100 protein-coding genes and 4 tRNA genes (2 of these 104 cut by a window edge) are annotated in these 115,343 nt (G+C 39.5%); 73 read left to right on the top strand and 31 right to left on the bottom strand.

The window, feature by feature from the left end; all coding sequences use genetic code 11:
• The 3 genes in view from bglX to FUA48_RS00685 are tightly spaced (at most 2 nt apart) and all read right to left on the bottom strand, a layout consistent with a single transcriptional unit that may run on beyond the window.
• Positions 1 to 1,143, bottom strand: the 5' portion of a protein-coding gene (gene bglX, locus FUA48_RS00695; protein WP_147581648.1) for a beta-glucosidase BglX. Its footprint begins 1,131 nt before the window's first position; the window shows 1,143 of its 2,274 coding nt (coding positions 1-1,143); it begins with the start codon at positions 1,141 to 1,143; the stop codon falls past the left edge of the window.
• A 2-nt stretch (positions 1,144 to 1,145) separates the two neighbouring features.
• Positions 1,146 to 2,528, bottom strand: coding sequence for a sialate O-acetylesterase (locus FUA48_RS00690; protein WP_147581647.1), 1,383 nt, complete (start codon positions 2,526 to 2,528; stop codon positions 1,146 to 1,148).
• A complete protein-coding gene (locus FUA48_RS00685; protein WP_147581646.1) occupies positions 2,521 to 3,615 on the bottom strand; it encodes an SGNH/GDSL hydrolase family protein in 1,095 nt (364 codons plus the stop codon). Before FUA48_RS00685 ends, FUA48_RS00690 begins: the two co-directional genes overlap by 8 nt.
• A 298-nt stretch (positions 3,616 to 3,913) precedes the next feature.
• Between FUA48_RS00685 and FUA48_RS00680 the strand changes: the two genes are divergently transcribed.
• Positions 3,914 to 4,624 (top strand): SRPBCC family protein, encoded by a 711-nt coding sequence (locus FUA48_RS00680; RefSeq protein WP_147581645.1) that lies wholly within the window; start codon positions 3,914 to 3,916, stop codon positions 4,622 to 4,624.
• Between the two features lies 1 nt (position 4,625).
• On the opposite strand, the gene FUA48_RS00675 is transcribed toward FUA48_RS00680, so the two are convergent.
• The 5 genes from FUA48_RS00675 to FUA48_RS00660 form a co-directional block, all read right to left on the bottom strand.
• On the bottom strand, positions 4,626 to 5,297 hold the full coding sequence (locus FUA48_RS00675; protein WP_147581644.1) for an MgtC/SapB family protein: 672 nt from the start codon (positions 5,295 to 5,297) through the stop codon (positions 4,626 to 4,628).
• A gap of 19 nt (positions 5,298 to 5,316) precedes the next feature.
• Positions 5,317 to 5,487 carry a hypothetical protein gene (locus tag FUA48_RS18305; RefSeq protein ID WP_168196922.1) on the bottom strand — a complete coding sequence of 57 codons (171 nt, stop codon included), beginning with the start codon at positions 5,485 to 5,487 and terminating at the stop codon, positions 5,317 to 5,319.
• A 75-nt stretch (positions 5,488 to 5,562) separates the two neighbouring features.
• On the bottom strand, positions 5,563 to 5,838 hold the full coding sequence (locus FUA48_RS00670; protein ID WP_147581643.1) for a SemiSWEET transporter: 276 nt from the start codon (positions 5,836 to 5,838) through the stop codon (positions 5,563 to 5,565).
• 141 nt (positions 5,839 to 5,979) lie between these two features.
• Entirely contained in the window at positions 5,980 to 6,213 is a 234-nt protein-coding gene (locus FUA48_RS00665; RefSeq protein ID WP_147581642.1) for a hypothetical protein, read from the bottom strand.
• A 215-nt stretch (positions 6,214 to 6,428) separates the two neighbouring features.
• The gene (locus FUA48_RS00660; protein WP_147581641.1) at positions 6,429 to 6,698 is read right to left on the bottom strand and encodes a hypothetical protein; all 270 of its coding nucleotides are present in this window, start codon (positions 6,696 to 6,698) and stop codon (positions 6,429 to 6,431) included.
• Between the two features lie 374 nt (positions 6,699 to 7,072).
• Between FUA48_RS00660 and FUA48_RS00655 the strand changes: the two genes are divergently transcribed.
• Positions 7,073 to 7,942 (top strand): SdiA-regulated domain-containing protein, encoded by an 870-nt coding sequence (locus tag FUA48_RS00655; RefSeq protein WP_147581640.1) that lies wholly within the window; start codon positions 7,073 to 7,075, stop codon positions 7,940 to 7,942.
• Here FUA48_RS00655 and FUA48_RS00650 read toward each other — a convergent pair.
• A complete protein-coding gene (locus tag FUA48_RS00650; protein WP_240732515.1) occupies positions 7,925 to 11,590 on the bottom strand; it encodes a metallophosphoesterase in 3,666 nt (1,221 codons plus the stop codon). The genes FUA48_RS00655 and FUA48_RS00650 overlap by 18 nt on opposite strands.
• Before the next feature lie 92 nt (positions 11,591 to 11,682).
• On the opposite strand from FUA48_RS00650, the gene FUA48_RS00645 reads away from it, so the two are divergent.
• A complete protein-coding gene (locus tag FUA48_RS00645; RefSeq protein ID WP_147581638.1) occupies positions 11,683 to 12,867 on the top strand; it encodes a Pycsar system effector family protein in 1,185 nt (394 codons plus the stop codon).
• A gap of 7 nt (positions 12,868 to 12,874) precedes the next feature.
• Here FUA48_RS00645 and FUA48_RS00640 read toward each other — a convergent pair whose 3' ends face one another.
• Complete coding sequence (locus tag FUA48_RS00640) at positions 12,875 to 15,244, bottom strand: GAF domain-containing protein (protein WP_147581637.1); 2,370 nt, start codon at positions 15,242 to 15,244, stop codon at positions 12,875 to 12,877.
• Between the two features lie 128 nt (positions 15,245 to 15,372).
• Here FUA48_RS00640 and FUA48_RS00635 point away from each other — a divergent pair, with 128 nt between their 5' ends.
• From FUA48_RS00635 to hemL, 3 genes are read left to right on the top strand one after another with little or no spacing between them, the layout of a single operon-like run.
• On the top strand, positions 15,373 to 16,260 hold the full coding sequence (locus tag FUA48_RS00635; RefSeq protein ID WP_147581636.1) for a 1-aminocyclopropane-1-carboxylate deaminase/D-cysteine desulfhydrase: 888 nt from the start codon (positions 15,373 to 15,375) through the stop codon (positions 16,258 to 16,260).
• A gap of 5 nt (positions 16,261 to 16,265) precedes the next feature.
• Complete coding sequence (locus FUA48_RS00630) at positions 16,266 to 17,162, top strand: glucosaminidase domain-containing protein (protein ID WP_147581635.1); 897 nt, start codon at positions 16,266 to 16,268, stop codon at positions 17,160 to 17,162.
• A 4-nt stretch (positions 17,163 to 17,166) separates the two neighbouring features.
• The gene (hemL, locus tag FUA48_RS00625; protein WP_147581634.1) at positions 17,167 to 18,453 is read left to right on the top strand and encodes a glutamate-1-semialdehyde 2,1-aminomutase; all 1,287 of its coding nucleotides are present in this window, start codon (positions 17,167 to 17,169) and stop codon (positions 18,451 to 18,453) included.
• A 51-nt stretch (positions 18,454 to 18,504) separates the two neighbouring features.
• On the opposite strand, the gene FUA48_RS00620 is transcribed toward hemL, so the two are convergent.
• The gene (locus FUA48_RS00620) at positions 18,505 to 18,858 is read right to left on the bottom strand and encodes a hypothetical protein (RefSeq protein WP_147581633.1); all 354 of its coding nucleotides are present in this window, start codon (positions 18,856 to 18,858) and stop codon (positions 18,505 to 18,507) included.
• An 83-nt stretch (positions 18,859 to 18,941) separates the two neighbouring features.
• Entirely contained in the window at positions 18,942 to 19,373 is a 432-nt protein-coding gene (locus FUA48_RS00615) for a hypothetical protein (RefSeq protein ID WP_147581632.1), read from the bottom strand.
• A 142-nt stretch (positions 19,374 to 19,515) separates the two neighbouring features.
• Here FUA48_RS00615 and FUA48_RS00610 point away from each other — a divergent pair, with 142 nt between their 5' ends.
• The 4 genes from FUA48_RS00610 to FUA48_RS00595 all read left to right on the top strand — a co-directional run bounded on the left by FUA48_RS00610 (position 19,516) and on the right by FUA48_RS00595 (position 22,860).
• Positions 19,516 to 19,854: a hypothetical protein gene (locus tag FUA48_RS00610; RefSeq protein WP_147581631.1), complete on the top strand. Its 339-nt coding sequence runs from the start codon at positions 19,516 to 19,518 to the stop codon at positions 19,852 to 19,854.
• A gap of 129 nt (positions 19,855 to 19,983) precedes the next feature.
• Positions 19,984 to 20,811, top strand: coding sequence for an MbnP family protein (locus tag FUA48_RS00605; protein ID WP_147581630.1), 828 nt, complete (start codon positions 19,984 to 19,986; stop codon positions 20,809 to 20,811).
• Positions 20,812 to 20,858: 47 nt separating this feature from the next.
• Positions 20,859 to 21,902, top strand: coding sequence for a cytochrome-c peroxidase (locus tag FUA48_RS00600; protein ID WP_147581629.1), 1,044 nt, complete (start codon positions 20,859 to 20,861; stop codon positions 21,900 to 21,902).
• Between the two features lie 4 nt (positions 21,903 to 21,906).
• Complete coding sequence (locus FUA48_RS00595) at positions 21,907 to 22,860, top strand: transporter (protein ID WP_147581628.1); 954 nt, start codon at positions 21,907 to 21,909, stop codon at positions 22,858 to 22,860.
• A gap of 47 nt (positions 22,861 to 22,907) precedes the next feature.
• Here FUA48_RS00595 and lysS read toward each other — a convergent pair whose 3' ends face one another.
• Positions 22,908 to 24,602 (bottom strand): lysine--tRNA ligase, encoded by a 1,695-nt coding sequence (lysS, locus tag FUA48_RS00590; RefSeq protein ID WP_147581627.1) that lies wholly within the window; start codon positions 24,600 to 24,602, stop codon positions 22,908 to 22,910.
• A 137-nt stretch (positions 24,603 to 24,739) separates the two neighbouring features.
• Between lysS and FUA48_RS00585 the strand changes: the two genes are divergently transcribed.
• Together FUA48_RS00585 and lipB are read left to right on the top strand one after the other, a co-directional pair.
• On the top strand, positions 24,740 to 25,474 hold the full coding sequence (locus tag FUA48_RS00585; RefSeq protein WP_147581626.1) for a hypothetical protein: 735 nt from the start codon (positions 24,740 to 24,742) through the stop codon (positions 25,472 to 25,474).
• Between the two features lie 93 nt (positions 25,475 to 25,567).
• Positions 25,568 to 26,296 carry a lipoyl(octanoyl) transferase LipB gene (gene lipB / locus FUA48_RS00580; protein WP_147581625.1) on the top strand — a complete coding sequence of 243 codons (729 nt, stop codon included), beginning with the start codon at positions 25,568 to 25,570 and terminating at the stop codon, positions 26,294 to 26,296.
• Here lipB and FUA48_RS00575 read toward each other — a convergent pair whose 3' ends face one another.
• On the bottom strand, positions 26,297 to 26,902 hold the full coding sequence (locus tag FUA48_RS00575; RefSeq protein ID WP_147581624.1) for a ribonuclease HII: 606 nt from the start codon (positions 26,900 to 26,902) through the stop codon (positions 26,297 to 26,299).
• A 198-nt stretch (positions 26,903 to 27,100) separates the two neighbouring features.
• Between FUA48_RS00575 and FUA48_RS00570 the strand changes: the two genes are divergently transcribed.
• From FUA48_RS00570 to FUA48_RS00420, 31 genes are all read left to right on the top strand, one after another.
• Complete coding sequence (locus tag FUA48_RS00570) at positions 27,101 to 29,044, top strand: S8 family serine peptidase (protein WP_147581623.1); 1,944 nt, start codon at positions 27,101 to 27,103, stop codon at positions 29,042 to 29,044.
• Positions 29,045 to 29,265: 221 nt separating this feature from the next.
• Positions 29,266 to 31,200, top strand: a complete 1,935-nt coding sequence (locus FUA48_RS00565) for a S8 family serine peptidase (protein WP_147581622.1) — start codon at positions 29,266 to 29,268, stop codon at positions 31,198 to 31,200.
• A 244-nt stretch (positions 31,201 to 31,444) separates the two neighbouring features.
• Positions 31,445 to 34,504, top strand: a complete 3,060-nt coding sequence (locus tag FUA48_RS00560) for a SusC/RagA family TonB-linked outer membrane protein (protein WP_147581621.1) — start codon at positions 31,445 to 31,447, stop codon at positions 34,502 to 34,504.
• Between the two features lie 11 nt (positions 34,505 to 34,515).
• Positions 34,516 to 36,003, top strand: coding sequence for a RagB/SusD family nutrient uptake outer membrane protein (locus FUA48_RS00555; RefSeq protein WP_147581620.1), 1,488 nt, complete (start codon positions 34,516 to 34,518; stop codon positions 36,001 to 36,003).
• An 18-nt stretch (positions 36,004 to 36,021) separates the two neighbouring features.
• Positions 36,022 to 36,873 (top strand): hypothetical protein, encoded by an 852-nt coding sequence (locus tag FUA48_RS00550; RefSeq protein WP_147581619.1) that lies wholly within the window; start codon positions 36,022 to 36,024, stop codon positions 36,871 to 36,873.
• An 18-nt stretch (positions 36,874 to 36,891) separates the two neighbouring features.
• A complete protein-coding gene (locus tag FUA48_RS00545) occupies positions 36,892 to 37,749 on the top strand; it encodes a hypothetical protein (RefSeq protein WP_147581618.1) in 858 nt (285 codons plus the stop codon).
• Positions 37,750 to 37,851: 102 nt separating this feature from the next.
• Entirely contained in the window at positions 37,852 to 39,819 is a 1,968-nt protein-coding gene (locus tag FUA48_RS00540; RefSeq protein WP_147581617.1) for a putative porin, read from the top strand.
• Between the two features lie 78 nt (positions 39,820 to 39,897).
• On the top strand, positions 39,898 to 41,259 hold the full coding sequence (locus FUA48_RS00535) for a pyridoxal-phosphate dependent enzyme (protein WP_147581616.1): 1,362 nt from the start codon (positions 39,898 to 39,900) through the stop codon (positions 41,257 to 41,259).
• 47 nt (positions 41,260 to 41,306) lie between these two features.
• Positions 41,307 to 41,819 (top strand): 3'-5' exonuclease, encoded by a 513-nt coding sequence (locus FUA48_RS00530; RefSeq protein ID WP_147584929.1) that lies wholly within the window; start codon positions 41,307 to 41,309, stop codon positions 41,817 to 41,819.
• A gap of 40 nt (positions 41,820 to 41,859) precedes the next feature.
• Complete coding sequence (locus FUA48_RS00525; protein WP_147581615.1) at positions 41,860 to 43,128, top strand: DUF2851 family protein; 1,269 nt, start codon at positions 41,860 to 41,862, stop codon at positions 43,126 to 43,128.
• 43 nt (positions 43,129 to 43,171) lie between these two features.
• Positions 43,172 to 43,399, top strand: a complete 228-nt coding sequence (locus tag FUA48_RS00520) for a PspC domain-containing protein (RefSeq protein ID WP_129751638.1) — start codon at positions 43,172 to 43,174, stop codon at positions 43,397 to 43,399.
• Between the two features lie 21 nt (positions 43,400 to 43,420).
• On the top strand, positions 43,421 to 44,299 hold the full coding sequence (locus FUA48_RS00515) for a ComEA family DNA-binding protein (RefSeq protein WP_147581614.1): 879 nt from the start codon (positions 43,421 to 43,423) through the stop codon (positions 44,297 to 44,299).
• A 16-nt stretch (positions 44,300 to 44,315) separates the two neighbouring features.
• Positions 44,316 to 45,458 (top strand): acyl-CoA dehydrogenase family protein, encoded by a 1,143-nt coding sequence (locus tag FUA48_RS00510; RefSeq protein WP_147581613.1) that lies wholly within the window; start codon positions 44,316 to 44,318, stop codon positions 45,456 to 45,458.
• A gap of 162 nt (positions 45,459 to 45,620) precedes the next feature.
• Positions 45,621 to 46,973, top strand: a complete 1,353-nt coding sequence (locus tag FUA48_RS00505; RefSeq protein ID WP_147581612.1) for an alpha-amylase — start codon at positions 45,621 to 45,623, stop codon at positions 46,971 to 46,973.
• A gap of 72 nt (positions 46,974 to 47,045) precedes the next feature.
• Positions 47,046 to 47,240 (top strand): 30S ribosomal protein S21, encoded by a 195-nt coding sequence (gene rpsU, locus FUA48_RS00500; protein WP_129751642.1) that lies wholly within the window; start codon positions 47,046 to 47,048, stop codon positions 47,238 to 47,240.
• 71 nt (positions 47,241 to 47,311) lie between these two features.
• Positions 47,312 to 48,214 (top strand): tyrosine-type recombinase/integrase, encoded by a 903-nt coding sequence (locus FUA48_RS00495; RefSeq protein ID WP_147581611.1) that lies wholly within the window; start codon positions 47,312 to 47,314, stop codon positions 48,212 to 48,214.
• Between the two features lie 27 nt (positions 48,215 to 48,241).
• Positions 48,242 to 48,544 (top strand): ribosome hibernation-promoting factor, HPF/YfiA family, encoded by a 303-nt coding sequence (gene hpf / locus FUA48_RS00490; RefSeq protein ID WP_129751644.1) that lies wholly within the window; start codon positions 48,242 to 48,244, stop codon positions 48,542 to 48,544.
• Positions 48,545 to 48,636: 92 nt separating this feature from the next.
• A tRNA-Thr gene (locus tag FUA48_RS00485) sits at positions 48,637 to 48,710 on the top strand.
• Between the two features lie 36 nt (positions 48,711 to 48,746).
• Positions 48,747 to 48,827, top strand: a tRNA-Tyr gene (locus FUA48_RS00480).
• A 28-nt stretch (positions 48,828 to 48,855) separates the two neighbouring features.
• Positions 48,856 to 48,927: transfer RNA gene (locus tag FUA48_RS00475), tRNA-Thr, on the top strand.
• 56 nt (positions 48,928 to 48,983) lie between these two features.
• Complete coding sequence (tuf, locus tag FUA48_RS00470; protein WP_129751645.1) at positions 48,984 to 50,171, top strand: elongation factor Tu; 1,188 nt, start codon at positions 48,984 to 48,986, stop codon at positions 50,169 to 50,171.
• Between the two features lie 60 nt (positions 50,172 to 50,231).
• Positions 50,232 to 50,302: transfer RNA gene (locus tag FUA48_RS00465), tRNA-Trp, on the top strand.
• Between the two features lie 16 nt (positions 50,303 to 50,318).
• Positions 50,319 to 50,516, top strand: coding sequence for a preprotein translocase subunit SecE (gene secE, locus FUA48_RS00460; RefSeq protein ID WP_129751646.1), 198 nt, complete (start codon positions 50,319 to 50,321; stop codon positions 50,514 to 50,516).
• A gap of 10 nt (positions 50,517 to 50,526) precedes the next feature.
• Positions 50,527 to 51,078, top strand: a complete 552-nt coding sequence (nusG, locus tag FUA48_RS00455) for a transcription termination/antitermination protein NusG (RefSeq protein ID WP_129751647.1) — start codon at positions 50,527 to 50,529, stop codon at positions 51,076 to 51,078.
• A 71-nt stretch (positions 51,079 to 51,149) separates the two neighbouring features.
• The gene (gene rplK, locus FUA48_RS00450) at positions 51,150 to 51,587 is read left to right on the top strand and encodes a 50S ribosomal protein L11 (RefSeq protein WP_129751648.1); all 438 of its coding nucleotides are present in this window, start codon (positions 51,150 to 51,152) and stop codon (positions 51,585 to 51,587) included.
• Between the two features lie 21 nt (positions 51,588 to 51,608).
• Complete coding sequence (gene rplA / locus FUA48_RS00445; protein WP_129751649.1) at positions 51,609 to 52,298, top strand: 50S ribosomal protein L1; 690 nt, start codon at positions 51,609 to 51,611, stop codon at positions 52,296 to 52,298.
• Positions 52,299 to 52,320: 22 nt separating this feature from the next.
• Complete coding sequence (gene rplJ / locus FUA48_RS00440; RefSeq protein WP_147581610.1) at positions 52,321 to 52,836, top strand: 50S ribosomal protein L10; 516 nt, start codon at positions 52,321 to 52,323, stop codon at positions 52,834 to 52,836.
• A gap of 63 nt (positions 52,837 to 52,899) precedes the next feature.
• On the top strand, positions 52,900 to 53,274 hold the full coding sequence (gene rplL / locus FUA48_RS00435; RefSeq protein WP_147581609.1) for a 50S ribosomal protein L7/L12: 375 nt from the start codon (positions 52,900 to 52,902) through the stop codon (positions 53,272 to 53,274).
• A gap of 126 nt (positions 53,275 to 53,400) precedes the next feature.
• Complete coding sequence (rpoB, locus tag FUA48_RS00430) at positions 53,401 to 57,213, top strand: DNA-directed RNA polymerase subunit beta (protein ID WP_147581608.1); 3,813 nt, start codon at positions 53,401 to 53,403, stop codon at positions 57,211 to 57,213.
• Positions 57,214 to 57,285: 72 nt separating this feature from the next.
• Positions 57,286 to 61,584: a DNA-directed RNA polymerase subunit beta' gene (gene rpoC / locus FUA48_RS00425; protein ID WP_147581607.1), complete on the top strand. Its 4,299-nt coding sequence runs from the start codon at positions 57,286 to 57,288 to the stop codon at positions 61,582 to 61,584.
• Between the two features lie 5 nt (positions 61,585 to 61,589).
• Entirely contained in the window at positions 61,590 to 61,901 is a 312-nt protein-coding gene (locus tag FUA48_RS00420) for a DUF3467 domain-containing protein (protein ID WP_129751654.1), read from the top strand.
• 49 nt (positions 61,902 to 61,950) lie between these two features.
• Here FUA48_RS00420 and FUA48_RS00415 read toward each other — a convergent pair whose 3' ends face one another.
• The 3 genes from FUA48_RS00415 to FUA48_RS00405 are packed head-to-tail and all read right to left on the bottom strand — an operon-like array spanning position 61,951 to position 64,651.
• Positions 61,951 to 62,484 carry a hypothetical protein gene (locus FUA48_RS00415; protein ID WP_147581606.1) on the bottom strand — a complete coding sequence of 178 codons (534 nt, stop codon included), beginning with the start codon at positions 62,482 to 62,484 and terminating at the stop codon, positions 61,951 to 61,953.
• Positions 62,481 to 63,644: a tetratricopeptide repeat protein gene (locus FUA48_RS00410; protein ID WP_147581605.1), complete on the bottom strand. Its 1,164-nt coding sequence runs from the start codon at positions 63,642 to 63,644 to the stop codon at positions 62,481 to 62,483. Before FUA48_RS00410 ends, FUA48_RS00415 begins: the two co-directional genes overlap by 4 nt.
• A gap of 17 nt (positions 63,645 to 63,661) precedes the next feature.
• The gene (locus tag FUA48_RS00405; protein ID WP_147581604.1) at positions 63,662 to 64,651 is read right to left on the bottom strand and encodes a hypothetical protein; all 990 of its coding nucleotides are present in this window, start codon (positions 64,649 to 64,651) and stop codon (positions 63,662 to 63,664) included.
• A 135-nt stretch (positions 64,652 to 64,786) separates the two neighbouring features.
• Here FUA48_RS00405 and mutL point away from each other — a divergent pair, with 135 nt between their 5' ends.
• The 4 genes from mutL to FUA48_RS00385 are packed head-to-tail and all read left to right on the top strand — an operon-like array spanning position 64,787 to position 69,398.
• A complete protein-coding gene (gene mutL / locus FUA48_RS00400; RefSeq protein WP_147581603.1) occupies positions 64,787 to 66,682 on the top strand; it encodes a DNA mismatch repair endonuclease MutL in 1,896 nt (631 codons plus the stop codon).
• Entirely contained in the window at positions 66,679 to 67,425 is a 747-nt protein-coding gene (locus tag FUA48_RS00395) for a rhomboid family intramembrane serine protease (RefSeq protein ID WP_147581602.1), read from the top strand. Before mutL ends, FUA48_RS00395 begins: the two co-directional genes overlap by 4 nt.
• Positions 67,426 to 67,427: 2 nt before the next feature.
• Entirely contained in the window at positions 67,428 to 68,333 is a 906-nt protein-coding gene (locus FUA48_RS00390; protein WP_147581601.1) for a rhomboid family protein, read from the top strand.
• Between the two features lie 24 nt (positions 68,334 to 68,357).
• On the top strand, positions 68,358 to 69,398 hold the full coding sequence (locus FUA48_RS00385) for an endonuclease/exonuclease/phosphatase family protein (protein ID WP_147581600.1): 1,041 nt from the start codon (positions 68,358 to 68,360) through the stop codon (positions 69,396 to 69,398).
• 3 nt (positions 69,399 to 69,401) lie between these two features.
• Here the strand turns inward: FUA48_RS00385 and FUA48_RS00380 are convergent, their stop codons facing one another.
• The 9 genes from FUA48_RS00380 to aqpZ form a co-directional block, all read right to left on the bottom strand.
• Positions 69,402 to 70,016: a WbqC family protein gene (locus tag FUA48_RS00380; protein WP_147581599.1), complete on the bottom strand. Its 615-nt coding sequence runs from the start codon at positions 70,014 to 70,016 to the stop codon at positions 69,402 to 69,404.
• A 73-nt stretch (positions 70,017 to 70,089) separates the two neighbouring features.
• On the bottom strand, positions 70,090 to 71,793 hold the full coding sequence (lepB, locus tag FUA48_RS00375) for a signal peptidase I (protein ID WP_147581598.1): 1,704 nt from the start codon (positions 71,791 to 71,793) through the stop codon (positions 70,090 to 70,092).
• Positions 71,794 to 71,837: 44 nt separating this feature from the next.
• Entirely contained in the window at positions 71,838 to 72,539 is a 702-nt protein-coding gene (dapB, locus tag FUA48_RS00370) for a 4-hydroxy-tetrahydrodipicolinate reductase (RefSeq protein ID WP_147581597.1), read from the bottom strand.
• Positions 72,540 to 72,542: 3 nt separating this feature from the next.
• On the bottom strand, positions 72,543 to 73,112 hold the full coding sequence (locus FUA48_RS00365) for a DUF5683 domain-containing protein (RefSeq protein WP_147581596.1): 570 nt from the start codon (positions 73,110 to 73,112) through the stop codon (positions 72,543 to 72,545).
• Positions 73,112 to 74,017 (bottom strand): ParB/RepB/Spo0J family partition protein, encoded by a 906-nt coding sequence (locus tag FUA48_RS00360; RefSeq protein WP_129751665.1) that lies wholly within the window; start codon positions 74,015 to 74,017, stop codon positions 73,112 to 73,114. Before FUA48_RS00360 ends, FUA48_RS00365 begins: the two co-directional genes overlap by 1 nt.
• Positions 74,014 to 74,796, bottom strand: coding sequence for a ParA family protein (locus FUA48_RS00355; RefSeq protein ID WP_129751666.1), 783 nt, complete (start codon positions 74,794 to 74,796; stop codon positions 74,014 to 74,016). The genes FUA48_RS00360 and FUA48_RS00355 overlap by 4 nt, the downstream gene beginning before the upstream one ends.
• 169 nt (positions 74,797 to 74,965) lie before the next feature.
• On the bottom strand, positions 74,966 to 76,273 hold the full coding sequence (locus FUA48_RS00350; RefSeq protein WP_147581595.1) for a T9SS type A sorting domain-containing protein: 1,308 nt from the start codon (positions 76,271 to 76,273) through the stop codon (positions 74,966 to 74,968).
• Positions 76,274 to 76,406: 133 nt separating this feature from the next.
• The gene (locus FUA48_RS00345) at positions 76,407 to 77,288 is read right to left on the bottom strand and encodes an SDR family oxidoreductase (protein ID WP_168196921.1); all 882 of its coding nucleotides are present in this window, start codon (positions 77,286 to 77,288) and stop codon (positions 76,407 to 76,409) included.
• Positions 77,289 to 77,422: 134 nt separating this feature from the next.
• Positions 77,423 to 78,112, bottom strand: coding sequence for an aquaporin Z (aqpZ, locus tag FUA48_RS00340; RefSeq protein ID WP_147581594.1), 690 nt, complete (start codon positions 78,110 to 78,112; stop codon positions 77,423 to 77,425).
• Positions 78,113 to 78,417: 305 nt separating this feature from the next.
• Between aqpZ and FUA48_RS00335 the strand changes: the two genes are divergently transcribed.
• On the top strand, positions 78,418 to 79,047 hold the full coding sequence (locus FUA48_RS00335) for a response regulator (RefSeq protein ID WP_147581593.1): 630 nt from the start codon (positions 78,418 to 78,420) through the stop codon (positions 79,045 to 79,047).
• Here FUA48_RS00335 and FUA48_RS00330 read toward each other — a convergent pair.
• A complete protein-coding gene (locus FUA48_RS00330; protein ID WP_147581592.1) occupies positions 79,042 to 82,062 on the bottom strand; it encodes a ligand-binding sensor domain-containing protein in 3,021 nt (1,006 codons plus the stop codon). The genes FUA48_RS00335 and FUA48_RS00330 overlap by 6 nt on opposite strands.
• A gap of 391 nt (positions 82,063 to 82,453) precedes the next feature.
• Here FUA48_RS00330 and FUA48_RS00325 point away from each other — a divergent pair, with 391 nt between their 5' ends.
• The 13 genes from FUA48_RS00325 (at position 82,454) to FUA48_RS00290 (ending at position 95,103) form a co-directional block, all read left to right on the top strand.
• Positions 82,454 to 83,560: a helix-turn-helix domain-containing protein gene (locus tag FUA48_RS00325; RefSeq protein ID WP_147581591.1), complete on the top strand. Its 1,107-nt coding sequence runs from the start codon at positions 82,454 to 82,456 to the stop codon at positions 83,558 to 83,560.
• A gap of 816 nt (positions 83,561 to 84,376) precedes the next feature.
• A complete protein-coding gene (locus FUA48_RS00320) occupies positions 84,377 to 91,303 on the top strand; it encodes a hypothetical protein (protein ID WP_147581590.1) in 6,927 nt (2,308 codons plus the stop codon).
• Positions 91,304 to 91,345: 42 nt separating this feature from the next.
• Entirely contained in the window at positions 91,346 to 91,477 is a 132-nt protein-coding gene (locus FUA48_RS18575; RefSeq protein ID WP_262712741.1) for a hypothetical protein, read from the top strand.
• Positions 91,471 to 91,725, top strand: coding sequence for a hypothetical protein (locus FUA48_RS00315; RefSeq protein ID WP_147581589.1), 255 nt, complete (start codon positions 91,471 to 91,473; stop codon positions 91,723 to 91,725). Before FUA48_RS18575 ends, FUA48_RS00315 begins: the two co-directional genes overlap by 7 nt.
• Positions 91,692 to 92,171, top strand: a complete 480-nt coding sequence (locus FUA48_RS00310) for a hypothetical protein (protein ID WP_147581588.1) — start codon at positions 91,692 to 91,694, stop codon at positions 92,169 to 92,171. The genes FUA48_RS00315 and FUA48_RS00310 overlap by 34 nt, the downstream gene beginning before the upstream one ends.
• A 169-nt stretch (positions 92,172 to 92,340) precedes the next feature.
• Positions 92,341 to 92,766, top strand: coding sequence for a hypothetical protein (locus FUA48_RS00305; RefSeq protein ID WP_147581587.1), 426 nt, complete (start codon positions 92,341 to 92,343; stop codon positions 92,764 to 92,766).
• A complete protein-coding gene (locus FUA48_RS18300; protein WP_168196920.1) occupies positions 92,763 to 92,939 on the top strand; it encodes a hypothetical protein in 177 nt (58 codons plus the stop codon). Before FUA48_RS00305 ends, FUA48_RS18300 begins: the two co-directional genes overlap by 4 nt.
• A 167-nt stretch (positions 92,940 to 93,106) precedes the next feature.
• Positions 93,107 to 93,247: a hypothetical protein gene (locus FUA48_RS18295; RefSeq protein WP_168196919.1), complete on the top strand. Its 141-nt coding sequence runs from the start codon at positions 93,107 to 93,109 to the stop codon at positions 93,245 to 93,247.
• 342 nt (positions 93,248 to 93,589) lie between these two features.
• Entirely contained in the window at positions 93,590 to 93,727 is a 138-nt protein-coding gene (locus FUA48_RS18470; RefSeq protein ID WP_205729425.1) for a hypothetical protein, read from the top strand.
• On the top strand, positions 93,724 to 93,894 hold the full coding sequence (locus FUA48_RS18290) for a hypothetical protein (RefSeq protein WP_168196918.1): 171 nt from the start codon (positions 93,724 to 93,726) through the stop codon (positions 93,892 to 93,894). The genes FUA48_RS18470 and FUA48_RS18290 overlap by 4 nt, the downstream gene beginning before the upstream one ends.
• A gap of 35 nt (positions 93,895 to 93,929) precedes the next feature.
• Positions 93,930 to 94,415 carry a hypothetical protein gene (locus tag FUA48_RS00300; protein ID WP_147581586.1) on the top strand — a complete coding sequence of 162 codons (486 nt, stop codon included), beginning with the start codon at positions 93,930 to 93,932 and terminating at the stop codon, positions 94,413 to 94,415.
• 163 nt (positions 94,416 to 94,578) lie between these two features.
• Positions 94,579 to 94,758, top strand: a complete 180-nt coding sequence (locus tag FUA48_RS00295; protein ID WP_147581585.1) for a hypothetical protein — start codon at positions 94,579 to 94,581, stop codon at positions 94,756 to 94,758.
• Between the two features lie 39 nt (positions 94,759 to 94,797).
• Entirely contained in the window at positions 94,798 to 95,103 is a 306-nt protein-coding gene (locus FUA48_RS00290) for a hypothetical protein (protein WP_147581584.1), read from the top strand.
• A 108-nt stretch (positions 95,104 to 95,211) separates the two neighbouring features.
• Here FUA48_RS00290 and FUA48_RS18285 read toward each other — a convergent pair whose 3' ends face one another.
• The gene (locus tag FUA48_RS18285) at positions 95,212 to 95,367 is read right to left on the bottom strand and encodes a hypothetical protein (protein ID WP_168196917.1); all 156 of its coding nucleotides are present in this window, start codon (positions 95,365 to 95,367) and stop codon (positions 95,212 to 95,214) included.
• An 11-nt stretch (positions 95,368 to 95,378) separates the two neighbouring features.
• On the opposite strand from FUA48_RS18285, the gene FUA48_RS00285 reads away from it, so the two are divergent.
• The 12 genes from FUA48_RS00285 (at position 95,379) to FUA48_RS00235 (ending at position 109,598) form a co-directional block, all read left to right on the top strand.
• Positions 95,379 to 95,660: a hypothetical protein gene (locus tag FUA48_RS00285; protein ID WP_147581583.1), complete on the top strand. Its 282-nt coding sequence runs from the start codon at positions 95,379 to 95,381 to the stop codon at positions 95,658 to 95,660.
• The gene (locus FUA48_RS00280) at positions 95,657 to 95,968 is read left to right on the top strand and encodes a hypothetical protein (protein ID WP_147581582.1); all 312 of its coding nucleotides are present in this window, start codon (positions 95,657 to 95,659) and stop codon (positions 95,966 to 95,968) included. Before FUA48_RS00285 ends, FUA48_RS00280 begins: the two co-directional genes overlap by 4 nt.
• Positions 95,969 to 96,003: 35 nt before the next feature.
• A complete protein-coding gene (locus tag FUA48_RS18280) occupies positions 96,004 to 96,162 on the top strand; it encodes a hypothetical protein (RefSeq protein WP_168196916.1) in 159 nt (52 codons plus the stop codon).
• Positions 96,163 to 96,181: 19 nt separating this feature from the next.
• On the top strand, positions 96,182 to 96,487 hold the full coding sequence (locus FUA48_RS00275) for a hypothetical protein (RefSeq protein WP_147581581.1): 306 nt from the start codon (positions 96,182 to 96,184) through the stop codon (positions 96,485 to 96,487).
• A 39-nt stretch (positions 96,488 to 96,526) separates the two neighbouring features.
• Complete coding sequence (locus tag FUA48_RS18275) at positions 96,527 to 96,679, top strand: hypothetical protein (protein ID WP_168196915.1); 153 nt, start codon at positions 96,527 to 96,529, stop codon at positions 96,677 to 96,679.
• Complete coding sequence (locus FUA48_RS00270; RefSeq protein WP_147581580.1) at positions 96,669 to 97,526, top strand: hypothetical protein; 858 nt, start codon at positions 96,669 to 96,671, stop codon at positions 97,524 to 97,526. The genes FUA48_RS18275 and FUA48_RS00270 overlap by 11 nt, the downstream gene beginning before the upstream one ends.
• 166 nt (positions 97,527 to 97,692) lie before the next feature.
• Positions 97,693 to 97,893: a hypothetical protein gene (locus tag FUA48_RS00260; protein WP_147581578.1), complete on the top strand. Its 201-nt coding sequence runs from the start codon at positions 97,693 to 97,695 to the stop codon at positions 97,891 to 97,893.
• A 19-nt stretch (positions 97,894 to 97,912) separates the two neighbouring features.
• Positions 97,913 to 99,817: a beta strand repeat-containing protein gene (locus FUA48_RS00255; RefSeq protein WP_147581577.1), complete on the top strand. Its 1,905-nt coding sequence runs from the start codon at positions 97,913 to 97,915 to the stop codon at positions 99,815 to 99,817.
• A 60-nt stretch (positions 99,818 to 99,877) separates the two neighbouring features.
• Positions 99,878 to 105,481, top strand: coding sequence for a hypothetical protein (locus tag FUA48_RS00250; RefSeq protein ID WP_147581576.1), 5,604 nt, complete (start codon positions 99,878 to 99,880; stop codon positions 105,479 to 105,481).
• A 40-nt stretch (positions 105,482 to 105,521) separates the two neighbouring features.
• A complete protein-coding gene (locus FUA48_RS00245; RefSeq protein ID WP_168196914.1) occupies positions 105,522 to 106,760 on the top strand; it encodes a gliding motility-associated C-terminal domain-containing protein in 1,239 nt (412 codons plus the stop codon).
• Between the two features lie 31 nt (positions 106,761 to 106,791).
• Positions 106,792 to 107,706 (top strand): PorP/SprF family type IX secretion system membrane protein, encoded by a 915-nt coding sequence (locus FUA48_RS00240; protein WP_147581574.1) that lies wholly within the window; start codon positions 106,792 to 106,794, stop codon positions 107,704 to 107,706.
• 8 nt (positions 107,707 to 107,714) lie between these two features.
• Positions 107,715 to 109,598 (top strand): OmpA family protein, encoded by a 1,884-nt coding sequence (locus FUA48_RS00235; protein ID WP_147581573.1) that lies wholly within the window; start codon positions 107,715 to 107,717, stop codon positions 109,596 to 109,598.
• A gap of 491 nt (positions 109,599 to 110,089) precedes the next feature.
• Here the strand turns inward: FUA48_RS00235 and FUA48_RS00230 are convergent, their stop codons facing one another.
• The 3 genes from FUA48_RS00230 to scpA form a co-directional block, all read right to left on the bottom strand.
• Positions 110,090 to 112,603 (bottom strand): cation-translocating P-type ATPase, encoded by a 2,514-nt coding sequence (locus FUA48_RS00230; RefSeq protein WP_147581572.1) that lies wholly within the window; start codon positions 112,601 to 112,603, stop codon positions 110,090 to 110,092.
• Positions 112,604 to 112,658: 55 nt separating this feature from the next.
• A complete protein-coding gene (locus tag FUA48_RS00225; RefSeq protein ID WP_147581571.1) occupies positions 112,659 to 113,285 on the bottom strand; it encodes a carbonic anhydrase in 627 nt (208 codons plus the stop codon).
• A gap of 74 nt (positions 113,286 to 113,359) precedes the next feature.
• Positions 113,360 to 115,343 carry the 3' portion of a methylmalonyl-CoA mutase gene (gene scpA / locus FUA48_RS00220; protein ID WP_147584927.1) on the bottom strand. Its footprint extends 149 nt past the window's final position, so only the last 1,984 of its 2,133 coding nucleotides appear in the window; its start codon lies beyond the right edge, outside the window; its stop codon occupies positions 113,360 to 113,362.

Raw genomic sequence — 115,343 nt, 5'->3', positions numbered from 1 at the left:
GCTGTATATGGTTTCTTTTTCACGCTTTTCATCACAGTAACGGTATGGGTCATCAAACAGTCCAAGTTCAAACTTTACTCTTAATATACGTTTTACGGCATCATCAATCAGGGCTTCATCCACTTTACCTTCTTTAACCAGATTAACCAGTTCATAAACATAAAGGTGAGACTCCATGTCCATATCGGCTCCTGCCTTTACTGCTTTCTCACTGGCCTCTGCACCATCTTTGGCAAATCCGTGAGCAATCATTTCCCTGATAGAAGCCCAGTCGGTAATTACGAAGCCGTTAAAGCCCCATTTCCCTTTCAGGATATCCCTTTGCAGGAAACTGTTTCCGGTTGCAGGAATCCCGTTAAGTATATTAAATGAATTCATATAGGTACGTACTCCGGCATCGTTAGCTGCCTTAAACGGAGGCAGTACCGTGTTGTATAATGTAGCATTACTAATATCAACCGTATTATAATCCCTTCCCGATTCCGCAAAGCCATAAGCAGCAAAATGCTTGGCGCATGCAGCTATGGTAAGCGGATCTGAAAGGTCCTCTCCCTGAAAACCTTTTACACGTGCTTCGGCAACACGACTTCCAAGAAACGGGTCTTCTCCTGCGCCTTCCATTACACGACCCCAGCGGGCATCACGTGAAATGTCTACGTTAGGACCAAAGGTCCAGTTAATACCCGAAGCAGCAGCTTCGGATGCAGCAGTCTTAGCCGAATTCTTTATAGCTTCCATATCCCAACTGGCAGCTTCGGCAAGAGGAATAGGGCTTAACGTTTTATAACCGTGTATTACATCAAAACCTATAATTAGTGGAATACCCAGGCGGGTTTCCTCAACTGCTATTTTTTGTACAGCACGAACTTCTTTTACTCCACGAACGGTAAGCATAGAGCCTACCCATCCTTTACGAAGATGTTCATATTTTGTAGCGGCGTTGCCTTCTTTTGGAGATGGGCCTGTTACATCCCAAAAACCGTTATACTGATTCATTTGGCCTACTTTTTCCTCAAGTGTCATTTTAGCCAATAGCTCGTCAATTCTTTGTTCTGTATCCTGTTTGTTGTTCATTGTTTTCTTTTTTTGAGCACTGGCGCTGCAAACAGTAAGCACAGCAAGTATCAATAGGGTTCTTTTCATAATTATTCACTTAAAAAAGAGGATGCCGGCAGTCCTGCTCCGTTAAACAAATCGGGCTTTGCGGTGTTGTGCCATGCATAACGTACTACCACCGGTTCTTTTACTTTTTTGGAATAAACCACAATAGTATTATTCTTTATGGTTGCTGTTGCAGGATAAAATTTACCGTCTTTTCCGGCTACCTCAAATAGTTCTGATTTTTTTGAATCGAAGTGAAGCCCTTCGGCATAATCAAAAGATATAGTTACTTTGTCTTTACTGATACTTATATTTTTGTAAAGCGGGCCGTAGACTACTCCGGTATCTACGCCATATTGTGATTTTAATACAAGGTTGCCGAGTCTTTCGCCTACGGTTCTCTTATCACGAGGATGAATATCATCGGTAGGGCTAACATCGCCAACAACCACCATTCCTGTTTTTGGAACTTCGTTTAATACTTTACGCTGTGAATTACGGATAGTAACACCACCATAAGTGTCATTTTCATAATTAAACGGAGCTATTTGTATAAAGTAAAAAGGGAAATCGTCTTCCCAGGCCTTACGCCATGATTTTATTAATCCGGCAAGTGTCTTGTCATATACATTGCTACCTACGTTGCTTTCCCCCTGATACCATATAGCCCCTGCCAGCTTAAAGCCGACAAACGGGTTTATCATTGTGTTGTAAGTACGTCCCGGTTCGGTTGGTCCCCATGGAACAGGAGTAAGTTTTGAAGCCGCTTCTGCAAGTACACGGTCTTTAGCAATATAATCTTCCGGCATCCATATCTCGGCAGGTGTACCTCCCCAGCTGGAATTGATTAAGCCTATAGGTACACCTTTCAGGTCTTTTTGCAGGCGCTCGCCAAAAAAGTAAGCCACAGCACTAAAGTATTTCATAGTCTCCGGCGTACATTCCTGCCAGTTACCCACCACATTCATTTGAGGTGATGTTCCTGCCACTTTAGGTGCGGTAAAGAAACGGATATTAGGATAGTTCGCTTTAGCTATTTCAGCCTCGGCATTGTCTATACCTATCGCCGCCGACCATTCCATATTAGACTGTCCCGAACAAAGCCATACTTCCCCTATCATTATGTTTTTAATGGTAAGTTCATTGTATCCTTTAAAATGCAGGGTATAAGGTCCGCCTGATTCAGGAGTTTTAAGTTTTACCTGCCAGTGTGCCTGATTACCGGGTTTTATTTCAATTTTTTCGCCCGACCAACTTACGGTAAGGGTAATGTCTTCAAAAGGGCTTGCCCATCCCCAAATGGTAACCTCACTGTTACGTTGCAGTACCATATTGTCTGAAAAAAAGGATGGGAGTAATACATTAGCGTTTGCCGTGCCCGTTACAAAAAGGATAAGAACGGAAATGTAAAAGCTTATTCTATTCATTTAAAAGTGATTTTAAGAAAGGAGTTAACTGGTTTGACATCTTCTGATGATCTTTAACATCGGGGTGGTAGCCACAACCATGAGGAGTTACATCATCAAATTCAAAAACCTGTACAGGTTTATGTTTTTTGTCGTCTTTGTATTCAGCCTGTACACGTTTAAGGCATCTTAAAAATATTTCGGCTTTTTCACCTTTAACCATAGGGCTGGTTAGTAATACAATTTGTGTATTTGGGGCATGGCTGTAAACGGTTTTAATAAAGTTTACATAGCTGGCAACATATTTATCTTCACTAAAAGGAAGTCTTTCTTTTTTACCGTCACCTTCAGAAAAATCATTGGTTCCTAAAGCTATGCAGGTAATATCCGGATTAAAGCCAAATTGATAAACCATTGTCCTGTCAGAATTATTCAGGTAAATGTTCTCATATACATCCGGCATGATCTTTTCTTTCTGGTGCTCATCATTCCAGTTACGGTATATACCGATACCGGAAACCGAACTCAGTACAAAATCGGCGTTAATTGCTCTGGCAGTTACAGGGCCGTATGCAAAATAAGCATTATGCTGATCAAACCATTCTCCTTTACCGCATGGTATCTCTTCTGTTTCAGCTCCCATGCCACAAGTGATAGAATCACCTATAAACTCGATTTTTTTCTTTTCTTTTTCTTTTTTTGTTTTTACAATATCGCCATCTGCACCCAGAAAAACGATACTTCCGTTTCCGGCTTCCGTAGCTTTATAGATAGTTACTTTATGAGTACGGTTGTCCTGTTCGTTAATAAAGATGCTTTCTGTAGTAGGAGATACTTTTTGCTTACCGGTATATTTTCCGTCTACTTCTACGGCAACATAATCATACTGGTTATAGTTGTTTAGCGATTTTAAATTCAGGGTGCATTTTGAACCTTTAAAGCTAAAAGTAACCGATGAACCAGGTCCTGCTAAGATAATCTCGTTGTTTGCTGTTTTGTCTGTACGGCCCTGAGTAATATACAGGTCGGTTTTTTGTGAAGGTTTGCCAACCGATATCGCTATTGCAGATACCAGTAGCAAACAAAGCATTTTTTGTAGTGTTTGCATAGTATTTTCATAAAAAGTAAATGTAGGTAAAAATGACTATTAGAGTGTGTACTATTATATCATTTAGTTATAAAATTTATACATATCGTAAAATAGTATATGCGAAAATGCTAAGTGTTTAAAAAATGAGGTGCTAAATTTTTAATATCTGTTTTTAAAATGATTATGTTGTCTGATGCAGTATGTGATGCTTTAATATTATTAAAATTTTCAATTTTTTTTAGCAGCTAAGGTTGTGTTAAACTGATATGAGTACAGCTATGGCTTTAGTATTTTTAGGGTACATAATTATTTGCTTATGGAAAAGTTAGTTAATGTACAGTTGCCGGAATTAAAGAAAAACATCAGTACTATAGAACGCTTAGTATCTGTACTGGGAGGTAGCTATTTGTTGTATGATTCTTTAAGGCATAAAAGAGGGATTGCAGAATATGGAGCGGCAGGTTTTATGCTGTTTAGAGGGTTAAGCGGATATTGCCCTGCGAGCCATTTAGGCGAAAGGATACTTCATAAAAACTACAAGCACAGTTCTAATATAAACATACATACCAGGATGGTAATAAGTAAGCCTATTGATGAAGTCTATAATTTTTGGCGTCATTTGGGTAATCTCCCCTTGTTTATGGAGCATCTTGAAAGTGTTGCTGTTTTGAGTGATACATTATCTGAGTGGAAGGCTATACTGCCGGGAGGATTGGGTACGGTAAAATGGAAAGCCGAAATTGTAGCCGAAGAACCTTATAGGTTTATAGGATGGCAATCGTTACCGGGTTCGAAAATTAAGAATGCCGGAAAAGTACAGTTTAAGGATGCAGGAGAACTGGGTACTTTGGTACACGTGGTATTCTCTTACCATGCACCGCTTGGTAGTATAGGAGAGGAGATAGCCCGTTTGCTTACACCAACTTTTGAAAAAACGATAAGGAAAGATATTTTGGCTTTTAAGCGTTTTATGGAAACCGGAGTTGCTAAAAAGATTAGTCAGGAAACCAATAAGATTTACATGTAGGTTATTTTTCCCAATAGATCTTTTTTATTTTGGGGTTGGTATGTAGTTTTTCTACAATTTTTGAAAGCATTGGATTATCCGATTTTTCCAATTTAAGCTCTATAGTTATTTCATCACTTTCACGTGTAACGGTAAAGTTGGCAAAATCCAGGGTTTTGTCCTGTAAAAGTTCATCTATTATTGTTTTAGGATTCATTTCGTTTTGAGCAATAACAGTGAGTGATTTTTGCTGAAATTTTGGAAAGAATTTCTTTTGAAGGGGTTGTAGTCCCCATAAAATGATAATAGCAAGAACTGTTGTTATTCCTGCTGCGATATACATACCCCCTCCGGTAGCCATCCCTATACCTGCCACTGTCCATAATCCAGCAGCAGTGGTAAGCCCCAATACTGTAGTCGGTTTTAAAAATAAGATTGCACCTGCGCCTATAAAGCCTATTCCGCTAACAATTTGGGCAGCCACACGTGAGGGATCAAGTTCAACATGCTCTTTCCCCATTGTGTCGGAAAAACCAAAAGAAGAAACCATCATAATAAGTGAAGCGCCCATGCATACCATCATATGGGTTCGCATACCCGCTGCCCAGTCTTTCCGCTCTCTTTCAATACCTATAACGGCACCAAAAATGGCTGCCAGTACTAAACGAAGCAATATTTCTGTCCAACTGAGCATAGTTACTTTAGGTTGGTTTTTAGTCTGTGCTAAAGTCTTCAGGGTTGTAATCCTGACTTTCTCCCGGGCTGAATTTTTCTCTTTTTCTTCTGTGTCTTGTTTCTTCTCCCAGTTGATTAGGGCTTAGGTCATGCCCTTCATTGCCGTAAGGATGATTGTTTTTTGGAAGGTCGTGGTTAAGTTGTTTCATAACTAAAAATTTAGGATGTAAAAGATAATGAATTTATTTTTAGTTAGTTATGGTTTTTAAGTATTTAATATTTACTTAACCCGATTTTTTTGACTGGTATATGGCAAGCAGCTTCATAAATAAAATAATTCCGCATAAACTTCCTGCTACCGCATTGGCAAGAATTATTGGGATGTCTTTTTTAATTACACCATAAATTACCCATAATACCATACCTAAAAACAGCATGCTGTATGTAGCTGCCGAGAGGCTTTTTGTAGAACGGGTTTTAATCACTTTTATGGCTTGCGGAATGTTTGCACCAGTTGTTAGTATGGCAGCAAGTAATCCGGTAATTTGTGTGTAGTCCATGTTGTTTTAAATTTCCTGCCGTTTATAAAATTACAAATACAGTATGGAAAATCCTTTTAAATTAACTGAGGCTTAACAGCTATAAATAACAAAAGGCCGTGTGGTACAGCCTTTCTTTATGGTTAATGAGTTGTTACGTTTTTACATGTATCCGTCTTTGTCCGGATGATTGTCAGTTCGGGTAATTCGCATACCGTCTTTCTGCTCGTAGTGATGATGATGATGTGAATGATGATGATAATTTGGATTGTTCTTTTTTACCTGTCTAGGAAAAGTTGCAAGTTCCTGGGGATTGACAATTGCAGGGTCTTCATATGGTAAACCTTCCTGAGACCACATATTGTAGCCACTTGCCCCGTTACCATAAGCATTCATTCCTTCATTTGGTGCGCCTTGATAGCCTGGATCCTGACGCCCGAATAGCTCATTTGTCATAATCGCTTAAAATTTAATTAGTTAAATATAATCAAAAATTAACGATTTCACAACTTTTCAATGTTAAGTTTATCAATTTGTAAGCTATTTTTTATAAATAGTAACAATGTTTTAATAGTGTTATGTTAAAAAAGCCTCACCTGAGGCTTTTTTAATTACATATAATTGTCCTTATCAGGATTGTTGTCTGTATTAGTGATATTTCTACCACTTCTTACAGGTGTAGTTTTCCTATTAACCATATGGTTTTCTCTTTCCTCTTCCAAATCCGGGTTTTCCGTTTTTTTCTGTTTTGGAAAAGTTGCCAGTTCTACCGGGTTTATAATAGCGGGATCATTAGTTGTTATCAACTGCTCATCAGGATTGTTTAGTGCATTATCCGGTTTATTAAGTTTCTCTTTTCTGTTTTTTTCATTAGTTGCCATAATATTCAGTTTTTATTGTTTTTAAATTATTTATAAGCAGTTGAGTTAAGTTGTATTCAAACAACTGCTGTGTCATAAAGTTACCAATCAAAATACAGAAGTTTTTATAAAGAATTTGTAATTAACTCATGATTAACAGGTTATCTTAAAGCTTTGTTCCGTTTATCCTAAAAAAATAGCATTTTAACGTTTTTTTTAAGTGTTAGGATGGTTTTTAAAATTGCGAATGTATGTTTGTAATGAGTTCGTTGTAAAAGATTATTTTTTTCTCATTTCTGATTTAATTAGGAAACATTGATTTTTTTTAGTAGTTGTGCCATCGGCTTTTTAGCCGATGGTTTTTTATTTAACTTTACTGTAGCAATCGGTAAGTTATGAGAGTTATAAAGCTATTAATCCCCATTTTGTTTTTTTCGTGTAACAGTACAAATCAGGAAGGGTTAAAGGTATTAGGGAAGCTTGATCTTAAAGAGGTTTCGGGATTAGAATATATCTCAGAATCCCAAAAGCTTTGGGCAATACAAGACAGTGGTAATAAGAATATAATTTATAACCTTGATGAAAACGGCGATATAGCCCATGAGGTTAAAATTACCAATGTTAAAAATATTGATTGGGAAGATATTACTTCCGATACCGAGGGAAACCTTTATATTGGTGATTTTGGTAATAACGACAACAACAGAAAAAATCTGGCTATTCATAAGGTGAATAAAACAGATCTTGATGAAAAAGAGGCAGAAGCTTCCTATACTGTTTCCTTTTATTATCCCGAACAAAAAGAGTTTCCACCTAAGCGTTCCCAAATGCTTTTTGATGTTGAATCTTTCTTTGAGCTAGACGGAAATTTTTACCTCTTTACAAAAAACAGAAGTGCAAAGTTTGAAGGCGACTTTTATGTATACAAAGTGCCTAACAAAGAAGGTAATCATGCTGCACAGCTTATAACTACCTTAAAGTCCTGTAAAGTGTTCAGTAAATGTGCTATTACTGCAGCAGATATTAGTCCCAACGGTAAAACAATAGTTCTATTAGCAGCAGATAAAATCTGGCTACTTACCAATTTTGAAAACGATAATTTCCTTCAGGAAAATATGGTACAATATCCTTTAGGGGATTTTTCCCAAAAGGAAGGGATTTGTTTTAAAGACAGCAATACCTTGCTTATTGCAGACGAAAAATCTAATAAGACAGGAGGGAAGCTATATGAATTTGATTTAAGCTTTTTAAAAGCCAAACAATAAACCAAACGCTATCCTTCCTCCGTCTGAACCATGAAAGTAAAAAGCTTTAGCTGTTAAAGCCTCTACACCATTAAGCCAGATACCTCCACCTGCCGACTGATGCCATTTTCTTGAATCGTCACCGTCTATCCAGACACGGCCATAATCGTACCCTCCAAAAATTCCATATTTAATCGGGATTATGCTGCTTTTAAAGCGGCCCAGAGTTAATCTTAAATCAGAGCTTTGAAGGTAAGATTCTTTACCTGTAAAACGCTGATTGCGATAACCCCTCAAATCGGTATCACCACCCAATGTAGATGCCTGGTAGAATTCGAAGTTGTTATTTAACAGGCTTCTTCCTTTAAAGGTGGTAGAGAAAACCAAATTATTGTCACCTGTTATTTTATGGGTAAAGCCTAAAGTACCTTCCAGATAAGGGAAGTTTCTTTCAAACTCATCCATACTTACTGTCCATCCCGCATTTACAGAGAACAGCATTCCCATAGATGGTAAAGACCTGATATCGTAGTTCTCAAATTTGTATTTACCATTAACCCTTGCAAATTGCCTGTGCTCCATAAGGTAATCAGGTATTATGCCTGGTGTGCTTATAAAGCGGTTATTGGTTTCTTCCACTTCTACAGTAGTGAACATTGTGTATACTTCAAAATAACTTCCGTTAGGTGTTTCCTTAAATACAGCAGGAGCTACGCTAAATGTTTGCAGTTTAACTCTGTTGTAATCCATTCCTAAATTGTCATCATTATTAGGTGTTTCATTACCATAGCCAAAGTAGTTTATGCTAAACGTTGGACTTGTATAGTGTACATTAAAACCAAAGTTCCATTTGCTTACCACATTCATAAACTTGCCAATATAGTCTAACTCAAATCCTGTGGTTGCAAAATACAGGTTTGCTTTTACAGTATGTTTTTGAGAGAATGGTCTGCGGTTAAAATTGTTTACGGTGTAATTAGCTATAAAGCCCAGTTTAACTCCGTCATCCGGGTTAAAACCAATAGTTGGCAGTCCGGTATAGGCATTATAAGTAGGCTTTTTAAAGTTATAGGTATTTGTTTCATAATCATTGGTAAGCAGTAGTCTTGTTTTGCCGTCAATGTTATAGGTGTTTTTCTTGCTTTTAAAATCGTATACCTTTACTTTTTTACCGTTTTCAACAAGGTATTCGTCATGGTTTTGTCCGCCCAGTAAACGAATAAGTATTGGTTTTTCAGGTTTTCCTTTTACTTCAAAAATATCATCATCATCCAAACCGTAAATCCATAATTCTTTAGTCTGTTTGCGGTTGTAGGTGTTATCACGAATAAGCTCTTCATCATCCTTTTTAATACTGTAAATCTGTACCCTTGTCTCTCCTTCAGGTAGCCTGTTTATTACAAAGTGCTCTTTTTTATCGGTACCTGTTATAAGTACGGTTTTTAAAAGTACAGCCCTATATTTTAAAGCGTATTTTTCAATATCATCCCTTCTTTTTCTAAGATTGGATTTTATTTCTTCCATAGTGTCATCCTGTACCTCTTTAGGTAATTCTTTAAATGCACTATCAATTACTTCATTGGTAAGATTTTCTTTGAGGAAGCGTGCCTGTTCTAACCATGTGGTTTCATCGGCATTCCTTATCAATGCCATATCCATAGGGTAAGGTTCAAAGGCAAGCCACTTAACACTTTTAATGTGGTCTTTGTAATCCTGCATGTAACGCAGAGGAGGCATGTTCATAATTAAAGGAAGTAACACTCCTCCGTAATTAGGGAAAGCCTGATCCCTGTCACGAGGTATAGGTCTGTAAACAACACTGTCTTTTTCGTTAAACCTTGACCAACGCCACTGATCGGTATGCCTGTCCCAGTCGCCTACAATCATGTCAAACAGTCGGGCACGGATAAAAGCTTTTTCGTCAACAGTATATTTAGGGTTTTTCCTCATGTTATCCAGTACATCGTCGGTACTTTCAATATCATCAGGGTTGCCAAAGCTGGCTTCGTCCTTAAATTTGCCCATTGGTCGTTCTTCCAGCATATAAAGGGCATTGCCGTATTCGGTGTTGAATTCAGCTAACGCATTTTGCTTCGGTATATAATATAGTTTAGGATTGGTGTGATAAATGCCTACAGCATCGGCCAGGTCTCCTACTATAAAAGGCGTAAACGGATGTGACGAGGTGTAAAAATCCATTAAGAAAGATTCTGTAACAGTTTGATCAAAATCACTGCCTATATAAAGGTTTTTAAAAGCTACAGTCTGTAAAAAGCGGTTGGCACTTTTCTTTACTCCCCTCATTACATATTCCTTACCTGCAGGATTCTCCATTCTTACCGACATTGACTGGTGTCCGCCACCTTCCCTTAAGGGAGTTAAGCCCCCGTATAGAGTGTCAAGGTTTACGGTACTAACCTCTATTGGAGTGCTAAAGTAACTACGGTAATAGTTCCCAAAAAGGAATTTGTAGAAACCACCTTTCTTAGTCATTTCCGGAGTGTAAACAGATGTTTCTACTGTTTTAGGAAAATCCGATCTGAACTTTTCAGCGGTATAGGTTTTCGGTTTCGGCCTAGTAATATACTTTTCAAATACCATTTCCTCTTTACCGTCTTTTACGGCATAGTATGTTATTTTAGAAGTGTAGGTGTCATATACATCTAATATTGCATAACCCGAACCCCCATACGAAAAATCATCAGGGTTGATGGCTTTAGCTCCTTCTGCCTTAGAGCCCGCACCACTAATAATCTGGTGTATGTTGTCTTTGTATATGTATTGTAAGTTATGGTCGTGGCCGGATATAACAATAACATTGTCTTTGCCCTGTACAAGAGTTTTGACTCTTTTAGAAAGGATGTTGTATTGTTTGCCCTGAATATCCTGAGGGCTTCCGCCTGATGTATTTCGTACAAAGTTCATAATGGAGCCCAATACAGGTAGCGGGATGTTACCCTCTAACGGATATAGCTGCTTTCTCAATGTTAATTGACCGCCATGTGAGCCATTAGTCATTAAAGGGTGATGGATGGCAAGGATAATTGTTTTTCCCTGATTTTTATTTAACAGGCTTTCAAGTTCGAGAATCATCCCCTCTCTGGTTTTAATATCGCAGTCATCGTTAATGGTAGGATATTTGTCCCAGTCCTCTAAAAACCATTCACTGTCTATGACTATAAGGGTAAGGCTGTCGTTGACTTCAAGGTCATCTATACCACATCCATCACCGGGAAGGTATGATTTTTTAACTTTCAAATAGTCTTTTATAAAATCTTCCTGATCTTTAAGTCCGTCAAGGCCACTATACCAGTCGTGATTACCGGGGATGAAATGTGTTGTCCCTTCAAAATTATCCGATAATTTAAGTTGTAACAAAAGGCTTTCCTCTGCGGCTTTTCTGCCTTCCTTATCTTTTTTAGGAGGCATTCCGTGAGGGTAGATATTATCGCCAAGATATAGTAATGTGGTGTTCTTGCCTGTTGCTTTAAGTTTTTGTGAAGCAAAACCAAGAACTTCCTGAGAGTTTGGCCTGGCAGCGTAGCCGGCATCTCCCACTAATACAAACCTGTGGGATATAGTATGTTGAGTTATAGTGTCCAGTGGTCTTGCAGTTGCATTTTTGCCATACCTAACATCGTAAGAGGCACAGGAAAAAAGTGTAAACACAATAAAAAAAGGTAACAGGAGTTTAATATTTCTGCACCTTACCATGTTAACCCAAAAGAATTTCATAATTTGGTAGTGTTAATTGCATACTTATGAGTGTTGTCCAAAAAGCCGAAAGCTACGTTTTTAACTTATTCAAAGATAAACTATCTCCCGATTATATTTACCATAATTTTAACCATACTTTACGTGTGGTAAACAATGCGAAGCTTATTGCTTCTGAAGAAGGAGTGGGAGAGGAGGATTTTGAAGCATTAGTACTTGCTGCCTGGTTGCATGATGCCGGCTACGTTGTTAGTGATAATGAACATGAAGAGGAGAGCTGTAAACTGGCGGTTGAATTCTTAAGAGAAAACAACTATCCGGAAGACAGAATAAGCCTTATTGAATCGCTGATTAGAGTTACTAAGCTTGGCGTAGAACCACAAACGCACCTTGAAAAGATAATCAAGGATGCCGACTGCTGTCATTTTGCAGATAAGAATTACTGTAATCTTTCTGAGCTTTTAAGGGCAGAATGGAAGCTTACCCACCATAAAGAGTTTACTGATATGGAATGGGCAACAGTAAACAGGCATGTGCTTTCTATAAAGCATCGCTTTTTTACCGATTATGCTCAAAAAAACCTGCAGCCTTTAAAGGAAAAAAACCTTGCTGATATACAGCTGGCTATTGCTAAACTTGAAAAAGACAGTAAAAAAAGCTCTAAGGAAAAAATAAACAAGAAGAAGCTTGAAAAACTGGACAGGCCTGAAAGGGGTATTGATACCATGTTTAGGATTACACTTAATAATCATACAAGACTGAGTGATATAGCCGACAGTAAGGCAAATATCCTTCTTTCTGTAAATGCAATTATTATTTCTATATCGCTTTCAACTCTTATCCCTAAGCTGGACAGCCCTAATAATGCGCACCTCATTATACCAACACTGGTAATGATGCTTTTTTCGGTAGTGTCTATAGTTTTTGCTATTCTTTCTACCAGGCCAAAGGTCACCAGCGGTACTTTCACCAGAAAGGATATAGAAGATAAAAAAGTGAATCTTCTGTTCTTTGGTAATTTTTATAAAATGCCTTTAGGAGAATATGAATGGGCGGTAAACGAAATGATGAAAGACAGGGATTATCTGTACAATTCAATGATAAAAGACCTGTATTTTCTGGGGCTTGTGCTCCACAGAAAATACAAGCTTTTACGTATAACCTATACTATTTTCATGATTGGTATAATAGTATCGGTAGCATTGTTTATCTATGCTTTTAAAATGATGTAATGTAAAGTTATTTCGTAGTCATTTCCTTTAAAAGATCCTGATAGCTATAGGTTTCGGGGTTTTCCGATTTGTCGTATATAATCTCAACACGAAGGGCGCGCAGGCCTGTTACGCCCTGTAAATCTTCAACCTCAAAGTTTTCAATAGAGCTGCCCAGCATGTTTTTATGTTGCAGGTATTTAATATATCTCCTGTATTCGGCCTCTTCCTGTTTTTGAGAATATACAATGGTAATTTTACCCTGTTGCGTTATTCTTTCCTGAGTCCCTTTAATGTACGATTTGTCTATACGTTTTTTTACAACCTCATATCTGGCATTATAAGTTCCGTCTACATCAAAACGCTTTTCATCCATCCTGAAACGGATAGATATAGGAACGCTGAATACCAGTATTAAAGAAGTAACATCCAGGTCATAAGGCAGGGTAGGGCGAAGTTTGTAGTACTCGTTTTCCATTTCGCACATAGCCTGTAGCTGCCATAACCTTAGGTTGTTAAGGTATAATGGATTGTAATTTAGCTTAGGGGCTATAGACGCACCTATGTACAGGTTGTGTTCAACGCCATCTGTTTTAAAACGCTCGTAATAATGAGGGAAAAACGATTGTGCCTCTGCCTGTTTTTTATCCAGTACTTCGGCCATTTTTTTATTGATGACCGATAGTGCATCGTCAAAATCCTTACGGTTTTCATACACCATCTTAGCTTTACCGTCCAGGCTCTCAAAATACTCCGATATCTTATCATGTATTTTGGTATTGGTGGTATCAAAATGCTGAAGTAGTACATGAATTTCATTGATGATATATCCCTGTACTACAGCTTCGGTATCAGCTTTTAGTTCCTGTTTAAGGTCGTCTTGCATTTTCTCAAGCTCATACATGTGCTGCTCAATCAGCGGAAGCTTTTCAATTTCATTAATGAACCTGAACAGTACTGTTAGCTTTTCAATCTGGCGGATGAGGTCTTTTTCTGTAGACTGGTTACGGGCAGTTGAAGAGCCTTTAATGTCTATCTGTCCGTAAAGTGGATATACCTCTTTGAAAATAATTTCCTTAAAGGCAAGGTCAGGATTATTGCCTGCTTTAATGTGAGCAAGTGCTTCTTCCCTAAACTTCCAGTAAACACTGTGATGGATAGCAGTGTATTCCTTTTGGATAATGGCATCTATCTCATTCTGAAGCTCAGAATAATATCTTTCCATAGTGTCTGTAAGGAAAGGAAGTATGTAATGAAGTTTTATGGCATTAATACTGTTTAGTTCTCTTGGTTTAGAGGAAACGAGCTCTATAAAACCTAACATCTTATCGTTTTTGATAATAGGGGCCAGTATACAGCTTCTTATTCCCTGTTCTAAAAGACTGTCTGCAAATCGGGTATCTTCCGGTCTTTGCAGTCTGTATTCCTCAACGTCAGAAATGATGAATTCCCTTTTGTCTTTCATCATTGTTTTAAGGGTAGAATCGCAAAAAAGATTATTACAGTTTATCTCCCTGCAATCTTTTAGTATGAAACTCTTGACTTCCTTAAATGGAGCCAGAGTGAAAACATTGTCCTCTTCATTTACCTCAGTAAAGCCTATTTTAAGATCAGGTATTTTGTAGATCGACTTGAAAATTGCTTCCATATTTCCTTTTGCTGCTTCTTTTAATTCATGAGGCAATAACAGGTTTGTTTTTAGGTTTGATATGGCATTTTCTACTGTAGCATCAAAAAGCGTAACGATACCAAACCCTCTGGAAATCCAGCTATGTGGCGGGAATTTCTCTTTCCAAAGTTCCAGGTTGTCATAGTTGTCTGTCAGCACATTAATGTCTTCCTTAGTTAACGGAATTGCCTTTTCGGTAGGCATTATTTCGAGAAAATCAGCATTAATCAGTATTCGGTAATGCTTCATTATTCCGTCCGAATCAGGAATGTCATAAAACAGTGGTTTGCTGAAATCAAGATTCTGTCCGTAATAAAAATTTAGGATAAGGCAACAGCAGAACACATAGAACTGATGATCGTCAAAGTTCCTTATCTGCATGCCAAAATCCTTACCGGCATTTTTAAGTATTTTATCGAAACGTTCGGTATGATTAAATGTAATGTTGAAAAAAGGTATAGAAGCAGCCTTAATCTCATTATGTGTAAGGGCAGTTGGAAAAAGATCTGCTAACAGGTTTTTTATAAGTAATTTGTGCTTATCAAGTAAAGTTAGGTCGGTAATACCCTCTCTTAGCTCAGGAAAAGGTTCGGCATGCCTTAATAATGCCTTGGCATAGTCTGATCTGTAGTCTACATCAGATTCGGCAATTTCTTCCAGTTTTTCCAATACTTTATGAAAAGAAATCTGGGCTGTTAAGGGACTATTTTCATATTTTTCATCTTCCATTTTAGCTAGGTATAAAGTACATCAAATTTACAAAAAATTAAAACACGCTACACTAAACACGATGTTTAACATATTTTGCAACATTTTTCGGTTATTTTATGTTTATTTTGTAGTGTCTTTTAAGTTTTATGAACCAAACGGTGCAAATTAATTTTCCAAACAACATTAATCTCGCTATAAAACGGGAAGACCTCCTTCACCCCCATATCTCAGGAAACAAATTCAGGAAATTAAAATATAATGTACTGGAAGCCAAGAGGCAGAATGCAGACAGTTTGCTAACTTTTGGCGGAGCCTATTCCAATCATATAGCGGCAACTGCTGCTGCAGGCAAAGAATATGGACTAAAAACCATTGGGGTTATAAGAGGAGAAGAACTTGCCGATAAGATAAAGAGTAATCCAACCCTTAGTTTTGCTAAGGACTGTGGTATGGAGTTTGTGTTCGTTTCGCGCGAAGATTACAGGAAAAAGACAGAAGAAGAATTTATAGGTAAGCTAAGAGAAGAACTGGGTGATTTTTATCTGGTGCCCGAGGGAGGGACCAATCAGCTTGCCGTAAAAGGATGTGAAGAAATATTGACGGATGGGGATGAAGCGTTTGATTATATAGCCTGCGCGGTAGGTACGGGAGGAACCATTTCGGGTATAATAAATACTTCAAAACCCCATCAAAAAGTACTGGGTTTCCCCGCTTTAAAAGCTGATTTATCGTTTGATATTGCTAAATTTGCACAGCAGGATAACTGGGCACTTATTACCGATTATCATTTTGGCGGATATGCAAAAGTCAACGAAGAGCTTGTTGCTTTTATAAACGACTTTTATGCCAAAACAAGTATTCCGTTAGACCCTGTGTATACGGGTAAGGCGGTTTTTGGCGTTATAGATTTAATAGAAAGAGGCTATTTTCCTGATGGTTCCCGTGTTTTAATGATACATACAGGAGGCTTACAGGGGATAGCAGGAATGAATAAAGAATTACTAAAAAAAGGATTGCCCACGATTAAAACCTGATGCAGATGATAAAGAAAATTTTAGTTTTGGTGGTACTTGGTATTTTTGTAAGCTGCGGTTCTCACAAGTCGCGTATACAAACAACTAAAAACAGTACGGCAAAGCACAAGACAAAAAAAGATAAAAAGTCAAGATCTAAGAGCAGTACAGCCGATACAAGAACGGCTTCTAATAATAACAGCAGTTCTGGTAAAACCGAGACACTTGAATCTTCTTCTAAAACCGTAGTGTATGCTGATGTGGTTAAAAACTATATCGCTCAGTTTGCACCTACAGCTATGGATAACATGAGGCGTCATGGCATTCCTGCCAGTATAACACTTGCTCAGGGTATATTGGAGTCTGGGGCTGGAAGAGGTACACTTTGTGTTAATGCTAACAATCACTTTGGTATAAAATGCCATAGCGACTGGGATGGAGACAAAGTATATCATGATGATGATGCAAAAGGAGAATGTTTCAGGAAATATGATGATCCTGCCGGGTCTTATGAGGATCACTCTTTATTCCTGACAACAAGAGGACGGTATGCATCACTCTTCAAACTAGATGAAGATGATTACAAAGGCTGGGCACACGGGCTTAAGGCAGCAGGTTATGCAACCGATCCTAAGTATCCTGCTAAACTTATCGATTTAATTGAGCGTTATGACTTAAACAGTTATGACGAGGAGGTTTTAGGCAAATCACATAAAACAAGAAAAAGAGACAGGGAAGAAGAGAAACAAAAAGAAGAAGCTGTTGCTAATGTTTCCTCTTCAGGTAAAACCTATCAGGTAATGCAGGGAGATACCCTTTATTCTATTTCAAAAAAACATAATCTTACTGTGGATGAGCTTATGAAACTAAACAATCTTAGCTCTAACGCAATATCAATAGGACAGATTCTTAAAGTAAAATAATAACATGTTATATCAAAGAAGCAGCCAGCTTTTTGCTGAAGCTGAAAAAGTTATTCCGGGCGGTGTGAATTCGCCCGTTCGTGCATTTAAATCGGTAGGAGGTACTCCAATATTTGTAAAAGAGGCAAAAGGAGCATACTTATATGATGAAGACGGTAACAGGCTGATAGATTATATTAACTCATGGGGGCCTATGATTTTGGGCCATGCCTATGAACCCGTTGTAAATGCTGTTATTGAGAAAGCTAAAAAAGGTACCTCTTTTGGTATGCCTACACAATTGGAAACAGAAATTGCTGCACTTGCGGTAAGCATGGTTCCTAATATAGATAAAATACGTTTTGTAAACTCGGGTACAGAGGCCTGTATGAGTGCAATACGACTTGCAAGAGGATATACTGGACGCGATAAGATTATAAAGTTTGCAGGATGCTATCATGGTCATTCCGATTCTTTTCTTATACAGGCGGGTAGTGGTGCAGTAACTTTCGGTTCGCCTAACAGCCCGGGTGTAACTCAGGGTACGGCAAAAGATACTCTGCTTGCTACCTACAATGATTTACAGAATGTAAAGGATTTATTTGAAGCAAATAAAGACCAGATAGCTGCTATAATAATAGAGCCTGTTGCGGGTAACATGGGATGTATACCTCCTGCCGAAGGTTTTTTACAGGGATTAAGAGAGGTTTGTGATGCTAATGGCTCACTATTGATATTTGATGAGGTTATGACAGGTTTCCGTCTTGCTAAAGGTGGTGCTCAGGAGCTTTTTGATATCAAAGCCGATATTGTTGCTTTTGGTAAAGTAATTGGAGGAGGTCTTCCGGTAGGTGCTTTTGCTGCAAGAAACGAAATAATGAATTATTTGGCACCTGTAGGTCCGGTTTATCAGGCCGGTACACTTTCGGGTAACCCGTTAGCAATGGCAGCAGGTCTGGAAATGCTTAAAGCTTTAAATGATGATACTGATGTGTTTAAAAGACTTGAAGAAAAAACAGCTTATCTTGAAAAAGGAATTCGTGAGAAGCTGACTGAAGCAGGCTTAGACTATACTATCAATAGAAGAGGTTCTATGATTTCGGTACATTTTGATGCTAATCCGGTAACCGATTTTAAAACAGCTTCAAACGGGGATAATGATACCTTTAAGAAGTTTTTCCACGGTTTGCTTAAAGAAGGGATTTATATAGCGCCTTCGGCTTATGAAACCTGGTTTATTACAGATGCTCTTTCTTATGAGGATCTGGACTTTACAATAAATTCGATAGGAAAAGTAGCAAAAGATCTATAAATAAAAAAGCTCCCTTTAAGGGAGCTTTTTTTAATATTATATTTTATAATATTAGTGACTTAAAACTTTTAGTAAGCCCGGTGCTGTAGCAAGTTTTTTGTTTTGCTCCGGAGTTAATGTAGAAGTTAGTTTACTTTCAATAGACTGAGCTAAAATGTCTTTACGCTCCTGGCTTAAATCCATTGCAAGCAATTGGTGTTTGTTAGTAAACAGGTTCATAAAAGCTTCTTCCTGAGTACCTTCAAGTTCTACAACTTCTTTAAGTGCCTTTAAATCTTTTTGAGCGGCAACTTTGTAATTTTCCTGTTGCTGAGCAACTGCCTGGTTAGAAGCAGCTTTCTGCTGAGCAGTAGCGTTCACGCTAAAAGCAAGCATGATAACGAATAAAGCAATTATTTTTTTCATGATTTAACTGGTTTTTGTTTAGTGTTATGTACGCCAAATCTAATTAATTTATAAAACAACACAAAACTTTAACAGAAAAAAAATTATCTCTTATTGCCTTTTTGATATTTTTTACTTCTTTTTTCAAACTTATTCTTTTTTTCAGCTCTCATTTTTTCCCATTTTTCGTACTGATCTTTGGTAAGTATTTTTTTCATTTCTGCTTTTGTTGTAATCTCCTCATCCAGCATTTTGCTTTTCATTTCAAATTTCTGGTCATCAGTAAGCTTTTGTCCTGCTTCTCTGTTTTGCTTGTGCTCCGCCATTGCGGTTTCGACTTTTTTATTTTTGTCTAAAAACAGTTTCTGTACATTGGCTTTTTGACTGTCGTTCAAATCAAGCTCAAGAGTAAGTTTCTTAACCTGAAGTTCGGTGCGCTGTTCGGCAGTAAGTCTTTGTCTGTCTCCTCTTCCTCCGTGTTGTGCAAATACATTAAAGCCAACCAGTAATACTGCTGTTAAAATCCATGTTTTCATAATCTTATTTTTTTTTAAGTTATATACCATTAAGACATTTTTAAAAAGAAAAAGTTTAAAATGGAGAGAAAAAATTTTTTATATAGCATTTGGGCAGTACTTTTGCACTGTGAAAAAACTAATAATCATATGTTGTTTAGTAATGCTGTTTAAGCCGTTAATGCCGGTTGCAGAATACCTTATTAAATATGATTATATCGCAAAAGAGCTTTGTGAAAATAAAGCAAAACCTGAACTTCACTGTAACGGTAAGTGTCACCTTATGAAAGAGCTTGCCAAAGCAGCTGAAGATGAAAAACCGGTATCACAAAAGAAAAATTCACATCAGGAAACAGAGGTTTTATTCTGTCAGTCTTCATTAGAATTTGAATTTACCCCTTTATATATAAATACAAGAAAAGAAGTGTCGGTTTTATATACTAACCTGTATGTTTATGCCGGTTACTCTACAGTATTTCATCCGCCCGCATTTATTTCTTAAGACTTTATCCGGTAGTGTTGTACTGCCATAAATATCTGTAACTGCTTTTTTAGTGGCTACGGGTTACACTTGTGCGCATAATTAATTTTATGTGCGGAGAAACATATATAATCTTAATAAATAAACACGATGAAATTTCAGTTAAAAAATACAATAGTCGTATTGGCACTTACTGCTCTTTTTGTTTCATGCTCTAATGATGACGACTCTTCTTCTGTTGTTGAAGGTACAACCGGAGATGTTGAGCTTTACTTTGATAATGGTGTTGCAGGAGATGCACTTATTTTGGGTAATACTTACACTAACTCTAATAATGAGAGCCTTACTATTAACCGTTTAAATTATATAGTAAGCAACTTTGTGCTTATAAAAGAAGACGGTACTGAGTTTACTTATCCTAAAGAAGAAAGTTATTTTGTTATTAGTGAAGAAGGCGATTTGCTAACGGTTCATTTGGAAGGAGTTCCTGCCGGAGATTACACTAAAGTAAAATTTGGAATAGGGGTAGACCAACAACGTTATTTACAGGGAGAAAGCGAGCAGCAAAGTTTTTGGGATTTAGCTGTACAACATAACCTTACCTGGACATGGTCTACAGGGTATCGTTTCATCAACTTTGAAGGAACTTATACTTCATCGGCTGTTGAGGGCGAAAAAACATTTCAGGTACACCAAGGGAGTAACTCAGCTACCGATAATTACAGGGAAGTTACTTTAATCCTGCCTACTACCGCTAGGGTAAGGGAAGATGAAATGCCTAACATACATCTAAAAACTGATGCTAATGTAATATTAGACGGTACTAATAAAATCAAACTGGCAGACAATATAAATGAGGCACAAACAGGTAGTGCTATAATGGGCGGAGAAAACCTTATAAGTATTGCAGAAAACACTTTACAGATGTTTACTGTAGATCACGTGCATAACGGTAGTCATACAGGTCACAGGGAATAATTGATAATGCCCTGCTATATAATATTGTAGGGCTTAATCTCTTTACTATGAGGACAATTATTTTAATACTGTCGTTTGCCTGTCTTTTTATATCTTGCTCTAAAGAAGAGGAGTATACAGAGATAAATGAGCCTTTGGATTTTCAGGTTCCTGCAAATTTTCCTGCTTTGGCTCAGGATATACAACATAACTGGCCAACCCAAAAAGGATTTGAACTGGGCAGGAAACTGTTTTATGACGGAAGACTATCTGCAGATAATACCATTTCCTGTTCTTTTTGCCATGAGCAGGCTTCGGCTTTTACACATCATGGACATGACTTTAGTCACGGTATAAATGACTTGGTAGGGGTGCGTAATGCTCCGGCTGTTCAAAATATGGCTTTTCAGAGTGAGTATTTCTATGACGGAGCTTCAAACAGTATAGAAATGCTTTCCATAGCGCCTATACATAACCCTGTTGAGATGAATGAAACACTTGAAAATATTGTTTTGAAGCTAAAGCAGGACCCAGAATATGTAAGGCTTTTTGGAGTTGCTTTTGATAATGGTGAGGTGTCGTCCGGAAATGTGCTAAAAGCCCTGGGGCAGTTTATGACGATGATGGTTTCGGCAAATTCCCGTTATGATAAGCATGTAAGAAATGAGCCGGGAGGTAATTTTAGCCAGCAGGAACAATATGGTATGGAACTGTTTCAGCAAAATTGTGCTGTTTGCCATAAAACTGATTTGTTTACAGATAGTGCTTTTCGCAATAACGGCTTACCTCCTAATCCTAACCTAAACGATCTAGGGAGGGAAACGGTAACGGGTTTTGCTTCCGACAAGTATAAGTTTAAAGTGCCAAGCCTTCGCAATGTGGAGCTTACTGCGCCTTATATGCACGACGGGCGTTTCGGTTCGTTACAGTCGGTACTCAATTTTTACTCACACGGTTTGGTAGATTCGGATACACTGGATGAGGAACTTAAGCATGAAGGGGGGTTGGGTATTCCGCTCACTCAGGAAGAAAAGGAGGCGCTTATAGCGTTCCTAAAAACACTTACCGATGAGGAGTATATAAATAACCCGATGTTTTATTATCAAACATAATTAAATGAAAAAATATATAATAGGCATACTGCTTCTTGCGTCGCAAATGTTTTATGCCGAAACAGAAAAAGATACACTTTATCCAAATTTCAGACAGTATATGTTTGAATTTGAAGATTTTTGTGATGCCTGCGGATGTTCAGCCAGCGGGGGAGGTATGGGATTCAGTTCTATGCTCGATCAGAATTTTGTAGGGATACGATACATGTACCAAAGTTATTCGAGCCGTGAAGGTATTTTTAATAATTCACCATGGATAGACGAGAGCTTTAATACTATACAGGCCTGGTCAAGGATACCTGTGGCAAAAAATATACAGGTTTCGGCATTGGTGCCTTATCACTTTAATAGCCGTACGCCTTCTACAGGTAAACAGTCAATAGACGGTATAGGTGATATAACAGTTTTGGGTCTTTATACGGTTTATCAAACCAAAGCAGATACGTTAGCATTTAGGCATACGCTCCAGGCAGGTGCAGGGGTTAAGGCACCTACAGGTACTTATAACAGTGCTAATAATGGTAGTGTTAACCCAAGCTTTCAGTTGGGCACCGGTAGTTGGGATTACCTGCTTGCAACAGAATATGTTGTGAAGCATAAACAATTTGGTTTTAATGCAATGGTTAATTATGTTTTCAAGACCGAAAACAATGAAAACTATCAGTTTGGTGACCAGTTTAATTATGCAGGTACATTCTTTTATGTGATAGAGAAGCAAAAGTTTACATTTGTACCTCAGGCAGGGTTAGCAGGAGAAGTTTATGCTTCAAACAGGCAATATGGTGAAGATGTGCCCAACACTAAAGGTGATATCCTTTTTGGAAGGACAGGCTTTGAGGTTGGTATGAATAAATTTTCTTTTGGAGTAAACGGAATGTTGCCCATAAGCCAAAATCTTACGGGAGGTAAGGTGGAGGCAAATTACCGATTGGCTTTAAATCTTAATTATAGCTTATAAAAAAAGGAACCGTTTCGGTTCCTTTTTTTGTTTATATATTAAGGATGTTATCCTTTAAATTCTACAGTTTTTATGTCGCCTTCTACTACCACTCTTACAAGTCCGTGTTTTGAAAGGCCTTTCATTGCAGCATCCCATTTTTTACCACTTAGTCCGGCTTCTGCTTTAAGGGCGTCTAATGCTAATGATGTACTTGCTTTAAGTATCTCTGCAATAAGTTTTTCGTCTTCCGTAAGCTCAGGGCCTTTTTTCTCAGGTCTCATTTGAGGGAAGAATAATACTTCCTGAATAGACTGGTTGTTGGTTAAGAACATTATTAACCTGTCCATACCAATACCAAGTCCAGATGTAGGAGGCATACCATATTCTAAAGCTCTAAGGAAGTCAAAGTCTATAAACTGACCTGCCTCATCATCACCTCTTTCGGCAAGTTTAAGCTGAGCTTCAAAACGCTCTCTCTGATCAATAGGGTCGTTAAGTTCAGAATAAGCATTAGCTATTTCCTTACCGCAAACCATAAGCTCAAAACGCTCTGTAAGTTCCGGATTTTCACGGTGCTCTTTACAAAGTGGGCTCATCTCTTTTGGATAGTCGGTAATAAATGTTGGCTGTATAAAATTACCCTCACATTTCTCACCAAAAATCTCGTCGATAAGTTTTCCTTTACCCATAGTCTCATCAACCTCAATACCCATACCTTTAGCAGCTTCAAAAATCTCTGCCTCAGTTTTTCCGGTAATGTCAAAGCCTGTAAACTGCTTAATGGCATCAGTCATGGTAACTCTTGCATAAGGAGCCTTAAAATCTACAGTGTGCTCGCCAAATGTAGCTTTGGTAGTTCTGTTAACAGCTGTAGCACAGTGCTCAAGCAGGTTTTCGGTAAACTCCATCATCCAGTTGTAGTCTTTGTAGGCTACATATATCTCCATTGCCGTAAACTCAGGGTTGTGTGTTCTGTCCATACCTTCGTTACGGAAGTTTTTACTAAACTCATACACACCGTCAAAACCACCTACAATAAGCCTTTTAAGATAAAGCTCATTTGCTATCCTCATGTATAGAGGAATGTCAAGTGAGTTATGGTGCGTTACAAACGGTCTTGCCGCTGCTCCTCCCGGTATAGGCTGTAATACAGGGGTTTCTACCTCAAAGTAACCTTTGTCGTTAAAGAAGCTTCTCATGGCGTTAAAAAGTTTCGTTCTCTTAACAAAAACTTCTTTAACCTGAGGGTTAACTACTAAGTCTACATAACGCTGACGGTAACGTAGTTCAGGGTCACTAAAACTGTCGTATACTTTTCCTTCTGCATCTGTTTTAGGCATAGGAAGCGGACGAAGTGTTTTACTTAAAAGAGTAAAATCGCTTACACGAACTGATTTTTCTCCAACCTGGGTGGTGAAAAGAGTACCTTCCACACCAATAAAGTCACCAAGGTCAATAAGTTTTTTAAATACTTCGTTGTATTTTGTTTTATCCTCATCAGGACAAATTTCATCTCTGTTAATGTAAATCTGTACACGGCCTTCGCTGTCCTGTATTTCGGCAAAAGACGCTTTACCCTGAATACGGAATGACATAACACGTCCGGCAATAATAACCTTCTTACCTTCAGCAAAATCTTCCTTAACCTGTTTAGACGTGTGGTCTACAGGAAATAAATTAGCGGGATACGGATTGATGCCGAGATTTCTCAGCGAGTCCAGTTTTTCTCTACGGATGATTTCTTGTTCTGAAAGCTGCATGATTATTAATGTTTTTAAGCCCGCAAAGATAATCATTATTAACAAATAATCAATTTGCATTTTTAACTGTATCAGGACTTTTTGTTAGCTTTTAAAAAAGATTATCTTTGGCTCATTAACAAAACAAACACCTTAATATGAAAACAAAATTACTTTTAGCGTTCAGTCTTTTCTTGTCACTGTTTGCTACTTCCTGCAACTTTACAGAAACACTGGTTATAAACGAAGATGGTAGCGGTACCATGACATTAGCTATGGACGCCTCTCAGCTAATGGCTATGGCAGGTGAAGAAATGACAAAGGAAACAGGAGGTGAGCGTATGGATACTATTATAAATTTTAAGGAACTTCTTGAAGAACATAAGGATAGTATTGCTATGCTGCCTGAAAAGGAAAGAAAGATGATGCAGGCGTTTTCTAATATGAAAATGAAAATGTTGATGGATCCTGCTACAACCGAATTTAAATTTGATATGATAACGGATTTTAAAGGAGTTAACGAACTTCAGGATATGATGAAGCTTATGAAGGAAGTTAAAAATATGCAGGGAGGAGCCAATGAGCAGGATGGTATGCCTGATGCTTTTAAAAATGATTCGGAAGTAAGCTATTTTTATAATGGTAAAAAGTTTATTAAAAAAATAACTATGCCTGCCGAAATGAAACAAATTCCTGATAGCCTTGCAATGTATATGGCTATGTTTGAAAGTTCTAAATATGTAATGAATTATAAGTTTCCTAAAAGAATCAAGTCGGTGTCAAATTCTGCTGCCATAATTAGTGAAGACAGAAAATCAGTTACCGTTACATATACTCTTAGCGATTATTATGTTGATCCTAAGAATATGGGGATTGAGGTAAATTTCGAATAAATTATATTTATACAGAATATTTAAGAGGTGCTTTAAGCACCTCTTTTTATTGGTTTAAGTTTTGTAATTTTGTAGTCAACTTATTTTACTGCTATGAATAAACAAGTAAAGTTCCTGGATTTAGGAATGAAAGATTACAAAGAGGTGTGGGATTTTCAGGAAAGCCTTTTTAGCGGGATACTTGATGTAAAGATTAAAAACAGGAGGGAAGAGCGTAATGATGATACGCCTAATTACCTGTTGTTTACACAGCATCCGCATGTTTATACATTAGGAAAAAGCGGGGATATAGAAAACCTGTTGCTTAATGAAAAGCAGCTTGAAAGTAAAGGGGCTACTTTCTATAAAATTAACAGGGGAGGGGATATCACTTATCACGGTCCCGGTCAGGTTGTAGGATATCCAATATTAGATCTTGAAAATTTCTTTACTGATATACATAAATACCTGCGCTTTTTAGAGGAAGTGATAATAAAAGTAATGGCCGACTATGGTCTTAACGGGGTTAGGAGTGAAGGAGAAACCGGAGTATGGCTTGATGTAGGTACTCCTTTCGCACGAAAGATATGCGCTATGGGTGTTAGAGCCTCAAGATGGGTAACTATGCATGGTTTTGCTTTTAATGTAAATGCTGATTTAGGTTACTTTGATAATATTATTCCGTGCGGAATAAAGGACAAAGCTGTAACCTCGCTAAATGTTGAGTTAAGAGTTGATAAAGTTGATGAGGAAGAGATAAAGAAAAAAATCCTTAAGTACTTTGTTGAACTTTTTGAGGCAGAGATTGTAAATGCCGAAGCTGAACTACTGCTTAAGGTTTAATTATAATCCAAAATCCAGTTCTAACTGATCTGGTAATAGCCTGAATGATTTACGGTGGTATTTGGTAATGCCATATTTTCTAATCGCTTCACGGTGCTCAACTGTTGGGTAACCTTTATTTTTTTTCCAGTTGTACATTGGGTATTCTTCATGAATACGGTTCATGTATTCGTCTCTGTAAGTTTTGGCTAAAACAGAAGCTGCTGCAATACTTAAAAACTTACTGTCGCCCTTTACTATACAACTATATGGAATGTTGTTTACGGGTTTAAATCTGTTTCCGTCTACTATAATGTAATGAGGTACAGGCTCAAGTTTAGTAATACATTCCTGCATTGCTCTTATTGAGGCATTTAAAATATTTATTTCGTCAATAATGTCTGGCTCGATGTTTGTAACATGATAACAAAGAGCCTTTTGTTCAATTAAAGGACGAAGGAGGTCTCTGGTTTTTTCGGTTAATTGTTTAGAGTCGTTAAGTAATTCTAATTCAAAGTCTTCCGGTAAAATAACAGCTGCTGCGGTAACCGGGCCGGCAAGGCATCCTCTGCCTGCTTCATCTGTACCTGTTTCAATCATGAACTCTGAAAATTTTAATGATAACATAAACCGAATTGTTGCTTTTTTTCGTAAATAACTATACGCAAATGTAGTTTAGTTGCGTTAAAATTAAAATTAATACTAGTTAATTTATATTTATTTATATTTTTGCGAATCTTATTTTCAAGTTGTTAGAAGTTTGGCTTTTTGAAAATGAGTTTATCTATTGATTGATTTGTTTATTTTAAATTATTTAAAACAGTTATGAAAAAAAATACTGTATCAGCTTTTTTGTTGTTGTCTTTGGGGCTTGTTGGCTTAACAGCTAGTGCTCAAACAACTCCGGAAGCTAAGGCTAAAATTACATCTCGTTATAATCAGGCTGAGATTAGCAAAGTTCGTGCAGAGCTTAAAGATTATAATGAAAAAAACCATAAAAGAACCCTTGAGCTTGCAGAAGCAAACGGATGGCCTCTTATGTTAGAGTATAAAAAAGGTCAGTATAGCTATCTTAGTGGTGTTACAGATCTTGATGAGCCTATCTATAAAGCAAGCGATAATAATTTTGGTCCTTCCAGTTCAACTATTACGGCTCGTGTTAATCATTTAAGATCGGGTGGTAGCCTTGGTCTTGATCTTGAGGGTCAGGGTATGGTTGTAGGTATGTGGGAAATAGGGGGTCCCCTAACTTCACACGAACAGCTGGTTGGAAGAATTACTTCTGGAGATAATGGTACTGCTTTTAATGGTTCTACTCAGGATGCATTAAATAGTTCAGGGCACGCAACTCACGTTGCCGGTACTCTTATAGGTTCAGGTAATGGTGATGTAACAGCTAAGGGTATGGCGCCTCAGGCAACTCTTGTAGCATACAATTCAAATCAGGATAATATAGAAGCTCTTGATGCTGCAACTGAAGATGGACTTTTGGTTTCAAATCACTCTTATGGTATTCCTTTGGCAAACGCAGCTTCATGGATGCCTGGTGCGTACTCCTCTGAGAGTCGTCAGTGGGATCAGGTTCTGTATGCAGCTCCTTATTATCAGGCGGTTATTTCTGCAGGTAATGACAGAGAAGCTGAAGAGAATGATATACTTATAGGTAACAAAACATCAAAAAATCCAATTATAGTTGCTGCTGTTGATGGTGTTGCAAATTATAATAGCCCAAATGATGTTGACATGTCTGATTTCAGTAGCTATGGTCCTACAGATGACAGAAGGGTAAAACCGGATATCTCTATGAAAGGTGTGGCAGTACATTCTGCTTATCCTGCCGGAGCTGCGGGAAGTTCTACTTTTGGTAGTGGTTATGCTGAACTTCAGGGTACATCTATGGCATCTCCGGGTGTTGCCGGTGCATTGCTTTTATGGCAACAGCATTATATGGATCTTCATGAAGGAACACCTATGCGTGCAGCTACATTAAAGGCACTTATGATAAACAGTGCTGATGAGGCGGGAAGTTTCCCTGGACCGGACCAGAAGTTCGGATGGGGACTTATAAATTCTAAAAAGGCTATAGAGACCATGAATGGAGCTGGAGAAACTTCAATTGTTGAAGAGCTTGTTCTAAATCCGGGAGAAACCTATACAAGACAGATTATTGTTCAGGGTGATCAGGATTTAAGGGTTACTGTTGTTTGGACAGATCCTGCGGGTACATCAACAACGACTGCTAACGATCCGACTATTAAACTTGTTAATGACCTTGATGTTAGGGTAAAGGCTAGTGGAGATATATTTCCGTATTTACCTTGGGGATTTGGTGATTTCTTAGGATTTGGTGCTGTAAAAGCTGATAATATAAGAGATAATGTAGAAGATGTATTAGTGGAACAAACTGAAATCACTCCTGGTACATATACTATAACTGTTACTCATAAAAATACACTTCAGGGTAATCAGCCTCAACAGTTTTCACTTGTTGTAAACGCTGTAACTGATGAGCTTAATGTGAGAGATTCTCAATATAACAATGTTTCAATTTATCCTAACCCTGCAACTGATGTTATTAATATTCAGTTAGGTTCTGGTGTTCAGGGTACTGAAGGTAGTGTTGTAATGTATGACTTACAGGGAAGGATTGTTAGACAATTCAATACCTTAGTTGATAAGGTTGATGTTTCATCATTAAACTCTGGTATGTATATTTTAAATATTGAATATGACGGATATACAGAGTCTAAAAAAATAATGGTAAAATAATTTTATTATAAAATTTATTCCATAAACAAAAAAGCTGCCTAAAGGCAGCTTTTTTGTTTATAATTAAGGGGTAAATGAATATTTAATATTTATAAGTTGATTTAAAAATTTTGTGAAATTTTTAACAATTGATATTTTTTTAATAATTTTTTACGTTATTTAAGTATTCTTAATTGAATTTAAATTATTCCAACTAAAAAATTAATCAAAAAATTATTGAAATGAAAAAAAATACTTTATCAGCTTTTTTGCTGTTGGCCTTTGGTTTTGTGGGCTTGACGGTAAATGCTCAAACGACTCCGGAAACTAAGGCTAAAATTACAGCGCGGCATGATAAGGCTGAAATTGCCAGAGTTCGTGCAGAGCTTAAAGAGTATAACGAGAAGAATCATAAAAGAACCCTTGAGCTTGCAGAAGCTAACGGATGGCCTCATGTGATAGAATATAAGAAGGGACATTATGGCTATCTTAGTGGTGTTACTGATCTTGATGAGCCTATCTACAAAGCGAGTCATAATAATTTTGGTCCTTCCAGTTCAGCTATTACAGCTCGTGTTAATCATTTAAGATCGGGTGGTAGCCTTGGTCTTGATCTTGAGGGTCAGGGTATGGTTGTAGGTATGTGGGAAATTAGAGGTCCCTTAACTTCACATGAACAATTGATAGGAAGAATTTCTATAGGCGATAATGTTGCTTTTAGCAGTTCTACTCAGAATGCGTTAAATGACTCAGGACACGCGACTCACGTTGCAGGTACTCTTATAGGTTCCGGTAATGGAGATATTACTGCTATGGGTATGGCGCCTCAGGCAACTTTAGTGGCGTATGATTATATAGAGGATGATGAAGAGGCTCTTGATGCTGCGGAAGATGGTCTTCTAATTTCCAATCACTCTTATGGTGCAGTTTTGGAGACTGCTCCTCCATTTTTGCCGGGTGCCTACTCGGCTGAAAGTTGGAAGTGGGATTTGGTAATGCATGCGGTTCCTACTTATCAGGCGGTTATTTCTGCCGGTAATGACAGAGTGGCCGAAGAGAACGATTTGCTTATGGGGAACAAAACTTCAAAAAATGCTATTGTAGTTGCTGCTGTAGAAGGTGTTGCAAATTATAATAGCCCAAGTGATGTTGATATGTCTGATTTCAGTAGCTATGGTCCTACTGATGACTGGAGAATAAAGCCGGATATCTCTATGAAAGGTGTTGCGGTACATTCTGCTTATCCTATTGGAACACAAGGTTTTAATATCGGAAGTTATTATAAGGATATGCCTGGAACATCTATGGCATCTCCCGGTGTTGCGGGTACATTGCTTTTATGGCAGCAACATTACATGAATCTACATGATGAAGAATCTATGCTTGCGGCTACTTTAAAGGCGCTTATGATAAATAGTGCTGATGAAGCAGGGAGTTTTCCCGGGCCTGACCAGAAGTTTGGATGGGGGCTTATCAATTCGAAAAGGGCTATAGAAACCATAAATAATAATGGTGAAACTTCTCTTATTGAAGAACTTGTTCTAAATCCCGGAGAAACAATTGAAAGAGAGATTGTCGTTGATGGGAATCAGGATTTAAGGGTTACCGTGGTTTGGACAGATCCTGCTGGTGATCCAACAACGACTGCTAACGATCCGGCTATTAAACTTATTAACGACCTTGATGTTAGAGTAAAGCGTAGTGGAGATATGTTTCCATACTTACCATGGGGTTTAGGCGAGTTCTTAGGTTTTGGGGCTGTAAAAGCTGATAATGCAAGAGATAATGTTGAGGACGTACTAGTGCCTCAAAACGAAATTACTCCTGGTGTATATACTATAACTGTTACTCATAAGAATACTTTAGAGGGAAATTTGCCTCAGCGTTTTTCGCTTGTTGTTAATGCAGTAACAGATGAGCTTAATGTGGGAAGTTCTCAATATAATAATGTTTCAGTTTCTCCAAATCCGGCAAATGATGTTATTAATATTCAGTTAGGCTCTGGTATTCAGGGTGCTGAAGGTAATGTTGTGATGTATGACTTACAGGGAAGAATTGTTAGGCAATTCAATAGCCTGGTTGACAAGGTTGATGTTTCGTCATTAAACTCAGGTATGTATATTTTAAATATTGAATATGACGGATATACAGAGTCTAAAAAAATAATGGTAAAATAATATTTTTGTAATAAAGTTTATTTACGTTTAATTTATTGAAAAGCTGCCTTTAAGGTAGCTTTTTTTGTTTTAGTTAAATTTTATACGCAACCATTTAACATTTTTTGTATCTATTAATCATATGATTTGCAAATTTTTAATAGTGCAATTTTTCTTTGATTTAACATTATTATTCCGAAGTAATATTTGTTTTATTAATAAATTATTAAGAAGTTTGCGGTTAACTAACTCAAATTAATAAAGTATGAGATCGAAGTTTACTTGGATTATGACGCTTTTATTAGCGTTGACATTTAATTTCTCTTTTGCGCAGGAGAAAGTGGTGAGTGGTACGGTGTCTGATGAAATGGGCCCGTTGCCAAGTGCTAATGTTTTTGTAAAAGGAACACAGCGCAGTACTCAAACTGATATTGATGGTAAATTTTCCATTAGTGTTAATCAGGGAGAGGTTTTAGAGTTTTCTTACACAGGTTATGAAACGAAAGTTGTAACTGTAGGTGCTGAAAACACTTATAACATGATTTTAGCTGAAGGTACTACTCTAAAAGTTGTTGTAAAAGACGTTTATAGGAGTATAACTAAGGAGAAATCAGCAATGGCAGTTGTAGGTATTTCTGCAGAAGCTATTGAAGACAGGGCTAATGCTTCAGTGTTACAGAGTCTTCAAGGACAAATTGCCGGTTTAAATATTGGTACCGGTTCAGGACAGCCCGGTGCTGATAGTACAATTATCCTTCGTGGTGTTGGTAGTATCAGTGGTAACGTAGAGCCATTATTCGTGATTGACGGTATTCCTGTTGATGAGGATGGTTTTAGAAGCTTAAACCAAATGGATATCGAAGATGTTCAGGTTTATAAAGATGCGGCTGCAACTTCAATTTACGGTAACAGAGGTGCTAACGGTGTAATTGTTATTACTACTAAAAGAGGTAGTCTTGATCAAAAAATGCAGTTTAGGTATACTTCACAATTTGGTTACAGTGAACTTCAGCCTCTAAATATGGAGCTAATGAATTCAAGTGAATTGTTAAGTTTCCAAAACAGAGTTGGTCAAGGTTTAGGAGCAGAGCTTACAGATGCTGAAAGAGAATTGTTAGCTAGACAAAACAATACTTACTGGACCGATATTTTCTTTAGAAAAGGTGTTACTAAGTCTCATAACTTAGCTATAACTACAGGTTCTAAAACTACGAGTAACTTTACTTCATTAGGTTACTTTGAGCAGGAAGGTATTTTTATGAATACTACATTCAAGCGTTTCAGTGTTAGAAATAACTTTAGTGGTAGATCTGAGAATAATAAATTTAATTATTCATTTAATTTTAACGGTAACTTCTCCAGGTCAAAAGGTATAGATGGTGCAGGTACAAATGCAGTATTCTTTGCTCCGTTTAGAGCTGCTCTACACGGTTTACCATACCTTAGCCCATACGATGCAGATGGTAGCGTAACAAACGATGGAGGTCTTACTCCTGGTGATGCGGGTGCTATTACTGTTGATAAAGTTCCTTATGTATTATTGAACTCTGCTAAAATGAATACTGATGTCGAAGATGAGATCAAGATTTTAGCTGGTTTCTCTGCTGACTGGAATTTTGCTAAGCATTTAACCGCAGGTTTCCAAATGGGTATGGATTACTCAGGTTTCAAAACACTTGAAATCCTTCATCCAAACAGCTTACTTGGTCCTTTCCAGGTTGATGGTACAAATGGTACTCAATTTGGTGGTACACAAACTGAATCTTCTACAAGAGACTTTAGATTTAACTCTGTAACAAGATTAAACTATAACAATACTTTTGCTGAAAAGCATACACTTGATGCAACTTTCTTTGTTGAGTACAATAAATCTCATTATGATGGTATTGGTTTCAATCAGTTAGGTCTTGATCCAAGGCTTGTAGGTACTGATGCGGCATTCATTCCTGGTACTACTGTTGAGGGTGATAACCAGCCTTATATCCCTACTTTGACTTCTTTTAAAGTTTCAGAAGGTCTATTCTCTTACTTTGCTAACTTTGATTACGATTACGAAAGTAGATTTGGTTTAACAGCTACTATTAGACGTGATGCTTCATTCCGTTTCGTTGACGATAACAAATGGGGTACTTTCTGGTCAGTAGGTGGTAGATGGAATTTAGATAAGGAAGAGTTCCTTAAAGGAAAAGGTGTTGATCTTAAAGTGAGAGCTTCTTACGGTACTTCTGGTAACCAACGTATAAACAATGCTCAATACTCTGCATTAAACTTAACTCGTAGTTTATATGGTCAGGGTGGTAACTATAATGGTTCAGTAGGTACTGTTCCTACTCAAATTGGTTATACTGATTTAAGATGGGAAGAAACAGCACAAACTAATATTGGTGTTGACTTCGGTGTATGGAATAATAAACTTTCAGGTAGTGTTGATGTTTATAGAAAACGTACTAACGACCTATTCCAATCAACTCCTGTATCTCCGGTTAATGCAACAAGTTCTATTGATACCAACATTGGTAACCTAGAGAACAAAGGTGTTGAGTTAACTTTAAAGTATACAGTATACGACAAAAACGGATGGAACATTGTTCTTAACGGAAATACTTCATACAATAAAAACTTTATCAGAGACTTACCGGATAGCTACAACGGTCTGGTATTTAACGGTGGTTCAACTTCATTAATTGAAGGTGAGGCTATTAATACATACTATATTGTTAGATATGCAGGTGTTAACCCTTCAAACGGTAACCCATTATTCTATACTGCTGATGGTGGTTTAACAGAAACTCTTGATGATTCTGACCGAGTTAATACAGGGAAATCAAGCTACCCTGCTTGGCAAGGTGGTTTTGGAACTTTAGTTACTTACAAAGGTTTCGAATTTAGTACTCAGTGGAGCTACTTTGCTGACCTATACAGAAACAACCTTGACTACGCAGAGTTAGAAGAGACTAACATAATTGATGACGGATCTAACAGGGTTTCATCTACAGCTACGGTATGGCAAAATGTTGGTGATATTACTTCAGTTCCTAGAGTGGGTAACCCTTACGGAGCTGTAGATTATATCAACTCTACAGACAGATACCTTGAAGACGCTTCTTTCTTAAGATTAAGAAATGTTTTATTAGGTTACTCTTTCAGTAAAGAAACTCTTCAGGACTTACCAATTTCAGGTTTAAGATTCTTTGTTCAGGGTGAAAACCTACTTACTTTCTCTTCATACAGAGGATGGGATGCTGAAGCAGGTTTCCGTACTACAGATAGGGGTAACTATCCTACTCCTAAGATTTATACTCTTGGAGCTGTTATTAATTTCTAAAAAAAATAACTATGAAAAATATATTTAGAATAAGTTTATTGGCTTTATTTATAGGGACAGTTTCCTGTGAAGATGCTACAGACATAATTCAGGAATCAGAACTTTCCGAAGATGTTGCTTATCAGACAGTTGACGATTTACGTAGTGGTTTGATAGGTGTTTATGCTGCCTATGGTCCTGATTCAGGAGGAAATGGTGCAGGTAATTCTGTTCTTTTTAACGACCTTTTTACAGATAACCTTAAAAGAGGTGCATCTAGTTCAGGTCAGGGTAACCAGGTTTATAGCTTTATTATGCAACCGGGTACAGGTTTCCCAACTTCTATTTGGGGTAGCAGATATTCTGTGATTAACTTCGCTAACAGGGTTTTAAGAGCATGGGATAGAATTTACCCGACTCTTGAGACTGAGGCTGAAAGAAATGATGCAAATGAAATCAAAGCTCAGCTTTTAGCTATGAGAGGTTTTATGCACTTTGAACTTCTTCAGTATTTTGCTCCAAGTTACACTGATTTAAGTCAGCCAGGTGTTATTATTATGGATTTTGTTCCGGAAATTACTCAGGTATTCCCTCGTAATACAGTTGGTGAAGTATTTACTTTTGTTGATGGTGATTTAGCGCAAGCTGCTCAACTAATGGGAGATACATTTGATACTTATGAGTCTTACTCTTCAGCTGATTTAGAAGAGGTATTCTATATTAATCCGGATGTAATTAAAGCTATGCAGGCCAGAGTTGCTTTATTTGAAGGTAACTATGGTGTAGCTGAAACTTTAGCTAATGAGCTTGTTCAGGCTCACCCTTTAGCAGAACTACAGGCGTACCAAAATATGTTCCTTTCTGACGATTTAAGTGTTTCAGAGCAGATTTGGAGTTTATCACGTCGTTTAGGTAACAACAGATTAGTTGCTTTATATGCTGCTAACGGAGCTGGTGGAGACGGTAGCCCATTCTTTGAAATGTCTAACGGTCTTTACAACCTTCTTTCTAATAATGACGTAAGAAAGCTTGTTCTTTATTTTGGTGATGAATCAGAATTTGTAGCTACAGATTCTCCTGAGAACTTCCTTCTTATTGGTAAATATCAGGGTACACCTGACGGAGCTCAGATTAATGACTTTAAAGTTTTCAGATCATCTGAAATGCAACTTATCAAAGCTGAATGTGAAGCTCGTGGAGGTAATTTAACAGCTGCTGCAAATTCAATAAAAGCTTTAAGAGATAAAAGATATATTAATGATGCTCCGGCTCCGGTTTATGCTAATCTTGACGCTGCTTTAACTGATATCCTTTTAGAGAGAAGATTAGAGCTTGCTTTTGAAGGACACAGATATCTTGACCTTAAAAGGTTAAACAGAGGTATTAGCAGAAACGGTACAGACTGTGCTTCATTCAGTGCTCCATGTGAATTAAATCCTGGTGATTATAGATTTACATTACCAATACCTAATACTGAAATTAGCGCGAACCCTACGATTGAACAAAATCCTGGTTACTAAAATTAAAACAAAATGAATATGAAAACATTTTTCAAAATATTATTACTGGCAGCAGTAGTTACATCTTGTGATGATGTTGAGCCAACGATTTTTCATGGCGATGATCCTGCTGAACAAACCTTCCTTTCTTTCTCTAGCGGAACATATTCTCTTCCGATTGAAAGAGATGCAACAGGTACTAGTACTATAACTCTTTCTGTTAGTACAATTGCTACTACAGATAGAACTTATAATATTGAAGTTATTGCTGGTACAGCAAATCCTGCAACTTATTCAGTGCCGGCTTCTGTAACAGTTCCTGCTGGAGAATATCTTGCAACATTTGATTTAACAGGAGCTGATAATGGCTTAGTTGATGATGTTATCAAGTCTTTCCAGATTAAACTATCTGAGGCTGATATTACTGATGAGTCTCTTGGTTTTGCTGAAGCAACAATTAATGTTTATGAAGTTTGTCCTTTACAAAGTCCTTTCTTAGGAGTTTACAAAGTGTCTTCAGACTCAGCATTATTTAATGCTAATCCTTTTGGTGACAATACTAATATTGTACTTGAAGAAGGTTCAAATCCATATGAAAGAACATTTGTTGCTAATGGTTATGTAGGTTACGGATCTGCTCAGAGAATTGCAATAAACTTTCAGTGTGACTATTTAAACTTGGGTAACGCTATTAATACTCAGGTTGGTTGTGGTGAAGAAGATGAGGATGGAAATCCTATTTCTATTTGGTTTGAGCCAGCTGACAGAGAAGATCGTGCTTCTTATAACACATTTAATGATGCTAATTTTACAATGAGATTCATTGAAAATGCAAGAGGGGCTTGTGAAGCACCGTCTCCGCTGAATTCAGCTACATTTGTTAAACAATAATTAACGACGTAATTAATTATGAAAAAATTTATATACGGTATATTAGGTTTGGCGGCTTTATCATTAGCTAGCTGTGATTATCACGATCCAAACGACGGTAAATTCGGTGGTGAATCATCTGCAGGATGGGTTCAATTTGAAGAGGATGGTGTTAGCTATCTAAATGCAGTTCAGGGAACTGAATCAACAATAGAGGCTACAATTCCTGTTGTTATTAAAAGTGTGGACTTAATTGACTTAAGTGGAAATCCTGTAACAAATAATCCTGTAAATGAAGGATTAACAGTTAATTATACTGTTGAAGATATTGATGGTTCATCTTCTTTCATTAGTATTCCTGGATCTGTTTACATTCCAAAAGGAGAAGTTAGTGCGAATATCACTTTTACTATTCCTGCTTCAGCTCAAATTTCATGTACAGAGTTTAAGGTTACATTGACTTCTACAAGTAACTCTAATGTAACTATTGGTTTTGAAGATAATAATATTGTTTCTCAAAACTTTGTTGTAGGTGCTTATGATATCAATGCTATGGTAGGTACTTATGATGTATTAGAGGACGGTCAGTTCCAGTATACATGTAATGTTGCTTTAGGTGCTGAGCCTAACTCGTTAGTTATTTCTAACTTATATGATACTAATCCTGCTTCTCAAACTACTATTTATGTTAACGAAAACGGTACTATAACTTTCCCATCTCTTCTTGATAACTTTTTATTTACAAGTGGTCAGGTAGGTGATGTATATGTTCAGGGTCTTGATGGCTACTTTACATGTAAGAATGGTGGTACTATTGAGTTTGACTTTAACCTACGTTATGGTACAAACCAAGCAACTACTGTTGGACCGGTTAATGTTGTAATGACTAAGCAATAATATTATATTTTATATATAATTTAAAAACCCGCTGTTAAGCGGGTTTTTTTATATGTTTGTTTAAAGCTAAAAAATTATCTTTGTCCAAATTATCAAAGCCCGATGCTAAAGAAGTTTATTATTTTTTTTATGTTGCTTTTTCCTGTTGTATTGTTTTCGCAAATAAACAATAAGAAAGGATTAAAGTCTGCCGGTAATACAACATCTGAAAATAAGATGCAGATGTCTGACAGTAATACCAATTCAAAGCGAGGGATTAAGAAGGAAAAAGATACTATTGCTACTGTTGATATGTATAAAATTATCACACTGGATAGGGATACTACTTATGTTGATACATCGCTAACAGTGCAAAATGATTATAAGGTTAATTATCTAAGAAAAGATAATTTTGGCTTACTACAGTTTCCTAATATCGGACAAACCTATAATATTCTTGATTATGGATTGGTAGATCATAATCCGTTTCCGGAATTTGGTTTTAAGGCTAAACATGCTGCTTATATGGAGGTAAACGATATTAATTATTATAACGTTCCTACTCCTTATACTGATTTATTTTACAGGTCGGTTCTGTCTCAGGGACAAATGCTTGATGCTTTTATTACTTTAAATACTTCAGAAAACCTAAACTTTGCAGTTGCCTATAAAGGTCTACGCTCTATTGGTAAATATGTAAACTCTATTTCAAGTAATGGAAACTTCAGGTTTATTACAAGTTATAATACTAAAGACAAAAGATATAACTTAAAACTTCATGTAACAGCTCAGGATATATCAAATCAGGAGAATGGGGGTATTATAGATTCTGATCTTTTTGAGAGTGGTGATGCGCTTTATACTGACAGAGAAAGGTTGGAAGTGTATTTTGAAGATGCTTCTTCTTTACTAAAAGGGAACAGGTATTTTGTTGATCATACTTTTAGGTTAAGTAAGAGCAATCCTAATAGTTTGCTGTTGCATCATCAGTTTAACTATGAAAATAAATCATTTACTTATACCCAGCCTACTGCGAGTGAAAGGTTCGGTCCATGGTATACGTCAAACATAAATAATAAAACCAGATATAACAGAATGTATAATATGGTAGGTGCAGCCTATACAAATGACAATATAGGGACACTTGAGTTTTATGTAGAAGACTATACGTATAACTACTACTATAACAGGGTTATATTGGGAGATAACTTTGTGCCTAATTTACTAAACGACAGGGTCGATACTTATGGTGCAAGATATACTTATCAAAAAGGCAAGCTAAAAGGGTCAGTTCTTTTCTCAAATTCTATTACAGATCAGTCGCTGGCTAATATACAGGCTTCTGCCAGATATAAGTTTAATGATGAAAATGAGCTTAGCTTCAGGTATCAGAACATGAATAAGTTACCAGATCTAAACTACAGGCTTTATCAGAGTAGTTATGTGGAATATAACTGGTATAATGAGTTAAAGAACGAAAAAATAAACAACTTTGAGTTTGAGGCAAAGACCAAATGGATTACTGCTTCTATGCAGTATACAGTGCTAAAAGATAAATTATATTTTGAGAGGGTTGATGTAGCTTATGATCCGGATGATGTTGAACCTTTAATTGTAAAACCTGCTCAGTTTGACGGTACAATTAACTACTTCTCAGTAAAAGCTTCAAAGGATATTAAATTTGGAAAGTTTGGCCTGGATAATACATTGCTTTATCAAAGTGTGTCACAAAGTGATGCAATTTTAAATGTACCTGACTTTACTACCAGAAATACTCTTTATTTTTCCGATTACCTGTTTAAAAAAGCATTGTTTATCCAGACAGGGGTAACCTTCCAGTATTTTACAAAATACTACATGAATGGATATAACCCGCTTTTAGGAGAGTTTTATGTTCAGGATGAAAAGAAGATAGGAGACTTCCCTTTAATGGATTTCTTTATCAATGCAAAAGTGAAACAGTTTAGAGTATTCCTTAAGGCAGAACATTTTAATTCTTCTTTCTCAGGGTATAATTATTATTCGGCACCTACTTATCCTTATAAGGATTTTGTTATCCGTTTTGGGGTTATCTGGGATTTCTTCTCTTAAGATTCTGTCATTTAACTGTTTTTTTAAGCTTTATCTAATATCTTTGTCCTCAAATTTGAGGCAACATTTACTATTATAATGAAATACGCAAAAAACATACTTGAAACCATTGGTAATACACCTTTAGTAAAACTTAATAAGCTGACTGAAGATATTGAAGCTTTGGTTTTGGCAAAGGTTGAAACTTTTAATCCGGGCAACTCTGTTAAGGACAGGATGGCTGTAAAAATGATTGAGGATGCAGAGGCTGACGGTCGTTTAAAACCGGGAGGAACTATTATAGAAGGTACTTCGGGAAATACAGGTATGGGACTTGCTTTAGCGGCTATTGTTAAAGGGTATAAGCTTATTTGTGTTATTTCAGACAAGCAGTCTAAAGAGAAAATGGATATTCTTAGGGCTGTTGGAGCAAAGGTGGTGGTTTGTCCTACTGATGTTGAACCTACCGATCCACGCTCATATTATTCGGTGTCAAAAAGGCTTGCGGAAGAAACGCCTAACGGATGGTATGTTAACCAATATGATAATCCGTCTAACGCGGTTGCTCACTATGAGCAGACAGGTCCTGAGATTTGGGAACAGACGGAAGGAAAGATTACACATTTTGTAGTAGGGGTAGGTACAGGAGGTACTATATCTGGTGTTGCAAAATATTTAAAAGAGAAAAACCCTAATATCAAGATATGGGGTATTGATACTTATGGTTCGGTATTCAAAAAATACCATGAAACCGGAGTATTTGATGAGAATGAAATTTATTCTTATATCACAGAAGGTATAGGTGAAGATATATTACCTAAAAATGTTGACTTCTCCTTAATTGACGGTTTTACTAAAGTGACTGATAAAGATGCAGCGGTATATACCAGAAAACTGGCTCTTGAAGAAGGCATATTTGTAGGTAACTCTGCCGGGGCTGCTATAAAAGGATTGCTTCAGCTGAAAGAGAACTTTAAAAAGGATGATGTTGTTGTTGTTTTATTCCATGATAGCGGAAGCCGCTATGTGGGTAAGATGTTTAACGACGACTGGATGCGTGAAAGAGGCTTCCTTGACGAGGAAATTACTAAAGCAGAAGATTTAATTAAAGATCATGCGGATAAACCTCTTGTGGTAGTAAGAACCGAAGAATTGGTATCGCATGCCATAGAGCGTTTACGTAAATATAAAATATCACAAATACCTGTTATAGACACTAATGGCTTTATAGGTTCGGTTGATGAGACAGACTTATTCAGAAGTTATGTAGAAGATAAGGATATAGCCGAAAAACCAATCAGGGAAGTAATGGGTAAACCATATCCTGTAGTACAGGCTAATACCCCAATTGAAGAAGTGTCTAAGCTAATCAATAAAGATAATCAGGCTGTATTGGTAGATTTAGGAAATGGTAAGCACCATATTATAACCAAGCATGATATCATAAGTTCGATAAAATAATTTGACTATATTTGAAAAGAGCCTTTATGGCTCTTTTCTTTTTTAATATGAGTACGTTTACAGCCATAGATTTTGAAACAGCAACCGGTTATGCCCATAGTGCCTGTGCAGTAGGTATTGTAACTGTTGAAAATGGTGAAATAACTGAAGAATATTATACCCTTATCCAGCCACCTGAAAATGAATACTGGTACAGGAATATAATGGTACACGGTATAAAACCTGTAGAGACTCTTGATATCCCAACTTTTGATGATATTTTTCCCGAAATACAAAAAAGGCTTTACGGTAGGAAGATTGTAGCACATAATGAGGCTTTTGACCGGAATGTGCTGATAAAGACCATGAGATACTACGGATTGTATTATGACGAACTGGAGCTGGCAGATAAATGGGAGTGCACCTGTCGTATTTATAGGGCAAAAGGCTATAAGCCTGCTAATTTAAAATATTGTAGTGAGCGCAACGGTATTGAACTTAATCACCATGAGGCATTGTCTGATGCTAGAGCCTGTGCTAAACTTTATTTACTTCATAATAATCAGATAAAGCTTTTTTAAGATTTTTCTTTACTTTAGGGGTTTATAACCACACCCTAAAATGAAAGAAGATTTCCTCCACTATTTATGGCAGTTCAAAAAGTTTGATCTGTTGAATCTACATACTACAAAAGGAGAAAAAATAGAGATACTTAACTCAGGGCAATACCTGCAACAGGCAGGGCCTGACTTTTTTAATGCACAGCTTATAATAGGTACACAAAAATGGGCAGGCAATGTGGAGATACATTTAAAGTCTTCCGATTGGTATGTGCATAATCATGAACGTGATGCCGCTTATGAAAATGTGGTACTTCATGTGGTATGGGAACATGATACGGAAATCTTTAGAAAGGATAATACTGAGATTCCGGTATTACAATTAAAGGATTATACAGATAAAAACCTTGTAGATAGTTACCGTTCGTTAACTGCTCCCAAAACCTGGATATATTGTGAAAAGGAGTTAGCTACGGTAAACAGTTTTGTTTTTGCCAACTGGAAAGAGAGATTATTTTTTGAGAGGCTTGAAAGAAAATCTCTCCCTATATTAGAACTGGCAAAAGAAACGTCAAATGACTGGGAGGCTGTTTTGTTCTGCTTTTTGGCTAAGAACTTTGGGTTAAATACAAACGGAGAGATTTTTTATAAAATAGCAAGGTCAATTCCGTTTTCTGTTATAAGGAAAGAAGGATTTGAGGCAGAAAACCTTGAAGCACTATTTATGGGTAGAGCAGGAGTGCTTAAAGGAGATAAAGAGGATGTTTACTATAAAGATTTACAGGCAAGGTACAATTACCTCTTTACCAAATACAGGTTTGAAGAAGTCTATATAAACGAACTGCAGTTTTTTAAACTGCGCCCCGATAATTTCCCTACTATACGTCTGTCGCAATTAGCACAGTTATATCATTTGCATCAAAACCTATTTTCTAAAATAATAGAGGCAGATTCGTTAAAAAGTATTCATGATATTTTAAGGATTCAGGCAGGAGACTATTGGCAAACCCATTATCAGTTTGATAAAGAAAGTACGAGAAAAAGAAAAACCCTTTCGTCGTCATTTATAGATCTGTTGGTTATTAATACAGTTATCCCGTTTAAGTTTGCTTATAATAAATATGTAGGCAAAGAATCAGACGAGGAAATGATTACCCTGCTTCAGGAAATAGCGCCTGAAAAGAATGCTGTTATCGATAAGTTTAGATATTATAAAGTTCCGGTAGAATCGGCATACGATAGTCAGTCTTTATTGCAATTAAGGAATGAATACTGTGCTTATAAAAAATGTATGCAGTGCGCTTTAGGGTTAGAGCTTATTAAAAGCTGATAATACTAACTTTTTGTTTAAATTTGGAGTTCAAATTCTATTTATGTCATTTGTAACAAACATCAGACACTTTTTTGAAAGACATGGTTTTCGTGTGTCAGCCCGTCTGGCCGACAGGCTGGGTATGCGTGCTACAAACGTAAGACTGTTCTTTATATATATATCCTTTGTAACTGTTGGGTTATGGTTTGGGGTATATCTTACGCTTGCTTTCTGGCTTCGCTTAAAAGATGCTGTTTATACCAAACGCAGTTCGGTATTCGATTTGTAAACTTCTCATAGATTCTTAAGAATGAAAAAACCTTTCGGATTCTTTTTGCGTTTTACTAAAGGGCAACGAAAGGGTGTTATGGCTTTACTGTTCCTGATTATTATTTTTCAGGCTGGCTATTTTATATTCACCTCATTTGGTTTTTCGGGTAATAAAGAGGTTTCTCCTGAAGAGGCAGAATGGTTGTCTCATCAGGAAGAGATTGACAAGCTTAAAGAAGCGAAGTCTGTTAAGAAAGATACTATATTTCCTTTTAATCCTAATTTCATTTCCGACTACAAAGCGTATATACTTGGGCTGAATGAAGAACAGCTTTATAAACTTACAGCATTTAGAAAAACCGGGGCTTATGTTAACTCTTCCGAAGAGTTTAAGGGAGTTACCGGCATACATGATACTTTATTGATAAAGCTAAAACCTTACCTGCGTTTTTCTCAAAAACCTGATGTTATGGTAAGTAAGGGAGAGGCGAAAGAAAAACATGTAAAAGAAGAAGGGTTTAAAGTAATAGATATTAATATAGCAACCAGTGAACAATTGCAGGCCGTATATGGTATAGGGCCTTATTATGCCAAGTGTATTGTAGAAAAAAGGGAACAGCTTGGTGGTTATGTGAATATGAATCAGCTGGATGATTTTGGAGATGTTCCTGCTAATTCTCTGCATGATATATACGATAGGTTTGCAGTAATAACGCAGCCAGAAGTAAACACCATAAATGTAAATACGGCTTCTTTACATCAACTTTCAAGATTTCCTTATTTTAATAAAGATTTAGCCAGAGCAATTATTACCCAACGCAGCATGTTAGGAAACTTTTCTAAAATTGAGGATTTGTTAGAAATAAATGGTTTTCCTGTTGAAAAAGAAAAAATAATTGCCTTATATTTGGAATTCTAAAAAAAAAATAGTCAAAATGAATTTCGAATATAGCGAAACCCAAAAAATGATTGCTGACTCCATTAAGGATTTTGCAGATCAGCATATACGTCCTAATATTATGGAATGGGACGAAAAACAACACTTTCCGGTAGACCTTTTTAAGAAACTTGGCGAAATGGGATATATGGGAGTTCTTGTTCCGGAAGAATATGGAGGAACTGGACTTGGTTATCATGAATATATTACTGTTGTAGAAGAAATATCTAAGGTAGACCCTTCAATAGGTTTGTCGGTAGCGGCACATAACTCTTTATGTACAAATCATATCCTTACTTTTGGTAATGACGAACAAAAAAAGAGATGGCTTCCTAAACTGGCAACTGCCGAGCATATTGGTGCATGGGGTTTAACTGAACACAATACGGGATCTGATGCAGGGGGAATGAATACTACTGCTGTAAAAGATGGAGACCACTGGATTGTTAACGGTGCTAAGAACTTTATTACTCACGCTAAATCGGGTGATATAGCTGTGGTAATTGTTCGTACCGGAGAAAAAGGTGACTCAAGAGGTATGACTGCTTTTGTATTTGAAAAAGGCATGCCTGGTTTTACAAGTGGTAAAAAAGAAGATAAATTAGGTATGCGTGCCAGCGAAACGGCCGAGCTTATTTTTGATAACTGCCGTGTGCCGGATGCAAACAGATTAGGTGAAGTAGGTGATGGTTTCGTTCAGGCAATGAAGGTTCTTGACGGTGGTAGGATATCAATTGGTGCTTTATCGTTAGGTATAGCAAAAGGAGCTTATGAGGCAGCTCTTAAATATTCTAAAGAGCGTTATCAGTTTGGTCAGCCTATCAGTAGCTTCCAGGGTATTGCTTTTAAGCTTGCCGATATGGCTACAGAAATCGAAGCATCTGAATTGTTACTTCACAAAGCAGCCTATCTTAAGAATAACAATAAGAAAATGACTGTTGCGGGAGCGATGGGTAAAATGTATTCATCTGAAGTATGTGTGAGGGTTTCTAATGAAGCGGTACAGATACATGGAGGGTATGGTTATACCAAGGATTACCCGGTTGAGAAGTTTTACAGAGACTCCAAATTATGTACTATAGGTGAAGGAACAACTGAAATCCAGAAACTTGTAATATCACGAAACATATTAAAAGACTAATTATTTAAATTATAAATAATTGTAAAAGAGGAGCTTATATATAAGTTCCTCTTTTTTATTAAACTTATCAACATTACAACGTTGTAGTGTTAAAATATTTTTTGATTTCGTAAAATTAAGGAGTTAAATATGTAGATTAAGTAAAATTTAACCCTTTTAATTATGAAATACATATTTACTCTACTGTTCGCTTTGGCTTTAATAAGCTGTAGCGATGAAGCGGATGTTAAAGATGACATCCAGACAAGTCAGGAGGTTACCACTCCGGTATTCAATACAAAGGCTATAGGTTCTAAGGTTATGATGCAGGCCTTTTACTGGGATGTTCCGGCTGGTGGTACATGGTGGAATACTGTAAAAGGTAAAGTGCCTGCATGGAAAAACGCCGGTATAGATGCTATATGGCTTCCTCCGGCTACTAAGGCGCAAAATGGCCCGTATTCAATGGGATACGATCCTTTTGATTATTTTGATTTTGGAAGCTATAATCAAATGGGTAGTACAGAAACACGCTTCGGGTCTCTGTCAGAGATTCAGTCGCTTATTTCTACGGCTCACACAAATGGTATAAGTGTTATAGCTGATATCGTTATTAATCACAACAGCGGTGGTGCTTCGCAGGCTAATCCTTTTACGGGAGGTAATACATGGACTGATTTTCAGCCGGCATCGGGATTGTTTAACAGGTCTTATTATGATTTTCATCCTAATGATGTGCATTCCGGAGATTCCGGTTCATTTGGCGGATATCCTGATTTGTGTCATGATAAGCAATATGTACAGGACTGGTTGTATAACAACTCTAACTCCATAGCTAAATATTATAAGAATGTAATGGGGTTTGACGGTTGGCGCTTTGATTATGTAAAAGGTTTTGAACCGTGGGTGGTTAAGAACTTTAAGAATGCTGCAGGAGGTTTTGCTGTAGGAGAGTATTGGGACGGTAACGCTGCTACTTTAGAGTGGTGGGCTAATCAGGCTGAGGCCAGTGCTTTTGACTTTGCATGTTATTACAGGATGAGGGATGCGTTTATGGGTAATGATCTTACTCAGCTAAACGGAGATATGCTTTTAAAACGTAATTCTTATAAAGCTGTAACTTTTGTTGCAAACCACGATACCGATGAGATATATAATAATAAGTTATTGGCGTATGCTTACATAATGACGCATGAAGGCTATCCTTGTGTGTTTTACAGGGATTATGAAGAGTGGCTGGATAAGAATAAGATGAATAACCTTATATGGATACATAATAATAAGGCTTCGGGTAACACAACTTATCTTTATGCAGATAATGATGAGTATGTGGCAAGAAGAAACGGTAGCCCGGGGCTGGTGGTTTATATTAATAATAGTAATTCATGGCAGGAAAGGTGGGTAGATACTAACTGGGCTAATACAGTTATAAAGGATTATACGGGTAATTCCGGTTGGGAGCCTACTACTCAGGGTGATACCTGGGTAAAAATTCAGGCGCCCCCTCATGGGTATACTGTTTGGTCGGTAAAATAAATTTGAATAATTGGTTTTTAATCAAAAAATATTTTATAAGTTTGCACCCTTAACGAGAGGAGGTGTTATATTATGTTGATTATACCAATTAAAGACGGAGAGAATATCGATAGAGCTCTAAAGCGCTACAAGAGAAAATTTGATAAAACAGGAGTTGTTAGACAACTAAGAAGTCGTCAGCAGTTCACGAAACCATCTGTTGTAAGAAGAGCTCAAATCCAGAAAGCAGCTTATATCCAAACATTAAGAGACTCAGTAGAGAACTAATTATTTTTTTGGATTTAAAATAATAACCGTTAACAGAAAAGTTCATTAACTTTGCTGTTAACGGTTTTTTTATGGTTAATTCTAAACAGGCATATGCAGACTATCTTTTAAAGGAGAAGAATTATTCTCTTTTAACCCTTAAGGCTTATACTAATGATTTGTCTGAATTTGAGTCTTTTATCAAACAGCATGATGAAAGTATGGAGCTTGAAGATGTGGTTTACGGTCACATTAGGGGTTGGATAGTAAATTTGGTAGAGCAGGGTTTGTCTAACCGCTCGGTAAACCGAAAGATATCTTCGCTTAAATCGTTTTATAAATTTTTACTTCGTGCAAAGCAGATTGAGATCAATCCGCTTCAAAAACACAAATCGCTTAAAACGGAAAAAAAAGTACAGGTTCCTTTTTCTGAAAAAGAGCTTACTGCTGTATATGAAGAAATGGAATATACTGATGATTTTGATGGTGTTAGGGACAGGCTTATTATTGAGCTATTTTATACAACAGGTATGCGTAGGGCAGAGCTTATTGGTTTAAAGCTCAACTCGTATGATAAAGGCGGGCAGACTTTAAAGGTTTTGGGTAAGAGAAATAAGGAGAGGATATTGCCAGTTTTGAGCTGTACTGCTCAACTTATTACAAAATATCTTACAGAAAGAAATGAGCTTGAAAATATAGTAGACAGAGATGTGTTAATTTTAAACAGGAGGGGTCAAAAAGTGAGTGAATCTTTTGTTTATAGGTTAATAAATAGTTACTTTAGTGTTGTCTCTGCTAAGGTTAAAAAGAGTCCTCATGTGTTGCGTCATACTTTCGCTACACATTTACTCAATAACGGAGCAGATTTAAACTCAGTAAAAGAATTATTAGGTCACGCAAGTTTGTCTTCTACTCAAATATACACGCACAGCAGTCTTGCGGAGCTTAAAAAAGTATATCAGGAAGCGCATCCCCGTAACCGAAATGATTCATAATGTTTAACTATTTTAAAAGTTATGTTTATGAAAGTAAATGTTCATGCAGTCAACTTTAATGTTGACAGAAAACTGGTTGGCTATGTTCAGGAAAAATTGGATAAGCTTGATAAGTATTATGACAGAGTTGTATGTTCTGATGTGTTTTTTAAACTGGATAATACGAGTGCAAAAATTAATAAGATTGCAGAGCTTAAAGTTAGTGTTCCCGGAGACGAATTTGTAGTCAAAAAACAGTGTAAGACATTTGAGGAGGCTGTAATGTTAGCGGCTGATTCCATGGAGCGTTTATTGGTGAAAAGAAAACAAAAAGTAAGAGCGCATTCATAACTGAAAAAAAAGTTCAAAAATGTTTTGATTAAAATAAAAAATCTATACATTTGCAGTCCGTTAGAAATAGCGGACTTTTTTTATTCTAAGTTGCCGGTGTAGCTCAGCTGGCTAGAGCAGCTGATTTGTAATCAGCAGGTCGTGGGTTCGAGTCCCTCCATCGGCTCAAAGTTTTTTGAAAAGCAACTGAAGATAAAGGTTAGGGGAGATACTCAAGCGGCCAACGAGGACGGACTGTAAATCCGTTGGGAAACCTTCGCAGGTTCGAATCCTGCTCTCCCCACTAACTCTAAGCGAGAGTTTAGGATTAAGCCGGTGTAGCTCAGGGGTAGAGTGCTTCCTTGGTAAGGAAGAGGTCACGGGTTCAAATCCCGTCATTGGCTCAATATTAGTAAAAATTTGAACACTAATTATATAACTAAGATTAAATTATTAAATCATGGCAAAGGAAACTTTTGATCGTTCCAAACCGCACTTGAATATTGGTACTATTGGACACGTTGACCACGGAAAAACAACTTTGACTGCTGCTATTACTAAAGTATTAGCTGATGCAGGTCTTTCTGAAGCAAGATCATTTGATCAAATTGATAATGCTCCTGAAGAAAAAGAAAGGGGTATTACTATTAATACATCTCACGTAGAGTACGCTACTGCTAACCGTCACTACGCTCACGTTGACTGTCCAGGTCACGCGGATTACGTTAAGAACATGGTTACTGGTGCTGCTCAGATGGACGGTGCTATTCTTGTAGTTGCTGCTACAGATGGTCCAATGCCACAAACTCGTGAGCACATCCTTCTAGGTCGTCAGGTAGGTGTTCCAAGAATCGTTGTATTCATGAACAAAGTGGATATGGTTGATGATGCTGAGCTACTTGAGCTAGTAGAGATGGAAATCCGTGACCTATTATCATTCTATCAGTATGATGGTGATAACGGTCCTGTAATTAAAGGTTCTGCTCTAGGTGCACTTAACGGTGAGCCAAAATGGGTTGATACTGTTATGGAGCTTATGGATGCAGTTGATAACTGGATCGAAGAGCCGGTACGTGATAGAGAGAAGCCATTCCTTATGCCTGTTGAAGACGTATTCACAATCACTGGTCGTGGTACTGTTGCTACAGGTCGTATCGAAACTGGTGTTGCTAACACAGGTGATCCTGTAGAAATCATTGGTATGGGTGCTGACAAATTAACATCTACTATTACAGGTGTTGAGATGTTCCGTAAAATCCTTGACAGAGGTGAAGCTGGTGATAACGTAGGTCTACTTCTTCGTGGTATAGATAAAGCTGATATCCGTCGTGGTATGGTTATCTGTAAGCCAGGATCAGTTAAGCCTCATGCTAAATTCAAAGCAGAGGTTTATATCCTTAAGAAAGAAGAAGGTGGTCGTCACACTCCATTCCATAACAACTACCGTCCTCAGTTCTACGTTCGTACAACTGACGTAACAGGTACTATTAACTTACCTGCAGGTGTTGAGATGGTTATGCCTGGTGATAACCTTACTATTGATGTACAATTACTTAGCCCAATCGCTCTTAGCGTAGGTCTACGTTTCGCTATCCGTGAGGGTGGTAGAACTGTAGGTGCTGGTCAGGTTACTGAAATTCTAGACTAATTTATTAGTTAAATAATAAAAGGCCGGCAGTGCTTTTGTAACTGCCGGCTTTTATAACAAACGGGCGTAGTTCAAGGGTAGAATAGCGGTCTCCAAAACCGTTGATGGGGGTTCGAATCCCTCCGCCCGTGCAAAAAACGAAATTATATGGCAAAGGTTACCAATTATATATCAGAAGCATTTACTGAGTTAAAGACAAATGTAACGTGGCCTGAATGGTCAGAAGTACAGCGATTAACTATTATTGTTGCTGTTTTTTCTATACTTTTTGCTTTAGCAACATTTGCAGTTGATAGAGGGTTTGAAGTTGTTGTTGCGAGAATTTATGATTTCTTAAAAAATTAATTTTATTACGATGACTGATAACAATGTCAAAAAATGGTATGTGGTTAGAGCGGTAAGCGGTCAGGAAAATAAAGTTAAAAACTACATCGAAACTGAGATAAGCCGTTTAGGTATGGCTGATTATGTTTCTCAGGTACTTGTTCCTACTGAAAAAGTAGTACAGGTTAGAGATGGTAAGAAAATTAGCAAAGACAGAGTTTATTTTCCGGGATATGTTATGATTGAAGCAAATCTAACCGGAGAAATACCTCATATAATTAAGTCAATTTCCGGAGTTATTGGTTTCCTTGGTGAAACTAAAGGCGGAGACGCTGTGCCGTTACGTCTTTCGGAAGTTAACAGGATGCTGGGTAAAGTAGACGAACTTTCTGTTAAGACAGATAACGTTGCGATACCTTACGTAGTAGGTGAAACAGTTAAAGTTATCGACGGGCCGTTTAACGGATTTAACGGTACAGTTGAGAAGGTTAACGAAGATAAGCGTAAGCTTGAGGTGATGGTTAAGATTTTTGGAAGAAAGACACCATTGGAGTTAAGCTTTATGCAGGTTGAAAAAGTATAATTTTTGTTACACTAATATATAAAATCACATCATTCGCTTCCAAATGAAGATGTGCTAAATCTTTTAAAGAAATGGCTAAAGAAATTAGTAAAGTAGTTAAACTACAAGTTAAGGGAGGTGCTGCGAATCCTTCGCCACCGGTTGGACCTGCTTTGGGGGCTGCTGGAGTTAACATCATGGAGTTCTGTAAGCAATTTAATGCTAGAACTCAGGATAAACCAGGCAAAGTATTACCAGTACAAATTACTGTGTATAAAGACAAGTCTTTTGAATTTGTTGTTAAAACGCCACCTGCAGCTATTCAATTATTAGAAGCTGCTAAGTTAAAGTCGGGTTCAGGTGAACCAAACCGTAAGAAAGTAGCTAGCGTTACTTGGGATCAAATTAGAGCTATTGCAGAAGACAAAATGGCTGACCTAAATGCATTCACTATTGAGAAAGCAATGAGTATGGTTGCCGGAACTGCAAGATCTATGGGTATAACAGTATCAGGAACAGCTCCTTTTTAATCGTAAAAAGAAAAAAAAGACATGGCAAAATTGACAAAAAAACAAAAAGAGGCTGCTTCAAAAATTGAAAAGAACAAGCTGTATTCTCTGAAAGATGCTTCTGCATTAATCAAAACAGTTGCTTCTGCAAAATTTGATGAGTCTGTTGATATCGCAGTACGTTTGGGTGTAGATCCTAGGAAAGCGAATCAAATGGTTAGAGGGGTTGTTACATTACCACACGGTACAGGTAAAGACGTTAGAGTACTTGCATTAGTAACTCCTGATAAAGAAGCTGAAGCTAAAGCTGCTGGTGCAGACCACGTAGGTTTAGATGACTACCTTCAAAAAATTAAAGACGGTTGGACAGATGTTGATGTTATCATCACTATGCCAAGCGTTATGGGTAAACTAGGTCCGTTAGGTAGAGTTTTAGGTCCAAGAGGTTTAATGCCTAACCCTAAAACAGGTACTGTAACTATGGACGTTGCAAAAGCTGTTCAGGAAGTGAAAGCTGGTAAAATTGACTTTAAAGTTGATAAAACCGGTATTGTTCACGCCGGAATCGGAAAAGTATCTTTTGATGCTGACAAGATTTCTGAGAACGCTCACGAAATTATTCAAACATTAATCAAATTAAAACCAACTGCAGCAAAAGGTACTTACATTAAGAGTATTCACATCTCTAGTACTATGAGTCCTGCTATTGCTTTAGATCCTAAAGCGGTATAATTGGTAGTTAAAAAGTTTTATTATGACCAGAGAAGAAAAATCAAGAGTTATTGAAGATTTAACTGCACAGTTAACCGGTTCAAATGTGATCTATCTTGCAGATATATCGGGCCTTGATGCAGAAACTACTTCAAACTTAAGAAGAGCTTGCTTTAAAGCAGGTATCAAGTTAGAGGTTGTTAAAAATACTCTTATTGAGAAAGCAATGGAGTCTTCTGAAAATAACTATGGTGAATTACCATCGGTATTAAAAGGGAACACTTCTATTATGTATGCTGAAGTAGGAAACGCTCCTGCTAAAGTAATCAAAGAATTCCGTAAAAAATCTGATAAGCCTTTATTAAAAGGAGCTTACATTAATGAGGCGGTATTTATCGGCGACAACCAGTTAGATTCTCTTGTTGCTCTTAAATCTAAAGAAGAAGTTATCGGAGACATCATCGGATTACTTCAATCGCCTGCTAAAAATGTTGTTTCTGCTCTTAAATCAGGTGGAGGCAAGATTGCGGGTATTGTTAAAACATTATCTGAAAGATAATAACCAACGCGAGTACGCACTTAATAAATTATATATTTTAAAAACTATTTAAAACGATAGAAAATGGCAGATTTAAAACAATTCGCAGAACAATTAGTTAACTTAACAGTTAAAGAAGTTAACGAACTAGCTACAATATTAAAAGATGAGTATGGTATCGAGCCTGCAGCTGCTGCTGTAGCTGTTGCTGGTCCTGCTGGTCCTGGTGCTGAGGCTGCTGCTGAGCAAACAGAATTCACTGTAGTGCTTAAAGACGCTGGTGCTTCTAAACTAGCTGTTGTTAAAGCTGTAAAAGAACTTACTGGTCTAGGTCTTAAAGAGGCTAAAGATCTTGTAGATTCTGCTCCTGCAAACGTAAAAGAAGGTGTTGCTAAAGACGAGGCTGAAGGTCTTAAAAAATCTTTAGAAGAAGCTGGAGCTGTAGTTGAGCTTAAATAAGCAGACTTCGGTTTGAAAACCTAGGTTTAGGCCTTGAGAAAATCTCTCAAAGGCCTAAACCATTTTTCGTATAATAACATTATACGCTTTCTTATTAAACTTTTTTAATCAAAATTTTGTCCATTGATGATAACAAATCAGACTGAGAGATTAAATTTTGCCTCTACGAAAAACATTCCTGCGTACCCTGACTTTCTGGATATTCAGGTTAAGTCTTTCAAGGATTTCTTTCAACTTGAAACTAAATCTGACGAAAGAGGCAACGAAGGTCTTTATAACACCTTCATGGAAAACTTTCCGATCACTGATACCAGAAATCAGTTTGTACTGGAGTTCCTTGACTACTTTGTTGATCCGCCTAGGTATACAATTGAGGAGTGTATAGACAGGGGGCTAACTTACAGCGTGCCATTAAAGGCAAGGTTAAAGCTGTACTGTACAGACCCTGAGCATGAGGATTTTGAGACAATTGTACAGGACGTATATTTAGGTACTATACCTTATATGACACCTAGCGGTACTTTTGTTATCAATGGTGCAGAGCGTGTAGTTGTATCTCAGTTACACAGATCACCGGGTGTTTTCTTCGGTCAATCCTTCCACGCAAACGGAACAAAATTATATTCTGCAAGGGTAATTCCTTTTAAAGGTTCCTGGATTGAGTTTGCAACCGATATCAACAATGTGATGTATGCTTACATCGACAGGAAGAAAAAGTTACCGGTTACAACATTATTCAGAGCAATTGGTTTTGAAAGGGATAAAGACATCCTTGAAATTTTTGACCTTGCTGAAGAGGTTAAGGTTTCTAAAACCGGTCTTAAGAAGTATATAGGCAGAAGGCTTGCTGCTCGTGTTCTTAACACGTGGCATGAAGACTTTGTGGATGAGGATACAGGAGAGGTAGTGTCTATTGAGCGTAATGAGATTATATTAGACAGGGATACTCTTATCGACAAAGATAATGTTGAGGAGATCATTGATTCTAATGTAAAATCTATTCTGTTACACAAAGAGGATAATAATCAGGCAGATTATGCTATTATCCATAATACTTTACAGAAAGACCCAACAAACTCAGAAAAAGAAGCTGTTGAGCATATATACCGTCAGCTGCGTAATGCAGAACCGCCTGATGAGGAAACGGCTCGTGGCATTATAGATAAATTGTTCTTCTCAGATCAGCGTTACAACTTAGGTGAAGTTGGTCGTTACAGAATGAACAAAAAACTAAATCTTGATATTCCTATGGATAAGCAGGTGCTTACCAAAGAGGATATCATTACTATCGTTAAATATCTAATCGAGCTTATCAACTCTAAAGCAGAGATTGATGATATCGACCACTTATCAAACCGTCGTGTAAGAACTGTAGGTGAACAACTTTCGGCTCAGTTTGGCGTTGGTTTAGCGCGTATGGCGAGAACCATCAGAGAGCGTATGAACGTTAGGGATAACGAGGTGTTTACACCAATTGACCTTATCAATGCTAAAACATTGTCGTCAGTTATCAACTCTTTCTTTGGTACTAACCAGCTATCTCAGTTTATGGACCAGACTAATCCATTAGCAGAGATTACACACAAAAGAAGATTGTCTGCATTAGGCCCTGGTGGTCTTTCGAGAGAGAGAGCAGGTTTCGAAGTGCGAGACGTTCACTATACGCATTACGGACGTTTATGTCCTATTGAAACGCCGGAGGGTCCAAACATTGGTTTGATCTCTTCTCTTGGTGTTTATGCTAAAGTAAACGGAATGGGCTTTATTGAAACACCTTACCGTAAAGTAGAAAACGGTAAAGTTGATTTAGAGTCAGAACCGGTTTATTTAAGTGCAGAGGAAGAAGAAGGTAAGCTTATTGCTCAGGCAAATATTGAGATGAATGAAAAAGGTGATATCACTGCCGAAAGGGTTATTGCCCGTGAGGAGGGTGACTTCCCGGTTGTTGAGCCATCTGTAGTACATTATACAGACGTTGCTCCTAACCAGATCGCTTCAATTTCAGCTTCATTAATTCCATTCCTTGAGCACGATGATGCTAACCGTGCGTTGATGGGATCAAACATGATGCGTCAGGCCGTACCATTGTTACGTCCTGATTCACCTATCGTTGGTACCGGTCTTGAGCGTCAGGTAGCGTCAGATTCAAGGGTACTTATCAATGCCGAAGGTAATGGTGTTGTTGAGTATGTTGATGCAAATGAGATTACTATTAAGTATGACAGAACAGATCGTGAGAGAAGCGTAAGCTTTGATACGGATGATAAAACATACAAACTTATCAAGTTCAGAAAAACTAACCAGAGTACAAGTATCAACCTTAAGCCTATCGTTAGAAGAGGTGACAGAGTTGTAAAAGGACAAGTACTTTGTGAAGGTTATGCAACACAAAACGGTGAGCTTGCTCTTGGTAGAAACCTTCAGGTGGCATTCATGCCTTGGAAAGGTTACAACTTTGAGGATGCGATTGTAATTTCTGAAAAAGTAGTTCGTGATGATATCTTTACATCTATCCACGTAGACGATTATTCACTAGAGGTAAGGGATACTAAATTAGGTAACGAAGAGTTAACCAACGATATTCCTAACGTAAGTGAAGAGGCTACTAAAGATCTTGATGAGAACGGTATGATCAGGATTGGTGCAGAAGTTAAACCTGGTGATATCCTTATCGGTAAGATTACTCCTAAAGGAGAATCTGACCCTACACCGGAAGAGAAGCTGTTAAGAGCTATCTTTGGTGATAAAGCGGGTGATGTTAAGGATGCTTCATTAAAAGCTTCTCCATCATTACATGGTGTTGTTCTTGATAAGAAATTATTTGCGAGAGCAGTAAAAGATAAACGCAAACGTACAAAAGATAAAGACGATTTAACTAAACTTGAAATGGAGTTTGAAGTTAAGTTCAATGAGCTTAAAGACAGACTTATCGATAAGTTATTTAATATCGTTAACGGAAAAACTTCTCAGGGAGTAATGAATGATCTTGGTGAGGAAGTATTACCAAAAGGTAAGAAATATACTCAGAAGATGCTTTATGCTGTTGAAGATTTCGCTCACTTAACTAAAGGACAGTGGACAACGGATGACGAAACCAATGCTATGGTTAACGACCTTATCCACAACTATAAAATTAAGCTGAACGACCTTCAGGGTGCATTAAGAAGAGAGAAATTCACTATTACTGTAGGGGATGAGCTTCCATCAGGAATTTTAAAACTTGCTAAAGTTTACATCGCTAAGAAACGTAAGCTTAAAGTGGGTGATAAAATGGCGGGTCGTCACGGTAACAAAGGTATTGTTGCTAAGATAGTTCGTCAGGAGGATATGCCATTCCTTGAAGACGGAACACCGGTAGATATCGTTCTTAACCCACTAGGGGTACCATCTCGTATGAACATTGGTCAGATTTATGAGACTGTTCTTGGATGGGCTGGTATGAAGTTAGGTAAGAAGTTTGCTACTCCTATTTTTGATGGTGCTTCGCTTGATCAGATCAACAAGCTTACCGATGAGGCTGGAATACCTCGTTTTGGTCACACTTATCTATATGATGGTGGTACCGGAGAGCGTTTCCACCAGGCAGCAACTGTAGGTGTTATCTACATGCTTAAACTGGGTCACATGGTAGATGATAAGATGCACGCACGTTCTATCGGTCCTTACTCGCTTATCACTCAGCAGCCTCTTGGAGGTAAAGCTCAGTTTGGTGGTCAGCGTTTTGGAGAGATGGAGGTATGGGCTCTTGAGGCATATGGTGCTTCTAGTACCTTAAGGGAGATACTGACTGTTAAATCGGATGACGTAATTGGTAGGGCTAAAACTTACGAGGCTATCGTTAAGGGTGAAACCATGCCGGAACCAGGATTGCCGGAATCATTCAACGTATTGATGCACGAGCTTAAAGGTCTTGGACTAGACATCAGATTAGAAGAATAAATTTCCATGGGAGTGGTGCCTTGGCGCCATTCCCTTTTATAGCGTTTTTAATATAATTGATAGATTCATATCATGACGAGATTAAAAGATAAAAATACCGTTAAAAGATTTAACCAGATTTCGATAGGTCTTGCTTCTCCGGAGTCAATCCTTGCCGAATCAAGAGGTGAGGTGTTAAAACCGGAAACCATTAACTATCGTACCCACAAACCGGAAAGGGACGGACTTTTCTGTGAGCGTATCTTTGGTCCTGTAAAAGACTTTGAGTGTGCTTGTGGTAAATACAAAAGAATCCGTTATAAAGGAATCGTTTGTGACCGTTGTGGTGTAGAGGTTACGGAGAAAAAAGTACGTCGTGACAGAGTAGGACACATCAATCTTGTTGTGCCTATTGCTCACATATGGTACTTCCGTTCATTACCAAACAAAATTGGTTATCTTCTTGGCCTTCCGTCTAAGAAATTAGACATGATCATATACTATGAAAGGTATGTGGTTATCCAGCCGGGTATTGCTAAGGGTCCTGATGGGGAGGCGCTTAAAGAACTAGACTTTTTAACAGAGGAGGAGTACCTGAATATTGCAGATTCTCTTCCGATGGAAAATCAATACTTAGACGATACAGACCCTAACAAGTTTATCGCTAAAATGGGTGCTGAGTGTATTATGGATTTATTGGCAAGAATCGATCTTGACCAGTTATCTTATGACCTACGTCACAGCGCAAATACAGAAACGTCTAAACAACGTAAAACAGAAGCACTTAAAAGATTACAGGTTGTAGAATCTTTCCGTGAGGCTAACCTTAACAGGGAAAACCGCCCTGAGTGGATGATTCTTAAAGTTATACCAGTTATCCCGCCAGAGCTTCGTCCGTTAGTACCTCTTGATGGTGGACGTTTTGCTACGTCTGACCTTAATGACCTTTACAGAAGGGTTATTATCCGTAACAACCGTCTTAAGAGATTAATGGAGATTAAAGCACCGGAAGTTATCCTTCGTAACGAAAAACGTATGCTTCAGGAATCTGTTGACTCGTTATTCGATAACACAAGAAAAGCTTCTGCTGTTAAAACAGAATCAAACAGGCCGCTTAAATCGCTTTCAGATTCATTAAAAGGTAAACAGGGACGTTTCCGTCAAAACCTACTTGGTAAACGTGTTGACTATTCTGCACGTTCGGTAATTGTTGTTGGTCCTGAGATGAAACTGTTTGAGTGTGGTCTTCCAAAAGATATGGCTGCTGAGCTTTACAAACCATTCGTTATCCGTAAGCTTATCGAAAGAGGTATTGTAAAAACAGTTAAATCGGCTAAAAAGATAATCGATAAAAAAGAGCCTGTAGTATGGGATATCCTTGAAAACGTAATTAAAGGACACCCTGTATTACTTAACCGTGCTCCTACGCTTCACCGTTTAGGTATTCAGGCATTCCAGCCTAAACTTATTGAAGGTAAAGCGATTCAGCTGCACCCGTTAGTGTGTACGGCGTTTAACGCCGACTTTGACGGTGACCAGATGGCGGTTCACTTACCGCTAGGACCGGAGGCTATTCTTGAGGCACAGCTATTAATGCTTGCTTCACACAACATACTTAACCCTGCTAACGGTGCGCCTATTACTGTACCATCTCAGGACATGGTTCTTGGTCTTTACTATATGACCAAAGAACGTTTGTCTACAGATACGCACAAGATTTTAGGTGAAGGCCTTACTTTCTATTCTGCTGAAGAAGTAAACATTGCTTTAAACGAAGGTAGAGTAGAGCTTAACGCTTCTGTAAAAGTTAGGGCTAAAGACTTTAACAAAGAAGGTGAACTTGTTTACCAAATTATAAAAACTACTGCAGGTAGGGTATTATTCAACGAAGTCGTACCTGAAGCAGCAGGATATATCAATGAGGTATTAACTAAAAAATCGTTAAGGGATATTATCGGTAAGATTTTAAATGCTACCGATGTACCTACAACGGCTGCCTTCCTTGATAATATTAAAGATATGGGTTACCGTTTCGCATTTAGAGGTGGTCTTTCTTTCAGCTTAGGTGATATTATTATCCCTGCAAGAAAAGAGGAGCTTATCGCTGATGCAAACGAGCAGGTAGATGCTATTTCCATGAACTATAACATGGGTCTTATTACCAATAACGAGCGTTACAACCAGGTTATTGACGTATGGACTTCTACTAACGCATTACTTACTGAGCTTGCAATGAAAAACATTAGAGAAGACCAGCAAGGTTTCAACTCGGTGTACATGATGCTTGACTCTGGGGCGAGGGGTTCTAAGGAGCAGATTCGTCAGTTAACAGGTATGCGTGGTTTGATGGCTAAGCCTAAGAAATCGACTGCCGGTGGTGGTGAGATTATCGAAAACCCTATCTTATCAAACTTTAAAGAAGGTCTTTCAATCCTTGAGTACTTTATCTCTACTCACGGTGCTCGTAAAGGTCTTGCGGATACGGCTCTTAAAACTGCCGATGCGGGTTACCTTACAAGGAGGCTGCATGACGTTTCTCAGGACGTTATTGTAAACTCTGTAGACTGTGGTACTTTAAGAGGTATTGAGGTTACTGCCCTTAAGAAAAACGAAGAGGTAGTAGAATCTCTTGGAGAAAGAATATTAGGACGTGTAGCTTTACAGGATGTTATCAATCCGCTTACTTCAGAAGTTCTTGTTCACGCTGGTGAGCAGATTACTGAAGCAGAAGTTAGAGCTATTACAGCTTCACCAATTGAAAGCGTAGAAGTACGTTCTCCATTAACATGTGAGGCTCCTAAAGGTATATGTGCAAAATGTTACGGACGTAACCTTGCTACAGCTAAAATGACACAAAAAGGTGAGGCAGTAGGTGTTATTGCAGCACAGTCAATTGGTGAGCCGGGTACACAGCTTACACTACGTACGTTCCACGTGGGTGGTACCGCTGGTAACATTTCTGAGGAATCAAGCATCATCACTAAATTCCGTGGTAGACTTGAAATCGAAGACCTTAAAACAGTTAAAGGTGAAGACAGCGAAGGTAATGAGGTAGATATCGTGGTATCACGTTCTACTGAGTTAAAACTTGTTGACGAGAACACCGGAATTGTTTTAAACACACACAACATCCCTTACGGTTCTAGTTTCTATGTGAAAGACGGTCAGTTAGTTGATGAAGGTACTGTAATATGTAAATGGGACCCTTATAACGGGGTAATTATATCTGAGTTTACCGGTAAAATTGCTTATGAAGATATCGAGCAGGGACAATCGTTCATTGTTGAGATCGATGAGCAGACCGGATTCCAGGAGAAAGTAATCTCTGAAGCAAGGAATAAGAAATTAATCCCTACTTTATTGATCTATGGAAATGATGGCGAACTAATCCGTTCTTACAACTTACCGGTAGGTGCCCACCTTATGGTAGATAACGGTGAGAAGATTAAGGCTGGTAAGGTACTTGTTAAGATACCTAGGCGTTCATCTAAAGCGGGTGATATTACCGGTGGTTTACCAAGGATTACCGAGCTTCTTGAAGCACGTAACCCTTCTAACCCGGCAGTAGTATCTGAAATTGACGGTGTAGTATCATTTGGTAAGATCAAGAGAGGTAACCGTGAGATTGTAATTGAGTCTAAATTTGGTGAGATCAAGAAATATCTTGTAAAACTTTCTAACCAGATACTTGTTCAGGAGAATGACTACGTGAAAGCGGGTATGCCACTTTCAGACGGTGCTATTACTCCGGACGATATCTTAAGAATACAGGGGCCTTCTGCAGTACAGCAGTACCTTGTAAATGAGATTCAGGAAGTTTACCGACTACAGGGTGTAAAAATCAACGATAAGCACTTTGAGGTTGTTATCCGTCAGATGATGCGTAAAGTGAAGATTGAAGATCCGGGAGATACATTATTCTTAGAAGATCAGTTAGCTCATACTAGCGACTTTATCGTTGAGAATGATAAACTTTACGGAATGAAAGTTGTTGAAGATGCTGGTGATTCTGATACCCTTAAACCGGGTCAGATCATTACTCCTCGTGAGTTAAGGGATGAGAATTCAATCCTTAAGCGTGGTGACAAAAACCTTGTTGTGGCAAGAGACGTTGTTCCGGCAACTGCTACTCCAATACTTCAGGGTATTACAAGAGCATCGCTTCAAACTAAATCGTTCATCTCTGCAGCATCGTTCCAGGAAACTACAAAAGTACTTAACGAGGCAGCAGTAGCTGGTAAGGTTGACGGACTTGAAGGACTTAAAGAGAACGTTATTGTAGGACACAGAATACCTGCTGGTACAGGTATGAGGGATTATGATAACATTATCGTAGGTTCTAAAGAAGAGTATAATGAATTACTAACTCCTAAAGAGGAATTTAATTACTAATACAAATGAGTGATCAAAAACAGCAACCGGGACAAATAAATATTGAACTGGATGAAAAAACAGCTGAAGGTATCTATTCTAACCTGGCAATTATAAACCACTCAGCTTCTGAGTTTGTAGTGGACTTTGTAACCATTATGCCAGGCGTGCCTAAAGCTAAAGTTAAATCACGAATTGTATTAACGCCTCAGCATGCCAAAAGGCTGCTTAAGGCACTAGGCGAGAATATCCAGCGCTTTGAAGCCGCTCACGGCCCGATAAGCGAAACGGAACAACCGCCGCTTCCTTTGAGTTTTGGGCCTGCAGGTCAGGCTTAATATAAAAGCAAAACCCACTCGTTAGAGTGGGTTTTTTTATTTAATATTTTTAAGAACTTGCAGAAAAAACCGCTATAAATTTCTTCCATTCCTTTGTATAAGGGTCTTTTCGGTATATACTAAGGCTAAACTCAGCACACATTAGTCCGCAATGAAATCTCTCCTCAATGAGAGCATATTCTCCGCTGAGGGAGAAAATAGGGGCTGAAAAAGAATAATAAAAATTACTTTTAGGAAAAATACGCATTCTCTTCATAGTCCTGTGACTAATCCTTTTAATAGTTTTTTTGTTTAGTAGTTTGAAATCCTTTAACTCAGATTTTTGCCATAGCGTATCACCAGGGGTCATGATTTGTTTCCTGAAATATTCTATATCATCATCGGATATATACTTTTTAATATGTTCCTTATCTAGAAATATCAGTTCGAAAGTGTCTATTTCAATCTTTTTTTCTTCAATACGTTTTATTTTATAGTGTCTTTCAGTACTAAGCTGATTGAAAAAGTTATTTAAATCAGTTGTGTTTTGTGCGGTGGCAATACTTGAAATACAAAGGGAGGTAAGTAAAATAAATATTCTCATATATTTAGTTTTGCAAATTGCTGTTCTGCTTGTTCAATGTCAAAATCAATTTTATAGGTATCTGCATCCATTTCCTTGGCCTTTTTAAAATGCTCAAGAGCTTTAGAGTATTCGTTTAGATCATAATAATAAATTCCTTTATTTTTATAATAATACGAATTTTCTGGGTCCAGTGTATGTCCATGTTCAAGGTCGGCAAGGCCTTCTTCAACGTTGCCTAATTTAATTTTTGCCAGTCCACGATTATTAAACGGATATGCATGTGGATTTATAGCTATGGCCTTGTCAAAATAACCAAGAGCTTCGGTATAATTACCAGAAAGGTTTAGGTGATAGCCAATATTGTTATAAGCATGCCAACTTTTATTTAATTTAAGTGATTTAGAATAGTATTCCATTGCCTTATCATGATTTTCCATGATTGAATAGAAATAACCCATATTGATGTAATGATTAGCATCAGGTTCTATGCTATCTCCATATTCATTAATAATTTGTTCTGCAATTTTATAGTTTTTTGACATAAGGGCAGAACCTATGGCTACTTTAATAATATTGTCGTCGTTGAGTCCTTTGTCTATAAGATCTTTAAAAATTAAAACACCCTCACTGTATTTTTTTTCATTGAAAAGATTGATAGCTTTAACATATTCAGGGTATCTTTTTTTATATCGAAACAATCTGACTAGTGAGTAGCCATCGTTAGGTATAATAGCTCCGCTTTTTAGGCTTATTCCGTTTTTTTTAGGGTAAAGATTTTGTACAAGGCTCAAAAAACTCATCCCGGTAAAAACGAATGAAAAACCATAAAAATATTCACTATTATATTTTCTTGATATAAATAGTAACAATATACCTGTCAATAAGGGTAAAAGAGGTCCGGCCAATAGATATATTGCGGATTGATAAAAATTCATTTCACCCCCATTTTTGCATAGTCCTCCGCTCCATTTAAATATATTTTTTTTAATGTAAAAATTGAAAAGTCCAATCTTAAAGTTTAAACTCTTTTTTTGATTGCCGTGTGAGCCCAGATAAATAGTTGCTTCTTTATTAGAAAATAAAACAGCAAACATGGCATGTCCCATCTCATGAAGAATAATAATTAATAAGATACTCAAATGGATAAAAAGATATAATGGAAGTAAAAAATTTTTCATCAAAATGGCATTTTAAGTTATTTTAGATCAGTTTCAGATTTTAATAGCCAGCAATACATTTCTTTAGTATAAGAAGTGCTGCTTTTGTCATTAAGACTGTAATATTCATAGTTGCTGTCTTCACAGGGTAATAATGCGAAAATCCATTCCTGAGAGTTTGATGTTTTATATGCAATTGCCTGTCCCACTTTTCCTTTTGTTATGTCGGCAATACTATTCCCTTGATTACCATATCCTTCAAATTCAGGGTTAGGGGTATCATCAAGAACATAACTGTCACAGCGAACAGGAACAGTTTCTTTAGTTATGGCAAAGAAAACAGGTTCTTTGAGCATATCTGTAGGAGCTTCGGTATAATCTAAATATCCTCGTGCCTTTTTAATATTAAATGACATAGTATGATTGTTGTGGCTTACCTCATAATCAAAAATAACTATTTGCGGATCTGCACAACATCCAGGGGAAAACATCTCAAAAGAAATGAGTTTGTTATCATCAAACTGTAAGTTTTCAATATATTGGTATTCACTAAAAATTTTCTCGAAGGTATATCCATCACTAAGATAGATTGAGGTCATTTCTGATTCGCCACCTGAGTTACCCTGAAAAATAATGTCGTTATGTTTATCTCCGTTTACATCAACAAAGTGTAAATCTTTTTTCAGTTCATCTAAAGAGTTGTCGTTGTATTGGTATAATGTAAGTAAATCGGGGTATTGGGCTAGGAGTTCATTAATCATCAAAGTATCCTTTTCTTTTTCCCATTGGGTAAGGGGGGATGAATTACCGTGCAACGACTCTATGGTTTTTATATCTTTTCTCCATTCGTAATAAGATTCCAGTTTGATAGAATCATTTAGTCTTTTGGCAAGACTGTCACTGTTGTTGGTTGTGCTTTCAGTTTTGATTTCGGTGTTATCAATATGAATTTCCTTTTTTGTGGTTTGGTTGCAGGATAATAAGCATGATAAAGAAGCAATGAAAAGAAAGTACCAGCGAAGTTTCATTTTGAATGATAAGGTGTTAATGGTTTTTGATTTATAGAATTAACAATATTACGAAATAACCCTTATTTCCACTTTATAGGATTGTAATATTTCCTTAACTTTGAGGTTCATCAATTAAATCCTATATCTTTTCCAATGTCGAGTATTATCCAACTTCTTCCTGACCACGTTGCCAACCAGATAGCTGCCGGAGAGGTGGTACAAAGGCCGGCTTCGGTAGTGAAAGAATTACTGGAAAATTCGGTCGATGCAAGCGCAACAGAGATAAAACTTATAGTTAAAGATGCAGGAAAAACCTTAGTACAGGTTATAGATAACGGAAAAGGTATGAGTGTTACCGATTCCCGACTGTGTTTTGAGCGCCATGCTACTTCAAAAATACGCCATGCCGAAGATTTGTTTTCCCTTGGTACAAAAGGTTTTAGGGGAGAAGCGCTGGCGTCTATAGCGGCTATCGCTCATGTTGAAATGAAAACCAAACAGGAACAGGACGAACTGGGTACACATCTTATTATAGAAGGCAGCAAGTTTGTAAGCCAGGATGTGGCTGTAGTGCCTAAAGGTACTTCGTTTTCCATTAAAAACCTTTTCTTTAATATTCCGGCAAGGCGTAATTTCCTTAAATCGGATACGGTTGAATTCCGTCATATAGTTGATGAGTTTGAAAGGGTGGCTATGGCGCATGCCAATATTCATTTTGTACTGATACATAACGGTAGCGAAATGTTTAACCTTCCCGCTTCAAATACACGCCAGCGTATTGTAAATATTTTTGGCGGTCGAACTAACGAAAAATTAGTTCCTGTAAACGAAACTACCGAGATAGTAAGCATTAACGGATTTGTTTGCAAGCCTGAATTTGCCAAGAAAAACAGGGGAGAGCAGTTCTTTTTTGTAAACGACAGGTTTATTAAGAGCGGCTACCTACATCATGCGGTAATGGCTGCTTATGAGGGATTGCTTAAAGACGGGACACAACCGGGATATTTCTTATACCTTGATGTTCCGCCAAACAGTATAGATATCAATATACACCCTACAAAAACAGAAATTAAATTTGACGATGAGCATGCGCTCTATGCCATATTGCGTTCGTCTATAAAACATAGCCTGGGTCAGTTTAATGTGGCTCCGGTACTCGATTTTGAAAGGGATAATACCCTTGATACACCTTATGATTACGAAGGAAAGGACGTTTCTATGCCTACCATACAGGTAGACTCTACGTTTAATCCTTTTGCTGATGATACTCCGATAAAGTCTTCATCCTCATCTTCGTTTGGTTCTTCACGAAGCTCGTCTTCGTCTTCATATTCTTCGCCGTCTTTCAGGAAAGCTGACAAGATGCCTGCATGGGAAAGTTTATATAACGGACTGGATACTGCATCTGACGAAATTACCGAAGTGAATTTTGAATCGGAAGAAGTGACAGGTTCACTTTTTAACGATGAGGATGTAGAGCAGGCGGTATACAAGACGTATCAGATTCATAAGAAATATATAGTAAGCCCAATTAAGTCGGGAATGGTGATAATAGACCAGAAACGTGCACATCAGCGTATATTGTATGAGCAGTTTCTTGCCAATATTACCGTGCAGCATGGCTCAAGCCAACAATTGCTTTTCCCACTTACCCTTCACTTTAATAAAAGCGAGCTGGCAATAATAAGTGAAATGAAGGAAGCTTTACAAAATACTGGCTTTGTTTTTGCTGAGTTTAACAGCGACCATATAGTGGTTTCCGGTTTGCCTGTAAACGTGACAGAAAGCGAGGTTTCTATACTTTTAGAAGAGCTTTTAAACGATTTACAGCAGGAAGTACCAGACAGTAGTTTTAGCCAAAGCGACAGCATAGCAAAATCTATGGCAAGAAGTCTTGCGGTTAAGACAGGGGTACAACTTTCTGATAAAGAGCAGGAAACTATGGTCAACTCGCTTTTTGCCTGCAAAGAGCCCGGAGTTTCACCTTTTAATAAACCTACTTTCATCACCATGAGTGTGGAAGACCTAGATAAACGATTTGCCCTATGATGCGAATTACCGAAACTGTTAAGCAGTTAATTATTATAAATATACTTTTTTTTATAGGGACAATAGTTGTTCCGCAAGCTTATTCATTTTTAGCTTTACATTTTCCTTTAAATCCTGAATTTAAACTTTGGCAGCCTGTTACCCATATGTTTATGCATGGTAATGTACCTCATATTTTGTTTAATATGTTGGGACTTTGGATGTTTGGTAGTGCATTGGAACATTTTTGGGGAACATCTAAGTTTCTTTTCTTTTACTTATCATGTGGTATTGGTGCTGCTCTTGTTAACATAGGGATTGATTATGCTTTATTTAATAATGCGTTACAGGTGCTTATAGAGAATGGATATTCTAAAGCAGATATTTTAAGTGTATTAAATGAAGGGAAAATTCTGGTAGCCTGGAAGGATGTGCTTTCACCCATTCAGTTACAAAACCTTGTAAGCTCATATATGACTTCCGGAGTTGGAGCATCAGGAGCTTTATACGGAATAATGATTGCTTTTGCTTTTATGTTTCCTAACGCTGAGTTAATGTTGATTTTCTTCCCAATACCTATAAAAGCAAAATACTTTGTACCCGGACTTTTGGCTTTTGATTTATTTATGGGGGTAAAAGGTAATGCAGTAATAGGGCAGGGAGACGGCGTTGCCCATTTTGCCCATTTAGGCGGGGCACTCGTAGGTTTCCTCATTATGTGGTACTGGAAGAAGAATCAGTTTAATAAAAATCGCTGGAACTAGCTATGGGGATTTTAGATGATTTAAAAATGGAGTATCGTATAGGAGGCATTACCCAAAGGCTTATTTTTTGGAATGTAGGTCTGTTTGCTATTCCAATGGTGTTTTTTAGTGTTTTATCTCTGTTTAGTGTTGATTTATCTTTTCTAAGATGGGATCTTGCATCGACCAATGACTGGTTTAGCCTTTCTTCAAATCCTGAAGACTTATTATGGAAGCCTTGGTCTATTATATCTTATATGTTTTTGCATGCAGGTATATTTCATTTGCTTTTTAATATGATGATGCTCTATTTTGCCGGAAGGTTGTTTTTAACCTTTTTTACGCAAAAGCAAATGTTTGGTATGTATATACTGGGAGGTGTATTTGCCGGATTTTTATATATAGTAAGCTATAATCTACTGCCTGCTTTTAGTGTAGGAGGGAGCAAAATGGTAGGTGCTTCAGCAGCTGTTATGACGGTTCTTATTGCTACGGCAGTTTATCAGCCTTATTATCAGGTTAGGCTTATGCTTATAGGTACCGTTAAGTTATGGCATATTGCTGTTGTATTTGTAATACTGGATCTTATACAGGCTTCTGGATCTAATGCAGGTGGGCATATCGCACACTTGGGAGGTGCTCTTTTTGGATATATTTATATAAGGCTATTGCAAAACGGAACCGATCTTAGTAGTATTGTAACTTCGGTAATCGATTTTTTTGCTAACTTGTTTAAACCTAAGAAAAAGACACCTTTTAAAAAGGTATATAAAAATAATAATGTTTCCAGGCCTGCATCATCTCTTACAAATCAGCCTAAAGATATTACCCAAAAAAGAATAGACGATATATTAGATAAGATTAGTAAGTCGGGCTATGAGAGCCTTACAAAAGAGGAAAAAGATTTTTTAAGTAAAGCAGGTAAGTAATTTAACCGATAAACAAGCTCCCCCATGAAAAACCTATCCTGGTTTAACAAGCTTATGTTTTTCTTTAATATGGTATTAACCATATTAACTTTTGCTGCCTATATACTTCCTTTTTTAGCGCCAAAGCTTTTTCCGCTATTGTCGGTATTTACTTTAATACTGCCGCTGTTATTGGTGCTTAACTTTATCTTTTTTATGTACTGGCTGCTGCAAACCAAAAGACAGATGCTGCTTTCGGGGCTTGTACTTCTATTAGGAATAACCTTTGTAAGTAAGCTATATCGTTTCTCTTCAGAAAGCCAGGAAACTGAGAATGATGATTTTGTACTCATGAGTTATAACGTAAGGATGTTTAATCTTTATGAGTGGATTGATGATACCATTGTGCCACAAAAGATATCTTATTTCGTTAAGGAAAAAAAGCCCGATGTATTATGCCTTCAGGAGTATAATAAGCGGGGAGAAGGGCTTTTTGAAGGCTTTATATATAAATATATATATCATGAAAAGGGGAAGAGCCAGCAGGCTATTTTTTCTAAATATCCTATTATTAATACCGGTAATATAGATTTTCCTAATACGGGAAACAATGTAATATTTGCCGATATAAAAAAGGGCAATGATACGCTTAGATTTTACAGTATGCATTTGCAGTCGGTTAAGATAAGCCCTGATATTCATGAAAAGATTGATGAGGAGAAGTCCAAAGTAATTTTCAGGAGGCTTAGCGAAGCTTTTAAAGAGCAGCAGTTACAGGCGGAGATGTTACAGCAACACAAGAAAGAATGTAAACATCCGATGATTATATGCGGTGACTTAAACAACAGCGCGTTCTCTTATGTCTACAGGAGTATAAGAGGGGATATGAAAGATGCTTTTGAAGAGGCCGGAAGCGGTTTTGGCAAGTCATATAATTACAAATACTATCCGGCCAGGATAGACTATATTTTTGCAGACGATACACTTGAGGTAAAAGAATTTAAAACATACGACATGTTTGTAAATTCAGACCATTATCCTATTATGGCACGCCTTGGCTTTGAGAAGAAAGAAATAGATAAGTAAAATTTATAAAGCCTGGTTCTTTAAATAATCCATCGCGTAACGACCTTCATTAAATAACAGGTCTAATATGCTAAGATTATTTATAAACCCATGTTTTTCTTCAAATACCTGAGTATAGGCATCAAATGAAGATGTGTCTTTCTTGCCGTTAGTAAGATATCTCAGGTCCTGTACATCATTTACCTCACGGAAATATTCTTCAGTTTTGTCGTAAGAGAAATCCATTCCTAAGCAATCAGTAATAATTTCCATTATCTGGAAATTAAGATCCATCATAAAAGTATGTTTTTTTTCAAATACAGGCCTTATGTCGTCTTCAAAGTACTCAAAGAAGGGAGAAGTGCGGTAAGCAGCTTCAAGCGACTTAAAGTGCTGTTTTTGCCAGTCGAAAGCATCCTCAATCTTTACGTCCTTAAACTTTTGATGATTACTTTCCTTGTTGTGTTTAACAGGTATATTTAAAAGCTGTATTCCGTTTGGACTGTATATGTACATCCTGTTCCTGTTGGTTTGTTTCTGAAAATTATCTTCAACTTCAAAAACAATTTTATCTGCCTTTACCATTGCAACAAAGTGGCTGATAGAAGGAAAATATGTAGGATGAATTAAAATGCTCATGAGTACGTATTTAAAAAACTGAAGATTGACAGAATTGCCAATCTTCAAATTTATAGACTTTTAAAATATTATTTTAACTATTCGCTTTTTTCTTTTTCTTTCTGAAATAATCAAACCCAAACCAGCCTACAAGCAGTATAAGGAAGTATTTAAAGTAAGATACCGGTTCGCCGTTTCCGCTAACAGTAGTAAACATCCTGTCCCAACGAACTTTTTTACCAATGTTTTTCCATGATTCGTTTTGGTCAAGGCTCATCCATATAAACACAGGTTTACCTACTATGTGGTCTTCAGGAACAAAGCCCCAAAAACGGCTGTCTAATGAATTATGGCGATTATCACCCATCATCCAGTAGTAATTCTGTTTAAACGTATAAGATGTAGCTACTTCTCCGTTTATTCTGATTTCATTGCCCGTTACTTTAAGGTCATTACCTTCATATTCCTGAATAATCATTTTATAGAAAGGCAGTGTTTCACTGTTAAGTTCAACCGTCTTGCCAGCTTCAGGAACATAAATAGGTCCCATATTATCTTCGGTCCATGTTGGTTTAGTATGAGGGAACATCTCAAGACCCTGATTTTTTTTCACAAATTTGATTACTGAATCAATACCTGTAACTGCTCTAAGCTTTTCAGCTTTTTCCAGAGTAAGATTTGCTGTCATCTGGTAATCAGCTACTTCTTGTGCATTGATCTGATAGCTTTGTATTACAGAATATGGAAGGCCGTTGGCCGAAGTTTTAATGGTAATTAAGCCTTCAGTACTAGCATCGTAACCCGTAATATATGGTCTTAAGGCATCAATCTGAGCCTGACTGCTTAAGTTTCTTATTTCATAAGTACGGTAAAATTCTTTAACATCATTACTTATTAATAACTGTGGTGTAACACCTTTTTTAGAGTAAATAGTATGATTGTACTGAAGTTTAGCCCTGTCAGAAAGGGTAAACTTTTCACCATTTATATGTACATCTCCGTTAACAATTGATAGGTTATCTCCCGGAGTACCTACACATCTTTTTACATAGTTTGATTTTTTGTCTATAGGTTTTCTTAAACCTGCAGTTTTAGTATCTCTAAAATTTGTTACGGTATCAGTTGGCCAATTAAACACAACAATGTCGTTTTTCTCAGGGTTTTCAAATCCCGGTAAACGGAACGATGGCAGTTGTGGCCAGTTACTGTATGATTTTTTATTAATAACCGGTATTGTGTCATGTACCATAGGTGCTGCAACAGCAGTCATAGGAGTACGTGCGCCATAATGGAATTTACTAACAAAGAGGAAGTCGCCAATAAGAAGGGTTTTCTCTAATGAAGCGGTAGGGATTGTGAAAGGTTGCATTATATAGGTGTGTACTATGGTAGCAACAACTACAGCAAATAACAGAGAGCTTATAGTACTTTCTTTTTTCTTTTCAGCATCATATTCTTCCTGGGTAATATACTTTACATCTTCCATATAGTTTATGTAGTAGATATAAAGGCCAAGGGTTACTATTCCTAAAATAGTATCTAATGTTGATTTTTTACCAAAGCTTTTTAAGGTAAGTACCCAAACTACCGGGAACATTATAAGATTTACAACAGGAATAAAAAGCAGGATTGTCCACCATACAGGTTTTCTTATTATTTTCATTAAGACTACCGCGTTGTATACCGGAACGGCTGCTTCCCATGATTTTCTGCCTGCTTTTTGATATAATTTCCAGGTGCCAAGATAATGTACTACCTGCACTGCCAGGAAGAAAATAAACCATTGTAATAGTGTCATCTTTATACTGTTTTTTTATATATGTATGTTTTTTTGCAAAAATGTTACTTTAAGTCCAAAACATCTTTCATTGTAAAAATACCTTTTTTGCCTAAAATCCACTCGGCTGCCACTACAGATCCCAAAGCAAAACCTTCGCGGCTGTGGGCTGTATGTTTAATTTCTATAGAGTCTACTTCAGAGTCATAGAATATACTATGTGTGCCTGGAACGTTTTCAATACGTTTAGCATCTATAAGTATTTCATCTTCTTTAGCATTTTCTAATGCCCAGCTTGAGTAATTAGAGTTTTCAATAACTCCTTTTGCAAGGCTTATGGCAGTACCGCTTGGTGCATCAAGCTTTTGAGTGTGGTGTATCTCTTCCATAGATACTTTATATTGAGTAAGCTTGCTCATCATTTTAGCAAGATACTCGTTAAGCTGGAAGAATATATTTACGCCAAGACTAAAGTTAGAACCATAAATAAAAGCCCCGCTTTTTTCCTCACAAAGTTTTGCAACTTCCGGGTAATGTTCCAGCCAGCCTGTAGTTCCTGAGATAACAGGTACATTACGGTTAAAACATTCTGTTATGTTCTCAACGGCTGCATCAGGGATACTGAATTCGATAGCCACATCGGCATTTTCAAGTCCGTTAAAAGTGTCCTGTCCTGATTTTCTCAATACAATTTCATGGCCTCTTTCCAAAGCAATCCTTTCGATTACTTTTCCCATTTTTCCGTAGCCTAAAAGTGCAATCTTCATAATTTAAAATTGGTAACTAAGGGATATACCCATATTGTGTTTATAATCTATCTGATTTTGTTGCAGTTCGGGTCTTAAACTCAAATTATCGTTTACGTTAAACTGCATAAGGTGGGCGTCAACATTAGCGTCAACTATATTTAAAACATAAACTCCCACTGCTATAAGCAATGAGAGGTCTCTGTTTCTTTGATGGAATTTTTGTCCTCTTATTAAGTTGTCCTGACTGAGGTTCGCCAGTTCACCTGTTACGGTGCCTCCGGCTAAAGTAGTTTTATAGGCATCTCTGTATTCATGGTATTTGTTATTGTTCCATGAATAGTAATAAAGCGGAATACCTATACCGGCAGCAACTAAAGGGATTTTCCAGTATTTTTTATTGTAAGCCTGTCCAAGTCCCGGTACTACAGCCGAATAAAATGCAGCTTTAGAAGGGGCAAGGGGATCTATAGTGTATGAATTAGAACTTACTTCGGTGTTCATGTCTACCCTTAATTGTTCCTCGGTTTGAGTTTCCTGAGCAAAGGATATTGATGAGATAAATAAAATAAATATTGAAAGTAAATTTTTCACTAACCTTTAATAAGTTTAATAATCCTGTTGAAATCTTCTTCTGAATGAAAAGGAATGGTAATTTTACCTTTACCTTTTGCATCCACCTTTACATCAACTTTTGCGCCAAAGAATTCAGTTATGCTTTTTTTCTGCTCTTCTTCAACCGCAAAACCATTCGCTTTAACAGTAGTATTTTTATCTGCACCCGGCTTAAGGCTTTCCTGATATGCCTTAACCAAGGCTTCGGTTTCCCTAACTGACAGGTTTCCGCTAACTATTTTCTGGTAAATATTTGCCTGAGCATCCTGGTCCTCAATATTTATTATTGCACGGCCGTGGCCCATTGATATAAAACCATCACGAATACCTGTCTGGATTATTGGGTCCAGTTTAAGTAAACGAAGGTAGTTTGCAATAGTAGAACGCTTTTTACCTACACGATCACTCATTTGTTCCTGTGTAAGCTGAATTTCGTCTATAAGTCTTTGGTAGGAAAGTGCAATCTCTATAGGGTCAAGGTCATGACGCTGAATATTTTCTACAAGAGCCATTACAAGCGATTCATTATCGTTTGCAAGTCTTATATAAGCCGGTACGGTTTCAAGCCCGGCCATTTTAGAAGCGCGTAAACGACGCTCTCCCGAAATTAGCTGGTATTTGTTGTAGTCCAGTTTTCTTACGGTAATAGGCTGTATAACCCCTAATTCTTTAATAGAGGTGCTTAATTCCTGTAGTGTTTCTTCGTTAAAGTTAGTTCTTGGCTGAAAAGGGTTTATCTCTATAGCATCAATCTCAAGCTCTATGATGTTACCTACAACCTTATCTGCATTTTTATCCTCAACCGACTTGATGTCGTTTTCAGGGTCTTTTAATAATGCCGATAATCCTCTTCCAAGTGCTTGTTTTTTTACTGCTTTTGTCATGAACCTACTGTTGTGCTAGTGTTTTTCTTTATAATTTCTTCAGCAAGGTGCAGGTAGTTAACCGCTCCTTTACTTGTTGCGTCATAGTTAATAATGCTTTCGCCATAACTTGGCGCCTCGCTTAGCTTAACATTACGTTGTATAACGGTGTCAAATACCATGTCGTTAAAGTGTTTCTGTACTTCTTCCACAACCTGGTTAGAAAGCCTTAAGCGAGAATCATACATGGTTAGAAGCAGTCCTTCAATGTCTAATGAAGGGTTATGTATCTTCTGTACGCTCTTAATGGTATTAAGTAGTTTGCCTAAACCTTCAAGTGCGAAGTATTCACATTGTATCGGAATAACCACAGAGTCTGCCGCTGTAAGTGCATTAAGCGTTAAAAGCCCTAGTGAAGGGGCACAGTCTATCAGTATATAATCATACTTATCCTTAACGCTTTGCAGCGCCTGTTTAAGCATGTATTCTCTGTTTTCCTTATCCACAAGCTCAATTTCAATAGCCACAAGGTCTATGTGTGCCGGGATAACCGAAACATTAGGTGCGTTACAGTCTATGGTAGCCTCATCCGGAGTATTGGTGTGTTCCAGTATCTGATAGGTGCCTGTTTCTACAGTTTCTACATCAATGCCAAGTCCTGAGCTGGCATTTGCCTGAGGGTCAGCATCTATTAGTAATACTTTTTTTTCCAATACACCCAGCGCTGCTGCCAGATTTACTGAAGTTGTCGTTTTTCCTACGCCGCCCTTCTGGTTGGCAATAGCAATGATCTTACCCATGAATGTTTAATAATTTTAGAACCGTAAAAATACAATTATTTATGGTTTTTGAAAGTGGAATTTGTTAACATTCATTTTTGTTTTTATGCCAAAATCTGTTAACCCCTGTAAAATAAGAAAGCCGGTAAAATATTACCGGCTTTTTAGATAGGTTGGTTTGTTTAATTATTTATTTTATGATTAATTTTTTGGTTTCTGTGTAGTTTCCTGCCTGTAACTTAACAATATACATGCCTGAGTTTAGAGCTGAAAGGTTTAGTTGCTGAGTTTGAGAAACATTTGTTTTTGTTTGATAAACTTTGCTTCCTGTTATAGAGTATATGGTAAGCTCGCCTGCCTCTGTTGTCAAATCTGTATTGTTGTAAGCTACTGTTACATTTTTGTCTGCAGACGGGTTAGGGTAAAGGCTGAATGAAGCTTTGTTTGTATCAAAATCACCCAGACCCATTGTTGCTGATACATTTTTGTATTTAAAGCTCAGATTACCTGTTGCTGTACCTTCAAATGTAAGGAAGTACATTCTGTAAACAGTTCCGTCATCATACTTAACGTAATATGTCTTTTCAGGAATAGTATATGACATTGTAGATTGGTTAAATGCTTTCCAGTCGTCACCAATAGTATTAATTTCTTCAGTATAATCTTCTTCTGCCGGTAATGTAATATCGCCGGTAGTTTCTCCTGCTTCATCTTTTACTGCCACAGTTATACCCGTGTTGCTATTGTGTAAGGCACCGGTTACTGAGTACATAACAGTTTCTGTACCTCCCATAGAAACTTCTCCGTAGTATTTGTTGAATACAAAATCCCAATCAGTATCAGCAGGTGCTACTGATACAGTGTTGTTAGTTTCCATTGAATAGTAAATGAATTCTGTTCCTTCATTGTCAGAGAAGTCAATAACAGCAGTTTCATCTGCAGACCATTCTGTACCGTTCCATGTTGCATATTTAAATGTAAATGTGCCGGCCATTGGGTCAAGGTCCTGAAGGATTAATTTCTTGTAATTAGTTGCCGAAGTTTTAAGTACAAAAATTCTTGTACCAGTAACATGATGTGTTGATATATTGTACAAGCCCCATCCAAAACCAAATGAAGGTGTGTTTTCGCTTCCGTTATCAAAAGCACCTATGCTCCATTCTGTTTCAGAATTGTAAAGCTGTGTCCAACTGCTTTCGTTGGCAACGTCTATTGTTTCCCAGGTTGTAATATCTGCTGAAGCCTCATAGCAGGTAACTTTACCGTCGTTTACCCTTACAGCGCCAAGATTCATACCGCTCGCTTTTTGAAAGGCAATATCCCAGCTTGATGTAACTACAGGGGTTTGTGTATTGGTTGCTAACTTAAAATATACCTGATTAGTATAAGCAGGCTGCATAGAAACATTTACGGTTGTATATCCGTTTTCGTCTACTTCCTGGGCTGTAGCTGTAAACCCAAGGACAATAGAAGCTAATAAAAGTAAAGCTTTTTTCATGTTTTGTTTATTTAGATTTATTTAAAATAACGACGCAAAGATATTGTTTTAATTTAAACTTAATCTAAATAACGTAAAAAAATTAAGCCCGAATTTCAATTTCGGGCTTAATTATATAGTGCTTGTTTTGTAACTATTTGTTTTTCTTTGCTTTAATCATAGCTTCAAGCATATCCCACATTTCTTCAGGTATAGCTTCAAGTAAATTGAATTGTCCTGCTCCTTTAAGCCATTCACCACCATCTATCGTAATAACTTCTCCGTTAACATAAGCAGAGTAGTCGGAAACGAGATATGCAGCAAGGTTAGCAAGTTCCTGATGATCACCTACACGTTTTAAAGGTACTTTTTTTGCTAAGTCAAATTTCTCTTTTAAGTCACCGGGTAATAGTCTGTCCCATGCACCTTTAGTAGGGAAGGGGCCTGGAGCAATTGCGTTAGATCTTATACCGTATTTAGCCCACTCTACAGCAAGGCTTCGGGTCATTGCCAGTACACCGGCTTTTGCCGTTGCACTTGGAACTACATAAGCAGATCCTGTCCAGGCATAAGTAGTAACAATATTTAGTACGGTAGAGTTTTTTTGTTTTGTGTCTATCCAGTGCTTACCAAATGCTAGGGTACAGTTTTTAGAACCTTTAAGTACTATGTCTATAATAGTATCGAAAGCATTTGCAGATAATCGTTCTGTAGGTGAAATAAAATTACCGGCAGCATTATTAAGCAGTACATCTACTTTACCATATTCTTTTAAAACAGCCTGAAGCATGTTTTCTACTTCTTCATAATGGCGAACATCACATTGCACGGCCAGGCATTTTCCTCCTGTTTCCTGCTCCAGTTCTTTTGCCGTGTTTTGCAGTTTTTCAAGATCACGTGAGGTAATGGCTACTTTAGCGCCGAGTTCCATGAAATATTTTGTCATGGATTTCCCTAGTCCGCTACCGCCTCCGGTTACTACAATTACCTTATCTTCAAGGGCATTATCGCGAAGCATTTTATTTGTATAGTTCATAATTTTTGATTCTGAATTAATTTCTACCAAGTTACAAATTATTTGGCTTCGGGAAATTTTTTATGCACGCATATTAAAAAATAAAAGGGATAGCGTTAAAAGTCTATCCCTTAGTTATTTATTTGTTTTTGATGTTATTCTTTTTTCTCAAAAAAACCTTTGTAGACTAATCCAGCCAGTACGGCTCCCACTATTGGGGCTACCCAAAATACCCATAGTTGTTGTACTGCCCAGGCATCGGCAAAAAGTACCTGGCTTGTGCTACGGGCAGGGTTTACCGATGTATTACTTACAGGTATGCTTATAAGGTGAATTAATGTAAGGCCAAGGCCAATGGCAACAGGAGCGAGTCCTTTTGGAGCTCTTTCATCTGTAGAACCTAATATAATTATGAGAAACATAAAGGTCATTACGATCTCACAAAGTATTACGGCCGACATGCTGTATCCGCCGGGAGAGTGTTCGCCAAAGCCATTTGCGGCAAATCCGCCGGCTACAAAACCTTCTTTGCCCGATGCTATTGTATACAATACATAAGCGGCAAGCATTCCTCCTAAAACCTGCGATATAATGTAGGGGATAAGCTCTTTTGCGCTAAATCTTCCGCCAACACACAACCCTATTGATACGGCAGGGTTTAAATGACATCCTGATATGTGCCCTATGGCAAATGCCATAGTCAAAACAGTTAAACCAAAGGCGAGGGCAACACCGGTAAATCCAATACCAAATTCAGGAAAAGAACAGGCTAATACGGCACTACCGCAACCTCCCAGCACCAGCCAGAAAGTACCTATAAATTCTGCAACTAATTTTTTTGTCATATTTCTGCATTTATTGATTAGTAGAATAGGTTATATAAACTTTATAAATTGCTTACAGACAGTTTTGAAATTATTGTTGCTCGATATATGTTGTATGGCTTTTAGTGTTAAGATAATGAATAAGTATTAAGTTAAAATTAAATTAAAATTTTATGATATATAACAAGTGATAAGATATTTTTAACATTTAGTATTTAAAAAATGTTAAAAAAATGATTAGTTGGTTTGCAGGCTTTAAGATATTCTTAATTTTTTATGTACATTTATCGCAAGAGTTATATCCCCACCTGTAACCAAAAAATAGTATGAATATATTAATAGCCGATGACCATAGTGTTGTAAGGCAGGGTGTAGCATTGATTTTAAGGGAGGCATTTAATAGTGTGAACATTTATCATGCAGAAAGCTTTAGCGAAATAGCAGAAATATTAAAAAAACAATCCATAAACCTAATCCTTTTAGATATTAACTTACCCGGAGGTAATAATGTTGGGATGATTAACAATATAAAGGAAATACAGTCTTCAATAAAGGTACTGATGTTTTCTGCGTATGATGAAGATCAGTATGCCGTTAGGTATATTCATGCCGGCGTAGACGGCTATCTCAACAAGTTAAGCTCTGAGGATAAAATTATAGAGGCTGTAAGTGAAATACTTAGGGGAGGGAGATATTTTAGTGATAAAATAAAAGACAGGGTTTTTGAAAGTGTAATTAATAAAATACCGGAAAATCCTCTTGAAAGCCTTTCTAACAGGGAAATGGAAATTGCTGATCTTTTGGCAAAGGGAGAGGGGAACCTTGAAATTGCCAACAGACTTGATATTAAGATGTCTACTGTAAGTACTTATAAGAGCCGGATTTTTGAAAAGCTTGGCATTAATAATGTTGTTTCCCTGGCAGAGAAATTTAATATTTACCGTAATAGTTTATAGGTTAAATGAGATGGTAATTGTTGTACCGCCGTCTTTTTGAGATAGTATTTTCACTTTACCTTTTAATATATTTAAGAGCTCTGCAATCATTGGTAACCCCATTCCTTTACTAGCGGATGAATCTTCTTCAGGCTTTATATAACCCTGAAGCAGGTTGTTATAGTATTCCAGGTCTGTTTTGGTCATACCTTTTCCGGTATCCTCAACAGATATGGATAAAGTGTGCTCGCTAACCTGGGCACTAAGTGTTATTTTTCCTTCAAAAGTATTTTTAGTAGCATTATCAACAAGGTTGTGCAGGATAATGGCCAATAAATGCCTGTTTATGGTTGTGCTGTAGCTTTTTGGAATCGTATTAAAAAGCTCAGTTTTTTGAAGTTGTGCAATGTTTTTAAAGAATAAGATTTTTTCTTTTGCTAAACGATATAATGAATATGGGTCCGATTCATTATCACTTATGTCAGTCTCTTTAGCATATTCTAAAAAGTTGTCTACAAAATGGTATAACTGAAAAGATGAGGTGTACATAGCCTGCAGGTTTTCCTTTACAGAATCTTTTTCGGTATCAATATTATTATAGATATACCGTCCTGTGATAGAGAGGAATTTAAGAGGGCTCTTAATGTCGTGAGTTATTGATTTTATAAGCCTTTTGTGGTTTTCTATTTGTTTGCTCAGGTCATCTTTTGTTTTTCTTAAAGTGGTAATGGTTTCCTGTAGTTGGGTAGTTTGTATAAGTACTTTGTTCTCCAGCAAGGTGTTTTTATAACGTATGTACCGTATCCTTAGTTTTATAATAAGATATACTAAACTTATACCGCTTATTATTGCAATAATAATAAACCAGTTAGTTTGCCAGAAAGCCGGCTCTACAGTGAATTTGATGTCTTTATAAATCCATCCTGACCCAAATCCGTTAAGCTTTCTTGTTTTTAAAATATAGTCTCCATGAGGCAGCGTTGAGAATGATATTGATTTTTCTGTTAGAAGTGTCCATCCTTGATGTATGGGCCCTTTAAGCATAAATTCAATGTTCTCATTATAAGGTTCTCCATAATAAGGACTGCTTATAACGAAACTTATTCTGGTAAAATCGCGATCAACTGAAATCTTTTCAAAAGCAGGAACCGGAGTGTTGTCAATAGTTATTTCGTCAATATAAATAGGACTATCAGGTATAATAGCATTAATGTCGGCCGTATTGAAATAAACTATTCCTTCCATAGAGGGGAAGAATATAGTTTCATTATTTAAGTATACGCTGCAAGGCTGGCATCCGCCATTAAATTCGTTATTAGGAAAGCCTGAGTTTTTATTGTAATAATGATAATAGATGCCTGTGTTCTTTTTGTTGGCATAATTTAGTAAATCCTGTTTTTTTACCTGAAATAAGCCTTTGTTGGTAGTGATCCAGAAAAACCCGTTTACATCTTCTGTAATACAATGTGATGTAAGCAGGTATTTATGTTTATCGGTAGGGAAGGAGGTGGTAACAGAATCTTTGTATAGATAAAAACCTTTACCATAACTACAGGCCCATACTTCGCCTGTTGGTTCTATATAAAGGGACCTGACCTGACATTTAGGGAAATCCTTTATTTTATAGCCTTCTTTTGTTTTAATGTCATATTTGTAAAGTCCTTTCCATGTACCTGTCCATATAGTTTTATTGTCAGTTATTGCCATTGATGCCGGAACCTCTTTTACTTTTAGAAAAAGTTGTGGATTACAATTTTTATCATTGGGTTCTAAAAAGTAAATATAGCCTCCAGGTTGATTTTTCTTATTGAAAGTGCCTACCCATATTGTACCATCGGAGGATTTAGTTAATGTAGTTATACTTCCATTTAATTTCCAGTGATCATAATCTTTGTAATCACTGTTTTTTCTGAAACGATATAAATGACGGCTGTATTTGGTCCATATATCTCCATCATTGTCAACTACCAGCATGTACTTGTCAGAGAAACCGGCGATATTGTTTGTTTTGTTTTTTCCTTTGACATTAAAGATCTCTCCTGTACTGCTGAGGATATTATTATTGCCAAATTTTTCCAGTGCATAGTATACTCCATCTGTTCCTGTAGAATGAGAAAGTATGGGCTCAATGTGTTTAAATCCCTGCTCTTTTATCACTAATAATCCTTTATTCGAACTTCCCAGATATAAAACATGGTTAGGCTCATCGTAGTAAAAAGAGACGATATTGTTGTGAGGAACATCAAAATGATTTGAGACCAATATTGTTTCTATATAATTTTGGTGTTCTTTTAGATAGTATAATTTCCTGTCACTATATATAAAAGACTGTCCGCATTGGTTATTGGTAAAAAGATAATATGATTCTTTAAATGTACGATCGTATTTTATATTGTTGGTTTTAAGCCCCGTAAACTTTAAAGCTGCATTTTTACTGTCAAGATACAATGTGTTTCCTATTGTGTAGAACTGAGCCTTTTTTGGATATCTGTATGCAGTCTCATTAATTTTTTCCCTCTTAAGGTTATATAGTTTAATGCTGTCGTTTCCTATTATATAAAGGTTGTTTCCTGCTACAATGTCAAGATATTCTTTATCATCTGTAAAAGATAACGATAATAAAGGGTTGTAATTATACCTGAGCATATCCTGTATGCTCTTAAAGGGCTGAGGTATTTTTGTCTTTAAATTTATAACAGTCCGTTTGTTAATAAGTAAAAGTTGATTGTTTTCATTCAAAAGATAGATACTGTCTTTTTCAGGTTTCCCTGCAAACAAACGTATCCTGTTGGATATTAGTCCGTCAATATTATCGGTATTGTATATTTTGAAAACCTGTCCGTCAAACTTGGCTAATCCACTCTCTGTAGACAGCCATATATAGCCGTATTTGTCTTTTATTATAGCACTTATGGTATTTTGAGGCAATGTGTTATCATCGGCAGTATACCATACATGCCTAAAGTTCTCCTGTGCAAAAAAGGATATGCTGTTACTTAATAACAGTAGTAAAAAAACAGACTTTAAATAATTCATTAGGGGGCTGATGAATTTTTTTTATTTATAAGTCAAATATATGGTATGTTTTTTTACGATTAATGCGCTTGTAGAAATAATTCTACATAATATAAGCAATAAAACTATAGAATGTTATGAATTAAATATATAGTTTTGTAGTCCCCAATATAAATAATGTATCAACTAAATTAATTTACTAATGCTACTATTCTTAGAAACCCCCTCTTTAAGTGTCAGGCATATTATTAATGCTTTTCAATCAGGTTTCATATCTTAATTAGGACTACAGTATTGTTATATTCAAACTGTTGGCGGCTATGCTTACAGGTTGTTTATACAATCTCTGTTATCTAATTTCAAGTATGATCTAATCTCTTACTGCACCTGTTGCATATATTGATTACACCTTATGATTGAATTGATACTAATAGGCGCCTTTGTGCTTGCCTTAGCTACGCTATATATGGCAAGGCAAATCAAGTCGGTTTTGTTATTCGACAGGATTTGTAATGCCTTTTTACTGTTTGCTTCCATGCAGTCAGTCTTCGCTCTTTTAAGCCTTTTGGTTGGGAAAGACTTTAAGTTTATGGCTATTCCCTTCTTTTTGTGCTATGGACCATTTATGTATTTTGCGGTTAAGTCATTAATTAACGATGATTTTGTTAAAAGAAAACTTTACCTGCATTATGCCCCTTCCTTTGTAGCTATGATAGTTTATCTGGTCATGGCAGAAGTTCCTTTGCTAAGGGGGTATTTATATATGTATAATATAGTGCTGTTTTTAAGTATTGCTTTTTCTTTAACCTATTATTCCGGCTGGATTTTATTTTATGAAAATGAAAAGCATGAAGACAACCCTTTGGCTAATAAGCTGATAAAAATTTCGGCTTTTGTTTTAACCTGCATGTCTGTTACCCTGATGGTGTTTATCTCTAATCAGTTTATGATGGGACAAACTGTAGACTTTGAGGTTGTGGCATCAATACTTTATTGCTCTTCATTGTTCCTGATTCTTCTGGGTTTCAGGTATAAGGTTCATGTCTTCGTAAGTTACTTTAAAGGTAATAATGAAGAAAATTATAAGAAGGAAATAAAGGAAAATCCCGAAGATCCTACTTCTGATATGATAGTCATTATGAACAGGCAGAAGTATTCTAAGTCTGCTCTTAATGAAAGTGTTTTTGAAGATTATGAGGAAAAGCTTCTTTATTTGTTTGAAGAAGAGAAGGTTTATCTGGATAATGAGATATCACTTGAAGCTCTTGCTGAAAGGATGAAGCTCTCAAAGCATCACTTAACACAGTTGTTTAATGTGTATATAGGTGAAAACTTTAACCAGTTTATTAATAAGTACAGAATTGACTATTCCTGTTCTCTTTTACAGACTTCCGATGGGCAGCTAACAATGGAAGAAATAGCTTTTGAAAGCGGATTTAACTCTAAAGTTTCTTTTAACAGGCATTTTAAAAATATTATGGGCTGCACGCCTACAGATTATATCAAAAAAGCAGGATAATTATCCCGTGTGTTTTGATGATTAATTATAGAAACAAACCTTTCGATAGATATTCACACCCTGAGCCTTTTCATGTTTTATATGAAAAGGCTCTTTTTTTTGATTGAGTTAAATCAATTAAAGTCTGTGTTTTTGGTTTTTATTGATACAATTATTGCCTGTATTTTAATTTGTATACTTTTTTATATTACTGTTTATCGTTGATTTATTGCTGTTGGTCGACCAATAATAATGTGTTAATCGAATTAAATATTTTAAATTAAACAGGTCGAAATATATTTGTTTAAAATATAATGAATTGTATTGCTTTTAAATCCTGATAATTGAGCGTGTTTCTATGTTTTATCTATATTCAAATTATTGGGAAAAGCAATAATCCAATAATTTTTTACATCATACACGATTAAAAATTAGAGATTTGTCTCGAAATTAAGTTTTTATTAACAGTGAACGATAACTGCCCCCAAAAAGTTCCGTTCCTATTTTTATCCCCAATTTTTTAGAAGTAAAATTTTGGAGAGACGCTAAAAAAATAGAATTATAGTCTCGTCAATTTTTGAAACTGAAATTAAATAATGCACAATAGGTGATGTGGGTTTGTGGACAAACTCCCGTCCGGGCGATTTAAATATCGGAAATTTATAAAGGCAGTGTGTTGAATTCTGTTATACCAGTTATAGCAGAGTGTAGTATGTGTCAAATAAATTTAAAAGATATGAAAACATAAATTACAAAATTGCCCCCACAAAAACCGTAAGCTTAAAAGTTTCCCCAAGACTTTTAAACATCAAAAACTCAAATTAATTACTAATGACGATGAAAAAATTATTGTCTGCCCTGGTATTATTACTGGGAGCGGCAGCTGCAAACGCGCAGGTAGGTATTGGTACCTCAAGCCCGAATGCTTCTGCACAACTTGAAATAGTATCTGATGATAAAGGTATATTAATACCCAGGGTATCATTAACAGGTACAACCGACTCCACTACCATAACAAATGGTAATATAGAAACTCTTCTGGTCTATAATACTGCCGAAACCGCTGATGTTGTTCCCAGTTACTATTACTGGTATAATAACAGATGGAACAGGATTTTGACCGATCAGGATCTGTTTGTTGAAACAGTAACTACATTAATTGATAACGGTGATAATACCTATACATATACCAGTGAAGATGGTACTGTAACGGTTATCAGTGTTCCAAGTGATATTATAACCACTTTGGTTTACAGTCAAATCAATAATACGCTTACTTATACTAATGAGGAAGGCATAGCTACTGTAATTAACGTAGAACAATTGGTACGTAATGCGGAGACGATAACCACTCTGGTTGACAATAATGATGGTACAATTACCTATACTCCTGAAAGCGGACTATCGGTTACAATAGATATAGCACAAATAGTTACCGATTATCAGTCTGTAACATCTATTATAGCAAATGTTGCTGCTGGAACTATAACTTTTACTGATGAGAACGGAGTTGCTACCGTTATCAATATTTCTGATTTTGTTTCACAATATGAAACGGTAACCACTTTAGTAAACAATGGTGATGGTACTTACACTTATACCAATGAGGCAGGTACCACTACTACAATCACTAATACTACCAATACTGCTCTTGCAGTTGTAGGTAATGACCTGGTGCTTACCGACAGTGAGGGTAATACAGTTAATGTTCCTTTAAATACAATCAATACAACTAACGTATCTTTTACTATTGTAGGTAATGAACTTGTTCTTACAGACAGTAACGGAAATACTACAGTAATCGATCTTAGTGATATAAATATAGTAACCACTTTAGTAAACAACGGTGACGGTACCTATACCTACACCAATGAAGGCGGTGCAACCACAACCATCACGAACACTACCAATGCGAACCTTGCGGTAACAGGGGGTAACCTTGTACTTACTGACAGCGAAGGCAACACGGTTGATGTTCCGCTTAATACGATCAACACGACTAACGTATCTTTCACTATAGTTGGCGGAGAGCTTGTACTTACCGACAGCAACGGAGGTACCACTACAGTAGACCTTACCGATATCAACATCGTTACCACTCTGGTAAACAACGGCGACGGTACGATTACCTTCACAGATGAGACCGGTACGGCTACCAACCTTGACCTTTCAACAATTATTGACGGTTATGAGACAGTAACTACATTAACGGCAGATTCTGCAGCAGGTACCCTTACCTATATGGATGAGGACGGCAACAATACGGTTGTAGATATTACAGCTTACATTACAGCCCATGAAACGGTAACCACTTTAGTAAACAACGGTGACGGTACCTATACCTACACCAATGAAGGCGGTGCAACCACAACCATCACGAACACTACCAATGCGAACCTTGCGGTAACAGGGGGTAACCTTGTACTTACTGATAGTGAAGGCAATACTACTACTATATCTCTATCTGATATTAATGTTGTTACAACATTAGTTAATAATTTAGATGGAACATATACATATACAAATGAAGAAGGTAATGATGTAACCATCGATACTAATGGCTTAACTATTACCGAACTGAACGGCGTGTATACCTTCACGGCAGCGGACGGCAGTGTGATCGACACGATCGACACCAACGCCTCGGCCCTTGCTTATGACAATACGGCTTCCGGCTTAACGGCAGGAACAGTACAGGCAGCCCTTGACGAGGTGGTAACTGCCCTTGATGATGTTAACGATGCGGCCGCTACGGTGAACCTTATCGACAACAACGACGGCAGCGTTACCTTAGTTAAGGCCGACGGCACGCAGGTTGCTGTTGCCAAGGCAGACATTACGGCCAACGGGGACGGTACCTATACCTTTACCAACAACGACGGATCGGATGTGACCATCGATACCAACGGACTGACCATTACCGAACTGAACGGAGTGTATACCTTCACGGCAGCGGACGGCAGTGTGATCGACACGATCGACACCAACGCTTCGGCCCTTGCTTATGACAATACGGCTTCCGGCTTAACGGCAGGAACGGTACAGGCAGCCCTTGACGAGGTGGTAACTGCCCTTGATGATGTTAACGATGCGGCCGCTACGGTGAACCTTATCGACAACAACGACGGCAGCGTTACCTTAGTTAAGGCCGACGGCACGCAGGTTGCTGTTGCCAAGGCCGACATTACGGCCAACGGGGACGGTACCTATACCTTTACCAACAACGACGGATCGGATGTGACCATCGATACCAACGGACTGACCATTACCGAACTGAACGGAGTGTATACCTTCACGGCAGCGGACGGCAGTGTGATCGACACGATCGACACCAACGCTTCGGCCCTTGCTTATGACAATACGGCTTCCGGCTTAACGGCAGGAACAGTACAGGCAGCCCTTGACGAGGTGGTAACTGCCCTTGATGATGTTAACGATGCGGCCGCTACGGTGAACCTTATCGACAACAACGACGGCAGCGTTACCTTAGTTAAGGCCGACGGCACGCAGGTTGCTGTTGCCAAGGCCGACATTACGGCCAACGGAGACGGTACCTATACCTTTACCAACAACGACGGATCGGATGTGACCATCGATACCAACGGCCTGACCATTACCGAACTGAACGGAGTGTATACCTTCACGGCAGCGGACGGCAGTGTGATCGACACGATCGACACCAACGCTTCGGCCCTTGCTTATGACAATACGGCTTCCGGCTTAACGGCAGGAACAGTACAGGCAGCCCTTGACGAGGTGGTAACTGCCCTTGATGATGTTAACGATGCGGCCGCTACGGTGAACCTTATCGACAACAACGACGGCAGCGTTACCTTAGTTAAGGCCGACGGCACGCAGGTTGCTGTTGCCAAGGCCGACATTACGGCCAACGGAGACGGTACCTATACCTTTACCAACAACGACGGATCGGATGTGACCATCGATACCAACGGCCTGACCATTACCGAACTGAACGGAGTGTATACCTTCACGGCAGCGGACGGCAGTGTGATCGACACGATCGACACCAACGCTTCGGCCCTTGCTTATGACAATACGGCTTCCGGCTTAACGGCAGGAACAGTACAGGCAGCCCTTGACGAGGTGGTAACTGCCCTTGATGATGTTAACGATGCGGCCGCTACGGTGAACCTTATCGACAACAACGACGGCAGCGTTACCTTAGTTAAGGCCGACGGCACGCAGGTTGCTGTTGCCAAGGCCGACATTACGGCCAACGGAGACGGTACCTATACCTTTACCAACAACGACGGATCGGATGTAACCATCGATACTAATGGCTTAACTATTACCGAACTGAACGGAGTGTATACCTTCACGGCAGCGGACGGCAGTGTGATCGACACGATCGACACCAACGCTTCGGCCCTTGCTTATGACAATACGGCTTCCGGCTTAACGGCAGGAACAGTACAGGCAGCCCTTGACGAGGTGGTAACTGCCCTTGATGATGTTAACGATGCGGCCGCTACGGTGAACCTTATCGACAACAACGACGGCAGCGTTACCTTAGTTAAGGCCGACGGCACGCAGGTTGCTGTTGCCAAGGCAGACATTACGGCCAACGGGGACGGTACCTATACCTTTACCAACAACGACGGATCGGATGTGACCATCGATACCAACGGCCTGACCATTACCGAACTGAACGGCGTGTATACCTTCACGGCAGCGGACGGCAGTGTGATCGACACGATCGACACCAACGCTTCGGCCCTTGCTTATGACAATACGGCTTCCGGCTTAACGGCAGGAACAGTACAGGCAGCCCTTGACGAGGTGGTAACTGCTATTGATGATGTTAACGATGCGGCCGCTACGGTGAACCTTATCGACAACAACGACGGCAGCGTTACCTTAGTTAAGGCCGACGGCACGCAGGTTGCTGTTGCCAAGGCCGACATTACGGCCAACGGAGACGGTACCTATACCTTTACCAACAACGACGGATCGGATGTGACCATCGATACCAACGGCCTGACCATTACCGAACTGAACGGAGTGTATACCTTCACGGCAGCGGACGGCAGTGTGATCGACACGATCGACACCAACGCCTCGGCCCTTGCTTATGACAATACGGCTTCCGGCTTAACGGCAGGAACAGTACAGGCAGCCCTTGACGAGGTGGTAACTGCCCTTGATGATGTTAACGATGCGGCCGCTACGGTGAACCTTATCGACAACAACGACGGCAGCGTTACCTTAGTTAAGGCCGACGGCACGCAGGTTGCTGTTGCCAAGGCCGACATTACGGCCAACGGGGACGGTACCTATACCTTTACCAACAACGACGGATCGGATGTGACCATCGATACTAATGGCTTAACTATTACCGAACTGAACGGAGTGTATACCTTCACGGCAGCGGACGGCAGTGTGATCGACACGATCGACACCAACGCTTCGGCCCTTGCTTATGACAATACGGCTTCCGGCTTAACGGCAGGAACAGTACAGGCAGCCCTTGACGAGGTGGTAACTGCTATTGATGATGTTAACGATGCGGCCGCTACGGTGAACCTTATCGACAACAACGACGGCAGCGTTACCTTAGTTAAGGCCGACGGCACGCAGGTTGCTGTTGCCAAGGCCGACATTACGGCCAACGGAGACGGTACCTATACCTTTACCAACAACGACGGATCGGATGTGACCATCGATACCAACGGACTGACCATTACCGAACTGAACGGAGTGTATACCTTCACGGCAGCGGACGGCAGTGTGATCGACACGATCGACACCAACGCTTCGGCCCTTGCTTATGACAATACGGCTTCCGGCTTAACGGCAGGAACAGTACAGGCAGCCCTTGACGAGGTGGTAACTGCCCTTGATGATGTTAACGATGCGGCCGCTACGGTGAACCTTATCGACAACAACGACGGCAGCGTTACCTTAGTTAAGGCCGACGGCACGCAGGTTGCTGTTGCCAAGGCCGACATTACGGCCAACGGAGACGGTACCTATACCTTTACCAACAACGACGGATCGGATGTGACCATCGATACCAACGGCCTGACCATTACCGAACTGAACGGTGTGTATACCTTCACGGCAGCGGACGGCAGTGTGATCGACACGATCGACACCAACGCTTCGGCCCTTGCTTATGACAATACGGCTTCCGGCTTAACGGCAGGAACAGTACAGGCAGCCCTTGACGAGGTGGTAACTGCCCTTGATGATGTTAACGATGCGGCCGCTACGGTGAACCTTATCGACAACAACGACGGCAGCGTTACCTTAGTTAAGGCCGACGGCACGCAGGTTGCTGTTGCCAAGGCCGACATTACGGCCAACGGAGACGGTACCTATACCTTTACCAACAACGACGGATCGGATGTGACCATCGATACTAATGGCTTAACTATTACCGAACTGAACGGAGTGTATACCTTCACGGCAGCGGACGGCAGTGTGATCGACACGATCGACACCAACGCTTCGGCCCTTGCTTATGACAATACGGCTTCCGGCTTAACGGCAGGAACAGTACAGGCAGCCCTTGACGAGGTGGTAACTGCTATTGATGATGTTAACGATGCGGCCGCTACGGTGAACCTTATCGACAACAACGACGGCAGCGTTACCTTAGTTAAGGCCGACGGCACGCAGGTTGCTGTTGCCAAGGCAGACATTACGGCCAACGGAGACGGTACCTATACCTTTACCAACAACGACGGATCTGATGTGACCATCGATACCAACGGACTGACCATTACCGAACTGAACGGAGTGTATACCTTCACGGCAGCGGACGGCAGTGTGATCGACACGATCGACACCAACGCTTCGGCCCTTGCTTATGACAATACGGCTTCCGGCTTAACGGCAGGAACAGTACAGGCCGCCCTTGACGAGGTGGTAACTGCCCTTGATGATGTTAACGATGCGGCCGCTACGGTGAACCTTATCGACAACAACGACGGCAGCGTTACCTTAGTTAAGGCCGACGGCACGCAGGTTGCTGTTGCCAAGGCCGACATTACGGCCAACGGGGACGGTACCTATACCTTTACCAACAACGACGGATCGGATGTAACCATCGATACCAACGGCCTGACCATTACCGAACTGAACGGCGTGTATACCTTCACGGCAGCGGACGGCAGTGTGATCGACACGATCGACACCAACGCCTCGGCCCTTGCTTATGACAATACGGCTTCCGGCTTAACGGCAGGAACAGTACAGGCAGCCCTTGACGAGGTGGTAACTGCCCTTGATGATGTTAACGATGCGGCCGCTACGGTGAACCTTATCGACAACAACGACGGCAGCGTTACCTTAGTTAAGGCCGACGGCACGCAGGTTGCTGTTGCCAAGGCCGACATTACGGCCAACGGGGACGGTACCTATACCTTTACCAACAACGACGGATCGGATGTGACCATCGATACCAACGGACTGACCATTACCGAACTGAACGGAGTGTATACCTTCACGGCAGCGGACGGCAGTGTGATCGACACGATCGACACCAACGCTTCGGCCCTTGCTTATGACAATACGGCTTCCGGCTTAACGGCAGGAACGGTACAGGCAGCCCTTGACGAGGTGGTAACTGCCCTTGATGATGTTAACGATGCGGCCGCTACGGTGAACCTTATCGACAACAACGACGGCAGCGTTACCTTAGTTAAGGCCGACGGCACGCAGGTTGCTGTTGCCAAGGCCGACATTACGGCCAACGGGACGGTACCTATACCTTTACCAACAACGACGGATCGGATGTGACCATCGATACCAACGGGACTGACCATTACCGAACTGAACGGAGTGTATACCTTCACGGCAGCGGACGGCAGTGTGATCGACACGATCGACACCAACGCTTCGGCCCTTGCTTATGACAATACGGCTTCCGGCTTAACGCAGGAACAGTACAGGCAGCCCTTGACGAGGTGGTAACTGCCCTTGATGATGTTAACGATGCGGCCGCTACGGTGAACCTTATCGACAACAACGACGGCAGCGTTACCTTAGTTAAGGCCGACGGCACGCAGGTTGCTGTTGCCAAGGCCGACATTACGGCCAACGGAGACGGTACCTATACCTTTACCAACAACGACGGATCGGATGTGACCATCGATACCAACGGCCTGACCATTACCGAACTGAACGAGTGTATACCTTCACGGCAGCGGACGGCAGTGTGATCGACACGATCGACACCAACGCCTCGGCCCTTGCTTATGACAATACGGCTTCCGGCTTAACGGCAGGAACAGTACAGGCAGCCCTTGACGAGGTGGTAACTGCCCTTGATGATGTTAACGATGCGGCCGCTACGGTGAACCTTATCGACAACAACGACGGCAGCGTTACCTTAGTTAAGGCCGACGGCACGCAGGTTGCTGTTGCCAAGGCAGACATTACGGCCAACGGGGACGGTACCTATACCTTTACCAACAACGACGGATCGGATGTGACCATCGATACCAACGGACTGACCATTACCGAACTGAACGGAGTGTATACCTTCACGGCAGCGGACGGCAGTGTGATCGACACGATCGACACCAACGCTTCGGCCCTTGCTTATGACAATACGGCTTCCGGCTTAACGGCAGGACAGTACAGGCAGCCCTTGACGAGGTGGTAACTGCCCTTGATGATGTTAACGATGCGGCCGCTACGGTGAACCTTATCGACAACACGACGGCAGCGTTACCTTAGTTAAGGCCGACGGCACGCAGGTTGCTGTTGCCAAGGCAGACATTACGGCCAACGGGGACGGTACCTATACCTTTACCAACAACGACGGATCGGATGTGACCATCGATACTAATGGCTTAACTATTACCGAACTGAACGGCGTGTATACCTTCACGGCAGCGGACGGCAGTGTGATCGACACGATCGACACCAACGCTTCGGCCCTTGCTTATGACAATACGGCTTCCGGCTTAACGGCAGGAACAGTACAGGCAGCCCTTGACGAGGTGGTAACTGCCCTTGATGATGTTAACGATGCGGCCGCTACGGTGAACCTTATCGACAACAACGACGGCAGCGTTACCTTAGTTAAGGCCGACGGCACGCAGGTTGCTGTTGCCAAGGCCGACATTACGGCCAACGGAGACGGTACCTATACCTTTACCAACAACGACGGATCGGATGTGACCATCGATACCAACGGCCTGACCATTACCGAACTGAACGGTGTGTATACCTTCACGGCAGCGGACGCAGTGTGATCGACACGATCGACACCAACGCTTCGGCCCTTGCTTATGACAATACGGCTTCCGGCTTAACGGCAGGAACAGTACAGGCCGCCCTTGACGAGGTGGTAACTGCCTTGATGATGTTTAACGATGCGGCCGCTACGGTGAACCTTATCGACAACAACGACGGCAGCGTTACTTAGTTAAGGCCGACGGCACGCAGGTTGCTGTTGCCAAGGCAGACATTACGGCCAACGGAGACGGTACCTATACCTTTACCAACAACGACGGATCTGATGTGACCATATACCAACGGCCTGACCATTACCGAACTGAACGGTGTGTATACCTTCACGGCAGCGACGGCAGTGTGATCGACACGATCGACACCAACGCTTCGGCCCTTGCTTATGACAATACGGCTTCCGGCTTAACGGCAGGAACAGTACAGGCAGCCCTTGACGAGGTGGTAACTGCTATGATGATGTTAACGATGCGGCCGCTACGGTGAACCTTATCGACACAACGACGGCAGCGTTACCTTAGTTAAGGCCGACGGCACGCAGGTTGCTGTTGCCAAGGCCGACATTACGGCCAACGGAGACGGTACCTATACCTTTACCAACAACGACGGATCGGATGTGACCATCGATACCAACGGCCTGACCATTACCGAACTGAACGGAGTGTATACCTTCACGGCAGCGGACGGCAGTGTGATCGACACGATCGACACCAACGCTCCTCGGCCTTGCTTATGACAATACGGCTTCCGGCTTAACGGCAGGAACAGTACAGGCAGCCCTTGACGAGGTGTAACTGCCCTTGATGATTTAACGATGCGGCCGCTACGGTGAACCTTATCGACAACAACGACGGCAGCGTTACCTTAGTTAAGGCCGACGGCACGCAGGTTGCTGTTGCCAAGGCCGACATTACGGCCAACGGGACGGTACCTATACCTTTACCAACAACGACGGATCGGATGTGACCATCGATACTAATGGCTTAACTATTACCGAACTGAACGGAGTGTATACCTTCACGGCAGCGGACGGCAGTGTGATCGACACGATCGACACCAACGCTTCGGCCCTTGCTTATGACAATACGGCTTCCGGCTTAACGGCCTACAGGCAGCCCTTGACGAGGTGGTAACTGCTATATGATGATGTTAACGATGCGGCCGCTACGTGAACCTTATCGACAACAACGACGGCAGCGTTACCTTAGTTAAGGCCGACGGCACGCAGGTTGCTGTTGCCAAGGCGACATTACGGCCAACGGAGACGGTACCTATACCTTTACCAACAACGACGATCGGATGTGACCATCGATACCAACGGACTTACCATTACCGAACTGAACGAGTGTATACCTTCACGGCAGCGGACGGCAGTGTGATCGACACGATCGACACCAACGCTTCGGCCCTTGCTTATGACAATACGGCTTCCGGCTTAACGGCAGGAACAGTACAGGCAGCCCTTGACGAGGTGGTAACTGCCCTTGATGATATTAACGATGCGGCCGCTACGGTGAACCTTATCGACAACAACGACGGCAGCGTTACCTTAGTTAAGGCCGACGGCACGCAGGTTGCTGTTGCCAAGGCCGACATTACGGCCAACGGAGACGGTACCTATATACCTTTACCAACAACGACGGATCGGATGTGACCATCGATACCAACGGCCTGACCATTACCGAACTGAACGTGTATACCTTCACGGCAGCGGACGGCAGTGTGATCGACACGATCGACACCAACGCTTCGGCCCTTGCTTATGACAATACGGCTTCCGCTTAACGGCAGGAACAGTACAGGCAACCCTTGACGAGGTGGTAACTGCCCTTGATGATGTTAACGATGCGGCCGCTACGGTGAACCTTATCGACAACAACGACGGCACGTTCCTTAGTTTAAGGCCGGACGGCACGCAGGTTGCTGTTGCCAAGGCCGACATTACGGCCAACGAGACGGTACCTATACCTTTACCAACAACGACGGATCGGATGTGACCATCGATACCAAGGCTTACTATTACCGAACTGAACGGAGTGTATACCTTCACGGCAGCGGACGGCAGTGTGATCGACACGATCGACACCAACGCTTCGGCCCTTGCTTATGACAATACGGCTTCCGGCTTAACGGCAGGAACAGTACAGGCAGCCCTTGACGAGGTGGTAACTGCTATTGATGATGTTAACGATGCGGCCGCTACGGTGAACCTTATCGACAACAACGACGGCAGCGTTACCTTAGTTAAGGCCGACGGCACGCAGGTTGCTGTTGCCAAGGCCGACATTACGGCCAACGGAGACGGTACCTATACCTTTACCAACAACGACGGATCGATGTGACCATCGATACCAACGGCTGACCATTACCGAACTGAACGGAGTGTATACCTTCACGGCAGCGGACGGCAGTGTGATCGACACGATCGACACCAACGCTTCGGCCCTTGCTTATGACAATACGGCTTCCGGCTTAACGGCAGGAACAGTACAGGCAGCCCTTGACGAGGTGGTAACTGCCCTTGATGATGTTAACGATGCGGCCGCTACGGTGAACCTTATCGACAACAACGACGGCAGCGTTACCTTAGTTAAGGCCGACGGCACGCAGGTTGCTGTTGCCAAGGCCGACATTACGCCAACGGGACGGTACCTATACCTTTACCAACAACGACGGATCGGATGTGACCATCGATACCAACGGCCTGACCATTACCGAACTGAACGGAGTGTATACCTTCACGGCAGCGGACGGCAGTGTGATCGACACGATCGACACCAACGCTTCGGCCCTTGCTTATGACAATACGGCTTCCGGCTTAACGGCAGGAACAGTACAGGCAGCCCTTGACGAGGTGGTAACTGCCCTTGATGATGTTACGATGCGGCCGCTACGGTGAACCTTATCGACAACAACGACGGCAGCGTTACCTTAGTTAAGGCCGACGGCACGCAGGTTGCTGTTGCCAAGGCCGACATTACGGCCAACGGGGACGGTACCTATACCTTTACCAACAACGACGGATCGGATGTGACCATCGATACCAACGGACTGACCATTACCGAACTGAACGGAGTGTATACCTTCACGGCAGCGGACGGCAGTGTGATCGACACGATCGACACCAACGCTTCGGCCCTTGCTTATGACAATACGGCTTCCGGCTTAACGGCAGGAAACGTACAGGCAGCCCTTGACGAGGTGTAACTGCCCTTGATGATGTTAACGATGCGGCCGCTACGGTGAACCTTATCGACAACAACGACGGCAGCGTTACCTTAGTTAAGGCCGACGGCACGCAGGTTGCTGTTGCCAAGGCCGACATTACGGCCAACGGAGACGGTACCTATACCTTTACCAACAACGACGGATCGGATGTGACCATCGATACCACGGCCTGACCATTACCGAACTGAACGAGTGTATACCTTCACGGCAGCGGACGGCAGTGTGATCGACACGATCGACACCAACGCTTCGGCCCTTGCTTATGACAATACGGCTTCCGGCTTAACGGCAGGAACAGTACAGGCAGCCCTTGACGAGGTGGTAACTGCCCTTGATGATGTTAACGATGCGGCCGCTACGGTGAACCTTATCGACAACAACGACGGCAGCGTTACCTTAGTTAAGGCCGACGGCACGCAGGTTGCTGTTGCCAAGGCCGACATTACGGCCAACGGGACGGTACCTATACCTTTACCAACAACGACGGATCGGATGTGACCATCGATACAACGGCTGACCATTACCGAACTGAACGGAGTGTATACCTTCACGGCAGCGGACGGCAGTGTGATCGACACGATCGACACCAACGCTTCGGCCCTTGCTTATGACAATACGGCTTCCGGCTTAACGGCAGGAACAGTACAGGCAGCCCTTGACGAGGTGGTAACTGCCCTTGATGATGTTTAACGATGCGGCCGCTACGGTGAACCTTATCGACAACAACGACGGCAGCGTTACCTTAGTTAAGGCCGACGGCACGCAGGTTGCTGTTGGCCAAGGCCGACTTACGGCCAACGGGACGGTACCTATACCTTTACCACAACGACGGATCGATGTTGACCATCGATACCAACGGACTGACCATTACCGAACTGAACGAGTGTATACCTTCACGGCAGCGGACGGCAGTGTGATCGACACGATCGACACCAACGCTTCGGCCCTTGCTTATGACAATACGGCTTCCGGCTTAACGGCAGGAACAGTACAGGCAGCCCTTGACGAGGTGGTAACTGCCCTTGATGATGTTAACGATGCGGCCGCTACGGTGAACCTTATCGACAACAACGACGGCAGCGTTACCTTAGTTAAGGCCGACGGCACGCAGGTTGCTGTTGCCAAGGCAGACATTACGGCCAACGGGGACGGTACCTATACCTTTACCAACAACGACGGATCGGATGTGACCATCGATACCAACGGACTGACCATTACCGAACTGAACGGAGTGTATACCTTCACGGCAGCGGACGGCAGTGTGATCGACACGATCGACACCAACGCTTCGGCCCTTGCTTATGACAATACGGCTTCCGGCTTAACGGCAGGAACAGTACAGGCAGCCCTTGACGAGGTGGTAACTGCCCTTGATGATGTTAACGATGCGGCCGCTACGGTGAACCTTATCGACAACAACGACGGCAGCGTTACCTTAGTTAAGGCCGACGGCACGCAGGTTGCTGTTGCCAAGGCCGACATTACGGCCAACGGGGACGGTACCTATACCTTTACCACAACGACGGATCGGATGTGACCATCGTACCAACGGCCTGACCATTACCGAACTGAACGGTGTGTATACCTTCACGGCAGCGGACGGCAGTGTGATCGACACGATCGACACCAACGCTTCGGCCCTTGCTTATGACAATACGCTTCCGGCTTAAACGGCAGGAACAGTACAGGCCGCCCTTGACGAGGTGGTAACTGCCCTTGATGATGTTAACGATGCGGCCGCTACGGTGAACCTTATCGACAACAACGACGGCAGCGTTACCTTAGTTAAGGCCGACGGCACGCAGGTTGCTGTTGCCAAGGCAGACATTACGGCCAACGGAGACGGTACCTATACCTTTACCAACAACGACGGATCTGATGTGACCATCGATACCACGGCCTGACCATTACCGAACTGAACGTGTGTATACCTTCACGGCAGCGGACGGCAGTGTGATCGACACGATCGACACCAACGCTTCGGCCCTTGCTTATGACAATACGGCTTCCGGCTTAACGGCAGGAACGGTACAGGCAGCCCTTGACGAGGTGGTAACTGCTATTGATGATGTTAACGATGCGGCCGCTACGGTGAACCTTATCGACAACAACGACGGCAGCGTTACCTTAGTTAAGGCCGACGGCACGCAGGTTGCTGTTGCCAAGGCAGACATTACGGCCAACGGAGACGGTACCTATACCTTTACCAACAACGACGGATCTGATGTGACCATCGATACCAACGGACTGACCATTACCGAACTGAACGGAGTGTATACCTTCACGGCAGCGGACGGCAGTGTGATCGACACGATCGACACCAACGCTTCGGCCCTTGCTTATGACAATACGGCTTCCGGCTTAACGGCAGGAACAGTACAGGCCGCCCTTGACGAGGTGGTAACTGCTATTGATAATCTTGCAGACGGAGATATCACTTCAACACACCTGAATGTAACAGGTGGAACAGACGCAGCCTTTAATGATGTTACATTAAGTATTAATGATGATGTTATTACTTCAGACATGATTGTTGACGGAACAATCGTTACTGAAGATATTGCAAACGGTGCTGTAACTACAGCTAAACTGGCTAATGATGCAGTTACCAATGCAAAACTTGCGGACAATTCGGTTGCAACAGAGAACATCGTTAACGGTACCATTATAGAAGAAGACCTTGCTGATGATTCAGTGACTGCTGATAAGATAAACGCCGACATCGCAGGGACAGGTTTAACCCAAAACGCTACAACAGGAGCGCTTGAGGTTGATGTTACTGCACTAAGCGGAGACGGAGATATCACTTCAACACACCTGAATGTAACAGGTGGAACAGACGCAGCCTTTAGTGATGTAACATTAAGCATCAATGATGATGTTATCACTTCAGATATGATTGTTGACGGAACAATCGCTACTGAAGATATTGCAAACGGTGCTGTAACTACAGCAAAAATGAATGCAGGTACAGGAGCTAACGGACGTATTGCTATGGCAGATGCATCAGGTAACGTAAGTTTCAACTCTGTTTCAACTTACAATATATCTAATGGAGATTCATCAATCTCGGTATCTGGAGGTAATAATGCGGCATTAGCTAATACAAGTATATCAGTAAATAATGGAGGAATTACTACAGCTAAGCTTGCTGATGATTCAGTGACGGCAGCTAAAATAAATTCTGATGTAGCCGGGAACGGTTTAACTCAAAACGCTACAACAGGTGCTTTAGAAGTAGATTTAACGAGTATTACTGGAGACGGTAATATTACTTCAACTGATATTAATGTTACAGGAGGTACGGGAGCAGCCTTTAATGATGTGACTCTTACTATTGCTGATGGTGCTGTAACTACAGACAAAATTGCTGACGGTACCATTACTGAGGCAGATATAGCTTCTGGAGGTAACAACAAAACCTTAACTACAGATGAATCAGGAAATGTTGGATGGACAAATTCACCAGTTATACCTAACAGTATGATGCCTAAATTTTTCTACATGCCGGCTGTAATATTTGATACATCGGTATATACAGGTACACCTGTAACGGGCATAACAAGAGACCTTTATCAGGAGTATGTTAATCAGTTCGAGGGAGCATCAAACCCATTGATGGTTAAGAGTGATGTAGGAGGGGCTGCGGAGGCACCGGATGATATACCATATATACCAGTTGCCGAATCATTATATTATTATATTACATATTATGATACAGCGGTATTTGCCAACTTAAGTATTGATGCCAACGGTGTTTTAACCTATGATGTTATAGGTTCCGGCACTCAGACTTCTTACATGAATATTGTATTTGTAGTAAAATAAAACAAAGCCTTTGAGCAGGCTTTTACTAGCCTGCTCATTTTCTTAAGAAGTAAGAAAATCATGCGAAATCAAGAAATAAAAATAGATAACCACAGCTTCTCAAAACTTATAGTTTTATGCTTTGCAGTGTTTTTACTGGCAGGTGTAAATAAAGCTTTTGCACAGTTTGCCATTATGGAAGACTTTAGAGGTAATGGTAACCCGAGTATTATAATAGGCGGACCTGGAGGAGGAGGGGGTATGGCTTACCTTACTTCAGGTATTAATGATCCTGTTAATCAGGGTTGGTTAAGACTTACCAATTCGTCAGCCTATCAAAGAGGGTATGCTTATGTAGATAATTCATTTCCTTCTTCTTCGGGAGTACTTGTGGATTTTGAATATAAAATGTGGCGTGATGTAAATGACGGATACAGTGGTGCCGATGGTTTAACCGTATTCCTATTTGATGCCAGTTCTACTTTTGCTATGGGAGGTTACGGAGGGTCATTAGGATATGCACCTAACGGAGGATCAGGACTTGCCGGAGGTTACGTAGGAGTAGGTTTGGATGCTTATGGTAACTTCTCAAACCCGACTGAAGGAAGAAACGGAGGTCCCGGGGTTGTGCCTAATGCTGTAGTATTGAGAGGTCCGACAACTACTAATACGGCAACCACAAACGCATATTTAGATGGAGCTGCTTTAGGAGACAGGACAGGAGGAGATGATGCAATAAGGGCAAGAAATGAAATTGATTATAATACACAAACTTCAACAAGGCCGACTGATGCACAGTTTTACAGAAGGGTACAGTTAGAAATCCTTCCGTTAGACCAGGCAGGAGTATATTATCAGATAATAGTTAGATGGAAGAAATCTTCGGCAGCTAACTTTACACAGCTTATCAGCTATACCACAACAACACCGCCACCGGCATTGTTAAAACTTGGTTTTGGTGCTTCTTCCGGAGGAGGGGTTAACTATCATGAAATCAGGAATCTTCTGGTTACAACTCCCGGAAACGTGAGGGTTGACAAAAGGGCTGATAAAGATATTTTAAGAAGTGTAAGCGGATTGGGTAGTGAAAATGTTATTACTTATACTATTGATGTTGTAAATGATACTGATATTGCTGCTCTTAATGTGAGCTTTTTAGACGAAGTTACAGATGGTAATGGAAACCTTATTGCAGAAGGTAATCCGGGGTTTAATATCACGTCTATCACTTCTTCAGGTTTTTCATCTATAACACTTCCTACGGCAGCGAGTTTAACCACAAACCAAATTACAGGAACATTTAACCTTGCAGCAAATACTACAGGTAAGATTTTTGTAACAGGTACGCTAACCAGTATACCTGCCGGAAACGTATTGAATAATACAGCTACCATTACACCGCCTTTTGATGAGGATTTAAGTAATAACATCAGTACTGTTAGTACACCTGTATATGCAGAGGGAGTAGATTTAGTTCTTGCAAGGACTACGGTAAATGACTTATGTATTAACCCATCGAGTCCTTCAGGTAAAACCTTTGAGCTGAGAGTGGCAAATATTGGTCAAAGTCCAGCAACATACAGAAGAAGAGGCTCAACAGGCGAACGTATAGTAGTAACTAAAGTGGTTCAAAATACCTATGGATATAATGATAGTGCCACGGATTTTACAACAGATAATAACAATACTACTGCAAGGTGGCATAAAAGAACACAGGCAGATACACCAACTGCAGGATATACAACATATACCTATTTAGCACGATATCCTACTGATAATAGTGATCAGATATTAGGACCGGGGAGTATTTATCAAACAGATTATCCTATTATATATACTATTACCCCACCTGTAGGAACAACCTCCTTTACAGATAGTGCTCAGGTTGAATACAGAGCTGAGGTGAATAATAATAGTTATGGAGGTTCAGAACTGCAAACAACAGTTAACCAGGCAAACGATGTTAACTCAGTTACATTAAATGCGGCTCCTACAACTCCTACAGTAACCAGTCCGGTATATTATTGCCAGGGAGAAACTGCGACGGCATTATCTGCAAGTACTACAAATGCGTCATATCAATTACAATGGTATGTAGTAAACGGTGGTTTTGCATCAGATTATCCTTTTGTGCCAAGTACAACAACTCCTGGTACAACAACTTACTATGTAAGTCAGAAAAATGCAACGTGTGAAAGTAACAAAGTACCAATACAGGTTATAGTATATGCTTCGCCTACAGCTGGTGCAATAGGTTCAGATCAGACAATATGTAACGGAGCTACTCCGGCACAGTTAACCTCTACAACAGCGGGTACGGCACCAAGTGGTGGTACTTTGACTTACCGTTGGGAATGGTCTTTAAACGGCACCTCAGGTTGGACAACAGTACCAAGTGCTACAGGGGTTAATTATCAGCCACCTGCATTAACAGCTACCAGATATTACAGAAGGGTTACTGTGGTAACTAATGGATCTAAATCATGTGAAGCAGCTACTTCAAATGTGGTTATAACTGTAATGGCTGCTACCAATCCGGGAGCAATTGGTTCTAACCAAACAATTTGTAGTGGTTCAATTCCGGCAAGCTTAACATCAACAACGGCAGGATCGGGTACAGGTACTATAACCTATCGTTGGGAGTCCTCTCCAAACAACAGTACATGGACAGCTATAGCATCAACAAATAACCTTACATACCAGCCTCCGGCATTAACATCTACAACTTATTACCGTAGGGTTACGATTGCCACATCAGGTTCGACAGTTTGTGAGGCAGCTACTTCATCTTTACAGATGACTGTAAACGCTGTGCCAACAGCTGGTGCTATAGGTTCTAACCAGACAATATGTTATAATACAGCTCCGGCTTTATTAACATCAACTACTAACGGTGCAGGGACCGGTACGGTAACTTACAGATGGGAGTCATCGCCAAATAATACATCATGGACAACGATTTCCGGTGCTACATCCAGTACCTATCAGCCAGGCAATTTAACGGCTAATACTTACTTTAGAAGAACAACACTGGCTGCATCAGGAGCAACATGTACATCTTCGCCAACATCATCTGTTTTAATAACTGTAAACAGTGCTGTAACGGCAGGTACTATAAGTGCAAATCAAACTATCTGTAACGGAGCTACTCCAGCCCAGTTAACAGGTACGGCAGGATCGGGTACAGGTACTATCACCTACCGTTGGGAGTCCTCTCCAAACAACAGTACATGGACAACAGTTTCGGGAGCTACGGGAGTTAACTATCAGCCAGGTGCTTTAACAGCTACTACCTATTACCGCAGGATTACCATTGCAACTTCAGGTACGGCATGTGAATCTTCAGCGACTAACGTGGTAACAATAACGGTGAACAGTGCTGTAACTGCAGGTACTATAAGTGCTAATCAAACTATCTGTAACGGAGCCACTCCGGCCCAGCTAACAGGTACGGCAGGTACAGGTACGGGAACTATAACCTACCGTTGGGAGTCCTCTCCAAACAACAGTACATGGACAACAGTTTCGGGAGCTACAGGGGCTAACTATCAGCCGGGTGCTTTAACAGCTACTACCTATTACCGAAGGATTACCATTGCAACTTCAGGTGTGGCATGTGAATCTTCAGCAACAAACGTGGTAACTATAACTGTAAACAACGCAGTAACGGCAGGTAGTATAAGTGCTAACCAAACTATCTGTAACGGAGCTACTCCGGCGCAGTTAACAGGTACGGCAGGTACAGGTACGGGAACTATTACTTACCGTTGGGAGTCCTCTCCAAACAACAGTACATGGACAACAGTTTCGGGAGCTACGGGAGTTAACTATCAGCCAGGTGCTTTAACAGCCACGACATATTACCGAAGGATTACCATCGCGACTTCAGGTACGGCATGTGAATCTTCAGCAACTAACGTGGTAACTATAACTGTAAACAGCGCTGTAACGGCAGGTAGTATAAGTGCTAACCAAACTATCTGTAACGGAGCTACTCCGGCACAGTTAACAGGTACGGCAGGTACAGGTACGGGTACAATAGCATATAGCTGGGAATCGTCTCCGGATAATAGTACATGGACAACAGTTTCTGGAGCTACAGGAGTCAATTATCAGCCGGGTATTTTAACAGCTACTACCTATTACCGCAGAATTACAACGGCAACTTCGGGAGTGGCATGTCAGGCAATATCTAATGTTATTACCATAACGGTAAATGCAGTACCTACTGCAGGTAGTATAAGTGCAAATCAAACGATCTGTAACGGAGCTACTCCGGCCCAGCTAACAGGTACGGCAGGTACAGGTACGGGAACTATAACCTACCGTTGGGAGTCCTCTCCAAACAACAGTACATGGACAACAGTTTCGGGAGCTACGGGAGTTAACTATCAGCCGGGTGCTTTAACAGCTACTACCTATTACCGCAGGATTACCATTGCGACTTCAGGTGTGGCATGTGAATCTTCAGCAACTAATGTGGTAACAATAACTGTAAACAGTGCTGTAACGGCAGGTAGTATAAGTGCTAATCAAACTATCTGTAACGGAGCCACTCCGGTGCAGTTAACAGGTACGGCAGGTACAGGTACGGGAACTATTACTTACCGTTGGGAGTCCTCTCCAAACAACAGTACATGGACAACAATTTCTGGAGCTACTGGGGTTAATTATCAGCCGGGTGCTTTAACAGCTACTACCTATTACCGCAGGATTACCATTGCGACTTCAGGTGTGGCATGTGAATCTTCAGCAACTAACGTGGTAACTATAACTGTAAACAGTGCTGTAACGGCAGGTAGTATAAGTGCAAACCAAACTATCTGTAACGGAGCTACTCCGGCGCAGTTAACAGGTACGGCAGGTACAGGTACGGGAACTATTACTTACCGTTGGGAATCCTCTCCAAACAACAGTACATGGACAACAGTTTCTGGAGCTACTGGGGTTAATTATCAGCCGGGTGCCTTAACAGCTACTACCTATTACCGCAGGATTACCATTGCGACTTCAGGTGTGGCATGTGAATCTTCAGTAACTAATGTGGTAACTATAACGGTAAATGCGGTACCTACAGCAGGAACTATTGGTTCTAACCAAACAATATGTAACGGAGATACTCCGGCAATGCTTACAGGTACAGCTGTATTAGGTACAGGAACAATAACTTATCGTTGGGAGTCTTCAGCAAACGGAACTTCAGGTTGGACAGCAACAGGTGGTACAGGTAATAATTACCAACCGGGTGCATTAACTGCCACAACCTATTACCGCAGGATAACGATAATTACATCCGGAGGTGCTACTTGTGAATCGGCACCAACAAATGTGGTAACTATTACTGTAAATGCAGTTGTTACAGAAGGAAGTATAGGTTCAGGTCAAACAATATGTCACGGTGCTATCCCAACACTGCTAACATCCACTGCAGCGGGCACAGGTACAGGTACTGTAACTTATCGTTGGGAGTCGTCTCCAAACGGAAGTTCATGGACAACAGTTTCGGGAGCTACAGGAGCTACATACCAACCAGCTGCATTATATGAAACAACCTATTACCGCAGGATTACCATAGCTACCTCAGGCGTAAGCTGTGAATCTCCTGCAAGTAATACAGTTACAGTAACTATAAAGAACTGTAACCTTATTACAAACCCTATGATTTATCAAAGGGTGAGTAATTAGAACAGATAAACCCCACTTAAACTGTTTTAAAATGGAAAACATGAAAAAATTAAAAATCACATACCTGTTCCTGCTTTTTTCAGGAGTGGTAGCTGCCCAGTCAGGGCAAACCGTAAACGAAGGCATACTATATGTAAGCCCGGGAACACTCGTGTCTGTTGAATCGGATTTTGACAACAAAGGCATGGGCGAGTATGAAAATAATGGAGAAGTTTTGCTTAAGGGCAACTTTAATAATGACGGTATTACAAGCTTTAATCCTGCTTTAGGCGGATATACAAGGTTTGAAGGATATACTCAGCAGAATATAACCGGCAGCATACCGGCTGACTTTTACAACGTTTTGTTTCGTAACCCAAATCCGCAGCCCGCTTTTCGTTTGTATGGGGATATTTCGATTAGTGGCAATGCCGATTTTTATCAGGGAATAGTTCAGGATGATATATTTGGGGGAATAATCATATTTGAAGACGAAGCAACTCATACCAATACCAGTGATGAAAGTTTTGTTGACGGCTACGCTGTAAAGAATGGCACAACCGACTTTTCATTCCCTATTGGAGACGGCCAATACTACAGGTATGCTGCTATTTCTGCTCCTGATGATCAGTCATCAGCATTTACAGGCAAGTATTATTTTGAAGATTCTAATATGCTTTATCCTCATGAAAGCAGGGCACAGGAAATTGAGATTATAGACAATAGAGAATACTGGACTATAGATAAGACAGGAGGAGAGGCAGATGTAATGATAACCCTGAGTTGGGATGAATTTACCACAACACCTTCTGAACTTTTAGTAGAATCAACAGAAGCCATACGTGTTGTGCGCTGGGATACCGAAGCAGGCATGTGGGTAGATGAAGGTGGCGTTCAGGATATGTTTGCCAAAACCGTAACCACGCCTGTACACGTTTCGGGATATGGTGTGTTTACACTGGGAAGATTGAGAAAAGGTTATTTGCCAACAGAAGACATAGTTATTTATAACGGTTTGACTCCTGACGGCGATGGTAAAAATGATTATTTCTATATAGAAGGGATAACAAATCATCCGGGTAATACAGTACAGATATATAACCGATGGGGTATAAAAGTGTATGAAACAGCCGAATATGACAGTAACGGAAATGTTTTTACAGGAGTGTCTTCGGGCAGGGCTACACTTTCTCAAAGGGACAGGCTTCCTGCAGGTACTTACTTTTATGTAATACAGTATCCACACAGGGGCACAACGATTAAGAAATCAGGTTATTTATACATAAGCAGTGCAGATTAAGATGAAGAAGGAAATGAACAAGAGGATAAACATGTCTGCAAAAAAAATTATAGCAGTATTTGCACTTATGGTTTGCAGCCTGGCAAATGCACAGCAGGATCCGCAGTACACTCAGTATATGTACAATACTATACAGGTAAATCCTGCTTATGCGGGGTCCAGAGGAAAAACAAGCATATTTGGTATATACCGTGCACAATGGGTAGGTCTTGATGGGGCTCCAACAACTGCGGCAGCATCAGTAAACGCACCCGTAGGAAATAAGCTGGGATTGGGATTGTCATTCGTTAATGACAGGATTGGTCCGATGGACGATAATGCCATATCAGTAGACTTTTCATATACTATTGATATCTCTTATAACTATCAGCTGGCTTTTGGTTTAAAGGGAACGGCAGATTTACTGAATGTAGATTTTACTAAGCTTAATATTTTTAATCCGGATGATCCGGGATTTCAAAATAATGTGGATAACCAGTTTTCACCAAATTTTGGTGCAGGTTTATTCCTTTATTCTGATAATACTTATTTCGGGGTATCAGTACCGGACTTTTTGGAAACAAAGCATTATGAGCACAATACTACTTCGGTAGCAAAAGACAGGATGCACTATTATTTTATAGGAGGGCATGTGTTTGATCTTACATACAACCTTAAGTTTAAGCCGGCCGCTATGGTAAAGGCAACAAAAGGTTCTCCGCTACAGGCAGATGTTTCGGCAAACTTCCTGTATGATGAAAAGCTTACACTGGGTATGGCTTACAGATGGGATGCTGCATTAAGTGCCTTAGTAGGTTTTCAGATAAGTAAAGATATTTTTGTTGGGTATACCTATGATATGGAAACAACAAGATTAGCCGAGTATAACTCAGGTTCACATGAAATTTACCTGCGTTTTGAGTTGGTTAAGAAAAATGAGAAAGTAGAAAACCCACGATTCTTTTAAACAGTACTATGAGGATATTAAAATATACAGGATTACTATTTATACTGTTGCTTAGTTGTTTTCAGGCTACTGCACAAAGGAAGGAATTGAAAAAGGCTAAGATTCAGTTTGATAATTATGCCTATAGTGATGCTTTAGAAACCTACCTTGAAGTGGCAAACACGGGGTACAGGTCTATAGAGCTGTATGAACAGATAGGGGATGCCTATTATTTTAAAGGAGAACTTGATTATGCCTATCAGTGGTATAATAAACTGTTTAACCTTCATAAGGAGGTAGAGCCTGAATATTATTACCGTTATGCACAAACATTAAAGTTTGTAGGTAATGCAGATGAAGCTGATAAAATGATGAATAAATTCTCTGAACTTAGCTCTGATGATCTTAGGACTAAAATGTTTTTGGATAACAAGGATTATCGTGAACAGATTGAGGAAAATTCCGGGAGGTATGAAATAAAGCCAATGGAAGTAAACTCTAATTTTTCAGATTACGGGCCTGCATTTTATAAAGATAAAATTGTTTTTGCTTCATCAAGAGATACGATTAACAATAAGAAGAAACGCGGTCGTGTTGACCGATGGACTAACGAGGCTTTTACAGGCCTATATGTAACCCCTGCAAAGGAAGATGACAGCCTTGCAGGTAAAGTGGAGAAGTTTTCGCTAAACCTTGATACTAAATATCATGAGTCGACACCTGTGTTTACTAAAGACGGAAACACTGTTTACTTTACACGTAACAACTATAATAACGGAAAAGTAAAGAAAGATGACCATAACGGGATATTGCTTAAAATATACAGGGCAAAATTTAACGGTACCGAATGGACCGATGTAACAGAACTGTCTTTTAACAGTAATGATTACAGTTGTGCACACCCCGCATTAAGCGCAGATGAAAGGACACTTTATTTTGCTTCAAATATGCCTGGAACCTACGGTAGATCTGATATATACAGGGTGAGCATTAACGGGAACGGCAATTTTGGAATGGCAGAAAACTTAGGCCCCGGTATTAATACCGAAGGTAGGGAGAGTTTCCCTTTTGTGTCGGATACAGATGATCTATACTTTGCTTCTGAAGGGCATCCCGGACTTGGCGGACTGGATATTTTTGTGAGTAAGATGGAGCCTGACGGTAACTACATTAAAGCATATAATGTGGGTAGGCCTATTAATAGTGAAAGAGATGACTTTGGACTGATATTTAATGCAGTTGAATCACAAGGTTTTTTTACCACTAACAGAAAAGGTAACGACGATATATACAGGTTTAAAGAAATAGAAGAATTTGCCTACGAGTGTAAAGAGAAACTGGAAGGTATATTAAGAGAGGAAGGAACCGGAAGGGTACTTGCCAATACTAAGGTTCTCGTGATTGACGAGAAGAAGAAAGTAGCACAGGAAGCAGTTACGGATATTGACGGAAACTACTCTTTTGAGGTAGATTGCGGTAAGCAATATATTGTGAAGGCAGACAGGGCTGAGGAAGCTCTTGCGCAGAACGAAGTAAAGAAAGGTTCCGATTTAGGTAAGGTGTTTAATATACAATACATCTACTTTGATTTAGGTAAATATGAAATTAAACCGGAAGCTGCAAAAGACCTTGATAAGCTGGTTGCTTATATGAAGCAGAATCCGAATATGAAGCTGGATGTAAGGACACATACCGATTCAAGGGCATCACATAAGTACAATCAGGTGCTTTCTGATAAAAGAGCAAATTCCATTATTGCCTATATAATAGATCATGGTGTGGAAGCATACCGTGTAGGAGGTAGGGGATATGGAGAAACTCAATTATTAAGCAAATGTCCTGATGGTGTAATATGTAGTGAGGAGCAGCATAGGCTAAATCGCAGGTGTGAATTTATAATAACTGAAATGTAAAACTGAGAGCACAGCAGCATAAATAGTTTTTTGTGGGGATAAACTCTTATGCTGTCTGTAGCTTCAGTAAAATAAAAGCACGGCTTTTAAGTTTCATAGTGGGGAAGCTTAAAAAAACAACCGTTTGCTTTCGATAATTAGGTGTTCGGTTAATTGGTTTTGGTAAACAGAATTAAGTTTTATTGTGGGGATAGACTTTAACCTGTAAAAACAATTTAGAATACACAATTATCAAAAGGAGTGCAATAGTATTTTATAGTTTTAATAGTGGGGATAAACTTCTATACTAAAGCCTCCTTAGGGCCCTGTTTTTGCAGGGCCCTTTTTTATTTATTATGTAAGGTGAGAAAGCCAAATATAATTTTTTTAAATTAATTAGTATGTTAAGTTTTTAAAATCCAGTTTTTTAATAAATAAAAAAGCAGTCTATTGACTGCCTTTTTATGATTATTTACAGCGGTTTTGGTCTAAACTGATTTAGTAAAACTTATTTAAATGGTTGGCTCAGTATTTTTTAATCGCTTTGTCCATTTTACAATTTCAAACCATATAACCGAAATAAATCCGGCAAGTATGCTTAGCCCAAGTAATGAAATTGAAGGTGTACTGAATTCAAAAAACTCAACTAACGGATCGGCATATAATAGTAAAAAGGTTAACAGGATTGTTATGCCTATTATTAATGGAATAAGTCTGTTTTTATAGCTAAACGATGTAATAACAGAATAGTAAAAAGAACGGTTAACCAAGGTTAAAAATACATTTGCCGATATAAGCGTAACAAAAACAAGGGTTCGTACATGCGATTCGGTAAGCTCAAGTGAAACGGCATAAAGATAAATTCCTAATGTACCTGCTGTTATTGCCAATCCCTGTATTATACTTGTAGTAAGTTCTCCTATATTAAAGAAAGTTGAGGTGAATGGCCTTGGTTTTTGGTTCATGGTGTTTTTTTCCATGGGCTCATTTTCATAAATAATAGAACATGTTGGTCCCATAATAAGCTCAAGGAATATAACATGTACAGGAGAAAAAATGTTAGGATAAACCCAACCCAATACTAATGGTATAGACACCGTAAGTATAATAGGGATATGGATTGAAATGATATACTGAATAGCCTTTTTTAGGTTGGTATATATCTTTCTGCCCATACCTATGGCATCAACCATTTTGGCAAGATCATCATCCGGTAAAATAAGTGAAGCAGCTTCTTTTGCAATTTCAGTTCCTTTTTTGCCCATAGCGATGCCAATATGTGATGCTTTTAATGCAGGTCCGTCATTAACACCGTCTCCGGTCATTGCCACTACCTGATTACAGGCTTTAAGTGCATTGATTATTTTGAGCTTGGCCTCAGGGAACATACGGGTAAAGATAGCTGTGTGCATAACCTTTTCCTTTAACTCTTCCTCAGAAAGATGCATGAGTTCCTCTCCGCTAAGGGTTTTATCATAATCCTTAAAACCTACCTGCTTGGCGATGGCTGCTGTAGTAAGGGCATTGTCTCCGGTAACAATTTTTACATCAATACCGGCATTGTAAAATGAATTGAAAACATCAGTTATGTTTTTCTTCGGAGGGTCATAAAAAGCAACTATACCATCAAACGTAAAGTTTAGGTCCTGCTGATTTTTAGGGAAATCATTTCCGCTGAATTCAGTATGTCCCACGCCTAAAACCCTAAAACCATCCTTTGCCAGATTTGCTATGGTTTCATTAACCGCCTGCATTTCAGTTTCCGTCATGCCCGATACTTTCATCATAGCCTCGGGAGCGCCTTTTGCGGCTATTATCCTAGCTCTGTTAGTGTCTTCAAAAACATGGGTCATCATAGGAGGTTTGCCGCCCAACGGATATTCATGAACCATTTTAAAATCAGGTCTTTTATCGCTATCCGTTGAGTTTTTATAGGCACTATGCAGGGCAATCTCCATAGGATCAAATGGTATAGGTTCGCTGGCCCACATAGCATAAGTAACCAGTTCCTTTTCTTTTTCAGAGAGACTATTTTCAGGATTTGATATATCTGGTGAAGGAAAAGCAGCTACGCGGGCTAGGGTCATTTTATTTTCGGTAATGGTTCCCGTTTTATCGGTACATATTACAGTAGCACTGCCAAGTGTTTCAACAGTTTTCATCTGTTTTACTATAATCTCCATTTTCATTAACCTCCAGGCACCTAATGCCATAAATGTGGTAAAGGCAACAGGAATTTCTTCCGGTAGTATACTCATGGCAAGTGTAAGTGACTTTAAAAGACTATCGATAAAATTGCCTGAGTTTATATAGTTAAATATCCATACCGCCACAAAAACCACAGCTCCCAGTATCACCATCTTTTTTACAAAGTTGGCAATCTGTTTTTCCAGAGGTGTCTTTTCAGTACTGATATCTTCAAGGCTTTGGCCTATTTGCCCCAGTTTTGTAGATTTCCCAATGGCTGTGACCTTAACTACAGCCAGTCCTGTAGTTACTATGGTACCACTGTAAACAATTTTGTCTTCTTTGCTTTCGTCTTTGGAAACAGGAAATGATTCACCTGTGATAACAGATTCGTTAACCGAAAAATCGTTGGCCTGCACTATGGTTCCATCAGCGGGTATGGCAGAGCCTTCCTCAACAATCATTAGGTCATCTATAACAAGGTCTTCGTTGTTGATCGTTTGTTCGTCTCCGTTTCTTATTACCTTGCAGTGAGGACGGGTATAATCCTTAAGTTTCTCAAGGGCATTCCTGCTTCGGGATTCCTGATAAAGGGAAATAGTTGCTACCAACAGGATAGAGGCAGCCATAAAAATACCATCGCCAATATCGCCGCTTATAAAGTAAATGGATGCGGCTACAAGCAATAAAATAATCATGGGCTCTTTGACAAGGTCTTTGAGCGCCATGATTATTTTATTTTCTTTTTTAAATTGTATTGAATTACTGCCGTGGCTTTCTCTGGATTGTTGAACCTCTTGGGAGGTTAATCCTTTTAGGCCAAAGTACTTTTGCTCCATAAAAAAGTATTAGTACAGTAAATATACTAAACTTACAGGGTCGCAATGTTAATCTTTATGTAATTCTATAGATGTCGGCAATGCCTTTGGTAATGGCTTGAAAATCAATTTTAAGATCTACAAGATTACCGGTCCTTAAATCGAATATCCAGCCATGAACAGTAAGGTTACGGTTGTTTATAGCACGTTGAACCTCGGCAGTTTTAATTGCGTTAATACACTGTTCCTGCACATTAAGTTCCACAAGCCTGTCGTAACGTTTGCCTTCATCTTCAATAGCGTTAAGTTCTGCTTTATGAATGCGGTAAACATCACGTACATTACGCAGCCACGGGTTAAGTATACCTAAATCTGCCGACTCCATTGCAGCTTTAACACCTCCGCAGTTATAGTGTCCGCAAACTACAATATGGTTCACTTTTAAAAAGTCTACAGCATAGTTAATAACCGACATTACATTCAAATCGGTATTGGGTACCATGTTTGCAATATTGCGATGTACAAAAACATCTCCCGGTTCAAGTCCCATAATTTCTTCAGCAGTTACACGGCTGTCGGCACAGCCTATGTATAGAATTTCGGGTGATTGCCCTTTCGCAAGGCTGTCAAAATAAGAAGGATTGCTTTTAATCTGTTTGGTAATCCATTCCTTATTGTTCTCAAAAACTTTTTTAATATCCATTATTAGTACAGTTTATTACTTTAAAGATACTTAATTGCATAAAAAAGCTCCGTTATTAAACGGAGCTTTAACTCTTATTCAAAGCCTTTAATTAATACTTCAAGTATTTTAATGGCTGCTTCACTAATTTTTGTTCCCGGCCCGAATACCGCTACAGCACCCGCATCAAAAAGATATTCATAGTCCTGAGCCGGTATAACACCGCCTACAATTACCATGATATCTTCACGCCCATATTTTTTAAGCTCTTCAATAACCTGAGGGACTAATGTTTTATGTCCCGCAGCGAGTGAGGAAACCCCTAAAATATGTACGTCGTTCTCCACAGCCTGTTTGGCTGCTTCGGCAGGTGTCTGGAAAAGTGGACCAATGTCCACATCAAAACCAACATCGGCATATCCGGTAGCTACTACTTTAGCGCCACGGTCATGACCGTCCTGACCCATTTTTGCAATCATTATCCTTGGGCGACGGCCTTCCAGCTTAGCAAATTCATCTGCCAACTGTTTTGCTTTTTCAAAGCTCTCGTCATTTTTAATCTCTTTGCTGTACACTCCGCTAAATGATTTGATTTGTGCTTTATATCTTCCGTAAATCGATTCCAGTGCATCACTAATCTCACCCAGAGTAGCCCTGTTTCGGGCTGCATCTACAGCAAGTTCTAACAGGTTACCCTGTCCTGATTTTGCTGCTGAGGTAAGTTTTTCAAGGCATTCGGCAACTTTTTGGTTATCGCGTGTTGCCTTAATACTGTTTAGTCTTTCTATTTGCTGGCGACGTACAGTTTGGTTATCTACTTCAAGAATATGAAGCGGATCTTCTTTTTCCAGCCTGTATTTGTTTACACCAACAATTATATCCTGTCCACTGTCAATTCTTGCCTGTTTTCTGGCAGCAGCTTCTTCAATACGAAGTTTTGGTATACCTGCTTCAATAGCTTTTGTCATACCACCCAGTTCTTCCACTTCCTGGATAAGAGCCCATGCTTTTTCGGCAATTTCGGAGGTAAGGCTTTCTACATAATAGCTTCCTGCCCACGGGTCTACCGTCTTGGTAATTTTGGTTTCTTCCTGTAGGAATATCTGGGTGTTACGTGCAATACGTGCCGAGAAATCGGTTGGCAAGGCAATTGCCTCGTCCAGTGCATTTGTGTGTAACGATTGTGTTCCCCCAAAAGCAGCCGCAGCAGCTTCAATAGCAGTACGGGCTACATTGTTAAAAGGATCCTGTTCTGTTAAGCTCCATCCGCTGGTTTGGCAGTGTGTACGTAACGCCAGTGATTTATCACTTTGAGGGTCGAACTGTTTAAGTAGTTTTGCCCATAACATACGTCCTGCACGCATTTTGGCAATTTCCATAAAATGATTCATTCCTATTGCCCAAAAGAAAGAAAGCCGGGGAGCAAAATCATCTATTTTCATTCCGGCAGCAAGTCCGGTACGTATATATTCTAAACCATCCGCAAGGGTGTATGCCAGCTCAATATCGGCAGTAGCCCCGGCTTCCTGCATGTGGTAGCCCGAAATACTGATAGAGTTGAACTTTGGCATCTTTTTACTGGTATATTCAAAAATATCAGCAATAATCTTCATGGAAGGAGCAGGAGGGTAGATGTATGTATTTCTAACCATGAACTCCTTAAGAATATCGTTTTGTATGGTTCCCGAAAGCAGTTCAGGTTTTACGCCCTGTTCTTCGGCAGCAACAATATAAAATGCCATTACCGGAAGCACAGCCCCGTTCATAGTCATTGAAACCGACATTTCTCCTAACGGAATCTGGTCGAAAAGAATTTTCATATCCTCAACGCTGTCTATTGCCACACCTGCTTTACCTACGTCACCCACTACGCGTTCATGGTCACTGTCATAACCGCGGTGTGTGGCAAGGTCAAACGCTACAGAAAGTCCTTTTTGTCCCGCAGCAAGATTACGACGGTAAAAAGCATTGCTTTCTTCGGCAGTGGAGAAACCTGCATATTGCCTGATTGTCCACGGACGGCGAACGTACATAGTTGCATACGGACCGCGAAGATTAGGCGCAAATCCGGCTCCGAAA

It is taken from the genome of Flavobacterium alkalisoli (genome assembly GCF_008000935.1).
In the GTDB taxonomy this organism is placed as follows: domain Bacteria; phylum Bacteroidota; class Bacteroidia; order Flavobacteriales; family Flavobacteriaceae; genus Flavobacterium; species Flavobacterium alkalisoli.
The sequence above is the reverse complement of the archived record's forward strand: the minus strand, read 5'-3'. Positions and strand labels throughout refer to the sequence as shown.

Excerpts from the sequence above, each read along its gene's own strand:
- FUA48_RS00690 (WP_147581647.1), bottom strand. The coding sequence starts at position 2,528 with ATGAATAGAATAAGCTTTTACATTTCCGTTCTTATCCTTTTTGTAACG.
- FUA48_RS00685 (WP_147581646.1), bottom strand. The coding sequence starts at position 3,615 with ATGCAAACACTACAAAAAATGCTTTGTTTGCTACTGGTATCTGCAATA.
- FUA48_RS00680 (WP_147581645.1), top strand. The coding sequence starts at position 3,914 with ATGGAAAAGTTAGTTAATGTACAGTTGCCGGAATTAAAGAAAAACATC.
- FUA48_RS00675 (WP_147581644.1), bottom strand. The coding sequence starts at position 5,297 with ATGCTCAGTTGGACAGAAATATTGCTTCGTTTAGTACTGGCAGCCATT.
- FUA48_RS18305 (WP_168196922.1), bottom strand. The coding sequence starts at position 5,487 with ATGAAACAACTTAACCACGACCTTCCAAAAAACAATCATCCTTACGGC.
- FUA48_RS00670 (WP_147581643.1), bottom strand. The coding sequence starts at position 5,838 with ATGGACTACACACAAATTACCGGATTACTTGCTGCCATACTAACAACT.
- FUA48_RS00665 (WP_147581642.1), bottom strand. The coding sequence starts at position 6,213 with ATGAATGCTTATGGTAACGGGGCAAGTGGCTACAATATGTGGTCTCAG.
- FUA48_RS00660 (WP_147581641.1), bottom strand. The coding sequence starts at position 6,698 with ATGGCAACTAATGAAAAAAACAGAAAAGAGAAACTTAATAAACCGGAT.
- FUA48_RS00655 (WP_147581640.1), top strand. The coding sequence starts at position 7,073 with ATGAGAGTTATAAAGCTATTAATCCCCATTTTGTTTTTTTCGTGTAAC.
- FUA48_RS00645 (WP_147581638.1), top strand. The coding sequence starts at position 11,683 with ATGAGTGTTGTCCAAAAAGCCGAAAGCTACGTTTTTAACTTATTCAAA.
- FUA48_RS00640 (WP_147581637.1), bottom strand. The coding sequence starts at position 15,244 with ATGGAAGATGAAAAATATGAAAATAGTCCCTTAACAGCCCAGATTTCT.
- FUA48_RS00635 (WP_147581636.1), top strand. The coding sequence starts at position 15,373 with ATGAACCAAACGGTGCAAATTAATTTTCCAAACAACATTAATCTCGCT.
- FUA48_RS00630 (WP_147581635.1), top strand. The coding sequence starts at position 16,266 with ATGATAAAGAAAATTTTAGTTTTGGTGGTACTTGGTATTTTTGTAAGC.
- hemL (WP_147581634.1), top strand. The coding sequence starts at position 17,167 with ATGTTATATCAAAGAAGCAGCCAGCTTTTTGCTGAAGCTGAAAAAGTT.
- FUA48_RS00620 (WP_147581633.1), bottom strand. The coding sequence starts at position 18,858 with ATGAAAAAAATAATTGCTTTATTCGTTATCATGCTTGCTTTTAGCGTG.
- FUA48_RS00615 (WP_147581632.1), bottom strand. The coding sequence starts at position 19,373 with ATGAAAACATGGATTTTAACAGCAGTATTACTGGTTGGCTTTAATGTA.
- FUA48_RS00610 (WP_147581631.1), top strand. The coding sequence starts at position 19,516 with ATGCTGTTTAAGCCGTTAATGCCGGTTGCAGAATACCTTATTAAATAT.
- FUA48_RS00605 (WP_147581630.1), top strand. The coding sequence starts at position 19,984 with ATGAAATTTCAGTTAAAAAATACAATAGTCGTATTGGCACTTACTGCT.
- FUA48_RS00600 (WP_147581629.1), top strand. The coding sequence starts at position 20,859 with ATGAGGACAATTATTTTAATACTGTCGTTTGCCTGTCTTTTTATATCT.
- FUA48_RS00595 (WP_147581628.1), top strand. The coding sequence starts at position 21,907 with ATGAAAAAATATATAATAGGCATACTGCTTCTTGCGTCGCAAATGTTT.
- lysS (WP_147581627.1), bottom strand. The coding sequence starts at position 24,602 with ATGCAGCTTTCAGAACAAGAAATCATCCGTAGAGAAAAACTGGACTCG.
- FUA48_RS00585 (WP_147581626.1), top strand. The coding sequence starts at position 24,740 with ATGAAAACAAAATTACTTTTAGCGTTCAGTCTTTTCTTGTCACTGTTT.
- lipB (WP_147581625.1), top strand. The coding sequence starts at position 25,568 with ATGAATAAACAAGTAAAGTTCCTGGATTTAGGAATGAAAGATTACAAA.
- FUA48_RS00575 (WP_147581624.1), bottom strand. The coding sequence starts at position 26,902 with ATGTTATCATTAAAATTTTCAGAGTTCATGATTGAAACAGGTACAGAT.
- FUA48_RS00570 (WP_147581623.1), top strand. The coding sequence starts at position 27,101 with ATGAAAAAAAATACTGTATCAGCTTTTTTGTTGTTGTCTTTGGGGCTT.
- FUA48_RS00565 (WP_147581622.1), top strand. The coding sequence starts at position 29,266 with ATGAAAAAAAATACTTTATCAGCTTTTTTGCTGTTGGCCTTTGGTTTT.
- FUA48_RS00560 (WP_147581621.1), top strand. The coding sequence starts at position 31,445 with ATGAGATCGAAGTTTACTTGGATTATGACGCTTTTATTAGCGTTGACA.
- FUA48_RS00555 (WP_147581620.1), top strand. The coding sequence starts at position 34,516 with ATGAAAAATATATTTAGAATAAGTTTATTGGCTTTATTTATAGGGACA.
- FUA48_RS00550 (WP_147581619.1), top strand. The coding sequence starts at position 36,022 with ATGAAAACATTTTTCAAAATATTATTACTGGCAGCAGTAGTTACATCT.
- FUA48_RS00545 (WP_147581618.1), top strand. The coding sequence starts at position 36,892 with ATGAAAAAATTTATATACGGTATATTAGGTTTGGCGGCTTTATCATTA.
- FUA48_RS00540 (WP_147581617.1), top strand. The coding sequence starts at position 37,852 with ATGCTAAAGAAGTTTATTATTTTTTTTATGTTGCTTTTTCCTGTTGTA.
- FUA48_RS00535 (WP_147581616.1), top strand. The coding sequence starts at position 39,898 with ATGAAATACGCAAAAAACATACTTGAAACCATTGGTAATACACCTTTA.
- FUA48_RS00530 (WP_147584929.1), top strand. The coding sequence starts at position 41,307 with ATGAGTACGTTTACAGCCATAGATTTTGAAACAGCAACCGGTTATGCC.
- FUA48_RS00525 (WP_147581615.1), top strand. The coding sequence starts at position 41,860 with ATGAAAGAAGATTTCCTCCACTATTTATGGCAGTTCAAAAAGTTTGAT.
- FUA48_RS00520 (WP_129751638.1), top strand. The coding sequence starts at position 43,172 with ATGTCATTTGTAACAAACATCAGACACTTTTTTGAAAGACATGGTTTT.
- FUA48_RS00515 (WP_147581614.1), top strand. The coding sequence starts at position 43,421 with ATGAAAAAACCTTTCGGATTCTTTTTGCGTTTTACTAAAGGGCAACGA.
- FUA48_RS00510 (WP_147581613.1), top strand. The coding sequence starts at position 44,316 with ATGAATTTCGAATATAGCGAAACCCAAAAAATGATTGCTGACTCCATT.
- FUA48_RS00505 (WP_147581612.1), top strand. The coding sequence starts at position 45,621 with ATGAAATACATATTTACTCTACTGTTCGCTTTGGCTTTAATAAGCTGT.
- rpsU (WP_129751642.1), top strand. The coding sequence starts at position 47,046 with ATGTTGATTATACCAATTAAAGACGGAGAGAATATCGATAGAGCTCTA.
- FUA48_RS00495 (WP_147581611.1), top strand. The coding sequence starts at position 47,312 with ATGGTTAATTCTAAACAGGCATATGCAGACTATCTTTTAAAGGAGAAG.
- hpf (WP_129751644.1), top strand. The coding sequence starts at position 48,242 with ATGAAAGTAAATGTTCATGCAGTCAACTTTAATGTTGACAGAAAACTG.
- tuf (WP_129751645.1), top strand. The coding sequence starts at position 48,984 with ATGGCAAAGGAAACTTTTGATCGTTCCAAACCGCACTTGAATATTGGT.
- secE (WP_129751646.1), top strand. The coding sequence starts at position 50,319 with ATGGCAAAGGTTACCAATTATATATCAGAAGCATTTACTGAGTTAAAG.
- nusG (WP_129751647.1), top strand. The coding sequence starts at position 50,527 with ATGACTGATAACAATGTCAAAAAATGGTATGTGGTTAGAGCGGTAAGC.
- rplK (WP_129751648.1), top strand. The coding sequence starts at position 51,150 with ATGGCTAAAGAAATTAGTAAAGTAGTTAAACTACAAGTTAAGGGAGGT.
- rplA (WP_129751649.1), top strand. The coding sequence starts at position 51,609 with ATGGCAAAATTGACAAAAAAACAAAAAGAGGCTGCTTCAAAAATTGAA.
- rplJ (WP_147581610.1), top strand. The coding sequence starts at position 52,321 with ATGACCAGAGAAGAAAAATCAAGAGTTATTGAAGATTTAACTGCACAG.
- rplL (WP_147581609.1), top strand. The coding sequence starts at position 52,900 with ATGGCAGATTTAAAACAATTCGCAGAACAATTAGTTAACTTAACAGTT.
- rpoB (WP_147581608.1), top strand. The coding sequence starts at position 53,401 with ATGATAACAAATCAGACTGAGAGATTAAATTTTGCCTCTACGAAAAAC.
- rpoC (WP_147581607.1), top strand. The coding sequence starts at position 57,286 with ATGACGAGATTAAAAGATAAAAATACCGTTAAAAGATTTAACCAGATT.
- FUA48_RS00420 (WP_129751654.1), top strand. The coding sequence starts at position 61,590 with ATGAGTGATCAAAAACAGCAACCGGGACAAATAAATATTGAACTGGAT.
- FUA48_RS00415 (WP_147581606.1), bottom strand. The coding sequence starts at position 62,484 with ATGAGAATATTTATTTTACTTACCTCCCTTTGTATTTCAAGTATTGCC.
- FUA48_RS00410 (WP_147581605.1), bottom strand. The coding sequence starts at position 63,644 with ATGAAAAATTTTTTACTTCCATTATATCTTTTTATCCATTTGAGTATC.
- FUA48_RS00405 (WP_147581604.1), bottom strand. The coding sequence starts at position 64,651 with ATGAAACTTCGCTGGTACTTTCTTTTCATTGCTTCTTTATCATGCTTA.
- mutL (WP_147581603.1), top strand. The coding sequence starts at position 64,787 with ATGTCGAGTATTATCCAACTTCTTCCTGACCACGTTGCCAACCAGATA.
- FUA48_RS00395 (WP_147581602.1), top strand. The coding sequence starts at position 66,679 with ATGATGCGAATTACCGAAACTGTTAAGCAGTTAATTATTATAAATATA.
- FUA48_RS00390 (WP_147581601.1), top strand. The coding sequence starts at position 67,428 with ATGGGGATTTTAGATGATTTAAAAATGGAGTATCGTATAGGAGGCATT.
- FUA48_RS00385 (WP_147581600.1), top strand. The coding sequence starts at position 68,358 with ATGAAAAACCTATCCTGGTTTAACAAGCTTATGTTTTTCTTTAATATG.
- FUA48_RS00380 (WP_147581599.1), bottom strand. The coding sequence starts at position 70,016 with ATGAGCATTTTAATTCATCCTACATATTTTCCTTCTATCAGCCACTTT.
- lepB (WP_147581598.1), bottom strand. The coding sequence starts at position 71,793 with ATGACACTATTACAATGGTTTATTTTCTTCCTGGCAGTGCAGGTAGTA.
- dapB (WP_147581597.1), bottom strand. The coding sequence starts at position 72,539 with ATGAAGATTGCACTTTTAGGCTACGGAAAAATGGGAAAAGTAATCGAA.
- FUA48_RS00360 (WP_129751665.1), bottom strand. The coding sequence starts at position 74,017 with ATGACAAAAGCAGTAAAAAAACAAGCACTTGGAAGAGGATTATCGGCA.
- FUA48_RS00355 (WP_129751666.1), bottom strand. The coding sequence starts at position 74,796 with ATGGGTAAGATCATTGCTATTGCCAACCAGAAGGGCGGCGTAGGAAAA.
- FUA48_RS00350 (WP_147581595.1), bottom strand. The coding sequence starts at position 76,273 with ATGAAAAAAGCTTTACTTTTATTAGCTTCTATTGTCCTTGGGTTTACA.
- FUA48_RS00345 (WP_168196921.1), bottom strand. The coding sequence starts at position 77,288 with ATGAACTATACAAATAAAATGCTTCGCGATAATGCCCTTGAAGATAAG.
- aqpZ (WP_147581594.1), bottom strand. The coding sequence starts at position 78,112 with ATGACAAAAAAATTAGTTGCAGAATTTATAGGTACTTTCTGGCTGGTG.
- FUA48_RS00335 (WP_147581593.1), top strand. The coding sequence starts at position 78,418 with ATGAATATATTAATAGCCGATGACCATAGTGTTGTAAGGCAGGGTGTA.
- FUA48_RS00330 (WP_147581592.1), bottom strand. The coding sequence starts at position 82,062 with ATGAATTATTTAAAGTCTGTTTTTTTACTACTGTTATTAAGTAACAGC.
- FUA48_RS00325 (WP_147581591.1), top strand. The coding sequence starts at position 82,454 with ATGATTGAATTGATACTAATAGGCGCCTTTGTGCTTGCCTTAGCTACG.
- FUA48_RS00320 (WP_147581590.1), top strand. The coding sequence starts at position 84,377 with ATGAAAAAATTATTGTCTGCCCTGGTATTATTACTGGGAGCGGCAGCT.
- FUA48_RS00270 (WP_147581580.1), top strand. The coding sequence starts at position 96,669 with ATGATGTTTAACGATGCGGCCGCTACGGTGAACCTTATCGACAACAAC.
- FUA48_RS00250 (WP_147581576.1), top strand. The coding sequence starts at position 99,878 with ATGCGAAATCAAGAAATAAAAATAGATAACCACAGCTTCTCAAAACTT.
- FUA48_RS00245 (WP_168196914.1), top strand. The coding sequence starts at position 105,522 with ATGAAAAAATTAAAAATCACATACCTGTTCCTGCTTTTTTCAGGAGTG.
- FUA48_RS00240 (WP_147581574.1), top strand. The coding sequence starts at position 106,792 with ATGTCTGCAAAAAAAATTATAGCAGTATTTGCACTTATGGTTTGCAGC.
- FUA48_RS00235 (WP_147581573.1), top strand. The coding sequence starts at position 107,715 with ATGAGGATATTAAAATATACAGGATTACTATTTATACTGTTGCTTAGT.
- FUA48_RS00230 (WP_147581572.1), bottom strand. The coding sequence starts at position 112,603 with ATGGAGCAAAAGTACTTTGGCCTAAAAGGATTAACCTCCCAAGAGGTT.
- FUA48_RS00225 (WP_147581571.1), bottom strand. The coding sequence starts at position 113,285 with ATGGATATTAAAAAAGTTTTTGAGAACAATAAGGAATGGATTACCAAA.